This is a genomic window from Arthrobacter sp. Leaf69 (assembly GCF_001422645.1).
Taxonomy (GTDB): Bacteria; Actinomycetota; Actinomycetes; order Actinomycetales; family Micrococcaceae; genus Arthrobacter.
In genome coordinates, this window is the sequence record NZ_LMLR01000001.1 from 626,211 (window position 1) to 741,553 (window position 115,343).

At 67.7% G+C, this 115,343-nt stretch carries 88 protein-coding genes and 2 tRNA genes (1 of these 90 only partly in view); 63 read left to right on the forward strand and 27 right to left on the reverse strand.

Features of this window, described 5'->3' with window-relative positions; all coding sequences use genetic code 11:
* Positions 1-20: 20 nt before the first annotated feature.
* Positions 21-1,382, reverse strand: a complete 1,362-nt coding sequence (locus tag ASE96_RS02945) for a glutamyl-tRNA reductase (RefSeq protein WP_056425690.1) — start codon at positions 1,380-1,382, stop codon at positions 21-23.
* A gap of 180 nt (positions 1,383-1,562) precedes the next feature.
* On the opposite strand from ASE96_RS02945, the gene hemE reads away from it, so the two are divergent.
* The 10 genes from hemE to hemL all read left to right on the forward strand — a co-directional run bounded on the left by hemE (position 1,563) and on the right by hemL (position 12,625).
* Complete coding sequence (gene hemE / locus ASE96_RS02950) at positions 1,563-2,660, forward strand: uroporphyrinogen decarboxylase (RefSeq protein ID WP_056426624.1); 1,098 nt, start codon at positions 1,563-1,565, stop codon at positions 2,658-2,660.
* Between the two features lie 4 nt (positions 2,661-2,664).
* Positions 2,665-4,152 (forward strand): protoporphyrinogen oxidase, encoded by a 1,488-nt coding sequence (gene hemG, locus ASE96_RS02955; protein WP_056425692.1) that lies wholly within the window; start codon positions 2,665-2,667, stop codon positions 4,150-4,152.
* 107 nt (positions 4,153-4,259) lie between these two features.
* Positions 4,260-5,018, forward strand: coding sequence for a hypothetical protein (locus tag ASE96_RS19050; protein WP_156367477.1), 759 nt, complete (start codon positions 4,260-4,262; stop codon positions 5,016-5,018).
* 153 nt (positions 5,019-5,171) lie between these two features.
* Positions 5,172-5,885, forward strand: coding sequence for a hydrogen peroxide-dependent heme synthase (gene hemQ / locus ASE96_RS02965; RefSeq protein ID WP_056425698.1), 714 nt, complete (start codon positions 5,172-5,174; stop codon positions 5,883-5,885).
* Complete coding sequence (locus tag ASE96_RS02970; RefSeq protein WP_056425701.1) at positions 5,882-7,165, forward strand: ferrochelatase; 1,284 nt, start codon at positions 5,882-5,884, stop codon at positions 7,163-7,165. The genes hemQ and ASE96_RS02970 overlap by 4 nt, the downstream gene beginning before the upstream one ends.
* Positions 7,162-8,160, forward strand: a complete 999-nt coding sequence (gene hemC / locus ASE96_RS02975; RefSeq protein WP_056425703.1) for a hydroxymethylbilane synthase — start codon at positions 7,162-7,164, stop codon at positions 8,158-8,160. Before ASE96_RS02970 ends, hemC begins: the two co-directional genes overlap by 4 nt.
* Positions 8,161-8,180: 20 nt before the next feature.
* Positions 8,181-9,152 (forward strand): uroporphyrinogen-III synthase, encoded by a 972-nt coding sequence (locus ASE96_RS02980; protein ID WP_082492537.1) that lies wholly within the window; start codon positions 8,181-8,183, stop codon positions 9,150-9,152.
* Positions 9,149-10,129 (forward strand): porphobilinogen synthase, encoded by a 981-nt coding sequence (gene hemB, locus ASE96_RS02985; RefSeq protein WP_056425706.1) that lies wholly within the window; start codon positions 9,149-9,151, stop codon positions 10,127-10,129. Before ASE96_RS02980 ends, hemB begins: the two co-directional genes overlap by 4 nt.
* Positions 10,129-11,244 carry an LLM class flavin-dependent oxidoreductase gene (locus ASE96_RS02990; protein ID WP_056425709.1) on the forward strand — a complete coding sequence of 372 codons (1,116 nt, stop codon included), beginning with the start codon at positions 10,129-10,131 and terminating at the stop codon, positions 11,242-11,244. Before hemB ends, ASE96_RS02990 begins: the two co-directional genes overlap by 1 nt.
* A 49-nt stretch (positions 11,245-11,293) precedes the next feature.
* The gene (gene hemL, locus ASE96_RS02995) at positions 11,294-12,625 is read left to right on the forward strand and encodes a glutamate-1-semialdehyde 2,1-aminomutase (RefSeq protein WP_056425712.1); all 1,332 of its coding nucleotides are present in this window, start codon (positions 11,294-11,296) and stop codon (positions 12,623-12,625) included.
* 107 nt (positions 12,626-12,732) lie between these two features.
* On the opposite strand, the gene ASE96_RS03000 is transcribed toward hemL, so the two are convergent.
* The 4 genes from ASE96_RS03000 to ASE96_RS03015 form a co-directional block, all read right to left on the reverse strand.
* Positions 12,733-13,575: a MetQ/NlpA family ABC transporter substrate-binding protein gene (locus ASE96_RS03000; RefSeq protein WP_056425715.1), complete on the reverse strand. Its 843-nt coding sequence runs from the start codon at positions 13,573-13,575 to the stop codon at positions 12,733-12,735.
* Positions 13,576-13,739: 164 nt separating this feature from the next.
* Positions 13,740-14,411 carry a methionine ABC transporter permease gene (locus ASE96_RS03005; protein WP_056425718.1) on the reverse strand — a complete coding sequence of 224 codons (672 nt, stop codon included), beginning with the start codon at positions 14,409-14,411 and terminating at the stop codon, positions 13,740-13,742.
* Positions 14,408-15,484: a methionine ABC transporter ATP-binding protein gene (locus tag ASE96_RS03010; protein WP_056425721.1), complete on the reverse strand. Its 1,077-nt coding sequence runs from the start codon at positions 15,482-15,484 to the stop codon at positions 14,408-14,410. The genes ASE96_RS03005 and ASE96_RS03010 overlap by 4 nt, the downstream gene beginning before the upstream one ends.
* A 270-nt stretch (positions 15,485-15,754) precedes the next feature.
* The gene (locus ASE96_RS03015; RefSeq protein ID WP_056425725.1) at positions 15,755-16,465 is read right to left on the reverse strand and encodes a 3'-5' exonuclease; all 711 of its coding nucleotides are present in this window, start codon (positions 16,463-16,465) and stop codon (positions 15,755-15,757) included.
* A gap of 128 nt (positions 16,466-16,593) precedes the next feature.
* Between ASE96_RS03015 and ASE96_RS03020 the strand changes: the two genes are divergently transcribed.
* The 3 genes from ASE96_RS03020 to ASE96_RS03030 all read left to right on the forward strand — a co-directional run bounded on the left by ASE96_RS03020 (position 16,594) and on the right by ASE96_RS03030 (position 24,070).
* Complete coding sequence (locus ASE96_RS03020; RefSeq protein WP_056425729.1) at positions 16,594-17,010, forward strand: MGMT family protein; 417 nt, start codon at positions 16,594-16,596, stop codon at positions 17,008-17,010.
* A 173-nt stretch (positions 17,011-17,183) separates the two neighbouring features.
* Positions 17,184-20,555 carry an ATP-dependent helicase gene (locus tag ASE96_RS03025; protein WP_056426629.1) on the forward strand — a complete coding sequence of 1,124 codons (3,372 nt, stop codon included), beginning with the start codon at positions 17,184-17,186 and terminating at the stop codon, positions 20,553-20,555.
* Complete coding sequence (locus tag ASE96_RS03030) at positions 20,552-24,070, forward strand: ATP-dependent helicase (RefSeq protein WP_056425732.1); 3,519 nt, start codon at positions 20,552-20,554, stop codon at positions 24,068-24,070. Before ASE96_RS03025 ends, ASE96_RS03030 begins: the two co-directional genes overlap by 4 nt.
* On the opposite strand, the gene ASE96_RS03035 is transcribed toward ASE96_RS03030, so the two are convergent.
* Positions 24,067-25,527, reverse strand: a complete 1,461-nt coding sequence (locus tag ASE96_RS03035; RefSeq protein WP_056425734.1) for a macrolide 2'-phosphotransferase — start codon at positions 25,525-25,527, stop codon at positions 24,067-24,069. The two genes, ASE96_RS03030 and ASE96_RS03035, sit on opposite strands and share 4 nt — an antisense overlap.
* A gap of 190 nt (positions 25,528-25,717) precedes the next feature.
* Between ASE96_RS03035 and nudC the strand changes: the two genes are divergently transcribed.
* The 3 genes from nudC (at position 25,718) to ASE96_RS03050 (ending at position 29,718) form a co-directional block, all read left to right on the forward strand.
* Entirely contained in the window at positions 25,718-26,785 is a 1,068-nt protein-coding gene (gene nudC, locus ASE96_RS03040; RefSeq protein ID WP_056425737.1) for an NAD(+) diphosphatase, read from the forward strand.
* 150 nt (positions 26,786-26,935) lie between these two features.
* The gene (locus ASE96_RS03045) at positions 26,936-29,077 is read left to right on the forward strand and encodes an ATP-dependent DNA helicase UvrD2 (protein WP_326951830.1); all 2,142 of its coding nucleotides are present in this window, start codon (positions 26,936-26,938) and stop codon (positions 29,075-29,077) included.
* Positions 29,077-29,718, forward strand: coding sequence for a M48 metallopeptidase family protein (locus ASE96_RS03050; RefSeq protein ID WP_056425740.1), 642 nt, complete (start codon positions 29,077-29,079; stop codon positions 29,716-29,718). Before ASE96_RS03045 ends, ASE96_RS03050 begins: the two co-directional genes overlap by 1 nt.
* Positions 29,719-29,749: 31 nt before the next feature.
* Here the strand turns inward: ASE96_RS03050 and ASE96_RS03055 are convergent, their stop codons facing one another.
* Complete coding sequence (locus tag ASE96_RS03055; protein WP_056425742.1) at positions 29,750-31,249, reverse strand: zinc-dependent metalloprotease; 1,500 nt, start codon at positions 31,247-31,249, stop codon at positions 29,750-29,752.
* A 236-nt stretch (positions 31,250-31,485) separates the two neighbouring features.
* Between ASE96_RS03055 and ASE96_RS03060 the strand changes: the two genes are divergently transcribed.
* The 4 genes from ASE96_RS03060 (at position 31,486) to ASE96_RS03075 (ending at position 36,288) form a co-directional block, all read left to right on the forward strand.
* Positions 31,486-32,634, forward strand: a complete 1,149-nt coding sequence (locus tag ASE96_RS03060) for a YlbL family protein (protein ID WP_056425745.1) — start codon at positions 31,486-31,488, stop codon at positions 32,632-32,634.
* Positions 32,635-32,805: 171 nt separating this feature from the next.
* The gene (locus ASE96_RS03065; protein WP_200912972.1) at positions 32,806-35,808 is read left to right on the forward strand and encodes a UPF0182 family membrane protein; all 3,003 of its coding nucleotides are present in this window, start codon (positions 32,806-32,808) and stop codon (positions 35,806-35,808) included.
* A gap of 199 nt (positions 35,809-36,007) precedes the next feature.
* Positions 36,008-36,081 (forward strand) — tRNA-Met (locus tag ASE96_RS03070).
* Between the two features lie 133 nt (positions 36,082-36,214).
* A tRNA-Met gene (locus ASE96_RS03075) sits at positions 36,215-36,288 on the forward strand.
* 124 nt (positions 36,289-36,412) lie between these two features.
* On the opposite strand, the gene ASE96_RS03080 is transcribed toward ASE96_RS03075, so the two are convergent.
* The 3 genes from ASE96_RS03080 to ASE96_RS03090 form a co-directional block, all read right to left on the reverse strand.
* A complete protein-coding gene (locus tag ASE96_RS03080; RefSeq protein ID WP_056425749.1) occupies positions 36,413-37,852 on the reverse strand; it encodes a cryptochrome/photolyase family protein in 1,440 nt (479 codons plus the stop codon).
* A gap of 124 nt (positions 37,853-37,976) precedes the next feature.
* The gene (locus ASE96_RS03085) at positions 37,977-38,762 is read right to left on the reverse strand and encodes a PspA/IM30 family protein (RefSeq protein WP_056425754.1); all 786 of its coding nucleotides are present in this window, start codon (positions 38,760-38,762) and stop codon (positions 37,977-37,979) included.
* 141 nt (positions 38,763-38,903) lie between these two features.
* On the reverse strand, positions 38,904-40,934 hold the full coding sequence (locus ASE96_RS03090; RefSeq protein ID WP_200912973.1) for a TPM domain-containing protein: 2,031 nt from the start codon (positions 40,932-40,934) through the stop codon (positions 38,904-38,906).
* A 308-nt stretch (positions 40,935-41,242) separates the two neighbouring features.
* On the opposite strand from ASE96_RS03090, the gene ASE96_RS03095 reads away from it, so the two are divergent.
* The 5 genes from ASE96_RS03095 (at position 41,243) to ASE96_RS03115 (ending at position 46,434) form a co-directional block, all read left to right on the forward strand.
* Positions 41,243-42,949: a S1C family serine protease gene (locus ASE96_RS03095; protein WP_056425760.1), complete on the forward strand. Its 1,707-nt coding sequence runs from the start codon at positions 41,243-41,245 to the stop codon at positions 42,947-42,949.
* 334 nt (positions 42,950-43,283) lie between these two features.
* Positions 43,284-44,084, forward strand: coding sequence for an electron transfer flavoprotein subunit beta/FixA family protein (locus tag ASE96_RS03100; protein ID WP_056425763.1), 801 nt, complete (start codon positions 43,284-43,286; stop codon positions 44,082-44,084).
* Positions 44,085-44,098: 14 nt separating this feature from the next.
* Positions 44,099-45,052, forward strand: a complete 954-nt coding sequence (locus tag ASE96_RS03105; RefSeq protein WP_056425766.1) for an electron transfer flavoprotein subunit alpha/FixB family protein — start codon at positions 44,099-44,101, stop codon at positions 45,050-45,052.
* 4 nt (positions 45,053-45,056) lie between these two features.
* Positions 45,057-45,836: a PIG-L deacetylase family protein gene (locus ASE96_RS03110; protein ID WP_056425769.1), complete on the forward strand. Its 780-nt coding sequence runs from the start codon at positions 45,057-45,059 to the stop codon at positions 45,834-45,836.
* Between the two features lie 73 nt (positions 45,837-45,909).
* Positions 45,910-46,434 (forward strand): gluconokinase, encoded by a 525-nt coding sequence (locus tag ASE96_RS03115; RefSeq protein ID WP_056425772.1) that lies wholly within the window; start codon positions 45,910-45,912, stop codon positions 46,432-46,434.
* 89 nt (positions 46,435-46,523) lie between these two features.
* Here ASE96_RS03115 and ASE96_RS03120 read toward each other — a convergent pair whose 3' ends face one another.
* The 4 genes from ASE96_RS03120 to ASE96_RS03135 all read right to left on the reverse strand — a co-directional run bounded on the left by ASE96_RS03120 (position 46,524) and on the right by ASE96_RS03135 (position 49,712).
* Complete coding sequence (locus ASE96_RS03120; protein WP_056426637.1) at positions 46,524-47,405, reverse strand: anti-sigma factor; 882 nt, start codon at positions 47,403-47,405, stop codon at positions 46,524-46,526.
* Between the two features lie 10 nt (positions 47,406-47,415).
* Positions 47,416-48,021: an ECF RNA polymerase sigma factor SigK gene (sigK, locus tag ASE96_RS03125; protein WP_056425775.1), complete on the reverse strand. Its 606-nt coding sequence runs from the start codon at positions 48,019-48,021 to the stop codon at positions 47,416-47,418.
* Between the two features lie 230 nt (positions 48,022-48,251).
* Positions 48,252-48,719: a tRNA (cytidine(34)-2'-O)-methyltransferase gene (locus ASE96_RS03130; RefSeq protein WP_056425780.1), complete on the reverse strand. Its 468-nt coding sequence runs from the start codon at positions 48,717-48,719 to the stop codon at positions 48,252-48,254.
* Positions 48,720-48,740: 21 nt separating this feature from the next.
* Positions 48,741-49,712 carry a J domain-containing protein gene (locus tag ASE96_RS03135; protein WP_056425784.1) on the reverse strand — a complete coding sequence of 324 codons (972 nt, stop codon included), beginning with the start codon at positions 49,710-49,712 and terminating at the stop codon, positions 48,741-48,743.
* Between the two features lie 125 nt (positions 49,713-49,837).
* Here ASE96_RS03135 and ASE96_RS03140 point away from each other — a divergent pair, with 125 nt between their 5' ends.
* Together ASE96_RS03140 and ASE96_RS03145 are read left to right on the forward strand one after the other, a co-directional pair.
* Positions 49,838-50,740 carry a diacylglycerol/lipid kinase family protein gene (locus ASE96_RS03140; protein WP_056425787.1) on the forward strand — a complete coding sequence of 301 codons (903 nt, stop codon included), beginning with the start codon at positions 49,838-49,840 and terminating at the stop codon, positions 50,738-50,740.
* Positions 50,741-50,875: 135 nt separating this feature from the next.
* A complete protein-coding gene (locus ASE96_RS03145; protein ID WP_235500087.1) occupies positions 50,876-51,586 on the forward strand; it encodes a hypothetical protein in 711 nt (236 codons plus the stop codon).
* A gap of 59 nt (positions 51,587-51,645) precedes the next feature.
* On the opposite strand, the gene ASE96_RS03150 is transcribed toward ASE96_RS03145, so the two are convergent.
* Complete coding sequence (locus tag ASE96_RS03150; protein WP_056425790.1) at positions 51,646-52,071, reverse strand: hypothetical protein; 426 nt, start codon at positions 52,069-52,071, stop codon at positions 51,646-51,648.
* An 89-nt stretch (positions 52,072-52,160) separates the two neighbouring features.
* On the opposite strand from ASE96_RS03150, the gene ASE96_RS03155 reads away from it, so the two are divergent.
* A complete protein-coding gene (locus ASE96_RS03155; RefSeq protein ID WP_056425792.1) occupies positions 52,161-52,895 on the forward strand; it encodes an ArsR family transcriptional regulator in 735 nt (244 codons plus the stop codon).
* Here ASE96_RS03155 and ASE96_RS03160 read toward each other — a convergent pair.
* A complete protein-coding gene (locus ASE96_RS03160; RefSeq protein ID WP_056425795.1) occupies positions 52,892-53,818 on the reverse strand; it encodes a DMT family transporter in 927 nt (308 codons plus the stop codon). The genes ASE96_RS03155 and ASE96_RS03160 overlap by 4 nt on opposite strands.
* Before the next feature lie 50 nt (positions 53,819-53,868).
* On the opposite strand from ASE96_RS03160, the gene ASE96_RS03165 reads away from it, so the two are divergent.
* Positions 53,869-55,098 (forward strand): cysteine desulfurase family protein, encoded by a 1,230-nt coding sequence (locus ASE96_RS03165; RefSeq protein WP_056425798.1) that lies wholly within the window; start codon positions 53,869-53,871, stop codon positions 55,096-55,098.
* Here ASE96_RS03165 and ASE96_RS03170 read toward each other — a convergent pair.
* Positions 55,095-56,342, reverse strand: a complete 1,248-nt coding sequence (locus ASE96_RS03170) for an NAD(P)/FAD-dependent oxidoreductase (protein ID WP_056425803.1) — start codon at positions 56,340-56,342, stop codon at positions 55,095-55,097. The genes ASE96_RS03165 and ASE96_RS03170 overlap by 4 nt on opposite strands.
* A gap of 225 nt (positions 56,343-56,567) precedes the next feature.
* Between ASE96_RS03170 and mnmA the strand changes: the two genes are divergently transcribed.
* The 7 genes from mnmA (at position 56,568) to ASE96_RS03205 (ending at position 65,287) form a co-directional block, all read left to right on the forward strand.
* Complete coding sequence (gene mnmA / locus ASE96_RS03175) at positions 56,568-57,680, forward strand: tRNA 2-thiouridine(34) synthase MnmA (RefSeq protein ID WP_082492541.1); 1,113 nt, start codon at positions 56,568-56,570, stop codon at positions 57,678-57,680.
* Between the two features lie 346 nt (positions 57,681-58,026).
* Positions 58,027-59,661 carry an ABC transporter substrate-binding protein gene (locus tag ASE96_RS03180; RefSeq protein ID WP_056425811.1) on the forward strand — a complete coding sequence of 545 codons (1,635 nt, stop codon included), beginning with the start codon at positions 58,027-58,029 and terminating at the stop codon, positions 59,659-59,661.
* Between the two features lie 128 nt (positions 59,662-59,789).
* Complete coding sequence (locus tag ASE96_RS03185; protein WP_056425814.1) at positions 59,790-60,881, forward strand: ABC transporter permease; 1,092 nt, start codon at positions 59,790-59,792, stop codon at positions 60,879-60,881.
* Position 60,882: 1 nt separating this feature from the next.
* Positions 60,883-61,908 (forward strand): ABC transporter permease, encoded by a 1,026-nt coding sequence (locus tag ASE96_RS03190; protein ID WP_056425816.1) that lies wholly within the window; start codon positions 60,883-60,885, stop codon positions 61,906-61,908.
* A complete protein-coding gene (locus ASE96_RS03195; protein ID WP_056425819.1) occupies positions 61,905-63,608 on the forward strand; it encodes an ABC transporter ATP-binding protein in 1,704 nt (567 codons plus the stop codon). The genes ASE96_RS03190 and ASE96_RS03195 overlap by 4 nt, the downstream gene beginning before the upstream one ends.
* A 165-nt stretch (positions 63,609-63,773) precedes the next feature.
* Positions 63,774-64,241 carry a chorismate mutase gene (locus ASE96_RS03200; RefSeq protein ID WP_056425822.1) on the forward strand — a complete coding sequence of 156 codons (468 nt, stop codon included), beginning with the start codon at positions 63,774-63,776 and terminating at the stop codon, positions 64,239-64,241.
* A gap of 2 nt (positions 64,242-64,243) precedes the next feature.
* On the forward strand, positions 64,244-65,287 hold the full coding sequence (locus ASE96_RS03205) for a hypothetical protein (RefSeq protein ID WP_056425825.1): 1,044 nt from the start codon (positions 64,244-64,246) through the stop codon (positions 65,285-65,287).
* 18 nt (positions 65,288-65,305) lie between these two features.
* On the opposite strand, the gene ASE96_RS03210 is transcribed toward ASE96_RS03205, so the two are convergent.
* Positions 65,306-66,019 carry a DUF4166 domain-containing protein gene (locus ASE96_RS03210; protein WP_056425828.1) on the reverse strand — a complete coding sequence of 238 codons (714 nt, stop codon included), beginning with the start codon at positions 66,017-66,019 and terminating at the stop codon, positions 65,306-65,308.
* Between the two features lie 173 nt (positions 66,020-66,192).
* On the opposite strand from ASE96_RS03210, the gene mtrA reads away from it, so the two are divergent.
* From mtrA to secA, 7 genes are all read left to right on the forward strand, one after another.
* Positions 66,193-66,867: an MtrAB system response regulator MtrA gene (gene mtrA / locus ASE96_RS03215; RefSeq protein WP_056425831.1), complete on the forward strand. Its 675-nt coding sequence runs from the start codon at positions 66,193-66,195 to the stop codon at positions 66,865-66,867.
* A 364-nt stretch (positions 66,868-67,231) separates the two neighbouring features.
* Positions 67,232-69,019: an MtrAB system histidine kinase MtrB gene (mtrB, locus tag ASE96_RS03220; protein ID WP_235500117.1), complete on the forward strand. Its 1,788-nt coding sequence runs from the start codon at positions 67,232-67,234 to the stop codon at positions 69,017-69,019.
* Positions 69,016-70,737: an LpqB family beta-propeller domain-containing protein gene (locus tag ASE96_RS03225; RefSeq protein ID WP_056425834.1), complete on the forward strand. Its 1,722-nt coding sequence runs from the start codon at positions 69,016-69,018 to the stop codon at positions 70,735-70,737. The genes mtrB and ASE96_RS03225 overlap by 4 nt, the downstream gene beginning before the upstream one ends.
* Before the next feature lie 147 nt (positions 70,738-70,884).
* The gene (locus ASE96_RS19690) at positions 70,885-72,018 is read left to right on the forward strand and encodes a ComF family protein (protein ID WP_268753735.1); all 1,134 of its coding nucleotides are present in this window, start codon (positions 70,885-70,887) and stop codon (positions 72,016-72,018) included.
* 143 nt (positions 72,019-72,161) lie between these two features.
* Positions 72,162-72,887: a ribosome hibernation-promoting factor, HPF/YfiA family gene (hpf, locus tag ASE96_RS03235; protein ID WP_056426644.1), complete on the forward strand. Its 726-nt coding sequence runs from the start codon at positions 72,162-72,164 to the stop codon at positions 72,885-72,887.
* Between the two features lie 32 nt (positions 72,888-72,919).
* Positions 72,920-74,188: a winged helix-turn-helix domain-containing protein gene (locus tag ASE96_RS03240; RefSeq protein WP_056425838.1), complete on the forward strand. Its 1,269-nt coding sequence runs from the start codon at positions 72,920-72,922 to the stop codon at positions 74,186-74,188.
* A gap of 70 nt (positions 74,189-74,258) precedes the next feature.
* Positions 74,259-76,997: a preprotein translocase subunit SecA gene (secA, locus tag ASE96_RS03245; RefSeq protein ID WP_056425842.1), complete on the forward strand. Its 2,739-nt coding sequence runs from the start codon at positions 74,259-74,261 to the stop codon at positions 76,995-76,997.
* A 174-nt stretch (positions 76,998-77,171) separates the two neighbouring features.
* Here the strand turns inward: secA and ASE96_RS03250 are convergent, their stop codons facing one another.
* Both ASE96_RS03250 and ASE96_RS03255 read right to left on the reverse strand, forming a co-directional pair.
* The gene (locus tag ASE96_RS03250) at positions 77,172-77,663 is read right to left on the reverse strand and encodes an Rv3235 family protein (RefSeq protein WP_056425845.1); all 492 of its coding nucleotides are present in this window, start codon (positions 77,661-77,663) and stop codon (positions 77,172-77,174) included.
* A gap of 73 nt (positions 77,664-77,736) precedes the next feature.
* Positions 77,737-78,531 (reverse strand): LysM peptidoglycan-binding domain-containing protein, encoded by a 795-nt coding sequence (locus ASE96_RS03255; protein WP_082492543.1) that lies wholly within the window; start codon positions 78,529-78,531, stop codon positions 77,737-77,739.
* Positions 78,532-78,689: 158 nt separating this feature from the next.
* On the opposite strand from ASE96_RS03255, the gene ASE96_RS03260 reads away from it, so the two are divergent.
* The gene (locus tag ASE96_RS03260; RefSeq protein WP_056425850.1) at positions 78,690-79,277 is read left to right on the forward strand and encodes a hypothetical protein; all 588 of its coding nucleotides are present in this window, start codon (positions 78,690-78,692) and stop codon (positions 79,275-79,277) included.
* A 43-nt stretch (positions 79,278-79,320) separates the two neighbouring features.
* Here the strand turns inward: ASE96_RS03260 and ASE96_RS03265 are convergent, their stop codons facing one another.
* Positions 79,321-79,536, reverse strand: a complete 216-nt coding sequence (locus ASE96_RS03265; RefSeq protein WP_056425852.1) for a helix-turn-helix domain-containing protein — start codon at positions 79,534-79,536, stop codon at positions 79,321-79,323.
* 148 nt (positions 79,537-79,684) lie between these two features.
* Here ASE96_RS03265 and ASE96_RS03270 point away from each other — a divergent pair, with 148 nt between their 5' ends.
* Genes ASE96_RS03270 through ASE96_RS03285 form a run of 4 tightly spaced genes read left to right on the forward strand, consistent with a single transcriptional unit; the run spans position 79,685 to position 88,061 of the window.
* A complete protein-coding gene (locus tag ASE96_RS03270; protein ID WP_056425854.1) occupies positions 79,685-80,329 on the forward strand; it encodes a hypothetical protein in 645 nt (214 codons plus the stop codon).
* Positions 80,326-81,636, forward strand: a complete 1,311-nt coding sequence (locus ASE96_RS03275; RefSeq protein ID WP_056425857.1) for an AAA family ATPase — start codon at positions 80,326-80,328, stop codon at positions 81,634-81,636. Before ASE96_RS03270 ends, ASE96_RS03275 begins: the two co-directional genes overlap by 4 nt.
* Positions 81,637-81,695: 59 nt before the next feature.
* Positions 81,696-86,561, forward strand: a complete 4,866-nt coding sequence (locus tag ASE96_RS03280) for an NAD-glutamate dehydrogenase (RefSeq protein ID WP_056425860.1) — start codon at positions 81,696-81,698, stop codon at positions 86,559-86,561.
* Positions 86,562-86,591: 30 nt separating this feature from the next.
* Positions 86,592-88,061 (forward strand): sensor histidine kinase, encoded by a 1,470-nt coding sequence (locus tag ASE96_RS03285; RefSeq protein ID WP_056425862.1) that lies wholly within the window; start codon positions 86,592-86,594, stop codon positions 88,059-88,061.
* A 118-nt stretch (positions 88,062-88,179) separates the two neighbouring features.
* Here the strand turns inward: ASE96_RS03285 and ASE96_RS03290 are convergent, their stop codons facing one another.
* Entirely contained in the window at positions 88,180-88,428 is a 249-nt protein-coding gene (locus tag ASE96_RS03290; RefSeq protein WP_003804966.1) for a WhiB family transcriptional regulator, read from the reverse strand.
* A gap of 241 nt (positions 88,429-88,669) precedes the next feature.
* Here ASE96_RS03290 and ASE96_RS03295 point away from each other — a divergent pair, with 241 nt between their 5' ends.
* On the forward strand, positions 88,670-89,122 hold the full coding sequence (locus ASE96_RS03295; protein WP_235500088.1) for a hypothetical protein: 453 nt from the start codon (positions 88,670-88,672) through the stop codon (positions 89,120-89,122).
* Positions 89,123-89,139: 17 nt separating this feature from the next.
* Here the strand turns inward: ASE96_RS03295 and ASE96_RS03300 are convergent, their stop codons facing one another.
* The gene (locus tag ASE96_RS03300; RefSeq protein ID WP_056425864.1) at positions 89,140-93,081 is read right to left on the reverse strand and encodes an FtsK/SpoIIIE domain-containing protein; all 3,942 of its coding nucleotides are present in this window, start codon (positions 93,079-93,081) and stop codon (positions 89,140-89,142) included.
* Between the two features lie 244 nt (positions 93,082-93,325).
* Here ASE96_RS03300 and glf point away from each other — a divergent pair, with 244 nt between their 5' ends.
* From glf to ASE96_RS03355, 11 genes are all read left to right on the forward strand, one after another.
* Positions 93,326-94,513 (forward strand): UDP-galactopyranose mutase, encoded by a 1,188-nt coding sequence (gene glf / locus ASE96_RS03305; RefSeq protein ID WP_056425866.1) that lies wholly within the window; start codon positions 93,326-93,328, stop codon positions 94,511-94,513.
* Positions 94,510-96,531, forward strand: a complete 2,022-nt coding sequence (locus tag ASE96_RS03310; protein ID WP_442853876.1) for a glycosyltransferase — start codon at positions 94,510-94,512, stop codon at positions 96,529-96,531. Before glf ends, ASE96_RS03310 begins: the two co-directional genes overlap by 4 nt.
* Positions 96,528-97,406 (forward strand): ABC transporter permease, encoded by an 879-nt coding sequence (locus tag ASE96_RS03315; RefSeq protein WP_056425869.1) that lies wholly within the window; start codon positions 96,528-96,530, stop codon positions 97,404-97,406. The genes ASE96_RS03310 and ASE96_RS03315 overlap by 4 nt, the downstream gene beginning before the upstream one ends.
* Positions 97,407-98,132 carry an ABC transporter ATP-binding protein gene (locus ASE96_RS03320; protein ID WP_056425872.1) on the forward strand — a complete coding sequence of 242 codons (726 nt, stop codon included), beginning with the start codon at positions 97,407-97,409 and terminating at the stop codon, positions 98,130-98,132.
* Positions 98,133-98,234: 102 nt separating this feature from the next.
* Positions 98,235-99,524: a nucleotide sugar dehydrogenase gene (locus tag ASE96_RS03325; RefSeq protein ID WP_056425875.1), complete on the forward strand. Its 1,290-nt coding sequence runs from the start codon at positions 98,235-98,237 to the stop codon at positions 99,522-99,524.
* 47 nt (positions 99,525-99,571) lie between these two features.
* Positions 99,572-100,168 carry an acyltransferase gene (locus ASE96_RS03330; RefSeq protein WP_056425878.1) on the forward strand — a complete coding sequence of 199 codons (597 nt, stop codon included), beginning with the start codon at positions 99,572-99,574 and terminating at the stop codon, positions 100,166-100,168.
* Entirely contained in the window at positions 100,165-101,256 is a 1,092-nt protein-coding gene (locus ASE96_RS03335) for a DegT/DnrJ/EryC1/StrS family aminotransferase (RefSeq protein ID WP_056425881.1), read from the forward strand. Before ASE96_RS03330 ends, ASE96_RS03335 begins: the two co-directional genes overlap by 4 nt.
* Before the next feature lies 1 nt (position 101,257).
* Positions 101,258-102,253 (forward strand): Gfo/Idh/MocA family protein, encoded by a 996-nt coding sequence (locus ASE96_RS03340; RefSeq protein WP_056425884.1) that lies wholly within the window; start codon positions 101,258-101,260, stop codon positions 102,251-102,253.
* Entirely contained in the window at positions 102,250-103,413 is a 1,164-nt protein-coding gene (locus ASE96_RS03345; protein WP_056425885.1) for a glycosyltransferase family 4 protein, read from the forward strand. Before ASE96_RS03340 ends, ASE96_RS03345 begins: the two co-directional genes overlap by 4 nt.
* Positions 103,410-104,528 carry a glycosyltransferase family 4 protein gene (locus ASE96_RS03350; protein ID WP_056425888.1) on the forward strand — a complete coding sequence of 373 codons (1,119 nt, stop codon included), beginning with the start codon at positions 103,410-103,412 and terminating at the stop codon, positions 104,526-104,528. Before ASE96_RS03345 ends, ASE96_RS03350 begins: the two co-directional genes overlap by 4 nt.
* On the forward strand, positions 104,521-105,624 hold the full coding sequence (locus tag ASE96_RS03355; RefSeq protein ID WP_156367478.1) for a glycosyltransferase: 1,104 nt from the start codon (positions 104,521-104,523) through the stop codon (positions 105,622-105,624). The genes ASE96_RS03350 and ASE96_RS03355 overlap by 8 nt, the downstream gene beginning before the upstream one ends.
* Positions 105,625-105,730: 106 nt before the next feature.
* Here ASE96_RS03355 and wecB read toward each other — a convergent pair whose 3' ends face one another.
* The 3 genes from wecB to ASE96_RS03370 form a co-directional block, all read right to left on the reverse strand.
* Positions 105,731-106,804 (reverse strand): non-hydrolyzing UDP-N-acetylglucosamine 2-epimerase, encoded by a 1,074-nt coding sequence (gene wecB, locus ASE96_RS03360; RefSeq protein WP_056425894.1) that lies wholly within the window; start codon positions 106,802-106,804, stop codon positions 105,731-105,733.
* 78 nt (positions 106,805-106,882) lie between these two features.
* Positions 106,883-108,889, reverse strand: a complete 2,007-nt coding sequence (locus tag ASE96_RS03365; protein ID WP_056425897.1) for a DUF6541 family protein — start codon at positions 108,887-108,889, stop codon at positions 106,883-106,885.
* 109 nt (positions 108,890-108,998) lie between these two features.
* Positions 108,999-110,144: a glycosyltransferase family A protein gene (locus tag ASE96_RS03370; protein ID WP_056425899.1), complete on the reverse strand. Its 1,146-nt coding sequence runs from the start codon at positions 110,142-110,144 to the stop codon at positions 108,999-109,001.
* A 55-nt stretch (positions 110,145-110,199) separates the two neighbouring features.
* Here ASE96_RS03370 and ASE96_RS03375 point away from each other — a divergent pair, with 55 nt between their 5' ends.
* Entirely contained in the window at positions 110,200-111,273 is a 1,074-nt protein-coding gene (locus ASE96_RS03375; RefSeq protein WP_200912974.1) for a hypothetical protein, read from the forward strand.
* Positions 111,274-111,316: 43 nt separating this feature from the next.
* Here the strand turns inward: ASE96_RS03375 and ASE96_RS03380 are convergent, their stop codons facing one another.
* Positions 111,317-113,194 (reverse strand): ABC transporter ATP-binding protein, encoded by a 1,878-nt coding sequence (locus tag ASE96_RS03380; RefSeq protein ID WP_235500089.1) that lies wholly within the window; start codon positions 113,192-113,194, stop codon positions 111,317-111,319.
* Between the two features lie 124 nt (positions 113,195-113,318).
* Between ASE96_RS03380 and ASE96_RS03385 the strand changes: the two genes are divergently transcribed.
* Positions 113,319-114,287: a hypothetical protein gene (locus ASE96_RS03385; RefSeq protein WP_156367479.1), complete on the forward strand. Its 969-nt coding sequence runs from the start codon at positions 113,319-113,321 to the stop codon at positions 114,285-114,287.
* Positions 114,284-115,343, forward strand: partial view of a glycosyltransferase gene (locus tag ASE96_RS03390; RefSeq protein ID WP_056425905.1) — the 5' portion only. The gene runs 278 nt beyond the window's last position; only the first 1,060 of its 1,338 coding nucleotides appear in the window; it begins with the start codon at positions 114,284-114,286; its stop codon lies beyond the right edge, outside the window. The genes ASE96_RS03385 and ASE96_RS03390 overlap by 4 nt, the downstream gene beginning before the upstream one ends.

Sequence of the window (115,343 nt, forward strand, 5' to 3'; positions counted from 1 at the left end):
GCGGGGGAGCGGCGAGCAGCTCAGGCAGAGTGCCGGCGGGTGTCATGCCCGGCATCGGGAACACCGGCACCTTGGACACCAGCATCGTGGACTACGGGGCACTCTGCGCCGGTGGCACGCTCCGCAGCCGGTTCGACCGTAATGCCGTACAGCGCTTCCAGGGCGGCGACGTAGTCTTCCTGCTGGCCGTTGGCGGCGAGCTCACGGGCCCGGACCGTGGGGACGTGCAGGAGCTGCTTGACCATCCGGCGGAGCGCGAACTCAACTTCCTCGGCCGCGGCGGTGCAGCCGTGGCGGGCCCGGACCTTTTCCATTTCCGTGTCCAGCACGTTCATGGTGTGCCGGCGGAGGGCGACGATGGCCGAGTCCACCGAGCGGGCCTCGCGGTCCTGCTCGAAGGCGCTGGCCGCACCGGCCACGATGCTGTTGGCCTGGGCCAGCGATTCGGCCTGTTCCTGCGGGGCGGCCAGGCGGACGGATTCCAGCGTGAGCAGTTCGACGCCGTCGAGTCCGCCGACGGCAGGATCAAAGTCGTGGGTGAGGGCGAGGTCGATGGCGATCAGGGGCTGGGGCGAGCCCGCCCGGACCTTGGCCAGTTCCGCGGCCTCGACGCGGGTGTCCGCACCGCTGCAGCCGATCATGACATCGGCGGCGGCGACCGCGGCCGGGAGCGTTTCGCCGTCCAGCGCGGTCCCGCCGCGGGTGGCGACGAAGCCGGCGGCGCGGCCGGAGGAGGAGTAGACCGAGACGTCCGTGCAGCCGCGTTCGCGCAGCAGCGACATGGTGGCGCCCGCGTAGGCTCCGGTGCCGAAGACCACGACTTTCTTGGCGGACCAGTCGGGGTCCTCGGAGAGCTCGGTGGCGAGGTCCAGGGCCACAGACACGACGGACAGGCCGCGCGCGCCCAAAGCGGTCTGGGCGCCGACGTCCTTGGCAGTCTTGGACGCCGCCTGGAACAGCCGGACGAGGCCGGAACTGGCCGTGCCCTCGTGCTGGGCCGTAATAAGGGCCCGGCGCACCTGGCCGGCGATCTCGCGTTCTCCGACGACGGCGGAGTCAAGCCCCGAGCTGACCGAGAACAGGTGCCGGGTGACGTCCGCACCCGTGCGCGTATTGAAGGACCGCGCGACGACTTGTTCGTTGAGTCCGGTGGAACCGCTCAGCTGGGCGATGAGGGCCGCCCGGGCGTTGTCTACATCTTCGGTGCGGTGTGCTTCGCCGTAGATTTCGAAGCGGTTGCACGTGGCAAGGACAATGGCACCCGCCACGGCCGGCGATCCGGCGAGGGCGGATGTAGCGAGCTCTGAAGCGCCGGTGCTCAGTTGAGCAACGGTCTCGAGGTCGATGTCGGCGTGGGTCGCCACCAATGAAAAAAGAACCACAGCAGGACAATCATAGCTTTTTCGTACCCGCGTAGAACAACTGCCCGGCGTGTAACCGCACACGCCGGGGTGTGATTCCCGCCACCGCCCCGGCGTCGCCCCGCCGCGGCCGGGCCGGTGCCCGGGCCGGTGACAGGCTGTCGTTATCTTTTGGGGCTGATTTTCGGCACAATCGAAGGCATGACTCCTAGCACTGCGGCAACCCCCGAAATCTCCGGCCTTGACGCCGGGCACCCGCTGATGGACGGCCGCACCGCGGATTCCCCGCTGATCACCGCCTACCGCGGCGGCAAGCCGTCCCGCCGTCCCGTATGGTTCATGCGCCAGGCCGGGCGTTCGTTGCCCGAATACCTCAAGGTGCGCGAGGGGGTCGCGATGCTGGATTCCTGCCTGCGTCCCGAGCTTGCCTCCGAGATCACCCTGCAGCCGGTGCGCCGACACGACGTCGACGCCGCCATCTTCTTTTCCGACATCGTCATCCCGCTCAAGCTGGCCGGAGTCGGCGTGGACATCGTCCCCGGCGTCGGCCCCGTGCTGGAGAAGCCGGTCCGCACCGCGGCTGATGTCGCCGCCCTGCCCCAGCTGACCTGGGAAGCCCTCGAGCCCATCCGCGAAGCCGTCCGGCGCACTGTGGCCCAGCTCGGCAACACTCCGCTGATCGGCTTCGCCGGCGCGCCGTTCACACTCGCGGCGTACATGGTGGAAGGGAAGCCGTCCCGCGACCACCTCGGCCCGCGCACCATGATGCACGCCGACCCCGAGACCTGGACGGCGCTGGCAAACTGGGCCGCCGACGCCTCCGGCATGTTCCTCCGCGCCCAGCTGGAAGCCGGCGCCTCCGCCGGCCAGCTCTTCGACTCCTGGGCGGGCTCCCTCGGCCTCGCCGACTACCAGCGTTTCGTCGCTCCGGCCTCAACCCGCGCCCTGGACCACGTCCGGGACCTCGGCGCCCCGCTGATCCACTTCGGCACCGGCACCTCGGAATTGCTCGTCGCAATGCGCGACGTCGGCGTCGACGTCGTCGGGGTGGACTACCGGCTGCCGCTGGACGAAGCCAACCGCCGGCTGGGCGGCACGGTCCCGCTGCAGGGCAACATCGACCCGGCCCTGCTGTCCGCGCCGTGGGAGGTCCTCGAAGCGCACGTCCGGGACGTGATTGCCGCCGGCGCCGCGGCTCCGGGACACGTGCTGAACCTCGGCCACGGGGTCCCGCCGGACACCGACCCCGACGTGCTGACACGCGTTGTGGAGCTTATCCACTCGATCTCCCCGGAGTAGGGGCATGGAGGCAGCCGGGAGCGCCGCAGCCGGGACGCCGGTCGAAACAGTGCAGACCGCCGTGGTGGTGGGCGGCGGTATCTCCGGCCTGCTCGCGGCGCGGACGCTGGCCCGCGCCGGAGTACGGACCACGGTCATGGAGGCCTCCGATGTGTGGGGTGGCTGCGTCGGGAGCCATGTGGTGGCGGGTTTGACCCTGGACAGCGGCGCGGAATCCTTCGCGACCCGGTCCTCCGCCGTGGCGGACCTCGCCGCCGAACTGGGCCTCGCGGAGAGCATCGTCGCGCCGAACCCCGGCGGCGCCTGGGTCCAGTTGCCCGACGGCCCGCGTGAACTGCCCCGCACCGGGGTTCTCGGCATTCCGGCCAATCCCTGGGACCCGGAAGTCCGCCGCTCCCTCGGCCTGGCGGGGTCGCTCCGGGCCTCGTTCGACAAGCTGCTGCCCGCCTCGCTGGGCACCAAAGCGGAGGCCACCAGCGTCTCGGCGCTGGTGCGCGCCCGCATGGGTCGGCGCGTGCTGGAACGGCTCGTGGCACCCGTCGTCGGCGGCGTCCACTCCGCGGACCCGGACGTGCTCGACATCGACATGGTGGCACCGGGCCTCCGCGCCGGGATCAAGGCCCGCGGGTCCCTCGCCGCCGCCGTCGCCGCCCAACGCAACGGCACCCAGCGCAGCGGAGGGGCCATTGCCCCAACGCCGTCCGCCGGACTGCAGAAGGCGGGGTCCGCCGTCGCAGGACTGCGCGGCGGGATGCACACCCTCATCTCCGCGCTGCTCGCCGAGTTGCGCAGCGAAGGCGTGACACTGCTCGGCGGGACGCGGGCAGACGCCGTGATGCGCACCGCGGACGGCTGGCGGATCTCCGCCGGCGGCACGGCCCACGACGCCGGGCTGCTGGTCGTCGCCGTGGAAGGCCCGGCCGCCGTCGAGCTGCTCACGGACGCCCTGCCGGACCTTGCCAGCCGGCGTCCCGAGCCAGGGCCCGATGTCAGCCTGGTCACCCTGGTGGTGGACCTGCCTCAGCTCGACGCCAGACCGCGGGGCACCGGGGTCCTGGTGGCGCCGCAGAGCCCGGGAATCCAGGCCAAGGCCCTCACGCACGCCACCGCCAAATGGGGCTGGCTCGCCGATCAGGCCGGCCCCGGCACCCACGTTGTCCGGCTGTCCTACGGGCGCGGAGACGCCCGGCATGGCGTCCAGGCACACCCGGAGCCGCGCACCGACGCGGGGCTGTTCGAAGCTGCCCTGAAGGACGCTTCCACCCTGCTGTCCGTTCCGGTCACGGCCGGCGACATCGTGGACTGGGACGTCGTACGCTGGGGCGGGGCCCTGCCCTTCGCCTCCCTCGGCCACAGGGGCCGTGTCGCGGAGGTCCGGAGCATCTGCGCGGCGGACGGCACCCTGGCCCTGGTGGGCGGCTGGCTGTCCGGCAACGGCCTCGCGGCGATCGTCGCCGACACCCCGAAACAGGTCCGGCAGCTGCTGTCCTGACGGGCGCGGGGAGCCCGGACCGGGCGCCAATCAGGGCTCTGGATACCCGGAAAGCGGGGGAACAGCAAATTTTTCCCCGCGTCTTCCGGCGGCTAGGCTCGATGACCATGGTTACGCACAGGTCCCACGTCTCCCACGTCCAAAAATCGCCGGCCGATCGTCCTGCAGGACTCCGCCGCGGGACGGCAGCTGCAGCCCTGGGAGTGGTACTGACCCTGTCCGCGGGCGCGCCCGCCGCACAGGCCGCCACGGGCGTCTCTGCCTCGGTTACGGCCGGTTCGGACCTGCTGTCCATCGACCTCGACGGTGTCTTGGATGGCCTGCTCGACCACTCAGAGGACCCCACGCCCTCGCCGTCCTCCCCGCAGCCCTCGCCCTCGGAGGACCCTGACGAGCCGGAGCCGAGCCGCCCGCCGAGGCAATCTCCTGCTCCCACTCCGACTCTCACTCCGCAGCCCAGCACGCCTGCGGCACCCCAGCCCACCACTCCCGCGGCACCCCAGCCAGCGGTGCCCGCCCCCGGCCAGCCGCCAGCGCAGTCCGCTCCGGCGGACCCCGTCGCTGAAGTGCCCGTCAACGAAGCGCCGGCCGCAGAAGTCCCGGCCGCCGAAGTCCCGGCCGGATCCCCGGCCGGGTCGGCGCCGTCGAACACAGCCCCCGCAACGCCGTCTACCGCTGCCGCGTCGCCGACGGCCACGGGTGGCTCCGCCACGGCGTCGGCTGACCCGCGCTCCGGCAGCACGTCGATGGAGGCCACCTCAACGCGTCAGTCCGGCGGACCGTCCCCCTTGCTGGGCCTGGGTATCGGACTCGTGGCACTGTCCGTCGTCGCCGGTGCCGTGGTCCTGCGGATGCGCCGCGTCTGAGCGCCGGAAAAGTCCCTGCCTGACGGGCTGGATCCTGAGCCCAACATCACATGAACGTGAATTGATGCGAACCAATGTGAAATGAAGCACTTCTACACGCTGTAGAAGTGCTTTATTTCGACTTAGCCAAGGCGAAGGGGCAGACTGGTAACCATGAGCCACACTTCTGCCGAAACTGTCACTAAAACTGAATCAGCAAGCGAAGAATCAGCCGAGCAGTTCTTCACGCTCTGGACCGTTTTCAAGCGCTCCGCCGACGTCCTTCGCAGCGGCGATGCCGCCGAAGAGTTCGACGCTCTTATTGCGCGGCTGGCCGAGGCTGGCGTGGTCCACCGCGGCAGCTACGACGTATCGGCGATGCGCGCAGATGCGGACATCATGATCTGGCTGCACGGCCCGCAGCCCGAGGCCCTTCAGCGGGCCGTCCGGGACATCCGCCGCAGCAAGCTGTTCACCGGCACAGAGCTCGCCTGGTCCGCCATGGGCGTGCACCGGGAGGCCGAGTTCGCCAAGAACCACACCCCCGCTTTCTCCCGAGGCGTCGAACCGGCAGAGTGGCTCTGCGTGTACCCCTTCGTGCGCTCCTACGAGTGGTACTTGCTGCCCGACGCCGAGCGCGGGGCGATGCTCCGCGACCACGGACTCCTGGGCCGGGATTTCCCCCAGGTCATCTCCAACACGGTGTCCTCGTTCGCCCTCGGCGACTGGGAATGGATCCTCGGCCTGGAGGCCCCCGACCTTGTGGACCTCGTGGACCTGATGCGCCACCTGCGCGCCACCGAAGCCCGCCACCACGTCCGCGAGGAAATCCCCTTCTACACCGGCCGCCGGGTGAGCGCCGCCGAGATTGCCGAGGTCCTGTCATGAGCCCGCTCGATCCCCAGGGAAGTGCCACAGCCGTCACGGCTGTCAACGAGGTGACCGAAGCCGGCCGGATGGCCGCCAAGGACTATGACGCCGTGCTCCTCGCCTCCTTCGGCGGGCCCGAAGGCCAGGACGACGTCATTCCGTTCCTGCGCAACGTCACCCGGGGCCGCGGCATCCCGGATGAGCGGCTCGAAGAGGTTTCGCACCACTACCGCGCCAACGGCGGCATCAGCCCGATCAACCAGCAGAACCGGGAGCTGAAGGCCGGCATCGAGGCAGAGCTGGCCGCCCGCGGGATCGCGCTGCCGGTGTTCTGGGGAAACCGCAACTGGGCCCCGTACATCCCGCAGACCCTTCAGGACATCTACGACGCCGGGCACCGCAAGGTCCTGATGATCACTACCAGCGCCTACTCCTGCTACTCCAGCTGCCGCCAGTACCGCGAGGACATCGGCATCGCGCTGACCGAGACCGGCCTGGACGGAAAACTCGAGGTCGACAAGGTCCGCCAGTACTTCGACCACCCCGGCTTCGTGGAGCCGTTCATCGAAGGCACCGCCGCCGGCCTCGCCGACGTCCGCGCCAAGCTGGCCGCGGACGGCACCCCGAAGGCGCCGGTGCACATCCTGTTCGCGACGCACTCCATCCCGACCCGCGACGCCGAAGCCGCCGGCCGCTCCGAGGGCGAGCCCCGCCAGTTCGCGGAAGACTCCGCCTACGTCGCCCAGCACCTCGCCACCGGCACCGAGGTCATCCGGCGGGTGGAGGCCGAGACCGGCGACACCGCCCCCTGGTCCCTCGTGTACCAGTCCCGCTCCGGCGCCCCGCACGTGCCGTGGCTGGAACCGGACATCAACGACGCCATCGAGGAACTCGCGGGCCAGGGCGTCAAGGGCATCGTGATCGTGCCGCTCGGTTTCGTCAGCGACCACATGGAAGTTGTCTGGGACCTCGACACCGAGGCCCTGGAAACCTGCGCCAACCTGGGCCTTGCCGCGAGCCGGGTCCCCACCCCCGGGACGCACCGGAAGTTCGTCGGCGGCATCGTGGACCTGATCTGCGAGCGGACCGCCGCCAACAACATCGCTGACCGTCCGCACCTGACCGGACTCGGTCCTTGGTACGACGTCTGCCGCCCGGGATGTTGCGCCAACTTCCGCGGCGAAAAGCCCACCATCGCCGGAGCCGACACCACCGTCGGGACGGGCCACGATCCCTACCCGGCGGCCGCCACCGCTGCCGGCACGTCCGCTCCGGCGGCAGGTCAGGACGCACTGTGACCGTCCGGATCGGAACCCGCGCCAGCAAACTGGCACTGACCCAGACCCAGCAGACCGCTGACCAGCTGGCCGCCGTCGGCGGCTTCCCGGTCGAGCTGGTCCACATCCGCACCGACGGCGACGTCCTCACCGGTTCGCTGTCCCAGATGGGCGGCACCGGCGTTTTTGTCGCTGCCTTGCGCGATGCCCTGCTGCAGGACGCGTGCGACGTGGCCGTCCACTCGCTCAAGGACCTGCCCACCGGTCCGGCGCTTGGACTGACGCTGGCAGCGACGCCCAAGCGCGTTGACGTGCGGGACGTGCTCTGCGCCCGCGACGGACTCAAGCTTGCCGACCTGCCCGACGGCGCCACGGTGGGCACGGGTTCCCCGCGGCGCGCAGCCCAGCTGCGGGCCGCCCGCCCGGACCTGGACATCCGTGACATCCGCGGCAACGTGGACACCCGGCTCGGCCGCGTCCCCGGGCTGCCGGGCAACACCACCGACGCCGTGGTGCAGGGCAAGAGCTGCGATCTCGACGCCGTGGTGCTCGCCGCTGCCGGACTGCACCGGATCGGCCGGCTCGACGCGGTCAGCGAGTACCTGGAAACCGACGTTATGCTCCCCGCCGCCGGGCAGGGTTCGCTCGCGATCGAGTGCCGTTCCGCCGATGCGCCCCGCAAGGCGGGATCCACCGAAGGCTCACAGGGTGTGCTGGCGCAGGCCCTCGCCGCCCTCGACGATCCCGACACCCGGCTCGCCGTCACCGCGGAGCGGGCGCTCCTGGCCCGGCTGGAGGCCGGCTGCGCCGCCCCGGTGGGCGCCTACGCCTACCGCCGCGGCAGCCTGCTGCACCTCGAGGCCGTGGTCTGTGCCGTCGACGGAACAGCCACTGTCCGGGACAAAAAGGCCACGGACGGACTCACCGAAGTGGGGGCAACACTGCTGGGGATAGAGCTCGCCGAAGTCCTGCTGGCCCGGGGCGCCGCCGACATCGCGGACCTGGCCGCTTCCTGAACCGCGGAATACATCAGTTCATGGGACGGCACAGTGCCCGAAACTCCGAGGCCCGAAACTCCGAGGCCCGAGACGACCGTGCCCGGAACGTGACGGCTCCGGCCGGCGCCCGGGTCCTTGTGGCCCGCAGCCCGGACCGTGCGGCGGAGCTGGTCACAGCCCTGCGCGACGTCGGCGCCGAACCCCTGCTGCTGCCGCTCATCGATTTCGAGCTCGCCAGCGACCAGCACTCCCTGGATGTGGCCTTCGACGCCCTCGGCGCCGGTGCCTATACCTGGCTGGTGGTCAGCAGCGTGACCACCGTGCGGGCGCTGGAGGCCAAGGCCGCCGAGCGGGGCACCACCCTCAGCGGCTGGCTTCCCGGCAGCCTCCTCGTCGCCACGATCGGACCCGCGACCCGCCGTTTCCTGGAATCCCGCGGAGTCGCCGTCGACCTCGCCCCGACCGGGCAGCAGTCCGGCGCGGGGCTCATCGACATCTGGCCCGAGCACCAGGGCAGCGTGCTGCTGCCCCAGGCGGACATCGCCGACCCCCGGCTCCGCCGCGGGCTGGAGGCCCGGGGTGCCTTCGTCCAGGCCGTGACTGCGTACCGCACTGTGGATTATCCGGCCGACCCGGGCCGCAGCCTGGCCGCGTGCCACCCGGCAGCGCCGCAGGAGTCCCCAGCGCAAGGGGACAACACGGCCGCCGTTCTCACGCCGGGACAGGCCAAAGCCGAAATCGGCGCCGGCCGGCTGGACGCCGTCGTCGCCGCTTCCCCGAGTGCAGCCCGGCGCATCCACGAGGACCTCGCCCCGCTGGGCGGCTGCCGCTTCGTCGCAATCGGACGTTCCACCGCCGCCGAGGCGCAGTCACTCGGCCTCAGCGTCGCCTCCACGGCCGAAGAACCTACCGCCTCCGGCCTGGTGGCCGCCGTCATCCGGGCGCTGGCCAGCCAGCCGTCCCCACCCCGTCAGCCAGTCGCCGAGCCCCCAGCAAAGGACACCATATGAGCTTCCCGACCCACCGCCCCCGCCGGCTCCGCACCACCCCCGCCATGCGGCGGCTGACGGCCGAACACCGCCTGTCGGCCTCGGAACTCATCCTGCCCGCGTTCATCCGCGAAGGCCTGACCGAGCCGCATCCCATCGCCTCGATGCCCGGCGTGCAGCAGCACACCACGGACACGCTGAAGCGCGCCGCGGCCGACGCCGTGCAGCTCGGCGTCGGCGGCATCATGCTCTTTGGAATCCCCGCCGTCCGGGATGCGCGCGGCACCGCCTCCCTGGACCCTGACGGTGTGCTGAACAAAGCCATCCGGGACGTCCGCGCCGAAGTTGGCGACGAGCTCGTGATCATGAGCGATGTGTGCCTCGACGAATTCACCGACCACGGCCACTGCGGCGTCCTCGACGCCAACGGCTACGTGGACAACGACGCTACGCTGGAGATCTACGGCCAGATGGCCGTCGCGCAGGCCGACGCCGGCGCCCACGTCCTGGGCCCGTCCGGCATGATGGACGGCCAGGTTGCCGTCATCCGGCAGGCCCTCGAGGAAGCCGGGCACGCCACCACCGCCGTGGTCGCCTACGCCGCGAAGTATGCCTCGGCGTTCTACGGCCCGTTCCGCGAGGCCGTCGACTCGCAGCTGACCGGCGACCGCCGCACTTACCAGATGGACGCCGCCAACCGCCGGGAAGCCATCCTCGAGGTGGACCTGGACCTGGCCGAAGGCGCCGACATGGTCATGGTGAAACCCGCCATGAGCTACCTCGATATCCTGGCCGACGTCGCCGCCATGAGCCCCGTCCCGGTCGCCGCGTATCAGATCTCCGGTGAGTACTCGATGATCGAGGCCGCCGCCGCCAACGGCTGGATCGACCGGCGGGCCGCAATCACCGAATCCGTGCTGGGCATCAAACGGGCCGGGGCCAACATGGTCCTGACCTACTGGGCCAGCGAACTCGCCGGCTGGCTGAAGGAGTCCTGATGAGCGCTGCAACAGCCCCTGACCCGGCATCCGGCGCGAACCCCACAGCCCCCGTGGGCCCGGGACGCATCCTCCTGGGACTGAACACCTTCGGTGACGTCGGCGTCTTCCCAGACGGGCACCCCGTCCCGCACGCCCAGGTCCTGCGGCAGCTCCTGGAACAGGCCGAGCTCGCGGACGAGGTCGGCCTGCACGCCTTCGCCGTGGGGGAGCACCACCGCCGTGACTTCGCCGTCTCGGCCCCGGAAGTCTTCCTCGCCGCGGCGGCTGCCCGCACCAAACACATCCGGCTCGGCTCGGCCGTCACGGTCCTGAGCTCTGATGACCCCATCCGGGTTTTCCAGCGGTTCTCCACCGTCGATGCCATCTCCAACGGCCGCGCCGAGGTCATGCTGGGCCGCGGTTCCTTCATCGAGTCCTTCCCGCTGTTCGGCCTCGACCTGGCGGACTACGAGGTCCTGTTCGAGGAGAAACTGGAACTCTTTGACAAGGCCCGCGCCCAGCAGCCCATCCACTGGGAAGGGCGCACCCGCCCGGCCATCAACGGCCTCAGCGTCTATCCGCCTCTGGAACACCACCTGCTGCCCACCTGGATCGGCGTCGGCGGCACCCCCGAATCCGTGCTGCGCTGCGCAGAATACGGCTATCCGATCATCTTCGCCATCATTGGCGGCCAGCCGCGGTCGTTCGCGCCGCTGGCGAACCTCTACCGCGAGGCCATGGCCAAATACGGGCAACCGATGCAGCAGATGGCCACGCATTCGCCCGGCCACATCGCCGCTACCGACGAGGAAGCACGGGAGGAGTTCTTCCCGCACTGGATCGCGATGCGTAACCGAATTGGCGCGGAGCGGGGCTGGGGCCCAGGCAACCGGGCCGAGTTTGATGCCATGTGCACCCCCGAAGGAGCCCTCTATGTCGGATCGCCGGAGACCGTGGCCGCAAAAATTGCACTGCTGAAGAAGAACCTGGGCGTGGATCGCTTTGACCTCAAATACAGCAACGGCACCCTGCCGCACCCGGCCATGATGCGCTCGATCGAACTGTTTGGCACCGAAGTGGCGCCCCGCGTGGCCAGCCTGCTGGCCGCGGCGCCCACCACCGAACTGAACTGAACCGGCCTCGACTGAACTGGCCTGAACTGAACCTGAAAGAATAGGAACCATGACTTCCAGCCATCCTCGCAACGAGGAACTCTTCGACCGCGCCCGCCAGCTGATGCCGGGCGGCGTCAACTCCCCGGTCCGCGCGTTCGGCTCCGTCGGCGGGACACCGCGTTTTATGGTCTCCGCCAAGGGTCCGTACCTGACCGACGCCGACGGCGCCGAGTACGTCGACCTGGTCTGCTCCTGGGGCCCGGCGCTGCTGGGACATGCCCACCCCGCGGTCCTCGCCGCCGTCCATGCCGCCGTCGACCGCGGACTGTCCTTCGGGGCATCCACCCCGGATGAGGCCAACCTCGCGGCAATCGTCCAGGAGCGCGTCCCCGCAGCCGAACGCGTCCGGATGGTCTCCACCGGCACCGAGGCCACCATGACCGCCGTCCGGCTGGCCCGCGGCTTCACCGGCCGGAACCTCATCATCAAGTTTGCAGGCTGCTACCACGGCCACCTGGACGGGCTCCTCGCCGCAGCGGGATCCGGATTGGCCACCCTGGCGCTGCCGGGCTCGGCCGGCGTCACGGCCGCCACCGCCGCCGAAACCCTCGTTCTGCCCTACAACGACCTCGCCGCCGTCGAGGCCGCCTTCGCCAAGCACGGCGACAACATCGCCGCCGTCATCACCGAGGCGGCCCCGGCCAACATGGGTGTCGTCACCCCGGGCGAGGGCTTCAACGCGGGCCTGTCCCGCATTACCCGGGAGCACGGTGCCCTGCTGATCCTTGACGAGGTCCTCACGGGTTTCCGGACGGGCTATTCCGGCTACTGGGGCCTCACCGGCGGGGCGGCCGGCGCGGCCGACCCGTGGGCGCCGGACCTGCTGACCTTCGGCAAGGTAATTGGCGGCGGCATGCCGACGGCGGCCCTCGCCGGCCGCGCGGAGGTCATGGACTACCTCGCTCCGCTGGGCCCGGTGTACCAGGCCGGCACGCTGTCCGGCAACCCGGTGGCGATGGCCGCCGGCGTCGCGACCCTGACCCACGCCACCCCCGAGGTGTATTCGTTCGTGGATGCCCGCTCGCTGGAGCTCTCCGCGGCCCTGTCTACGGCACTGGAGGCGGCCGGGGTGGACCACTCCATCCAGCGGGCGGGGAACCTGTTCTCCGTGGCGTTCGGCACCTCGGCCCGCGGCGTGCACAACTACGACGACGCCCAGGGCCAGGAAGTCTTCCGCTACGCGCCGTTCTTCCACTCCATGCTGGACTCCGGGGTGTACCTGCCACCGTCGGTCTTCGAAGCCTGGTTCCTGTCCGCCGCCCACGACGACTCGGCGATGAACCGGATCTTCGACGCGTTGCCCGCCGCCGCCAGGGCCGCGGCCTCCGCGACGGCCTAGCTGCCGAGGCGGCAGAAGCTACGCGCCCGTTCCGGCGTCGTCGTTAACTACTCAGGGCACCCGCCGCGGCGGGTGCCCTGAGTAGTTAAGCGGTCAATCCACCGGGGCTAGAAAGCCACGGTCACATCACCGTTGGGCCATTCCTTCTCGATGAAGGCCTTGACCTCGGGGGAGTGCAGGAGCTCGTCCAGCTTCTTGATGCGCACATCGTCCTTGGAGTCCTCGCGCCAGGCCAGGAAGTTCGCGTAGGGGTTGTTCTCCACGGACTCCACCGCGAGGGCGTCCTTGGTGCTCAGGCCGGCCTTGAGGATGAAGTTGCCGTTGATCAGGGCGAGGTCAACGGACGGGTCCTTGAGGTCGTTGATCAGCAGTTCCGGCTGGTTCTCCGAGAACTTGAGCTTCTTCGGGTTCTGCTCGTCGCTCAGCGTGATCACGGAGGTGTCATCCTTGATGTCCTTGACCAAACCGGCGACCTGGAGGACCTTGAGGGCGCGGACCTGGTTGGACGGGTCATTCGTGATGGCCACCTTGGCGCCGTCCTGGATGTCCTGGATGTCCTTGACCTTCTCGGAGAACGCGGCGTAGGGCTCGATGTGAACGCCTTCGCCGTGCCCGAACTTGTAGCCCTTGGTCTTGACCTGATCTTCGTACCAGGGAAGGTGCTGGTAGTAGTTGGCGTCCAGGGAGCCGTCGCTCAGTGCGGTGTTGGGCGTCTGGTAATCCTCGATTTCCTTGATGTCCAGCTTCAGGCCGGCCTTGGGGGCAAGGTCCTGGTTGATGAACTCGAGGATCTTCGCCTGCGGCACGGGGCTGGCGCCGACCGAGAGCGTGGAAGGCTTGGCCGGATCCAGGGCAGTGACCTGGGCGCTGGGGGTGGACGAACCACCGCAAGCCGTCAGCGCCAGGGCAGTGACAATGCCGGTGGCCAGGAGGGTGAGTGACTTACGCATTGGATGCGTTCCTTTCGAAATAGCTGGATTCACGACGTCGGCGCCGTGGTCCGCGCAGATGCAGAGGGCGGCTACCCGCTGCAGGAGTGGTGGTGCTGGGAGCGGCAGGCCGGTTGGGGTAGGGCCGGGCTGCCGGTGTCAGTGGCCGCTGGAACCAGGAGGCGTCAGCGGTGGTCGAGGCGGCGGGAGATCCGCTCGCCCACCAGCTGGATGACCTGGACCAGGACGATGATCAGCACGATGGTGACGAGCATGACCGTGACGTCGAAGCGCTGGAAGCCGTAGTTGTAGGCGAGCTTGCCGAGGCCGCCGCCGCCGACCAGACCTGCCATCGCGGAGAACCCCACGAGGGTGACCACCGTGGTGGTGGCCGCCGCGACGAGGGCGGGAAGTGATTCGCGCAGCATCACCTTGTTGATGACCTGCATCTTCGTGGACCCCATCACCTGGGCGGCGTCGATCTTGCCGTGGTGCACATCGCGCAGGCAGTTTTCCACCAGCCGGGCGAAGAACGGGATGGTGCCGATCGAGAGGGACACGGAGGCGGCGACCGGGCCGAGGCTGGTGCCGGTCAAGGCGCGGGCCAACGGAATGAGCGCCACCATCAGGATGGCGAAGGGGATGGAACGGGTGATGTTGACGATCACATCGCTGAGGATCCGGTTGGTGACCGGCATCGGGCGCAGCCCGCCCGGGGCGGAGACGTGCAGGAACACGCCCAGCGGCAGGCCGATCAGCACGGTGAAGAAAGACGAAATCCCCACCATCTGAAGTGTTTCGATGATGGCTTCGGGCAGGGCTTTGGCCAGCACGGGATTACTGAAGATGTCGTTCATGAGATACCTCCCTGGTCCCCGGTGGCGAGGACAGAAGCCGGAAGGGCGGAGCCGGCGTTGTCGGGGTCCTGGGCTGCGGCGGAGGCCGCACGCTTTGCGCCGATGCCACGCTCGTGCAGGTAGGCCAGCACGGCGTCCGCGTCCGCGGTTTCCGCCAGCTGAACACGCAGGTGGCCGAACTGCTGGCCGCCGAGGGTCTCGACGCTGCCGGCCAGGACGTTGATGTCAATGTCGAAATGCCGGGCGACCCCGGTGAGGACGGGTTCCTTGGCGCTGTCGCCGGAGAAGAGAATCTCCAGCACCGGCCCGCGCTGCAGGGCACCCGGCAGGGACTCGGACGGCGGCAGCGGCAGCAGCGCCTTGGCCAGCTTGCTGTCCAGATCGGCCGCGACGTCCCGCAGGGCGCCGTGTTCGATGATGCGGCCGCCGGAGAGCAATGACACGGATTCGCAGACCCGCTTCACGACGTTCATCTCGTGCGTGATGATCAGCACGGTGAGTTGCAGGCGCTTGGTGAGGTCCTGGATCAGGTCCAGGATTTCGTCCGTGGTGGCCGGGTCCAGGGCAGAGGTGGGCTCGTCACACAGGAGCACGTCCGGATCCGAGGCCAGGGCCCGGGCGATGCCGACACGCTGGCGCTGGCCGCCGGAAAGCTGCGACGGGTAGGCGTTCTCAAACCCTTCGAGTCCCACGAGCTTCAGGAGCTCCGCGACCCGGGTCCGGATTTGGTCCTTCGGTGTTTTCACAAGTTCCAGCGGATGCGCGACGTTGCCGGCCGCGGTCCGGGAGTCCATCAGGTTCGCGTGCTGGAAGACCATGCCGATACGCCGCCGCGCCGCACGGATCTCCGAGTCCTTGACGGAGCTGAGCTCGGTTCCGTCAATGCTGACGGAACCGGAGGTGGGACGGTCCAGCAGGGTCAGGCAGCGCACAAGGGTCGACTTACCGGCACCCGAATGGCCGATGATGCCGTGAATGGACCCTTTTGGTACCGAAAGAGTGACGCCGTCGAGGGCCACCACTTCTTTCTTGCCCTGCTGGTAGACCTTGCGAAGGTCGGTAACTGTGATCATCTATCCCTTGGCGGTTGGGGTTGGGCGCGGCATAACACACGCCAGGTTCTGAACTAAATTATGTCAGGGGTGCCATTTGGCATCCACCTGCGCATTTAGTTCGTCACAAAGGGACGGTCGATGCTGAAAATTCGAGATATCCTCCGGCCGCCCGGGCGGCGCGGCCATGGTTCTCCGGTCCGCGGAATCCCCGCCGGGAGTTTCAGGTCAGGGCGGTGCCGGGGCGGACTGTGATCTCCATCCCAACCCCTTGTGCGGCGGCAGTCCCCGTTAGAAGTCTCCGCGGCTCGCGTCCTCGGGCGGCAGCACGGGCCAGTCGCCTTCAATGACGGCGGCGGGTTTGGTCTTGCGCAGGTAGCTCTGGAAATCGGAGGCCTGGGCGGAGGCCCATTCGATCTGGAGCTGGTGCAGATGGCTGGCCGGCATCCGCAGCTTGGGGAACTTCCCGGCCATGGCGTCCAGCATACGCAGGGTGGCCAGGGCGTCGGCGGCCGAGGTGTGGGCATTGTCCAGGTCCACCCCGTATTCCTCGCACAGTGCCGTGAGAGTGCGCTTGCCCTTGCGGTAGCGGTCCACCTGCTTGTTCATGATGTACGGATCCAGCACGGGGAAGCGGGTCAGCTGCGGCACGCCGTAGCGGGCCGATTCGGCGGCGAGCACGGTGAAGTCGTAGCTGGCATTGAAGGCGATGACCGGCACACCGGTGTCGAAAAGCTCCTGGAGAACCGCGGCGACCTCCCTGGTCACGTCCGCGGCGGGGCGGCCTTCGCTGCGGGCCCGCTCGGTGGTGACGCCATGGATGTCACTGGCCTCCGTCGGGATTTCGACCCCCGGATCGGCGAGCCATTCGTGCTCCTTGACGATCCCGCCGTCGGAGTCCACGACGGTGATGGACGCGGTGACGATCCGGGCGGCGCGGGAGTTCCGGCCGGTGGTTTCAAGGTCGAAGGCTGCGCGGGGGAGGGTGTTCCAGGTGCTCATGCTTCAACGCTACCTGCTGCCACCGACGCTAATGCGCCGCCACCCCGCCCGCATCCGCAGCGGCCGAACCGGGCGGCGGCGGGGCCGCAGCCGGCCGCCCAGCGTCCTCCGGACGCTAGGCTTGTGTCATGCGGATGGAGTATGTGGAGGCGGTCCTGGACGTGGTGGCCCTGATCCCCGCAGGCTCGGCGGTGGCGTACGGAGACGTCGCCGAACTCCTCGGCTCCGGCGGTCCCCGGCAGGTCGGTTCCGTCATGAGCCACCACGGCAGCTCCGTGCCCTGGTGGCGGGTCCTGAAGGCCAGCGGAGACGCGCCCCCGGGACACGAGCGCGAGGCCCTTGCCCAGTACCTTGTGGAAGAAACTCCGCTGCTGGGGAGCTACACCGAATACCTCCGCACGGGCGAGGGGCGCTGGCGGGTGGACCTGATGGCCGCCCGCTGGGCACCGAGCGACGGTGAGTTCGACCGGATCGACGCGGTTGCCGAGCGGCTGGAGCGCTCCTTACATAAACTGTCGGCCCCCGATGATGAAATGACTGTGTGAGCATCCCCAGCCAGAACCCTGACTCCGTCCCGGCCGTACCAGAAAAGCCCGCACCAGCTCAGCCCGCACCAGCTCAGCCCACACCAGCTCAGCCCGCACCGTCTCAGTCCACGCCCAGCTCGCCTGCACAGGGCGGACCGCGGGCTGCCCGTCCTGGCACCTCCGGTTCCGCGCTGCGGCTGCTGCCGCCCCGGAAGCTGCACAGCGCCGTTCCCGCACTGTCGGCGGACCAGCTCGCCGCCGTCGACGTCCCGCACGGCTCCGGTCCCGTCCTCATCCCTGGAGCGCCGGGGACCGGGAAATCGACAGTGCTCGTGGAAGCCGCCGTCCGCCGCGCGCAGCGCGACGGACTCGATCCGGAGCGGATGCTCATCCTCGCCCCCGGACGACTCGCCGCCGACTCGCTCCGGGACCGCTTCACCGCGCGGTTGGACCGCAGCCTGAGCACGACGCCGGCCCGCACCTGGGCGTCGTACGCCTTCGACCTGATCCGGCGCGCCAAAGCCGAAGGCATCCTGCCGCTGCCGCGCCCGCCCAAACTCCTGTCCGGCCCCGAGCAGGACCTGATCATCAAGGAACTGCTCGAAGGGCACACACAGCCCGGACTTGAACTGCCGTGGCCGGAGGACCTCGGCGCGGCCCTGCAGACCCGCGGCTTCCGGCAGGAAGTCCGCCAGCTCTTTGACCGGATCATCGAATCCGGGCGGACCGCCGGGGACCTCGTGGTCCTCGCCCGCCGCTGCAACCGGCCGGACTGGGTCGCCGCCGCGGCACTCTATGCCGAGTACCGCGACGTGCTGGACCTGCGCATGCCCGAATCCTTTGACCCGGCCGGCATCATCACCGCTGCCCGGCAGATCTTCCAGGACGAACCGGACTTCCTGGCCGCCGAACGCGACAGGCTCCAACTGGTCCTGGTGGACGACATGCAGGAAGCCAACCCCGCCGTGTTCGAGCTGCTCGCGGATATCGCCGCGGGCAAGGATGTCCTCATCACCTCATCGCCGGACACCGTGGTCCAGGGCTTCCGCGGCGCCCGCCCGGACCTCGTCGCCGAACTTCCCCGGCTGCTCGCCCCCGCCGGCGGCGGCGTCCTCGAACGGCCGCTCTGGACCGCGCACCGCCACACCCCGGCAGTCGCGGACGCCTGGCTCTCCGTGGCCGGACGGATCTCCCGCCGCGCAGGCGGGCAGTCGGCGCGGCGGCTCGAACAGCCGGCTGCACCGCAGCATGCGCAACTGCCTGAAGCGCAACCTGCACCGCAGCATGCGCAACTGCCTGAAGCGCAACCTGAACCGCAGCCTGCGCAGCCTGGTGTCGCGGGCCGTGCCAACAGCACCGCCAACGGCGCAGCGGGCGGCACGGTGGAGGCGCACCTGCTGCCGTCTCCCGTGCACGAACTGCGCTATGTGGCACAGCGGATCCTGGAGGCCCAGCTCAACGACGGCCGCGATCTCGGGGACATCGCCGTGATCGTGCGCAACGGCAGCCAGCTCAGCCAGCTGCAGCGTTACCTCGCCGGCCAGGGCATCCCCGTCCGGATCCCCGTGGCTGAATCCGCCGTCCGGGACGAGGTCGCCGTCCGTCCCCTGCTGGATGCCTATGCCGTGGCCCTGGACCCTGACGTGTTGAGTCCCGAGGCCGCCGTGACGCTGCTGACCTCGCGGATCGGCGGAGCCACCGCGATCGAGCTGCGGCGCCTGCGCCAGTCCCTGCGCCGCGAGGAGCTTTTGGGCGGCGGAGGCCGGACCAGCGACGTACTCCTCGTCGAGGCGCTGCTGGAACCGGGCGCGCTGGCAAGCCTGGGCATCGAGGGGCACTCCGCGCGCCGGATTGCCCGGATGATCCACGCCGGCCGGGACGCGGCCCAGGCTCCCGGCGGCAACGCCGAAACGGTACTGTGGGCGCTTTGGAACTCCACCGGCCTCGCCGCACGCTGGACCGAGGCCGCGCTCGCCGGGGGAGCGGCCGGGGCCCGGGCGGACCGGGACCTCGATGCCATGATGGCGCTCTTCCACACCGCCGAGCGCTTCGTGGACCAGCTGCCCGGTTCCGGGCCGGAACAGTTCCTCGAGTACCTGCTCAGCCAGGAACTCCCGATGGACACCCTCGCTGCACGCGCCCAGCTGGAGGACGCCGTGGAGCTCATGACACCGGCCAGCGCCGCCGGCCGGGAGTGGCCCGTGGTCATCGTCCCGGGCCTGCAGGAAGGCGTGTGGCCCAACACCAGGCTCCGCGGCGAACTGCTCGGCAGCACGCTGTACGCCGACGCCGTCGAGCACGGCGTGGACTACGCCCTGCAGCTGGATCCCCTCAGCCGGCTGCGCGAAATCCGCTATGACGAACTGCGCAGCTTCTCCACCGCCGTATCACGGGCACAGCAGGTGCTGATCTGCACCGCCGTGTCCTCGGAGGACGAACAGCCCTCCTCATTCCTGGACTACGTGTCGCCGCTGGGCCCTGGCCGGGACCGGCGCGGGTTCACGCCGGTGGAGCGTCCGCTCACCCTGCGCGCACTTGTCGCCGAGCTCCGCCAGTACGCCCAGCTCGACGCCGGAACCCCCGAGGCCGTGGAAGCCAGCACCGTGCTCGGAGCCTTGGCCGCCGCCGAACCGCCCGTGCCCGGCGCGCACCCCGCGAGTTGGTGGGGCCTTGCGCCGCTGTCCACCGAGGATCCCGTCGTCCCTCCGGGCGGCACCGTCTACGTCTCGCCGTCGAAAGTGGAAACCGTGCAGAAATCGCCGCTGGACTGGTTTGTCCAGGCTGCCGGCGGAGAGGCAGCCACCGACTTCGCCCGCAGCCTGGGCACCCTGGTCCACGCCATCGCGCAGGACCTGCCGGATGCCTCCGGATCCGAATACGTGGCCGAGCTGGTCCGCCGCTGGCCCGCGCTCGGGATGAAGGACAACTGGGAAGGCAAGCTGGACTTCCAGCGCGCCGAAACCATGGTCCGGAAGCTCGCCCAGTACGTGCTGGTGATGCGCGGCGAGGGCCGGTCCCTGGTGGGCGTCGAACAGGACTTCGAAGTGAAACTTCCCGACGTGGTCCCGGCCGGAAACAGCGGCGCTGACACCGGACCTGACTCCGACAACGGGTCCTGGCCGCCCCGTCCGGCGGTGCTGCGGGGCCAGGTCGACCGGCTGGAGATCGACGCCGAGGGCCGGCTGGTGGTCGTGGACCTCAAGACCGGTAAGCGGCAGCCGGGTAAAGCCGATCTCGACCGGCACCCGCAGCTGGGCGCCTACCAGGCGGCCGTGCTGGCCGGCGGCTTTGCCGGGCCCGACGACGGACCGCCACCGCTGCCCGGCGGTGCTGTCCTGGCCCAGCTCGGCACCACCACCAAGAGCCCGGGCATCCAGGCCCAGCCGCCGCTGGACCCGGCGGAGAACTGGGCCCTGGACATGGTCGGCGACGCCGCCCGGGTCATGTCCGGGAACACGTTCGAGGCCCGCCACGATCCGTCCAAGGGCGGCCACGGGGGCCACGGCTGCCGCCTTCCCGAAGTCTGTCCGCTGTGCGTGCGGGGAAAGCAGGTCACCGAATGAGCGCCGAACCGACTCTTCCCGGCGGTGTGTCCGCCGCTGTGCCCGCAGCCCTTCCGGCTGCGCGGTTCACCCCCGAGGAGCTCTCCGCCATGCTGGGGGAGAAGAACAGCCCCACAGCCGAACAATCGCACATTATTTCCTCGCCCCTGTCGCCCCGGCTGGTCATTGCCGGCGCCGGCTCAGGCAAGACGGCCACCATGGCTGACCGCGTGGTGTGGCTCGTCGCCAACGGCTGGGTCCGGCCGGAGGAAGTGCTTGGCGTGACCTTCACCCGGAAAGCCGCCGGGGAACTGGCCACCCGTATCCGCGCCAAGCTGGCCGCGCTGCAGCGCATTGCCGCGGCCGACACCCAGAACCAGGTGTTCCCCGCCGGGCTGCTCAGCACCGACGCGCTCGAACCCAAGGTCTCCACGTACCACTCCTACGCCAGCGGGATCGTGTCCGACTATGGCCTCCGGCTCGGCGTGGAACGGGACGTCGTGCTGCTCGGCGGCGCGCAGTCCTTCCAGCTCGCGAGCGAGGTTGTGGAAGCGTTCGACGGCGAATACGAACACTTCCGCTCCGCCAAGTCCACCCTGGTCAAGGCCGTCATCCAGCTCGCCGGCGAGTGCGCTGAACATCTCCAGGACCCGTCCGGGGTCCGCGGCTGGCTGCTGGACCGGGTGGCCGAGTTCGAGTCGCTGCCCTACGTCGCCACGGCCAAGAAGAACCCCAGCCAGGCCGCGGCCGAGCTCAGCGGAATGTTGCGCACCCGGGCCAGCGTCGCGGACATGGTGGGGCGCTACACGGACGCCAAACGCGCCCGCGGCGCCCTGGACTTCGGCGACCTCGTGGCCCTCGCCGCCCGCGTCGCCAACGAGATCCCGGTGGCCGCGGAAACCGAACGCCAGAAGTACAAGGTGGTGCTGCTGGACGAGTTCCAGGACACCTCGCACGCCCAGCTGGTCCTCTTCTCCCGGCTGTTCGGCGACGGTCACGCCGTCACAGCCGTCGGGGATCCGAACCAGTCCATCTACGGGTTCCGCGGCGCCTCCGCCGGCCAGCTCTTCCATTTCGTCCGCGAGTTCCCGGTCCGGCTGCCCGATCTGGGCACCGCCGGAGACGGCGATGCCGACGCCGGCAACACTGCCCGCTTCGCCGTGGCGCCGACGTCGTACCTCACCACGGCGTGGCGCAACGGCCGGAACATCCTTGCCGCCGCCAACGCCATCTCCGCACCCCTCAGCCAGGCCGCAGCCCAAACGGGACCGGCCGGCGAGCGGGACACGGCCGGGAGCGTCGAGGTTCCGCCGCTGCAACCCAGCCCGGCCGCGGTCCAGGGCCGTGTGGTGATGGGGCGCTTTGGCACCGACGAGGACGAAGCCGCTGCGATAGCGGGCGACGTGTTGAAGTTCCGGGTGACTGACTTTCACGGGTCGGCGGCGGAGCCTGAGCCTCCCGCCATGGCGGTGCTGTGCCGCCGGCGCGCCCAGATGGAATGCATCCGGCGGGAATTCGAGGTGCGCGGGATTCCGTATGAGATCGTCGGCCTCGGCGGGCTCCTGGACACCCCGGAGATAGTCGACCTCGTCGCGACCCTCCGGGTGCTGGCCGATCCGGGCCGCTCGGATTCGCTGATGCGCCTGCTCGCCGGGGCGCGCTGGCGGCTTGGCGCCGCGGACCTGATGGCCCTGCGGGACTGGTCCAGCTTCCTCGCCCGGCGCCGCGGCCGGCCGGGAACCATGGATGACGATGCCGACGACGGCGGGGCCGAGGCTCCCGTGATCGAGGGCGACCTCACGGACGCCGCCAGCCTCGTCGAGGCCCTCGACTGGCTCCCGCGCGAGGGCTGGACGTCCGCGCACGGCCGCCAGCTCAGCCCCGAGGGGCTGGAACGGCTCCACCGGCTCTCGGCGGAGCTCCGGCAGCTGCGCGGCTACATGGGAGACGACCTTACAACGCTCCTGGGCGAGGTGGAGCGGGCCATGCTCCTTGACATCGAAGTGGCCGCACGGCCCGGGATCAGCATCCACCAGGCCCGCCGCAACCTGGACGCCTTCCAGGACGCCGCCGCCGGGTTCCTGTACACGTCCCAGCGCGTCGATGTGCTCGCCTTCCTGGCCTGGCTGGAGGCCGCGGCCGCCGAAGAGAACGGCCTCGACGCCGCCGCGCCGGAAGTCAACCACGAAGCGGTGCAGCTGCTGACCGTCCACGCCTCCAAGGGCCTGGAATGGGATGTTGTTTTTGTGCCCGGGCTCAACGCCGGGGCCTTCCCCAGCAGCCGGGATTCGCGCTGGAGCAGCGGCAGCGCCGCGTTGCCCTGGCCGCTGCGCGGGGACCGCGCGGACCTGCCGCAGTGGGACGTTGAACACCCGGACCAGAAAGGCTGGCTTGACGCCGAGAAGGAATTCAAGTCCGCCGTGCAGGTCCACGGCGAGGCCGAGGAACGGCGGCTGGCGTACGTGGCCTACACCCGGGCCAAACACGTGCTCTGGGTTTCCAGCGCCGCCTGGGTGGGTTCCCGGGCCGGAATGGCGGGCATGTCGCCTTTCCTGGCCGAACTCGAAGTGCTCGCCGCCGACGCCACCGCTTCGATCCACCCGCTGTCCGTCAGCGAGGAATCGCTGCCGGCGGAGAGCCCGCTGACATCGGAACTGGAGGTTGCGGGGTGGCCGTATGACCCGCTCGAAGGGCCCACCGATCCGCGCACGGGCGCGCGGATGCGGCTGGTTCCGGGCCGGCGGGCAGCGATGCAGTCCGCGGCGGACCGGGTGCTGGACTCCTTGGACTCCGGGGTGCTGCTGGACGCCGTTGCCAGTGCGGGCGGCACGGAGCCTGGACGGCGCCACCCGCTGCGCGGGCCGGCCGGCGGCTGGGCGCTCGAAGCCGCGACCCTTCTGGAACGCCGCTCGCGCCGGACCCTGGTACAGGATGTGCACCTGCCGGGCCACATTTCCGCGTCCACCCTGGTGGACCTCGAGGACGACGCCGGCTCCGTTGTTGCCCGGCTGCGGCGTCCGGTGCCGCGGGAACCGGGGATGTCCGCCCGGAAAGGGACGGCCTTCCACGCCTGGGTGGAAGAGTACTTCGGCGCCGCCGGCATGCTGGACCTCGGCGACGCGGCGGGCTCCGACGACTACATTGACGAAGCCTACGGCCTGGACACCATGGTGGAGACCTTCCGGCAGTCCGAGTGGGCCAACCGTGCGCCGGCCCACGTCGAGGTGCCGGTGGAGACCCGGATCGGTGACGTGGTGGTCCGCGGCCGGATCGACGCCGTCTTCCGCGATGCCGACGGCGGCTGGGACCTGGTGGACTGGAAGACCGGCCGCCGTCCGTCGGCGGCCCAGCTGAAGACCAAGGCGGTCCAGCTGGCCGTCTACCGGCTGGCCTGGGCCCGGTTGAAGGACGTCCCCATCGATCAGGTCCGGGCGGCGTTCTACTACGTGGCTGACAACCAGGTGGTCCGGCCGCACGACTTGGGCTCAGCGGAGCGGCTCGAGCAGATCGTGGCCGCGGCCCTGGGAAAGGGCTAGCGGGACTTCGCCTCGACCACCGTGAGAGCGGTGGTCGACGTGTCCTCAGCGTCCGTCGGGGCCGTGCCGTCCGCCGAGGACGCTGCCTCGGCATGGACTGCGCCGTCTGCTTGGAGTGCGCTGTCTGCTTGGACTGGGCCGTCTGCTGGGGCAGGGCTGTCTTCCTGAACTGCACTGTTTTCCGGAACAGCGCTGCTCGCCTGGACTGCACTGTTTTCCTGGACAACGGCGATGGATTGGGTCGAGGTGTCCTCGGCACTGTCCCTGGAAACGCCGTCGTTGGAGGCGCCGTCGGCGGCTGCCGGTTCGATGACGGGGATCGGCGTCACCTGCACGGCAGGCATCGCGCTGCTGGTGGGAACTGCGGCAAGTCCGGAGACCGCATCCGGGGCCAGCAGAGTGACCTTGCTGACGGCCGGGACCGGCGTGCTGTCCGGTGCCTTATCCGGCGCACTGTGTGGATCGTTGTCCCGGGACGGGGTCCCGCCAAGATCCGGGGCAGGTGCAGGCTGGGGGAGAGGTTCTACGCTGATTGGCTGCCCGCCGTGTTCCGCGACGTCCTCGGCGAGCACGGTGAGCATGGATTCGGCTTCGTCGATCATCTCCTGGTTCCCGGCGGCGAGGCCCTTGACGAGGTACTGCGCCAGGGCGAATTCGGCCGAGAGCGCCGCACGCCGCAGCAGGTGGGCGTCGGGCACGTCGCGCCGGGAGGAGGTGTAGTGCCCCAGCACGGCATCCACAAAGTCCTGGTCGTTGGACGCAACGAGCCAGGCCATGTCGTCGGCAGGGTCGCCGATACGCAGATCGGTCCAGCCGGTCACGGCCGTGACACGCTCGCCTTCGACCAGCAGGTTGTCCTCGTGGAGATCCCCGTGGACCACACAGGGGTTGAAACGCCACAGGGAGACGTCCTCAAGCGCGTGTTCCCAGCGGCGGAGCAGCAACGGCGGAATCTTGCCGGTGGTCGCGGCCTGATCCAGTTCGTTGAGGCGGCGCTGGCGGAACTCGTTGGGCGTGTAGCTGGGCAGATCGGCGTTGCTCACCAGCGAGTGGGGCAAGTCGTGGATGGCGGCGAGGGCCGCGCCGATCTCGCGGGCAACGGCGGGGGATGCGGCGCCGAGGTCCTCGACGGACCGGGTGGAGCCGGCCAGGTGGGAGTACACAAACGTGCTCAGCGGTCCCTGCCGTACGGTGCCTGCAACGGTGGGCATGAGGAACGGGAGCTCGGCCCGGATACCGGGGACGAACGCCCGCAGCACCAGGAATTCCGTTTCCAGCCGGGCGCTGGCCTCGGCGTGGCGCGGCGAGCGGACTCGCCAGCGCTTGCCCTCGGAGTCCAGGAGGAGGGCCGAGTCGAAGTCTGCCGGATCGTCGGGCGCAGAGCTAACGGCGGTCGGGGTCAGTCCGGGGACTGCCGCGGTTGCCACAGCTGCCAGTTCGATTGGTTTTCTTCTCACTCTTCCACGGTAGATTGAGCGGCGCCCAAGACTGCGATGCACCACGGCGAGTCTGAAAGATCGGGAATAAATTGCGCCCCGGGCGGTGCCCGCCGCAGGGGCCCGGGACGAGGGTGCCCGCGCGCGTGCGGATGCCCACATACGCCGGGGAAAAATGTCATTTGTCAGCGCGAGTCAGTACGGTGGGTACATGAGTCTTGCGGAGTCACCGGCACCCAACAGTCAGGCCCCGTCGGGCACGTCAGTCTCCCCGGCCGCAGGCCCGGCCGCCAACCATCTCCTGGACACGGTCCTTCCGGTGCGCCCGGCGCTGATTGACCGCGGCTCCTCCGCCCGTCTCAGGCCCGGGATGCTCGAGGAGCTCCTGCACTCGGGCGCCGCGCGGGCCATGGTGCTGTCCGGCCGCCAGGCCCTGATCAACGGCAGCAGCCTGGTCCTGCTGGACGCCGCCGAACTGGCCCGGCACCTGCAGGACACTCCCTATGCACCGGAACAGCTGATCTACCTGGGCTCAGCCATGCCCGGCTCGGACCTGGCGGCGGGCACCGAACTGGTCCTGTTCCTTCTGCCGCAGCAGTTCGAGGTCCAAGCCGAGGAATTCGAAGCCCACATCGCCGGCATCCCCGATGGCGCGCAGTGGGCGGGCTTCCGTGATGTCGCTGCCACGCTGAACCCCACGGATACCGCCATCTTTGTTGAAGCCAGCGCCATCGCCAACTGGCACGCCACCCACACCCACTGTCCGCGCTGCGGGACAGCCACCGTGCCGGAGGCCGGAGGATGGGTCCGCCGCTGCCCCTCGGACGGCTCCGAGCATTACCCCCGCACCGATCCCGCCATCATTGTCACGGTCGTCGGTGCCGACGGCCGGCTGTTGCTCGGCGGCGGCGGCCCGCTCGACGCCCGGAATTATTCCACCCTCGCCGGCTTCGTCGAACCGGGGGAGTCGCTGGAACAAGCCGTGGTCCGGGAAATCGGCGAGGAAGTCGGCGTGCGCGTCACCGCCTGCCAGTACCTCGGTTCCCAGTCGTGGCCCTTTCCGGCCTCCCTGATGCTCGGCTTCACGGCCACCACCGCGGACACCGATGCCACGCCCGACGGCGTCGAAGTCACCCGGGCACGCTGGTTCAGCCGGAGCGAACTGCAGGAGGCGGTGCTCAGCGGCGAAATCGTCATCTCCAGCAGACTGTCTATTGCGCGGTCCCTGATTGAGCACTGGTACGGCGGCGTCATCCACGACCGCCCGGACAACCCGTGAAGCGATCGTGACACCAGACAACGGCACCTCCGGCCCCCGGGTCCACCACCGCGGCGCCTCCACCGGAAACCCTCGAACGGCTGAGCAGCAACAGTGAACACAGATATCTTCCAGTCCAGCGATTTCCCGCCCGGCACCTCCGGCGGGGGTGTGCCGGACACGGAGCCCTTGGCTCCGGACAACCGCTCCCTCGAAGAGCGCATCCTCGGCGGCCTCGACGCCGAACAGCGCGAAGTTGCCAGCACCCTGCAGGGACCCATGTGCGTCCTTGCCGGCGCCGGCACTGGCAAGACACGGGCCATCACGCACCGGATCGCCTACGGGGTGCACTCCGGTGTCTACAGCCCGCAACGGCTCCTGGCCGTCACGTTCACCGCACGGGCCGCGGCCGAAATGCGCAGCCGGCTCCGCGACCTCGGCGTCGGCAATGTCCAGGCGCGCACGTTCCACGCCGCCGCACTGCGTCAGCTCCAGTTCTTCTGGCCCCAGGCCGTCGGGGGAGTCCTGCCCAACCTCCTGGACCACAAGGCACAGATGATCGCCGAAGCTGCCCGGCGCCTGCGCCTGAGCACGGACCGCGCCTCGATCCGGGATCTGGCGTCCGAAATCGAATGGGCCAAGGTTTCCATGCTGACGCCCGCCAACTACCTGGAAAAGGCCCAGGGCCGCGGCACCCCGGGCGGCTTCGACCTGACCGCCGTCGCCCGGGTGTTCCAGTCCTACGAGGACGTCAAGACCGACCGGAACGTCATCGACTTCGAGGACGTGCTGCTGATCACCGTGGGTATCCTGCAGGAGGACCCGAAGGTCGCCGCCACCGTCCGCGAGCAGTACCGCCACTTCGTCGTCGATGAGTACCAGGACGTTTCGCCGCTCCAGCAGCGGCTGCTGGAACTGTGGCTCGGCGGCCGCGACGAGCTCTGCGTCGTCGGCGACGCCAGCCAGACCATTTACTCCTTCACCGGTGCCTCGCCGAAGCACCTGCTCGGCTTCAAAGCCCAGTACCCCGAAGCCACCGTGGTGAAGCTGATCCGCGACTACCGCTCCACGCCGCAGGTGGTGAGGCTGGCCAACGAGCTGCTGGCCGGCCGGCGCAGCGGGGGCCCGGTCGCCGACGCCGCCTGGGCCACACCCCTGCAGCTCGTGGCGCAGCGCCCGACCGGCCCGGTGCCGCAGTTCACCGAATGCTCCGACGACGAGGCCGAAGCCGCCACCGTGGCGGTCAAGGTGCGTGAGCTCCTCGACGCCGGCACCCCGGCCAGCCAGATCGCCGTGCTGTTCCGCACCAACGGCCAGTCCGAAGCCTACGAACAAGCGCTGGCCTCTGCGGGGATCGGGTACCAGCTGCGCGGCGGGGAACGGTTCTTTGCCCGAAAGGAAGTCCGCGACGCCATCCTGCAACTGCGGGCCGCCACCCGGGCCGTCGCCGAAACCTCCAGCCCCGAGCCGCTGGGCCAGCTGGTCCGCGACATCGTCGCCTCGCTCGGCTACACGGACGCCGCCCCGCACAGCGGCGGAGCCCTCCGGGAACGCTGGGAATCCCTCGCGGCCCTCGTCGCGCTGGCCGACGAACTCGTGATTAGCCGCGGCGGGCAGTTCAGCCTCTCGGACTTCGTCAACGAACTCCAGGAACGCTCCCTCGCGCAGCACGCCCCGACCGTCCAGGGCGTCACCCTCGCATCGCTGCACGCCGCCAAGGGCCTCGAATGGGATGCCGTGTTCCTCGTGGGGCTCAGCGAGGGCCTCATGCCGATCTCCTTTGCAGACAGCCCGGAGTCAGTCGATGAGGAACGCCGCCTGTTGTACGTCGGGATTACCCGGGCCAGGGAGCACCTTTTCCTGTCCTGGTCCACCGCGCGCACCCCGGGCGGGCGCGCCAACAGGAAGCCCTCGCGTTTCCTGGACGGGCTGCGCCCAGATTCGGTGGCCAGCTCCTCGGCCCGCGGCAAGGGACCGGCGCCTCGCCGCAAGGCCGCGGTACCGGCAACCTGCCGGGTCTGCGGCACCATGCTCTCCTCCGGCGCCGAACGCAAGGTGGGCCGCTGCAACCAGTGCCCGCCCAGCTACGAGGAGCAGACCTTCGACGCGCTCCGGCAATGGCGCAAGGACGCAGCGCTCGACGCCGACGTCCCCGCCTTTGTGGTCTTCACCGACGCCACGCTGACCGCCATTGCCGAAGCCCGGCCCGACTCCCTCGAACAACTCGCCAAACTGCCGGGTGTGGGACCGTCCAAGCTGGAGAAATACGGCGAAGCAGTCCTGGCAGTCCTGGCCGAAAGCACCACGCTCTGATGGCCGGCGGCAGCACCACCCGTTCCGCCACCCCCGCGGCCACGCCGCTGACCACCGCCGACGGCGCCCCCGTGGAAGTCCGCCGCTCCGCCCGCCGCCGGCGGACGGTGGCTGCGTTCTGGGAGAACGGCACGGCTGTGGTCGCCATTCCGGCGTCCTTCAGCCGCGCCCAGGAACGGGAATGGGTGCACCGGATGCTTGAGAAGCTTCGGCTCCAGGGGGAGCGGGGGACCCGCGGCGCGGGACGGCGCCGGCCGCGCAACGACGCCGACCTGGCGGCACACGCCGCCGAGCTCTCCGCCAAGTACTTCGGCGGCCGCGCCGTGCCGTCCTCGGTCCGCTGGGTGGGCAACCAGAACTCGCGCTGGGGGTCCGCGACGCCGTCGGACGGCACCATCAGGCTGTCCGACAAGCTTCAGCCCATGCCGCAATGGGTCATCGACTATGTGCTCCTCCACGAGCTGGCACACCTGCTGGTGGCCGGGCACAACGCCGCGTTCTGGCGGCTGCTCGAGGCCTACCCGGACACGGCCCGGGCCAAGGCCTTCCTCGAAGGGGTTTCCTTCGCCACGTCCCGCGGCCTCACGCCGGCGGGCGACGACGACGTCGACGTGGACAGCGAAAGCCCCGGCTGGAACTGACGTTCCGGCCGGGGCTTTTCCTGCTCAACAGCTAGGCTTTCGGGCCCTCGCCTTCGCCCTCGCCCTCGCCGGAAGCGTCATCCGTTCCCGGTTCACCGTCTTGTTCGTCGTGTTCCGCTTGTTCAGCCTGGTGTGTTTCGCCAGGCTCCGCGGTGTCGTCCCCGGCAGTCTCCGCATCCTCCGGCACGTCGAATCCGCCACTCAGCAGCTTCTGCAGCGCATCGTCAACTTCGGAGTCGCTGGCCTCGGCCAGTTTCCGGCGTTCGCTGAACCCCTTCGGGTCCTCCAGATCTTCGGCGGTCGGCAGCAGATCAGGGTGCTGCCAGATAGCGTCGCGGCCATCAACACCGCGTTCGACCTTGAGTGAGGCCCACAGGGCGGCGGCCTCCCGCAGCCGCCGCGGCCGCAGCTCCAGTCCCACAAGGGAGGAGAAAGCGTGTTCGGCCGGTCCGCCGGTGGCGCGGCGGCGGCGCACCGTCTCGCGCAGGGCCGCAGCCGAGGGCAGCATCTTTTCGGTGGCGGCCCAGCTCAGTTCATCGACCCAGCCCTCCACAAGTGCCAGAGCGGTTTCAAGCTTCTCAAGCGCCTGATCCTGGGCGGGCGTGCGCTGCGGCATGAAGACACCCTGCGACAAGGCCTCCTGGATGCCCTCAGGGTTGCTCGGATCCAGTTCGCGGGCGAGCTCCTCGATCTTCGACGTGTCGATATGGATGCCGCGGGCATACGCTTCGATCGCGCCGAGGAGGTGCCCCCGCAGCCAGGGAACCTGGACGAACAGCCGGGCGTGCGCTGCTTCCCGGACGGCCAGGAACAGCCGGATGTCGTTCTCCGGCAGGCTGAGGCCTTCGCCGAACTTGGCCACGTTGGAGGGCAGCAGCGCCATTTCGAGGTCGGCGAGCGGGACGCCGATATCGGTGGAACTGACCACCTCTGCCGACAACGCGCCGATGGCCTGGCCCAGCTGCATGCCGAAGATCGCGCCTCCCATGTTCTGCAGCATCGACGAGGCTCCGCCCATCATGGACTTCATCTCTTCGGGCATCTGCTCGGTCATGGCGGCGGACAGCGCATTGGCGATGCTGTTGGCCACGGGCTCGGTCAGGCGCTTCCAGGTGCCGAGCGTTTCTTCAACCCACTCGGCCCGGGACCAGGCCCGGCCGATCAGACCGGTGGCCGGCAGGCCAGTGACCTGGTCAAGCCACAGTTCGGCGAGCCTGAGGGCCTCATCCACTTCGCGGGACTGCTGCGCCGTGACGGACGGGTCCGAGCCGCTCGCGGCCACGCGCCGGGCGTTCTCGTGCGCCAGTTGCCAGTTGACGGGACCCTCTGAAGGGGCGCTCATCATAGCCTGCACCTGGGAGAACATCTGGGCGAGGAGGTTCGGGTCATCCGGAAGCCCCGCGGCCTTCGCCAGTTCCGCAGGGTCAATGTTTCCCATACCCTGGCCGCCCATCAGGTTCTTCAACATTTCCGCCAGCGGATCCTTGGGTTCCTCGTCGCCATTGGACGGATTAAGTGGGTTGGAGGTCATGATCCCGCCGATCGTCGGTGTGGCTACTTCTCACGTTCACGGTACCCCGCTGCCAGCGGGCTGTCTGCTGAAACCCGGCCACGTTCGCTGTCGGCAAAGAGCCCGGCGGGGAGGGGAGCGCGTAGTGTTAGAGACTGGAATATTTGCAGGCGGCAGCCGCGGCGAAAGCGGCGGAGGCGGTGCGCTGACCAGTGGGTCCGCAGGGTCCCCGGGCGCCGGCACGGAGAGGTCCTTCATTGACGATTACGCAGGGCGAACAGCCCGCCAGCGACCCCGCAGCCGGCCGGTCGCCGGGCCGACGGGCCCGCCTCGCCGGACCACGTTCCGGGGGGAAGCGGGACAAGCGCTCATCCGCCATGTTTGTGTCGGGGCTGCTCGCACTGGTGCTTGGTGTCACCGCGTTGACCCTGCCTGTCCCGTACGTCGTGGAATCACCCGGCCCCACCTTTAATACCCTGGGCACGGATAACGGCAAGCCGGTCATCAGTGTCACCGGCCATGAGTCGTTTCCGGCGGAGGGCAACCTGGACCTCACCACCGTCTACGTCGACGGCGGCCCCAACGGTCCGGTGACGGTCTTTGAGGCGTTCACGGCCTGGCTTAACGGCGCCAAGGCCGTCTATCCGGAGGAACTCGTTTTCCCCACGGGTGTGACGAAGGAACAGTCCCAGCAGGAAAGCGCCGTCGCGATGACCACCTCGCAGGAGAACGCCGTGGCGTCTGCCCTCAAGGAACTGGGCATCGCGTTTGAGCAGAAAATGCAGGTCGCGGGTATCCCGGAGGGTTCCGCGTCTGCCGGGAAACTTCAGGAAGACGACGTGTTGGTGTCCGTCAACGGCAAGCCGGCGTCAGCGCTGAGCGTCGTCCAAGCTGAACTGGCGGCCGGAAACGGCGCCCCGGTGGATGTCGTCGTCGAGCGTGCCGGCAAAAATGTGACGGCCAGCATCACGCCGTCGAAGAATCCGGCCGGACGGTTCATCCTCGGAGTCCTCCTGCAGTACAAGTTCAAGTTCCCCTTCGACGTCAAGATCTCCCTCGAAAAAGTCGGCGGTCCCAGCGCGGGAATGATGTTCGCCCTGGGCATCGTGGACACCGTGACACCCGGCGATCTGACCGGCGGCGAGCATATCGCGGGAACCGGAACCATCACCCCCGACGGCGCCGTGGGCCCGATCGGCGGCATCAGCCAGAAGATGCACGGCGCGCGGTCCGGCGGAGCCACCCTGTTCCTTGCCCCGGCCGCAAACTGCGACGAAGTGGTCGGGAATATCCCGGACGGACTGCAGGTGGTTCGGGTCGAGAACCTTGCCGAAGCTCGAAAAGCAGTAGAACTGGCCGCGTCAGGGGCCGACACATCGGGACTTCCGGTTTGCTCCAGCAACTAGACTGGCCGCGGAACTAAGATCCGCTGCCATACGTGGCACATATGACGGCTTCGCCGCCCTGGCGGCAGGTGCCGGCGGCTGCTTCGATGCGGGGTCCTTGGGCTACGGCATCGAAGCACCGCATATACAACTAAAAACCAGTAACTGACGACCAGCTATGAGGTACCGAGTTTGTCCCGTCCCGCCAGCACTGTCCCGCCCGGAAGACCCCCGCAACGACGAAGCGCACTGACGCCGACGTTGATTGTCGTGGCCTTGATTGTGGTCGGCTTCATCTTCTTCGCCAATGTCTGGACGGACGTCCTCTGGTACCAGCAGCTGGGCTTCTTCGAAGTCTTCCTGACCGAGAACCTGGCACGGATCGTCATTTTCCTGGCCGGGTTCGCCCTGATGTTCGCGGCGGTCTTCTTCGCCATCCGGATCGCTTACCACGCACGCCCTGTGTACGCGCCGGACTCGGACATCCGCGACAACCTGAACCGCTACCAGGTCCAGCTTGAACCGGTCCGCCGCGTCGTCATGATCGGCCTGCCCATCCTCTTCGGCCTGTTCGCCGGAAGCGCCGCGGCCAGCCAATGGCAGAAGGTGCTCCTGTTCTTCAACCAGGAACCCTTCGGCCAGAACGATCCGCTGTTCGGGCTCGACATCAGCTTCTACCTGATGACCCTGCCGTTCCTGGGCTTCGTCACCGGCTTCCTGATCAGCGTCACGATCATCGCCGGCATCGCGGGCATCCTGACGCACTACCTTTACGGCAGTATCAGGATCATGGAACGCGGCATCTTCACCAGCCGTGCGGCGCAGATCCATCTTGCCGTGTGCGGTGCGGCTTTCCTGCTCCTGCTGGGCGCCAACTTCTGGCTGGACCGCTACGCCTCGGTGCAGAACAGCGGCGGCCGCTGGGCCGGGGCCCTGTACACGGACGTCAACGCGGTCATCCCCACCAAATCCATCCTGGCCGTCGCCGCAGTCCTCGTCGCCGTGCTGTTCATCGTCGCTGCCGTGATCGGCAAGTGGCGGCTGCCCGTCATCGGCACCGCCATGCTCGTTATCACCTCGATCCTGGCCGGCGGCGTTTACCCCTGGGTGATCCAGCAGTTCCAGGTCCGGCCCTCGGAGCAGACGCTCGAGAAGCAGTTCATCGAGCGCAATATCAACATGACCCGGTCGGCCTACGGCCTGGATAAGATCCAGGAGACGGTGTACAACGCCACCACCAACGCCACCACGGGCGCCCTGGCCCCCGACGCGCAGACCACGGCCAACATCCGGCTGCTGGACCCCAACCTGATCTCGGACGCGTTCTCCCAGCTGGAGCAGTACCGCCCCTACTACCAGTTCCCCAGCGCCCTGAACGTGGACCGCTACGAGATTGACGGGAAGATCCAGGACACCGTCATTGCGGTGCGCGAGCTCAACCCGGACGGGCTCAGCGCCAACCAGCAGTCCTGGCTGAACCGCCACGTTGTCTACACCCACGGTTATGGCGTCGTCGCGGCCAAGGGCAACAAGTTCACCGTCGACGGCAAGCCCGAGTTCCTGCAGGCCGGAATCCCGTCCACCGGTGTGCTGGGTGATGACTCGAGCTACCAGCCCCGGGTCTACTTCGGTGAAAACTCGCCGGACTACTCGATTGTCGGCGCCCCCGACGGCGCCCCGAACCGCGAGCAGGACCGGCCGGCTGCCAAGGAAGGCGGCGGCGAAACGCAGTACACCTTCACCGGCGACGGCGGCCCGAACGTCGGCAACTTCTTCAACAAGGTCCTTTACGCCATCAAGTTCCAGTCCTCGGACATGCTGCTCTCTGACGGCGTGAACGCCGAATCCCAGATCCTCTACGACCGCAATCCCCGCGAACGCGTCGAAAAGGTCGCCCCCTACCTGACCGTGGACGGCAACGCCTACCCGGCCGTCGTTGACGGCCGCGTGAAGTGGATCGTGGACGGCTACACCACCAGCTCGTACTACCCGTACTCCCAGCAGGAGCAGCTTTCCGAAGCCACCGCTGACTCGCAGACAACCGCGGGCCGCACGGCTTCGTTGCCGAACACCTCCGTCAACTACATCCGCAACTCGGTCAAAGCCACTGTGGACGCCTACGACGGAAAAGTGACACTCTATGCTTGGGACGACCAGGACCCGGTGCTGAAGGCGTGGCAGAACATCTTCCCGTCCTCGCTGAAGCCGTTCTCGGAAATGTCCGGAGCGCTGATGAGCCACGTCCGCTACCCGGAGGACCTGTTCAAGGTCCAGCGGGAACTCCTGGGCCGCTACCACGTCACCCAGCCGGACAACTTCTACACCAACAATGATGCCTGGAGCGTCCCGAACGATCCGACCGTCCAGGGCGACGTCAAGCAGCCCCCGTACTACATGTCCCTGAAGATGCCTGACCAGGACAAGCCGGCTTTCCAGCTGACATCGTCCTTCATTCCGCAGGTGGTCAACGGCAACGCCCGCAACGTGCTCTACGGCTTCCTGGCCGCGGACTCCGATGCAGGCAAAGAGAAGGGCGTCAAGGCGGAGAGCTACGGGCAGCTTAGGCTCCTGCAGATCCCGCCGGAAACCAACGTCCCCGGCCCCGGCCAGGCGCAGAACAAATTCAACTCCGACCCCACCGTTTCCCAGGCGCTGAACCTGCTGCGCCAGGGTGCATCGGCGGTGCTCAACGGCAACCTGCTGACCCTGCCGGTCGGTGGCGGCATGGCGTACGTCCAGCCTGTCTACCTGCGCTCAACAGGCGAAACGTCCTACCCGACGCTGCAGCGAGTCTTGGTGGCGTTTGGTGACAAGATCGGGTTCGCCCCGACCCTGGATGAGGCCCTGAACCAGCTGTTCGGCGGTGAGTCGGGGGCCAGTGCCGGCGACTCGGCCAACAACGGCAAGACGCCCGCTTCGCCCACGACGCCGGGCGGTACCCCGTCCGCTCCAGGCAGCACCGACGCCAAGGCGGAGCTGAAAGCGGCCCTGGCGGACGCCAACGCCGCCATCCGGGCCGGCCAGGAGGCCCTCGCGAAGGGCGACTTCGCCGCCTACGGTGAGGAGCAGAAGAAGCTCTCCGCGGCACTGCAACGGGCCATTGACGCCGAAGCCAAGATCGCGGCGACGCCGGGTCCGGCAGGCACTCCGGCGGCCACTCCGGCGCCCACCCCGTCGCCGACGCCGAGCAGCTGATGCACGGCTTAGGCTGCACGGCTAGCTGAGTCACGGTCGAAGGCCGGGTTCCCGCTCCAGTGGAGCGGGAACCCGGCCTTCACCTTTGCCATCCCACTTTCCCATCCGCGGAGGACCAGCCACCCCGGCGCCGGGAGACGCACATCACGCCACCTCGATTTGGCCCTAAGTTCACCGGCAGGTAGAGTTGATCTTGCGACGCGGGGTGGAGCAGTTCGGTAGCTCGCTGGGCTCATAACCCAGAGGTCACAGGTTCAAATCCTGTCCCCGCAACTGAAGAGAAGGTCCGGAATGCTGGAGACAGCATTGCGGACCTTCTGCTTTAAGTCCGCGACGGGTACCCCGGTGCCGTCCGCAGGACGGTGGTTCGGGCGGCACGAAAAGTAGGGTAGTGTTGATCAAGCGACGCGGGGTGGAGCAGTTCGGTAGCTCGCTGGGCTCATAACCCAGAGGTCACAGGTTCAAATCCTGTCCCCGCAACTGAAGAAGAAAAAGAAAGGCCCGGATCTGTTGATCCGGGCCTTTCTTGCTGCCACCGGCGGACGCCGTCCCCTAACTCGGGGTTCGGTGCCTCGCCCGGCCATTGTCCGGCGGGCGCAGCCCGCTAGCCGTCTTTGAGCCGCTGGTAGGTCTCCAGCGCCCGGGCCCGTGACTCGGGCAGCCCGACCACCGGGTCCGGATAGCCGGACGCCCGGCCGTCCGCCTTCCACGGTTCGTGGATCGCCTTGTCGTCCAGGCCGGACAGCTCCGGGAGGTATGCGCGCAGGTAGCGGGCCGCGGCGTCGAACTTCTTGCTCTGGGTGACCGGGTTGAAGATCCGGAAGTACGGCGAGGCGTCGGCGCCGGATCCGGCCACCCACTGCCAGTTCGCCGGGTTGCTCGCGGAGTCGGCGTCCACCAGCGTGTCCCAGAACCAGGCCTCGCCCAGCCTCCAGTCGGCCAGCAGGTTCTTGACCAGGAAGCTCGCGGCGGCCATGCGGACCCTGTTGTGCATCCAACCGGTCTGCCAGAGCTGGCGCCTACCTGCGTCCACGAGGGGATATCCGGTCCGGCCCTGCTGCCAGGCTGTCAGTTCGGCCTCGGAAGGCGTCTGCCAGGCGAAGCGGTCAAACTCGGGACGGTAGTTGCGGGTGGCCAGTTCCGGATTCTCGTAGAGCAGCTGCCAGCAGAACTCCCGCCAGCCGAGTTCGGAGCGGAAGATCCCGACGTCGGCCGGTGCCGCGTGCCCGTAGCGTTCGCGCAGCGCATGCCAGATCCGGAAGGGGCTGATCTCGCCGAACCGCAGATGCGCGGAGAGCCGGCTGGTGCCCTCGACGCCCGGGGTGTCCCGGCCGGTGCCGTATTTTTCTGCCGGGCCGTCGAGGAAGTCCTCCAACCGCTCCCGGGCGCCGGCTTCCCCGGGCTGCCAGGTTTCGGCAAGGCCGGCGCTCCAGTCCGGCCGGCGGGGGAGCAGGCCCCAGCCCTCAAGGGCATCGCCGGCCGGGAGCCCGCCATCCGCGCCCACAGCCGGGGCCGGGAGGCCGTCCGGGGCGTCCAAGGGGACCCGGGGCTCCGGAGCATCCATGCAGGCCCGCCAGAAGGGCGTGAAGACCTTGTAGGGCCCGCCTGCGCCGGTGCGCACGGTCCACGGCTCAAACATCAGGTTCGCCTGGAAGCTGGCAGCCGTGAGGCCCTCTTCCGCGGCCCAGGACTTGATGCCGGCGTCCACCTCGCGTTCCGGACCTCCGTAGCGGCGGTTCCAGAGCAGCGTTGAGGCTCCCGTTTCCCGGGCAAGGTCCCGGATAATGCCCGCAGCCGGTCCACGGCGCAGGAGCAGGCGTGAGCCCGCCGCCTCCAGCCCGGCGGCGAGGTCCGTCAGCGAATGGTGCAGCCACCATTTTGTGGCGCCGCCAAGTGGCCGCACGCCGGGGGAGGACTCGTCGAGGACATAAACCACGGTCAGCGGCCGTCCCAGCGAGGCCGCTTCGCTCAGGGCCGGGTTGTCATCCAGCCGAAGATCGTCGCGAAGCCAGACAAGGGTCGAAGATTGGGTTCCCGAAGACATGGATCCACGGTACACGTGGCAGGCACGGCAGAGGCCGGGCCCCGTCACCGCCTGTCGACGGTTCCGGGCCCGGCCTCTTCAGATCCGGCACCTCACGTCCGGCGGAAACGCGCCGGGGGATGGCCTAAAGCTTGTCGAAGTCGGCTTCGTCGACGGTTGATCCGGCTGGCCGGCCCTCGCCGGCGCCAATGGCCGCGGGGGAGCCGCCGGACTTCAGCGCGGCGAGCCGTGCCTCGATCTCGGTCTGTTCGCCGAGGTCCTCCAGCGAGTTGAACTGTGCGTCCAGGCTGGACGCGGCAAGTTCCTGCTGGCCGCGGACCTTCGCTTCTTCGCGGCGGATCTTCTCTTCGAAGCGGCCCACCTCGGACGTGGGATCCATGAAGTCGATGCTCTTGAGGGCATCGTGGACCTGGGACTGGGCCGCGGCGGTCTTGGACCGTGCCACCAGCTCGTTGCGCTTGCTGGTGAGCTCGTTGAGCTTGCCCTTCATCTGGTCCAGGCCGTGCTTGAGCTTGTCGACCACCTCGGTTTGCGAGGCGATGCTCGGCTCGGCGGCCTTGGCCTCGTTCTCCGCGGACATCTGGCGCTGCAGGGCCACTTTGGCAAGGTTGTCGAACTTCTCCGCGTCGGTAACGTCACCCTTGGACCGGTACTCGTCGGCCTTGCGGGACGCGGCGAGGGCTTTGCGGCCCCAATCCTGGGCGTTCTTGACGTCTTCGTTGTAGTCGTCCTGAAGCATGCGCAGGTTGCCGATGGTCTGCGCCACTGCGGACTCGGCCTCGGCGATGTTGTTGGTGTAGTCCCGGACCATCTGGTCCAGCATCTTCTGCGGGTCCTCCGCCTGGTCCAGCAGCGAGTTGATGTTGGCCTTCGCCAGCTGCGCCATGCGGCCGAAAATGGACTGCTTCATGGTGATACCTTTCGTCCTGCTCAGTGGTTCCCACTGAATTCGGTGAACAGTGAAAATGTACTTCTTCCATCCGCCCGCGGGAGCGTCCCCGCCGGCGCCTAGTCTGAATGGGCTTGGCCCGCGTGCCAGGCAGGGGCTTTGCTAGAAGTCGCCGCCGCCGCCGAAGTCCCCGCCCCAGCCGCCGCCGGAATCTCCGCCGCCGCCCCAGCCGCCGCCGGAATCCCCGCCGCCGCCCCAGCCGCCGCCGCCCCCGCCGCCGTGCAGGATGGAGTTGATGAGGATGCCGCCAAGGATGGCACCGCCCAGGCCGCCGCCTCCGCCGCCGCCGAACATCCCGCCGCGCCCGTAGCCCTGGTTGGCATATCCGCCGAAGTGGTCTACGTCAGACTGGGCCAGCTGCGCGGCCTGCGCCGCCAGCGCGTGGGCCTGCTGGGCGTACTGCAGGGCGGTGACCGGATCGGTGCGGGAGATGGACAGCGCGTAGTCCAGGTTCCGCTGGGCTTCAGCCAGCCGGGTCCGGGCCTCGGTGCCCACGCCGCCGCGGCGGGCCGTGATGTAGTCCGAAGTGGCGCTGATCTGCGCCTGTGCGGACATGATGCTCTGCTGCAGCGAAGCCTGCGCACGCCGGGCCTGATCCTGCTGGTCCCGGATGCCGGAGAGGGCCGCATCCAGCGACTGGTGCGCCGTCTCGACGCGCTCCAAGGTGGCGATCGGATCGATCTTCCCGCCCTGGATTTCGGCTTTGACCCGCGCCAGTGAGGCTTCCACGGCGGCCACCGGTCCGGTCAGCTCAGGGTGCGCCCCGGACTGGACCAGTGCCTTGGCCTGGGCCAGGTCCTGGGCGGTGTCGACGACGGCGGACTCAAGGCTGCTGCGAGCCTCGTCAAGGGTTCCGGCGACCTTCGCGATGGCGCCGATCAGCACGTTGGTCTGGTGCAGGCTCTCTTCCGCAGCCCGGACAGCGACGGCGGCGAGGCTGCCTTCGCCGGCGCTGAGCTTCTCCTGGGCCGTGACGGAGGCGTTCTGCACGAAGGCGAGCCGTTCCTTGGCCTGGTTGATGTTGTCGCCCACCTGCACCAGCGCACTTTCCGCGTACTTGGCCCGCAAGTCGTCGAGCGACTGCTCGGCGCTGGCGATTTTGGCTTCCGCTTCGCTCGCGCCGGCACTGACCGCGGCAAGCGCCTTCGGAGCATTCTTCTCAAGCTCGCGGAGCGAATCGAAGTCGGCCTTCTGCTCCTGAAGGGAGGCGAGCGCGGCCTCGGAACGGCGGATGATCTCGCCGAGCCAGGTCCGCTGCTGCTCTTCGGTGTCAGGTATGTGGTCATCGAGCTGCTGCTGCAGCTTGAAGGACTCGGACATGTGGCCCTTGGCGTCCTCCAAGGCCTTCGTGAAGTTCCCGACGGCGGCGTCGCCGTACTGCGCCTGCGCGAAGCCCAGCTCCTGCTCGCTGGACTTGATGGCGTCGTCGGCCTCGATCAGCAGGGAGCCGCTCTTGCGGCGCAACTCCTCGACCGTGAGCCCTGCGAGCGGATCCAGCTCGGCGCCCTGCGGGCCGTGGCCAGCGCCCGCGGCGGCCTTCTTCCGGCGGTTGCGGAGGTAGAGGTAAGCTCCCGCGCCGCCGGCGGCGACCACTCCGACTCCGACGAGCACGGCGTTGCCAGCGCCACCTTCAGACGGGACAGTGCCCTTGCCGCCCCCGGCGGCGTCACCGATCGCTGCGGCGCTATCGATGGCGGCCCCGGCGTAGTCCCCGTCGCGCAGGTTCGGGTCGACCGCGCTTTTCACGATGGTGTCGCGCTGGGCGTCCGTGATTTTGCTGTTGGCGGGCTTGCTCAGCAGGTACTGCCGCGTGTCCGTGGCGACGGTTAGGAGCATGGCGTTGGCACCGAGGCTTGCCTTGTCCGCCACTTCAGCAGCCCAGGCATAACGGTCGGTGGGGTTTTCGAATTTCTTCACGTAGACCACGTGGTAGGTCATCGCGTGGTCGGCGCCGAGTTGCTTGATGGCCTGCTCGACCTCGCCCGTCCGGTCGCCGAGGACGCCGGCGGAGTCAACAATCTTGGTGACGGGGTCAAGAGTCACCGGATCCTCGGCGAGGGCCGGAGCGGCGGGAAGCGCCAGCAGTCCGACGACGCCGAGGACGGCGAGGAGACGTTTATAGGTAGACCGCATGTGCAACCCTTCAGCACTTCTGCGACCGGTTCGGGCCGAACCGGTCGTCACAGAATGCAGCAGCGCCCCCACGCAGATGTAAAGCCGCAGGTCGCTGTGGCAATTCCATTTGATTCTATGGTGCACCCAATTGACCGTCCACCAACGGGAATATGCCACCAGCGAAAAGCGCTCAACCAGTGACAGTACGGTCGGGACAGGCCGGAACTTCGCTGTGTCCTAACGTTCAGCAACCTCTCAGCAAACGTGCGCTCTAGTATCAGTGAGATCGTCCATAGTTAATGAAGACACGGATGAAAGGAAGTCTTATGACTGAGAACCCAGCGCAGGGCGCGTCACCAGAGAACCGGGAGCCGGCCACGCCGAACGAGGGCGCATCCGGACGCCCGCAGGCTGCCCCCGCGCCGGACTCACCCCAGGACAACTCGTTCCAGGACAATCCTTCCCAGGACAGCCTCCCGGAAAATCCGACCCTCCGGCTGGACCGGGCCGCGGGCAACCCGCCCCAGCCGGTCTACCCGCAGCACCAGCCGTCGTACGGCCGCCCCTCGACGCCGGAGACGCAGCAGTTCGGTGCCCCGCCGCAGGAGTACGCCCACCAGGGCAGCACGCCGGGCCAGCCGCACCCGCAGCACACCCCGGGATACGGCCAGGCAACAAACAACTCCGCTTTTGGACAGCCCCACCCGGGCAGCACCCAGCAGGGGACCTTCCAGCACGGCCAGCCCCCTTTCAACCAGGTACAGCACGGCAGTTTTGGCGGTCCGTCCGGTTCCCCGTACGCCTCCGACCCGGCCCACGCCCCGAAGCGCAAGGCCGCCTTCGGTGTCCCGACGCTCGTGGCCAGCATTCTTGCCGCTGGCCTCGTCGGCGGCGGCGTGGTCGCAGGAACCACGCAGCTGATGGGCGACCGGCCCTTCACGTCCACCGGATCCAGCAACAGCAGCCACGCCGGACCCGTCATCGTGAACAACCAGGAGGAAGTAAACGCCATCACCGCGGCGGCGGTGAAGGCGACACCCAGCGTCGTGACCATCAAGGCCTCAAACGGCAGCGAGGGCGGCACGGGCTCCGGCATCATTCTCGACGGTGAAGGCCATGTCCTCACCAACACCCACGTCGTCACACTGGACGGCACGGCCGCGAACGCCACCATCGAAGTTCGCATGAGTGATGGCAAGGTCTACAGCGCCACGATTGTGGGCACTGATCCGCTCTCCGACCTCGCGGTAGTGAAAATCAAGGACGGCTCCGGACTGGTGCCGGCGGTCCTGGGAGATTCCGGCAAGCTGAACGTCGGCGATACCGCCGTCGCGATCGGCTCGCCCCTCGGCCTCACGGGGACCGTCACCGACGGCATCGTGTCCACCCTGAACCGCACCATCAGCGTTGCCTCCTCGGCCGCGCCCAAGGAAGGGGCGGACAACTCACAGGGCGATGACCAAGGCTTCCAGTTCGCACCGCCGGACGGCGGGCAGGGCCAAACCACCGCTGACCAGGGAAGCATCTCGATCAACGTGATCCAGACGGATGCCGCGATCAACCCCGGCAACTCCGGCGGTGCCCTGGTCAACACCAAGGGTGAGATCATCGGCGTGAATGTCGCCATCGCCTCGGCCGGCGGCGAAACGTCGAGCAGCGGCAACATCGGTGTCGGTTTCAGCATCCCGATCAACCACGCCAAGCGGGTCGCCCAGGAGATCATCACCACCGGCAAGGCCACGCACGGCCAGTTCGGCGTGAGTGTGAAGCAGAAGACCGCCAGCACTTCGGCGTCCGGCTTCAGCGTCGGGGCCGAGGTCGCCACCGTTGAGCCCGGCTCCGCCGCGGACAAGGCCGGCGTCAAGGTCGGCGACGTCGTGACGAAGTTCCAGGACCTCACCATCAGCGATCCGAACCAGCTGACGGCCGCCGTGCGCGAGCAGCCTGCCGGAGCCTCCGTCAAGGTCACCGTCATCCGCGGCGGCGAGGAGAAGCAGCTCGACGTGACCCTTGGCACGGCCGCCGAGCAGTAAAGCAAAACTGGCAGTAAAACAGGACCGGCAGTAAAGCAGGACTGGCAGTAACAGCAGAGCTGGCGGCAGCAACACACAGCGATCCCGCCCGGGGCCGGGCAGCACCATCAGGTGTTGCCCGGCCTTCGCCGTGCTGGCGGGCCTTTGCTGTGCCGTACAGCGCCATGCCGTGCACTGCCCGGCGGTGACACAGGCCTTAACCCAAGCCGCGCCGGGGACCGCCGATATGGTTAGCTAAGAGCACCCCGGCACGCCGGGCGTTCCGTGGCCACGACCCCACCCGGCTGGCTGTCCACCCGCATGGAAGGCTGCTGCAAACACAGTGGAAGAGACATTGAAGATCATCGTGCTGGTCAAGCACGTCCCTGACGCTCAGTTCGACCGACACCTCACGGGCGAGGGCAACACGACGGACCGTTCCGAGAGCATCCTGTCCGAACTGGACGAGTACGCCCTGGAGGCCGCACTCCAGCTGATTGAGGCCCGCGGCGGAGAGGCTGCCGGCAACAAGGTCATCGCCCTGAGCATGGGTCCCGCCGGTGCTGTCAACGCGGTGAAGAAGTCCCTCCAGATCGGCGCCAGCGAAGGCGTCCACCTCAGCGACGACGCACTGGCCGGATCCGATGCTGCCGCCACCTCGCTGGCCCTGGCCGCGGCCATCCGCCACCTTGGTGCGGACATCCCCGCCGACCTCATCCTCACCGGCATGGCCTCCACCGACGGCGAGACCTCCCTGGTCCCCGCCCAGCTTGCTGAGCGCCTGGACCTGCCCCAGGTCACCTTCGCGGCCTCCCTGGAGCTCGACGGCGCCAAACTCACCGCCCGCCGCGACGGCGACCTCCACGCCGACACCATCGAGGCGACGCTGCCGGCCCTCGTCTCGGTCACGGACCAGATCAATGACCCCCGGTACCCGAACTTCAAGGGCATCATGGCGGCCAAGAAGAAGACCATCACCACGCTGACCCTTGCCGACATCGGCGTCGACCCCGCGCACGTGGGACGCTCCGGTTCCTGGACCGCCGTCGATTCCGCCGAGGCACGCCCGGCGCGCACCGCCGGCACCATCATCACCGACGAGGGCGACGCCGGCATCAAGCTGGTTGACTTCCTGGCCGCCCAGAAGCTGCTCTAAGGGGATCCGCAGACATGGCAAAAGTACTGGTATTCATTGACAACCCGGGCCAGGCGCTGAAAAAGGCCAGCCTGGAGCTGCTCACCATTGCCCGGTCCCTGGGCGAGCCTGCGGTCGCGTTCAACGGCGAACTGCACGACGACGTCGCGGCCACCCTGGCGGCCTACGGCGTTCAAACGCTGTACCGGCCCTCCGCGGCGGACCTCGACGATTACCTCGTGGGCCCCAAAGCGTCCTATCTTGCCGCCGCGGTGCAGACCGCGGAGGCCACGGTGGTCCTGACCGAGAACTCGACGGAGGCCAAGGAAACCGCGGCGAGACTGGGCATCAAGCTCGGTGCCGGCGTCATCACCGACGTCGTTGCCGTGGATCCGGACGGCACCGCGCACAAGTCCGTGCTGGCCGGTTCCTACCTCACCACGGCGAGGGCCACCACTCCCGTCGCGGTCCTGACCGTCAAGTCCAACAGCGTCACTCCGGAACCGGCCGTCACCGGCACGGCGCCGGCGACGGTCACGGTGGCAGTGCCGGAGACCGCCACCGCGGCGTCGGCACGGATCACCGCCCGCAGCGACAAGGCCGCCAGCGGCCGCCCGGACCTCGCCGAGGCGCGGATCGTTGTGGCAGGCGGGCGAGGAGTCGACGGCAACTTCGGCCCGGTGGAAGACCTTGCCGATGCCCTCGGAGCAGCCATCGGCGCTTCCCGCGCCGCGACGGACGCCGGCTGGATCGGGCATGACGCCCAGATCGGCCAGACCGGCAAGACCGTTTCGCCCCAGCTGTACATCTCGGCGGGCATCTCGGGGGCCATCCAGCAGAAGTCCGGCATGCAGACCGCCAAGGTGATCGTGGCCGTGAACAAGGATGCCGAGTCTCCCGTTTTCGAAATCGCCGACTTCGGTATCGTGGGGGATCTTTTCCAGGTCCTGCCGCAGGCCACCGAGGAAATCAAGAAGCGCCGGGGCTGAGTCCTTGAACACCTTCGCCACGCAGGCGCAAAGCCCGTTCGATCCGGAACACCACCGGGTCGAGCGGGTGCTTTGTTTCACTGCCCACCCGGACGACGTCGACTTCGGTGCCGCCGGCACGATCGCCGCCTGGACCGCCGCCGGCGTTCACGTCAGCTACTGCATCATGACGGACGGAGACGCCGGCGGCTTCGACCCCGCGCAACGGGATGAGATGGTCCGGCTGCGGAACGAGGAACAGCGCCGTGCGGCCGCCCTCGTCGGGGTCACCGACATCCACTACCTGCATGAACGCGACGGCTACCTCGAACCCTCGCACGGGGTGATCCGCGAAGTCGTGCGGCTGATCCGGCAACTCCGGCCCGACGTCGTGCTCTCCATGCACCCCGAACGGAACTGGAACCGGATCCAGAAGAGCCACCCCGACCATCTGGCGGTGGGGGAGGCCGTGACCCGGGCGGTGTATCCGGCGCTGGAGAACCCGTTCGCGTACCCGGAGCTGGCCGAGGCAGGGCTGGAGGCCTACAAGCTGCCCTGGCTGTGGCTCTTCGCCGGGCCGGAGGAACGCGAGAACCACTTCGTCGACGTCACGGACCACGTCGAGGGCAAACTCGCTGCCATCCATATCCATGTCAGCCAACACCCCGACATCGAGGCCATGGACCGTACGGTCCGCGGACTGATGGTCCGGACCGCGGAGCGCGGCGGGCTGCCGGCGGGCCGCAGTGCCGAGGCCTTCCACGTCGTGGAAGTCAACGGCGCGGGGACCATCGCCGGCTTTTAGTGTTGCCCCTGCCGGTCCTCTCCCATAAGCTGGACTCTGTTTAAATCATATTTAATTGAGGAAGGCGGCTTCAGTGACGAAGACTGCACAGCGCCCCGTGCTCGTGATCATGGGAGTCTCGGGATCCGGGAAGTCAACCGTGGCGGGCCTGCTGGCCGGCCGGCTGGGCTGGGATTTCGCGGAGGGCGATGATTTGCACCCGGCATCCAACGTGGCGAAGATGCAGGCCGGCCGGCCCCTGACCGACGAGGACCGCTGGCCCTGGCTGGAAAGCATCGCCGGATGGATCCGCCAGCACACCGAAGCCGGCACGCCCGGCGTCGTCACCTGCTCCGCGCTGAAGAAGCGCTACCGGGATGTCCTGCGCGGCGAGGGGGTGGTGTTCGTCTTCCTCGACGGCAGCAGGGACCGGATCTCGGACCGGCTGGCATCCCGTCACGGGCACTTCATGCCCCCGGCCCTGCTCGAATCCCAGTTTGAGGCGCTCGAGGCCCCCACTCCTGAGGAGAACGCCATCACCCTGAGCGTCAGTTCCGCGCCGGCGGACGAAGCGCAGGAGATCATTGACCGGCTCCACCTCGACGCCGTCCGGCACTAACCGCGGGGACCCTGGCCGCAGCGGGACAAAAAACCGCGGGCGCCGCACCTTCAGAAGGTGCTGCGCCCGCGGTTTTGCCGGTTCCGGTTTTAGGCGCCCAAGGGGGCGGCAGCCACGGTGGGCATGGTCGGCGACGTCGAGCCACCGGTCGGTTCCACCGTAATGCCGAGCGCTGCTGCGGTGCTGATGCCCTTGACAACAGCCGGCTTGGACAGCGCTTCCGCGTCCATCAGGCCCTGGGAGACCGGTGCCGAGCCGTCCTTCGGAATAAGCCACATCTGGTACACCTTGCCGGGCGGAGGCGCCGGGACGTCGTTCATCTTGACGACGATTGCGTCCTTCGAAGGCGAGACGGACACGGTGGCCGTGCCGCCGCCGGTGACATCGACTGTCGCCTGGCGCACATCGCCGGCCTGCAGCACCTGGTTCAGTGGATCGTTCTGGTTGGCCACGTAGGCGCCGACGCCGACTCCGCCCACGGCGATGAGGGCGGCGGCAGCGACGCCGACGAGCCAGTTGCGCATGCCCTGCGGCCGGCGCCGTTCCTCCCGGCGCTTGCGGGCGGCGCCGAGTTCGTCGGTGACGGAGAGCTCTGGTGCTTCCCGGACGGGCCGGGCCACGACTGGAGGTACCGCCGTCGGGTTCTGTTCCGGGAGCGTGCCGGCCACAGCGGCCGGGGCCTGGGCGGGAAGGGATGCCATGATCCGGTCCAGTAGTCCGACCGGGGGTTCCTCCTCGGCGGTGAAGCTCGTGGCCAGCGTCTCCCGGGCCTGCCGGACGCGCTCGTCAAAGGCGGCGCGCTCGGTCTGCGGAGCCGAGGCGAGGTATCCCTCGATGGCGGCACGCTCGGCGTCGTCCACGGCGTTCAGGGCGTACAGCTCGGCAAGGTCGGCCGCGCGGCCGGCGGCAAGGTCGGTGGCGATATCGGCGGCAAAGCCGGAGGGGACACGGCCGTTGTTATGTGCGTTCATGTCGGTCATCTCAACTCACCCCCAGGCAGGTCTTCAGCCGGATTAGTCCGTCGCGGATGCGGGACTTGATGGTGGGCACCGCAGCATTGAGTTTCTCTGCGACTTCCCGATAGGTGAGGCCGCCGTAGTAGGCGAGCCGCACGGACTCCTGTTGTGTATCGGTCAGCGTCTCCAGACAGCGGACCACAGCCTCGGCTTCTAGTCGGCTGCCGACCTCGTCGGAGACTGAATCATGGTCTATGTCCTGGCTGCTGGCGCCGTACTTCGCTTCCCGGTCGGTGGACGACTGGGAGGAGCGGACCTTGTCCACGGCCCTGCGGTGGGAGATGGTCATCAGCCACGCGAGCGGGCTCCCGGCCTCGGGATTGAACTTGGCGGCGTTCTGCCAGACCTGGAGGAAGACCTCCTGGGTGGTGTCCTCGCTGAGTTCGACGTCGATCAGCACCCGCCGCGCCATGCCGAAGACACGCCGGGACGTGAGTTCGTAGAACTCTGCGAAGGCTGCCTGGTCGCCGCGGGCAATCTGTTCCAGCAATCCGCCGAGCCTGCGGTTCACATCGACTGACGTGCCCGGGGGAGCGGCGGCCTCGGGGTTCGGGGCGTTGGGAGTGTCCATCACCTTCAAGCATAAGGTGCCCGCCGCCGATCGCGGGTCATGAAGGGCGTCACCCGCGGTGTGGCCGCCCGCAACCCGCCGGACGGGGCGCCTGTACGCCTGCAATGCTGTCACCTGCCGCTCCTCGCTCCCTTCCCCGCTCCCGGGGCCCATCAGTGTGATTGGGCTTCACAAGTGATTCGGAACAGCGGTGGAACCGGATGGGCGGGGCCCGGGAAAAGTTGCGGCAGCTACAGCTTGGCGCCGGTGAATCCGTTCTGGCGCCAGGCCTCGTAGACCGCGATCGAGGCTGCGTTCGCAAGATTCAGCGACCGCAGGGAAGGCAGCATCGGCAGCCGGACGCGGGAGGTGACATGGGGGTCATGCTTGAGTTCCTCGGACAGGCCCACGGATTCCCGGCCGAACATCAGAACGTCGCCGGGCCGGTAGCTGATGTCCGTGTAGGAAGCCTCGCCGTCGGAGGTGAAGGCGAAGACACGATCCGGGGCGAGGGCAGCCCAGGCGGCGTCGATGTCCTGATGGACGGTCACGACGGCGAGGTCGTGGTAGTCGAGGCCGGCCCGGCGCAGCTTCGCGTCGGAGAAATCGAAGCCCAAAGGCTCGACCAGATGCAGCTCCGCGCCCGTGATGGCGGCCAGCCGTATCGCGTTGCCCGTATTGCCGGGGATTTCTGGGGAGTGGAAGAGGATGCGGAACACCGTCCCATCCTAGCGAGCCTGTTAGTGCATCCCGCGCAGCAGCCGGGCGAGCACGGGGACGATGACAGTGTTGGGGGCCGGGCCGGAACTCAGGAACTGCTTGAGTCCGCGGGCCAGCCCGGCGGCGTTGACCACCTGGACGGTTTCGTGGCCGTCGTCCCGGCCCGGGGGGCGGCGGTGCCGGTCGATCACCGGTTCGTGCAGGTTGCCATCGGTGCTGTGGACCACGGTCCAGCCGGTGACGTTGAGCTCCGGAAAGATGTCCTGCATCCGGCGCACCACGTGGGCGAGCTGGGGAGGGGCGATGGACCGTCCGCCGTGGGTCAGGGCACTGCCGTTCCAGGCGTAGGCGCCGGGCGGCAGCAGCATGGAGCCGATGACCGCCATGCGGTAGCCGGAGAGCACCACGTGGTCGATGTGGCTGTTGTCCGCCGGGGACTGCAGCCCGTTGATGAGCCGGGCGGCCGGGATGGCGGGGAGCACCTGGCGGCTGATGAGCTGCACGGTGCGCATTTCCCGCTGGATCCTTGCCTCCGCGCCGAAGATGCCCCGCTTGCGGGGCAGCCCGTGGACCTGCAGGCCCGCCAGGTCCCGTGGGATCAGCGGCACTCCGCCGCCGGCAGCCACCTCCTCGAAGGACGGGACGTAGACCGGGGCGTCCGCGGCGGTGTTGCGCGGTGTGTTGGGCCGGCGGACATGCGCGGAGGCCCGGCTGCCAGCGGCCGGTGCGTCGAAGTGGGCACCTTCCTCGGCCGGGGCGGTGCGGCTGGAAAAGTCAGTGCCGCTGCCGTAGGAACGGTCGTAGTCGGCCCGGCTCTTGGCGTCGATCAGCGTCTCGTAGGCGAGGGTGACGCGCCGGAAAGCGGCCGGGTCCCCGCCGTGGTCAGGGTGCGCGGTGCGGGCGGCCTTGCGGTAGGCCACTTTGATTTCCTTGTCCGTCGCCGTCACGGGGATCCGAAGGACCTGGTAATGCGAGCTGTTGCCCTGCGTCAAGCAAGAATCCTTTGCGTCGATGGTGCCAGCCCATCCTGGACGTCCGGCCTGGCCAGTTTAACCGGCTAGGGGGAGAACGAGCGTACCGGCACGGAAGGTTCCCGACGGCTGGCATAATTCAGCGCATGAACATCGCCGTTGCCGTCAACCCGCGGGCATCCTTTGGCCGCGGGTTGCATGCCGGCAACGAAGTAGCCGCGTACTTCCGGGCCGCCGGGGCCGACGTCCTGCTCCTGTGTGAGGACAGCTACGATGCGCTGGCGGCGTCCGTGGAAAAGGCGCTGGCCTCCGGCGTGGATGCCCTCGTGATGGTGGGCGGTGACGGCATGGTCCACCTCGGCGTCAATGCGCTGGCCGGATCGGGCATGCCCTTCGGTGCGGTCCCGCTGGGGATCGTCCCCACAGGCACCGGAAACGACATGGCGCGCGCACTGGAGGTGCCGGCCCACGACATCCCCGGCGCCTGTGCGGCCGTGCTCGCCGCCCTGGCCACCGGCGGGCGAATGATCGACGCGGGACGGGCGTCCTCCGACCGGACGTCCCGCTGGTTCGCCGGTGTGGTGTCCGCCGGGTTCGACGCGGCCGTCAATGAACGGGCCAACGCCTGGCGGTGGCCCCGCGGCAAAGCGCGCTACCACCTGGCAATGCTCCGCGAACTCGCCTCGTTCCGGGCCATCAACTACACCGTCACGGCCGACGGCGGGACCTGGCGGCAGGGCGCCATGCTGATCTCCGTCGCCAACGGGCAATCGATTGGCGGCGGAATGAAGGTCACGCCCGACGCGGTGCTCGACGACGGCTACCTGGACCTATTCATCGTCGGCCCGCTCTCCCGGACGGGCCTGCTGAAGGTCTTTCCGAGGGTCTTTTCCGGCGGCCACCTCGGGCATCCGGCCGTGCACATCCGGCGGGTCCGCAAAGTGGAGCTGTCCGCCGACAACGTGGTGGCCTACGCCGACGGGGAGCGGATCGGCCCGCTGCCCCTCACCATCGAAGTGGTTCCCGGGGCGATCCGCGTTCTGGCGTAGCCGCGGGCGGGACTCCGGACGGGCCGTCCGCGGCGCGGATCCGGGGGAGTCTAGAATCGTGCGGAGGCTCGGGCGGGAAAACGAACCGGCGTAGCGGAATCGGGGCAAGGCATGGGAAGCAGGCGGGAAGCAGAGATGACGGCGACGGCGGCCGCAGGGGCCGGTTCGCACCGCGCGCGGTCTGTGCGCCGGGGGAGCCGCGCATTCCTGGCGCTCGCAGTGGCGACGGCGCTGGCCGGCTGCAGCGTCGGCATTCCGGACCCCGCAGCGCCCAAGGCGGTACCAGCGACTCCGACCCTCGCCACCCCCACCGTCACACCCGGATATGACGCCGCTGCCGTCGCCGCGAAGGACATGCCCTTCACTGCCGGAGAAACGCTGGCGGCCGGCGTGCCCATCCAGCTGTCCGACGGGTTGCGGGAGGTGCGGGGATGGAAGCCCGGCGGGGAGAACGTGGCCGGCGCGAACCGGTACGTCAAAGAGGACGGCTGTGTGGCATCGGCAAAGGTACGGACGAACCAGTCAGCCCTCGCCGTCACCGGGAACGACAGGGCGTCCACCGAGGCGCTCTTCCAGTACCTGGATGCCAGCATCCTTCCCGGGTATCTAAAGCCGGCGACACTGCGCTGGGGTGGCGAGCCCGGCGAGCCCGCTCCGCGCGTCGAGGTGCTGGTGATAACGGGCGGGGAGCGGGCCGGCGCCAGGGCCACCGCTATCTACGCCCGGTTGTTCAGCAAAGCGGGCTCCTCTGTGTACCTGTCCGTTTCGTGCCCCGACGCCCGGACGCTGGCTGCGGCACGGGCCGACGCCGAAGCGCGGATCGCCGTCGTTCCGCCGTCGGCCTGAGTCCTCCGTCGGGAAGTGCTGCCGGTTGCGACCCGGCCCGGGGTCGGGGGCGGAACCCGTCAGTCCCGACGCGTGGTCGAGAGCTTTGGCGAAAGCCGGTTCAGCGCCAGCGCCCCGACTAGCAGTCCGAAGTCCCGCAGGGCGACGTCGTAGAAGTCGCCCAGGACGATCAGGTTGACGATGATTCCGAGGAGCCACACCGCCACGAGCAGCGAGCCGAAGCGCGGTTTCAGCGCAACCGCCAGGCCGGCGGCGATCTCCACGACGCCAACGATGTACATGATGGTCTGGGCAGGCACCGGCACAACATCGGTGACCACGGGAGCCAGGTACATGGTCCAGTCGGTGAGCAGGTTCGTGAACTTGTCGAGGCCGAAGACTATCGGCGCAACGGTGAACACCGTCCGGAGCAGCAGGAAGGCCTGCCGCTCGGGAGCCGCGGCCAGTGGGCGGGCGGGCGCGGCGATGGATGCAGAGGATTTCATCACGACTCCTTCTAAAAGTGGATGACTTGATTTTAGAATGGAACCAGCGATTAAGCAATGAATCTTGTTTTTAGAGCTAGGCTGATTTCATGATCCGATCCCCTTGGAACCGCAGGATTGCGGCCGTCGCGTCCCTGCGGGACGAAAGCCGCCGGAAGCTGTTCGATTTCGTCGCCTCGGCCGGGCGTGCTGTCAGTCGCGACGACGCCGCCGGAGCCCTCGGCCTGCCCCGGAGCACGGCGTCCTTCCAGCTGGACCGGCTGGTGCAGGACGGGCTCCTGGCCGTGGAATTCAGGAAGCTTGGGGGCAGGGGCGGGCCCGGGTCGGGCCGGCCGGCAAAGCTGTATCTGGCCGCCGTCAGGGAAGTTGCTGCGTCGGTGCCGGACCGTAACTACGACCTGGCCGCCGAACTGATGGTCGCGGCCATCGAGGAGTCGGCGGCCGACGGCGGTTCCGCCCGCGAAGCGCTGGTGCGGACCGCCTACGCCAGGGGGGTGGCGGCAGCCCATGCCAGGGCCGACTTGACGGAACAGGACGATGCCCGGGCGGCAGCGGCGGGCACCGACTTTGCCGGGTTCCTCGCGGCGGAGGGCTACCGTCCGGAGGACGACGGCGAGGGCGGCCTGGTGCTGCTCAACTGTCCTTTCCACCGGATCGCCGAGGGCCACACCGATGTGGTCTGTGCCATGAACGGTGCGTTTCTGGGAGGGGCCGCGGCGGGGTGCGGAGTCGATCCGGACCGGGTGCAGGCTCTCGCCATCGACGAGCTTCGCGCCCTGGGCGCCGCGCAGCCGGCGCAGTGCTGCGCCCGGATCCGGCCTTAGGGTGTGTGGCGGCCCGTCGGGGCGGGGTCGGAGGCCGGCGTCGGGACGGCGGGCGCCGGGGACTTTGACCGCCCCTTCGTCCCGGTCAGCAGCACCCCTGCGATTACCAACAGGCCGCCCATGATCTGAACGATGGTGAGCGGCGTCCCCAGCACCACGGTGATCACCGCCGTGAAGACCACAATCAGGTTGAGGTAGTTCCCGGCGGTACCCGGCGCTGTGGTCTTCAGGGCAAGATTCCACAGGAGGTAGGCGCCCAGGGACGGGAAGACCACGATGTAGGCCAGAGACCACGCCTCGGCCGGCGTCTCGGGAAGCCGCACGTTCGCGGCGACGGCCAAGGGCGCCAGCGTCACGCCGGCGATCACCACCTGCGTCGCGGTGGCCGTTATGGCCGGCACGTCCAGCCTGCGGGCGATGATCGTGTAGCAGCCCCAGACGAAGATCGCCCCGATCATCATGACTTCACCGATATTCAGGGACAGGCTGACTACCCGCTGCAGCTCGCCCCGGGTCAACACCAGCAGGACGCCAAGAAGGCCGAGGGTGATGCCGAACCAGCCGCGCCGCGTGGTCTTCTCGCCGGTCAGGACCATCGCCAGCACAACGATCAGGGCCGGGTTGGCCGCAGTGATCAGCGACGCGTTCATTGCCGAGGTGTGGCCGAGGGCGCCGTACAGCAAAAGCGTGTAGCCGCTCATGCCCAGCACGCTGAGAAGGAGGAGCACCGGCCAGCGGCGCAGCACCGCGCGCCAGTCCGGCTTCTCCACGAAGTGGGCCAGCAGCACCAGCGGTACGGCGGCCAGCGTCCAGCGCCAGAACGTCAGGTCCAGGGGCGTCATCGAGGCGACGGCGGCCTGGGCGACAATGAAATTCCCGGACCAGAAGAGTGTGGCCAGGACCAGGTACACGGACGCTTTCACCGCTCGAATGTACACCAGGGCCGTGCCGGGACCGCGGGTAGAATTGGCCTGTGCCCGTATACCTTGACCATGCCGCCACCACCACCCTGGCCCCGGAGGCCCTGGCGGCGCTGACCCGTGAGCTGGCCCGCACCGGCAACCCGTCGTCACTCCACGGATCGGGCCGCCGCGCCCGCCGCGCCGTCGAGGATGCCCGCGAGGTGCTGGCTGCCGCGGCCGGGGCGCACCCCTCCGAAGTCATCTTTACCTCGGGCGGAACCGAAGCCGACAACCTGGCCGTGAAAGGCCTGTACTGGGCCCGGCACGCCGGGAACCCGCAGCGCACGCGGATCCTGTGCTCCGCCGTCGAGCACCACGCCGTGCTGGACACCGTCGAATGGCTCGAGCGGCACGAGGGCGCCGAGGTGACTTGGCTGCCGGTGGATGCGGACGGCGTCGTGGACCTGGCCGTGCTGGCGGCCGAGCTGTCCCGGGACCCCGCCTCGATCGCCCTGGTCACGGTGATGTGGGCCAACAACGAAATCGGCAGCATCCAGCCCGTGGCGGAGATCGTCGAGCTGGCGCACCGGGCCGGCGTTCCGGTCCACTCGGACGCCGTCCAGGCCTTCGGCTCCGTGCCTGTGGATTTCCGCGTCTCCGGGCTGGACGCCATGTCCATCTCGGGGCACAAGATCGGCGGCCCGGTCGGCGTCGGGGCGCTGATGTTGGGCCGGGCCGTGAAGCTGACCCCGGTGCAGCACGGCGGGGGACAGGAACGGGACGTCCGCTCCGGGACCCTGGACACCGCCTCCATTGCAGCCTTTGCCGCGGCGGCCGAAGCCGTGGCCGCCAACCTTCCGAAGGAAGCGGCACGCATTGCGGTCCTCCGGGACCGGCTGATCGACGGCGTCCTGGCAGCGGTGCCCGACGCTGTGCTGCGCGGGACCCCGGGCCACGGGCGGCTGCCGGGCAACGCCCACTTTACCTTCCCCGGATGCGAAGGCGACTCACTGTTGTTCCTGCTCGATCTGGCCGGGATCGAATCCTCCACCGGGTCGGCCTGCACGGCCGGGGTCCCCCGGCCGTCCCACGTGCTGCTGGCCATGGGACTGGATGAGGACACGGCCCGCGGCGCCCAGCGGTTCAGCCTGGGTCATTCCTCCACCGAGGCCGACGTCGACGCGCTGCTGGCGGCACTGCCCGGGGCCTACGCCCGCGCGCGGCAGGCCGGCATGGCCGGCCACGAGTCCAGCATCCAGACCGCGGGCACCGTCGCCCGACAGGCCGCCGCCACGGACTAGGCGTGCGGCAGGAGCCCGTCGAGCGGGATGTCCGGATCGGCCAGGGCGGCAGGGCTCACGGCGGTTTTCGCCGAGATGAGCTGCTTGATCAGCTTTTGCGGCTTGCCGGAGCGAGGCCAGTTCACGCTCATGCCAGCCACCACCCGGCCATCGCGCTGCCAGAAGGCGAGGAACTCCTTGCCCTCGAGCGAACCCCGGATGGTGGGCGGCCCCGAGACGAGTGCCGGGAAGCCGGAGTACTCCATGCTGACGTCGAACTGGTCGGTGTAGAAGTAGGGGACCGTGTCCAGGGAGGCGTCCCGCCCGAGCATCGCCCTGGCCGCCACTTTGCCGCCGTTGAGGGCATTGGACCAGTGTTCGCTGCGGTGGTGCTGGCCGGTGAAGGGGTGCAGGGCGTTCGCGACGTCCCCGGCGGCAAAGATTCCGGGCACTGAGGTCCGCAGCGAGGCATCAGCGAGGATGCCGTTCTCCAGCGCGATCCCCGCCGCCTCGGCGAGCGACACCTCGGGAACCACCCCCACGGCAATGATCACCAGGTCCGCGGGCAGGACGTCCCCGGCATCCGTGACCACGCCGGTGACCCGGCCCGACTGGCCGCTGATCCCGGCGGCCGAGGCGGGAAGCCGGAAGCGGACGCCGTTCGCTTCGTGCAGCGAACGGAAGAAGCCGCCCAGTTCCGGCCCGATCGCCGCACTGAGCGGCACCTCCTCCAGCCCCAGCAGCGTGACGGAATTCCCGTAGGCGCTCGCCGCCGCGGCCAACTCCATCCCGATCCAGCCCGAACCGATCATCACGACGTTGAGGCCGCCGTCGGCCAGGGCAGCGCGCAGCCGGCGGCTGTCCTCCACGGTGCGGAACGTGCTGACCCCCTCCAGGTCGCTGCCGGGCAGCGGAATGTGCCGGGGACGTGCCCCGGTGGCCAGCAGCAGCGAGGAGTAGCCCAGCGTCCGGCCGTCCGGAAAAATCACGCAGCGGGCTGCCGGATCAATCCGCGTGACGGCGGCGCCCAGCCGCAGGTCCACCCCGTTCTCCGCGTACCAGTCCGCCGGCACGACGGACAGGGCGTCGTCGTCGACTTTGGCTAGGAGGTAGTCCTTGGACAGCGGCGGTCGCAGGTAAGGGTGGTGCCGCTCCTCCGCCAGCAGGATCACCGGCCCGCCGTGACCTTCCGCGCGGAGGGTCTTGGCCGCGGTGGCGCCGGCGAGGCCGCCGCCCACGATCACGATGTTTTCGGAGGAGGCCACAGTGTGCTCGATTCCTGCGGCCGCCGGCACGCCCGGGGCCGCCTGTCGCGGGAAGGGTATCTAAAACTGTCACTTTTGACTTTAGAATCACGCCGGAGGGCCGTCAAGGCCTTTTGGGTGAGGATTCGGCGTGGCGATAGAATGGGTCGGCCGGCATTGTGCTATTTCTGCGTCCAGCAGCCGCCCGGGCCGGCAACAACCCCCTGAACCCCAGAGAAAGTCAGTATGCGAGTTCTTGCAGCCATGAGTGGCGGCGTCGATTCCGCCGTTGCCGCAGCCCGCGCCGTCGAGGCGGGACACGACGTCGTCGGGGTCCACCTGGCGCTGTCCAGGATGCCCGGAACCCTGCGCACCGGCAGCCGAGGCTGCTGCACCATCGAGGATTCCCGCGACGCCTGGCGGGCCTGCGACGTGCTCGGGATTCCCTACTACGTGTGGGACTTCTCGGAGCGCTTCAAGGAGGACGTGGTCCAGGACTTCATCGATGAATACGCCGCGGGGCGCACGCCGAACCCGTGCATGCGCTGCAACGAACGGATCAAGTTCGCCGCGCTGCTGGAGAAGGCGATCGCCCTGGGGTTCGACGCCGTCTGCACCGGCCACTATGCCAAGGTCATCAACGATGCCGAGGGCAACCCCGAGCTGCACCGCGCCGCGGACTGGGCCAAGGACCAGAGCTATGTCCTGGGTGTCCTCACGCACGAACAGCTCAAGCACTCGATGTTCCCGCTCGCGGATACGCCGTCCAAGGCCGAGGTCCGCGCCGAAGCGGAGCGCCGCGGCCTGTCCGTGGCCAACAAGCCGGACAGCCATGACATCTGCTTCATCCCCGACGGCGACACCGCCGGATGGCTGGCCGAGAAGATCGAGATGACCACCGGCGACATTGTGGACGAGTCCGGTGCCAAGGTGGGCGAGCACCCCGGGGCCAATGCGTTCACGGTCGGCCAGCGCCGCGGTTTGAAGCTCGGCACCCCGGCCGCCGACGGCAAGCCGCGCTTTGTGCTGGAAATCCGCCCCAAGGAAAACAAGGTGGTGGTGGGGCCCGAGGCGCTCCTGGCCATCGACGAGATCCGCGGCATCAAGGTCTCCTGGGCGGGGCTGCCCATCGCCGAGGTACACAACGGCGAGGAATTCGACTGCTATGCCCAGGTCCGGGCACACGGTGACCCCGTACCCGCCACGGCGCATATGGAGTCCGGCAGCCTTGTCGTCACCCTGACGGAGCCCCTGCGCGGGGTGGCCCCCGGCCAGACCGTGGTGCTGTACCAGGGCAGCCGGGTGCTGGGCCAGGCCACCATCGACGCGGCGCGTTCGCTGCAGCGGGCGGCCCTCTAGGTCACCCGTTATCGGACGACACCGCCGCAGGCCATCCCATGGCCCATCGAAAGAGGCCGCGCACCGTTGGTGCGCGGCCTCTTTTCGTCGGTTCGCAGCGCTTGGGCCGCGCAGTGCCTGAGCTGCGCGGCAGCCCCCGGCACTCTGCCGAAATTCACGCGGGATTCCAGAAGATAATGATGAGTTCCGCCCGTTCGTGTAAATTTTGTGTCTCATCTCACAAGATGTAACGATTCACCTGTTGGTCGTCTGGTTGAATCGAGGGATCAGGACAGCGTGCCGCCCTCCGAGTCGTCTCAAGTACGTCAGGGCGAGCACCAGTACTCATCGAACAGAAAGTTCACAGATGGCAATGAACAAAAAGGCCCTGCAGAGCGCCATCGCGCTCGCCGGGGTATCCGCCTTCGCACTGACCGCCTGCACCGGACCTTCCGGCGGCGGAACGGCGTCCGGCAGCGCGGCCGGCGGAGGCACCATTACGTACGGCACCACCGACAAGGTTGTTACCCTCGACCCGGCCGGCTCGTACGACGCCGGTTCTTTTATGGTGATGAACCAGATCTATCCGTTCCTGCTCAACTCCAAGCCGGGCACTGCTGACTCCACTCCGGACATTGCCGAGTCGGCTTCCTTCACGAGCCCCACCGAATACACCGTCAAGCTCAAGCCCGGCCTCAAGTTCGCCAACGGCCACGCACTGACGTCCTCCGACGTGAAGTTCTCGATCGACCGCGTGGTCAGCATCGCGGATGACAACGGCCCGGCCTCGCTACTGGGCAACCTCGACTCGGTCACCGTCAAGGACGACACCACGGTGGTCTTCAAGCTCAAGGCCGGCAATGACCAGGTCTTCCCGGGCGTCCTCGCAGCCAACGCCGGGCCGATCATCGACGAAGAGGTCTTCCCGGCGGACAAGCTGATGACCGACGACGAAATCGTCAAGGGCAAGCCCTTCGCAGGCCCCTACACGATCGAGAGCTACAAGAAGAACGAGCTCGTCGGCCTCAAAGTCAACCCGGACTACCAGGGCCTGCTGGGCAAGCCGGCCAACGGCGGCGCCACGATCAAGTACTACGCCGATTCGAACAACCTCAAGCTGGACGTCCAGCAGGGCAACATCGACGTCGCGGGCCGCAGCCTGACGGCCACCGACGCCGCGGACCTCGAAAAGGACTCCAAGGTCAAGGTCCACAAGGGTCCGGGCGGCGAGTTGCGCTACATCGTGTTCAACTTCGACACCATGCCGTTCGGCGCCAAGAGCGCCGACGCCGATCCCGCGAAGGCTCTTGCCGTCCGGCAGGCCATGGCACACGTCGTCGACCGCGACGCGATCGCCAGCCAGGTCTACAAGGACACGTACGTGCCGGCCTACTCCGTCGTTCCTGACGGCTTCGTCGGTGCCATCCAGCCGCTCAAGGAAATGTACGGCGACGGAAGCGGCAAGCCCAGCCTCGACAAGGCCAAGCAGGTCTTCGCTGACGCCGGAGTCACCGCGCCGGTCACCATCAAGCTCCAGTACAACCCGGACCACTACGGCAAGTCTTCGGGCGACGAGTACGCCATGGTCAAGGAACAGCTGGAGAAGTCGGGCCTGTTCAAGGTTGAGCTGCAGTCCACCGAGTGGGTCACGTACAACAAGGACCGCACCAAGGACGTCTACCCGGTCTACCAGCTCGGCTGGTTCCCGGATTACTCCGACGCCGACAACTACCTCACGCCGTTCTTCGTCCCCGGCAACTTCCTGAAGAACCACTACGAAAACCCGGCTGTCACGGACCTGATCAACAAGCAGTTGACCACCGTCGACAAGGCCGAGCGTGAAAAGGTCCTGGGCGAGGCCCAGACCGCCGTCGCCAAGGACCTGTCCACGCTGCCGCTGCTGCAGGGCGCCCAGCTGATGGTCGCCGGCAAGGACGTCAAGGGCGTTGACCAGACCCTGGATGCTTCCTTCAAGACCCGCCTTGGTGTTATCTCCAAGTAGGTCAATCCCCATCCGGTTCTGACCAGCCAACGAGGCGGGGCGCCCTCACGGCGTCCCGCCTCTGGTGCTGATACAGGACAACCGATTCCGCGGCCCACAAGGTTCGCGGAACACACATTTAGGTACCAATGACAACACTTATCGAGGCGCCGCCAACCGACGGCGAAGGCCTCCTGCCGATGAAGAAGAAATCGACCGGCGGGGGACTGGGCCGATACATCTTCATCCGGTTCTTCCTGATCTTCCCGACCATCCTCATCCTGGTCACCATGGTGTTCTTCCTGATGCGCACCACCGGCGATCCGATTACCGCCGCCCTGGGCGGCAGGCTCCCGCCAGAACAGCTCGCGGAGAGAATCACCGCGGCCGGCTACGACCGGCCCATCTTCGTGCAGTACTTCGAGTACCTGTCCCAGCTCCTTACGGGCAACTTCGGTACCACCCTTTCTGACAACCGCCCGGTCGCGGAGATGCTCGTCACATATGGCGCAGCCACCCTGGAACTGACCATCAACGCCCTGCTGGTCGCCCTGGTTGTGGGCATCCCGCTGGGACTGATCGCCGCACACCGGCGCGACAAGGGCCCGGACGCCGGCCTGCGCGTCTTCGCGATCCTCTGCTACGCCACGCCGGTCTTCTTCTCGGGCCTGCTGTTCAAGCTGACCTTTTCGGTCTGGCTGGGCTGGCTGCCGGTCGCCGGACGCGCGACGCCCGCCACCGAGCTCGCCCTGACCTCGCTTGAGGCCCCCACGGGTATTTACTGGCTGGACGCCATCCGCAGCGGCAACATGGCAGCCCTGGCCGACGTCATGGCACATGCCGTCCTGCCTGCCCTCGCCCTCGGCCTGCTGACCGCCGGCATCTTCCTGCGCCTGGTCCGGACCAACGTGATCGGCACGCTCGGCAAGGACTACGTCGAGGCCGGCCGCTCCCGCGGTGTCAGCGAATACCGTCTCCTGACCAAGCACGCCTACAAACCGGCCCTCATTCCCATCATCACCGTCATGGGGCTCCAGATCGCCGTGCTGCTGGGCGGCGCGGTGCTGACCGAGACAACGTTCGAATGGAAAGGCCTGGGCTTCCAGCTCGCGACCTACCTGACAGCCCGCGACTTCGTGGCTGTCCAGGGCATCGTGGTCCTCCTTGCCGTGATCGTGGCCGTGACCAACTTCTTCGTGGACATTGTCGCCGCGCTGATCGACCCTCGCGTGAGGTACTGATATGAGCACCACTGCTGTCAATGAACCCGTCAAGGACCCCCGAGGACCTTGGTTCCGGCGCCTGCCGATCATCTCGCAGTTCAACAAGAGCGTCGGACTGCAGCGGGGCATGCTCGTGGGAGGGCTCGTCCTGACCGCGCTCTTCCTGCTGACCGCGATCTTCGCGCCCCTGATCGCGCCCTTCGGCTTCTCCCAGATTTCCGACGCGGAAGGCAACTTCCCGTCGCAGCAGCCACCGGGCGGGAAACATCTCTGGGGCACCACCGTCGGCAGCTATGACGTCTTCTCCCGGGTCGTGTGGGGGGCCCAGACGGCTGTCCTCGTGATTGTTGTGGCCGTGGTCATGTCGATCTTCATCGGTGTGATCCTGGGCCTGGTCAGCGGCTATATCGGCGGCGGGCTGGACCGGACCCTCGTGGTGATTGCGGACGCCATCTACGCCTTCCCGCCCCTGCTCGTGGCCATCGTCATGGCGATTGCCATCAGCGGTGGCCGGTCCAGCCTCTGGGGCGGCATCCTCGCGGCGGCGATTTCCATCACGGTCGTCTTCATCCCGCAGTACTTCCGTGTCATCCGGGCTGAGACCATCCGGCTCAAGGCCGAACCGTTCGTGGAATCGGCGAAGGTTGTGGGCGCCTCCAACATCCGGATCATGCGCCTCCATGTCTTCAAGAACGCCACCCGCACCCTGCCCCTGATCTTCACCCTCAACGCCTCCGAGGCCATCCTCACCCTCGCCGGCCTGGGCTTCCTGGGCTTCGGCATTGAGCCGACGTCGGCCGCGGAGTGGGGCTTCGACCTCAACAAGGCCCTCGCGGACACCACATCCGGTATCTGGTGGACCGGCGTGTACCCCGGCCTTGCCATTGTGCTGACCGTCCTCGGGCTGACCCTGGTCGGCGAGAGCATCAACGACCTCAACGACCCCCGCCTGCGGGGCCGCAAGAAGGCTGTCTCCGGCAAGGGCGGCCCGGATTCCACCACCGGCGCCCAGGCTGCACTCGACGCAGAAGTGAGAAGTTCATGACCATCAACATCGACAAGCCCGGCACAGGCGCCGGCCCGGTCCTCGACATCGACCACCTCAAGGTCACCTTCGCCACCGACGCCGGTGACGTGTACGCCGTCAAGGACGTCAGCCTGCAGGTCAACCCCGGCGAGGTCGTGGCGATCGTGGGCGAATCCGGCTCCGGGAAGACCGTCACCGCCAAGACCATCCTTGGCCTGCTGCCGGAAACCGCCATCAGCTCCGGCGCGGTGCTGATCAACGGCAGCAACGTCATCAGCGTCAGCCCGGCGAAGCTCCGGGAGATCCGGGGCCGGGACGTGGCCATGGTCTTCCAGGAACCGTCCACCGCCCTGAACCCGGTCTTTACGGTCGGCTGGCAGATCGCCGAAGGCATCCGCTCCCATGCCGGCCACGGGGGAGGTGCGCGGGTCAGCGCCAAGGAAGCTAAGACCCGCGCCATCGAAGCGCTCCGCAAGGTGGGCATCCCGGACCCGGAAACCCGGGTCAACTACTATCCGCACCAGTTCTCCGGCGGGCAGAAACAGCGCGTCGTCATCGCCGCGGCACTGGCTCTTAACCCGGGGCTCATCGTGGCCGACGAGCCGACCACTGCCCTGGACGTCACGGTGCAGGCCGAAATCCTCGAACTCCTGCGGGATCTCCGGGACCAGTACGGCACCTCGATCGTGCTCATCACGCACAACATGGGTGTCGTGGCGGACCTCGCCGACCGTGTCGTCGTGATGTACCGGGGCGACGTCGTCGAAGAGGCGTCCTCGCGGGTGCTGTTCGCCGAGCCGAAGCAGGATTACACCAAGAAGCTTTTGGCCGCGGTCCCGCACCTGGGCCGGAACTCCGCCTCGGCCGGCATGACGGAGCGCGCCCACCAGGGCGGCAAGGTGCTGGTCGAGGCCAAGAACCTGACCATCGAATACCCCGGCCGGCTGGGAAGCCCCGCTTTCAAAGCCGTGGACGGGGTCAACTTCACCCTGTCCGAGGGGGAGGTCTTCGGCCTCGTGGGGGAGTCCGGCTCCGGCAAGACGACGATCGGGCGGGCCATCGCCGGACTCAACCGGACCACCGGCGGCAGCCTGAAAGTCCTGGGCTACGAGATGCTCAACCTGAAGGAGCGCACGTTCAAGCCGCTGCGCAAGGAGATCGGGTTCGTGTTCCAGGACCCGGCCGCGTCCTTCAACCCGCAGCTGACCATCGGGGACTGCATTGCCGAACCCCTGATCATCCACACCAACCCGACCCCGGCCCAGGCCCGGCAACGTACCCGGGAACTGCTGGAAGCCGTCCAGCTGCCGGCAGCTTACGCCGACCGGTTCCCGCATGAGCTCTCCGGCGGTCAGCGGCAGCGCGCCTCGCTCGCACGGGCGCTCATCCTGAACCCGAAGCTGCTGATCGCCGACGAGCCGACGTCGGCCCTGGACGTGTCGGTGCAGGCCGTGGTGCTGGAGCTGTTCAGGGACATCCAGGCCGAATTCGGCTTCGCCGCACTGTTCATCAGCCACGACCTCGCTGTCGTGGATATCCTGTCCCACTGGGTCGGGGTGCTCTACAAGGGCAAAATGGTGGAACAGGGCCTCGGTAACCAAGTGATGGGCAACCCGCAGCACGAGTACACGAAGAAGCTCATTGCCTCCCTGCCGGTACCGGATCCGGACGAGCAGGCCCGGCGCCGCGAGGAATTCCGCGCCGTCCTTCACGGCTAGGCCGCTCCGGCAACTGCCTGAAGGGACATGCCCGCCGTTCGCTGCGAACGGTGGGCATGTCCCTTTGTGCAGGTAGGGAAAGGGCACAGGAAGGTTCCCCGGGCAGCCGCCCAGGCGGCGCTTAACAGCAGAAGTGATTAGCGCAGGTGCCCCTAGACTGGGTCAATGACCGAGCAGAACCAGACTCATCCTGAAGCCGATTCCTATGACCCCGAGGCCAGTTCGCTGGCCGGTCAGGTGGACCCCGCGGTGATGGCGGAGCTGTTGTCGATCCGCTCCAGCATCGACAACATCGATGCCACCCTTGTCTACCTGCTGGCCGAGCGCTTCAAGGCGACCCAGAAGGTCGGATTCCTGAAAGCCACCCACAAGCTTCCCGCTGGAGACCCGGGCAGGGAGACGGCGCAGATCGCACGGCTGCGGCGCCTCGCTGCCGAGGCCCACCTGGACCCGGCCTTTGCTGAGAAGTTCCTCAATTTCATCATCGGCGAGGTCATCCGGCACCACGAAGCCATCGCCGAAGGCCACGAGGCGGCACTGGCCGCCGATCACCAGGCCACGCAGTCCTTGCGCCCCCGGCCCGCCGGTGAAGCAACCGGCCCCGCCGGCCCGACCATCTCCGCCACCGCCTAGCCGTGGCCGCACCTCAGACAGCGCAGCCGGAGCAGGTTACCGCCACCGCACTGGGCCCCTGGCCCGGCGAGGACCCGGTTGAGGCCGCGCGCATCATCCGTGGTGAGCTTGGCAGCCCGCACCTGCCCTTCCTTGCGGAACTGCCGGACCGGGGCGTCGGTTCCGATGCGCTGGGCCGGACCGCTTCCCTGCTGGTGGACCTCTCCGTGGACGTGCAGCCCTACGGCTGGCGGATCGTGGACCGGCCCGGCAAGGACTTCAGGCGGGCACGCTCGGCACTGTCCACCGACATCAACATCCTCGCAGACGTGATCGGCGCCGAGGACACCCCGGCGCTGGACATCAAAGTCCAGCTCCGGGGCCCGCTCAGTCTCGCCGCGGGCCTGCATCTGCACAACGGCGAGCGTGCCCTGATCGACCACGGTGCCCGGCGCGACCTCGCGGCCTCCCTGGCGGCGGGTGCCGGCGGCTACCTCAGCCGCGTCGCTGCCGCGGCCCCCGGGGCCCGCATCGTGGTCCAGATCGACGAGCCGGAGATCGCCTCGGTGCTGGCCGGCACCATTCCCACGTCCAGCGGCTACCGGACCCTGCGCTCCGTGCCGGGCAGGGAAGCCACCGATGCGTGGCAGCTGGTCATCGATGCCCTGCGGGCGGCCGGCGCCGTCGAGGTGGTGGTCGCCGTCCCGGAAGTCGAGGCGCCCTTCGACCGGATCCTGGCGGCCGGGGCGGACGGGATCGCCGTGCCCCTGCGCGCGCTGACCTCGCGCCAGTGGGAAACCCTCGCCGGCGCGGTGGAGGCGGGCAAACGGCTGTGGGCCGGTGCTGTCGATGTCTCCGACGTCACTGCTGCGCCGCCCCGCGTCGCCGACGTCGTGGAGACCGTCTGGCGGCCCTGGCGCCAACTGGGCCTGCCGGCCTCGACCCTCAGTGCCCTGCGGGTCACGCCCTCGGGCGGGCTGGCCGGCCATTCGCCGTCGTCCGCGACGGCTGTGCTGACGCGGCTGACCCAGGTCGCCGACGGCCTCAACCAGCTCGCGCTTGGCTAGGGCAGGGGCGGCACCGCCTTAGCTGCGCCCTTCCCAGCGGTCCGGCCTGGCGCGGTCCGGAAGGTACCCCGGGGCCGACAGGCCGCCGGGGTACGGTTCCAGCCGATAGTCGAAGTGCCCGGCATAGACCAGGACCAGCCCCAGCTGCGGCTGGATCACCTTCACCTGGATCCTGTGCTTTCCTGCCGCGCCCTCGTCCGGCGACCACCACTGTTCGGCGTAGGCCTTGGCGTCCAGGGCGGCCGGCAGGGGAATCCGCAGCGGTCCCAGGAAGAGACGCGAGGCCTCTGACACTCCCCGGAGCCTGCCCCCGGCGGTGACGCTGAGGTTGAGGTCCGTGACAAGCCGCCGGTAACGCCCGACGTAGTCCACCAGGCCGTGGCGGGTGCTGGATTCATCGAAGCTGGTGGTGTCGTGGAACAACCGGGTAATGTCCGGGAAAAAGATCTCGCGCCGGGCGGTGAGGCTGGAGCGGCCGAACGGGTCCACGTGGGCGTGGTTCTCGATCCGGAACCGGACGCCCTCGCCGTACTCCGGGAAAAAGGACTCCTCGCCGCTGGCCAGGCGCAGCAGCGGGCGGAGCCACTTCTGCCGGCAGCCAACCACCTCGAACACTCCTTCGCCGACGCCGTAGCGGCCGGAACCCGGAGCCAGCGCGAAGTACTCCTGCAGCTGCGGCTGCAACCGGGCAAAGTCAGCGCCGAGCGCACGCTCGTAGATTGGGGTGCTCACAGAATCCTCCTGGGTTGCTGGCCGGTTGGCGGGCTCCTGCCAGCATGCGGTACTGGCGGCAGTTTGTCACAGCGCCCCCGCGGGCGGCACCGGGAGTGCTCCGGACACGGTCGGCGCCATGCCCGGGCACCGGTGAATACGACAAAGCCATTTCAATAGGGGAATATATACATATGAAGGCACGCATTCTGGTAGTGGACGATGACGAGGCGCTGGCCGAGATGATCGGTATTGTGTTGCGCAATGACGGGTTCGAGCCCGTCTTCTGCGCTGACGGCGCGCAGGCGATGGACGTGTTCCGCTCCGCCAAGCCGGATCTCGTGCTGCTGGATCTGATGCTCCCGGGCATGGACGGCATTGAAGTCTGCCGACAGATCCGTGCCGACTCCGATGTGCCGATCGTGATGCTCACCGCCAAGGCAGACACCTCCGATGTGGTCCGCGGCCTCGAGTCCGGGGCCGATGACTACGTGCCGAAGCCGTTTAAACCGGCCGAGCTCGTCGCCCGGGTCCGGGCCCGGCTCCGGCCCGGCGACCAGAAGGCGCCGGAGACGCTGCGTATCGCCGATGTCACCATCGACGTTGCCGGACACCTCGTCAGCCGGGGCACCGAGCGCATTTCGCTGACACCGCTGGAATTCGACCTGCTGGTGGCTCTGGCCCGTAAACCCTGGCAGGTCTTCACCCGGGAACTCCTCCTGGAGCAGGTCTGGGGCTACCGGCACGCTGCCGACACGCGGCTGGTCAACGTCCACGTCCAGCGGCTGAGGTCGAAGATCGAACGCGACCCGGAAGCCCCCGAAGTTGTATTGACGGTCCGTGGTGTCGGCTATAAAGCAGGGTCCTGAACCGTCGGACGGCCCCCTTGGAAGAGGTCCGGGGCCGGTGAGGGCCCCCGTGGACGGGGCCGCTGCCGAGAACGCCGCCCGCACTTCGGTTGATCTCCGCGAGCCGGGCAAGGCGGCGCCCGCTGCCGTCGAACCCGACGCCGTCGAACCCGACGCCGTCGCGCCCGACGCCGTCGAACCCGGCACGGTCGCGCCCGACGCCGTCGAACCCGGCACGGTCGAACCCGGCACGGTCGCGCCCGACGCCGTGGAACCCGCCGCCGTCGAACCCGGCACGGTCGAACCCGGCACGGCGGCACCCGGCCCCCGCCGGAACGGTCCGGCCGCCCGCTGGCATGCCACCCGCTTCCGCACCCGGCTCTGGGTGAAGCGCGCCCGGATTGTAGGCGTGCGAGTGGCGAGGCTGGTCCGGATCGGAGCCGCCGGCCTGCTCCCGGGCCTGCGCTACCTGCTCCGCTCATTGCACCGCAAATGGCGGCGGTCATTGCAGTTCCGAACGGTGCTGACCACGCTTCTGCTGGCGATCACGTCCTTCGCCGTGGTCGGCGCGTACCTGTCGAACCAGATCGCCCACAACCTCTTCCAGGAACGGCTCGTCCAGGCCGAGTCGGAGACGCGCTACAACGTCAAGCAGGTCCAGGACACCTTTGACGGCGCCCAGGTCACCGATCAGTCCAGCGTCATCACGCTCGTTTACGACACACTGAACGCGGTCGAAGGCCGCGGCTCCGTCATCCAGCGACGCTACGTCTTTGAGGCGATGCCGGAGCAGACCAAACCCCGCAACCGCTGGGTCGAGTCGCGGGCCTCGGACCAGCTCACCATCAGCGTTATCCCGCCGGAACTGCGCAAGTCCGTGCAGGATTCCGGCAAGGAGCAGTTCTGGGCCTCCACGGAGTTCCCCGTGGGCACCGAAGACCGGCCCGGGATAGCCGTTGGCAACAAGGTCACCTTCAACGGCACGGTCTATGAGCTGTACTTAATTTACGACCTGAATACGGCACAAAAGACGCTCGACGAGATCCAGAACGTGCTGCTGGCCGGCGGCGCCGTACTGGCGCTGCTGATTGGTGCCGTGGCCTGGTATGTGACCCGGAACGTCGTCAGCCCGGTCAGCCATGCGGCAGTTGTGTCCGAGAAACTCGCGGCGGGGCAACTGCAGGAACGCATGGTGGTCAAGGGCGAGGACGAGGTGGCCCGGCTCGGGGCCTCCTTCAATCACATGGCCGCCAGCCTGCAGGAACAGATCACCCAGCTGGCCACCCTGTCCCAAATGCAGCAGCGGTTCGTCTCGGACGTCTCCCATGAGCTGCGGACCCCGCTCACCACCGTGCGGATGGCTGCAGAAGTGCTCTACGACGCACGCGAGGATTTCGATCCCATCAACAAGCGTTCCGCGGAACTGCTCTACAACCAGGTGGAGCGTTTCCAGTCCCTCCTGGCCGATCTGCTGGAGATCTCCCGCTTCGACGCCGGCGTGGCAACGCTCGACGCCGAACCGGGCGATATCGGGCAGCTCGTGTCGCATGTGATGGAGGGCGTTGCCCCGGTGGCTGCCGAGTACGGTTCAGTGGTGAGCCTCAACGCGCCGCCGGACAGCATCATCGTGGACATGGATGACCGCCGGATCGACCGGATCCTGCGCAACCTCATCCTGAACGCCCTGGAGCACGGTGAAGGCCGCCCGGTGAACATCTCCGTGGCCGCCAATGACAACGCCGTTGCGGTGGCCGTCCGGGACCATGGCATCGGCATGACCCCCGCGGAAGCGGCACGGGTATTCGACCGGTTCTGGCGCGCCGATCCGGCGCGTGCGCGCACCACCGGAGGCAGCGGCCTCGGACTGTCCATCGCCGCCGAGGACACAAAACTCCATAATGGCTGGCTCCAGGCGTGGGGCAGCAAGGGCAGCGGTGCCAACTTCCGCCTCACCCTCCCGTTGCGCCAGGGTGAGTCCATCACGAAATCCCCCCTCCAGCTGGAGCCGGTCGACGTCGGACTTCACAGCGGGGGGAGCGCGCGGACCATGCTGCTGCTGGACCACTCGCCGGCCCCCCGCGCCGACAGCGCGTTCCAGGGCCCCGGCGACGGGTCCGGCCCCGGCGCGACGGACCCCGGCACGGCGGGAACCGGAACGAAGGAGGGCTCATGAGCGGTCCCACAGGGAAGGCCAGGCGCGCCGCGGCAGCGCTGCTGGCGGTGCTGCTGTTCCTGCTGACCTCGTGCGCGCAGATCCCGCGTTCGGGCCCGGTGGGGAAAAGCACGGACGAGAGCGCGGGGAACCCCAAAAACGCTCCTGTGTTCTTTCCGACCGCGCCGCGTGCGGGGGCCAGCCCGGAAGCGGTAATCGAGGACTTCTATCTCGCCGGCAGCGGCTACGAGGACGACTACGCGGTGGCACGCCAGTACCTGACGCAGGCGTCGTCGGTCACCTGGAAACCGGACCAGCGGGTGCTCGTCTTCCGCTCCGCGCGCGTGGTGCCGACCGGCGTCGAAAACGTCTTCAACTACGAACTGGACGTGTCCTACTCCGTCGACGCGGATGGGGTTGCCACCCAGCTGCCGGAAGGAACCAAGGAGAACATTCCCGCGACGCTGACCCAAGTGGACGGGGAGTGGCGGATTGCGGAGCTCCCGGACGGAACGGCGATCCCGGAAGAAACCTTCAAGGTCATCTACGGCGCGTACCCGATCTATTTTTACGACCCCACCTTCACCTACGCGGTGCCCGATGTCCGGTGGTTCATCAAGAAGAAAACTGTCAAGGCCATGACCAGCGCGCTGCTCGGCGGTCCGGCCCCTTATCTCAAGGGCGCCGTCGTGAGCGCCTTCCCCTCCGGCATCAAGCTGGCCCGCGAGTCGGTCCCTGTGGTTTCCGGGGCCGCCCAGGTTGACCTCACGGCCAAGGACCTCGTGGAGGCCTCCAACGAGGACAGGCTGCGGATGCAGACCCAGCTTGCCCTCACCTTCCGCAGCCAGCCCGATGTCATCAACGTCGAGCTCCGGGCCAACCAGGACCTCGTGCGCGTGGAGGACAACGGTTCGGTGCTCCCGCCGGTCCGGGACAAGAACGTGCCGGACCGCCAGATCGCGGTGAACAACAACGGCCTTGTCCGGTATGAGAACAACAGGATCTCGCCGCTTCCGGACATCCGGTCCGTCGTGGCACTGGCGCCCCGGTCACCGGCGGAGTCCCCGGTCTCACAATCAGCGGCCTTCCTCAACGCCGGCGGCGGCACGCTGTACTCCATCGTGCCCGGCCAGCCCGCCAGGGCGCTGACCAGCCGCGCCACCCTCACGCGGCCCTCCTTCGACCGGTACGACTGGGTCTGGACAGCCGGGCCGGGAGCCAAGGGCGAGACGGAGCTGATCGCCTTCCGGCCCGTCGGCGTGGCCATAGGAGCGGGCGTGCCCAACGTGACCGTGTCGCCGGCGTGGCTTGCCGGGCGGTCAGTCAAGGAGTTCAAAGTCTCACGCGAGGGCACCCGCGCCCTCATCATCACGGAACAGGGCGGCAAGAGCCGGGTCCAGGTTGCGGGCATTGTCCGGGCTGCAGACGGCACGCCCAAAGACCTGACCGAGCCGATGACACTTCTGGCGACGAGCAACCCGGATCAGGGCGTGTGGGTGGACGACACCACAGTGGCCGTGATGAAGGGCTCCTCCAACGCAACAGTGACTCCCGAGCTGCTGTTCCTCACCTCGTCCCAGCCCCAGCAGCTGGCACCCTGGCCCGGCCTGACAGCCCTCAGCGCGGGCAACGGCGCGGACGAAATCTACGCCCAGTCAACGGAAGGCATCTTCCAGCGGCTCGGCAACGGCTGGTCCCCGCAAATCAAGGGACCGATCGATCCGTCCTATCCGGGATAGCGGAATGTCGAGGCCCGGTCGGGACTGACGGGTTGCGGTGTCCGGGCGGAGCCTGTCCGGGCGTGGCCTGTCCGGACGGGGCCTGCGGTTCTCCACATGGCGTTCCCGGGCTTCCCGCCGCGGGCCGCGCCGGGAGAACCTTGTCATGTGGTGATTTCCAGACAACTGCGCGACGTTGTGCACGGCGGGACCGATGCCGGTCCTGGTCCTGGTTCCGGTCCGGCCCAGGCGGATTCAACGGCCGGGCGGGACACCGGACGGCCCCTGCCACGGCGGGCTGCGGACCCTGATCTGACTCCGGCGGCCACGGCTGCAGCAAGACACCGTGGTGCCTACCGGCAGCCGCTGGCACGCGTGGCCGACCTGGCCGCCGCAGCCGCGGCCGAAGTTTTGGCGCTCGCCGCGCCGGTGGACTGCGTGTGCTGCGGGGCTGAGGACCTCGCGCTCTGCGGCGGGTGCGAACGGCAGCTCCGGCTGCTGATGCGCACACCGTTCCGGGCAGAAGCGCAGGCCCCCGCCCTGGTGGCCGTGGACGGCTCGGTACTCCTGCCGGTCGTGGCTGCCGGCGCCTACCGCGCGGAGCTGGCGCAGGCGTTGCTCTCCTTCAAAAAACACGGCCAGAGGCAGCTCGCCGGAGTGTTGTCGAAGGGCCTGGCGGAGGCCATCCGGGCCGCCGCGGGGGAGTCTCCGGGACTGCTGATCGTTCCGGTTCCAACCAGCGGCAGCGCCTACCGGAGGAGGGGGTTCAGTCCAGTCCATGTGCTGCTCGGCAGGGCCGGGCTGCACCGGGTGCCGGGAGCGGGCCGGCCATCAGGTCTGTCCACTGCCCACGCTCTCCGGACGACCCGCCTGGGGTCCGCCTCCGCACGGGCCGGGCAGGCGGCTGTACCGGTGACTGCAGTGCCGCAGCTGACGGTGCCCGTGCTTACAGCCGGTGCCCGCTGCCGTCTGCCCGGACCGCTCGGAGGTGCCGGGGGACAGAAGGCACTGGGCCGCGGGGAGCGTGCGCAGCGGGTGCGAGGATCCATGCGGGTCCGCCGCGGAGTCCTGGCGCCAGTGGTGCACGGACAGCCCTGCATCATCGTTGACGATGTCCTCACCACCGGCGCCACGCTGGCCGAGGCGGCCCGGGCGCTGCGTGCGGCCGGGGCGCTGGTGAGGGGCGCCGTCGTCCTTGCTGCGACACGCCCGCCGGTCGCGCTGGACTTCGGCCCGGCTGACCCCGAGATGGCAGGGAACGGGCCCGTCAAGGAAAAAAATAAACCAAAAAAGGATGAATAAGAGGTGTCTATGAACTAACGTCGAAGATGGGTACCAAGAACAGATGTACCTGTCGATAGCGGCTCGGAAAGGGGCTCGACTGTCAGTCAGACCAGCCCCAGGAAGTGCCGCCGTCGTGTCACCGAAGTCATTTGGAGGGCACCATGGAGTTCATGATCAGCGGACGCAATTTGACGGTCTCAGACCGGTTCCGCGAGTACGCCGACGAGAAGGTCTCGAAGATCGCGTCGCTGGGGGACAAAGTCCAGAGGGTGGACGCGAAGGTTTCCAAGGAGACCAAGGCCCGGCAGACCGACGAGATGCTCACGGTTGAGCTGACTGTCCTGGGCCGTGGCCCCGTGATTCGTGCCGAAGCCAGCGCCGCAGACAAATTCGCCGCGTTCGATCTTGCTTACAACAAGCTTCTTGAGCGCCTGCGCCGGGCGAAGGACCGCAAGAAGGTCCACCACGGCAGGCACACCCCCAAGTCCGTCACCGAGGCGACGGCAACACTTGAGCCCGCGAGCACCAGCGAGCCCATATACGAAGAGGCGAACCACTGGCTGGAGCCCAAAGAGGCTCCCGCCGAAAAATCGCCCTACGAGGTCGAGAACGATATCCCGGCCGGAGACTCACCCGTGCTCATCCGCCGGAAGGTCTTCCCCGCGTCGTCCCTCACGCTCGACGACGCCGTCGACAACATGGAACTCGTGGGCCACGACTTCTACCTCTTCGTAGACAAGGAGACCAAGGCGCCGTCTGTCGTGTACCGCCGCGACGGGTGGACCTATGGAGTGATCTCCCTGGACCAGACCTGTGAGCCCGGGGAGTCTGCCCTGGAAGAGAAGATCCTCGCCTACCGCTCCGAGGATGTGCCGGCCACCGCCTAAGCTGGTGCTGACCATTCAACGAAAGGACTGACGTGCAGGAAGTGCTGAGCCTCCCGCAGGCCCGGCGGATCGCACTGGCAGCCCAGGGACTAGACAAAGTACGGCCCGCCGGACCCGTCACCGCACGGGCGGTGGGCCGTACCTTTGCCCGCCTGCAGCTGGTGCAGATCGACTCCGTCAATGTGTTGTCACGGAGCCACTACCTGCCGTTCTTTTCCCGCCTCGGGAACTACGACCGCTCCATCCTCCAGCGAATGGCCGGCACCCACCCGCGCCGCATGATGGAGTACTGGGCCCACGAGGCCAGTTTCATCCGCCCGGACCACTTCCAGGACCTGGTCCTGTGGCAGAGCCGGAAATGGGTGGGGGCACACGCCATGGACCCCGAGCTGCGCAGCGGTGTCGCCGCCAGGGTGCTCGAGGCGCTTGCCGCCGGCCGCCCGATGACCGCCGCCGAACTCACCGTCCGCCTGGGCCATGTGGAGGACATGCAGCAGGACAACTGGGGGTGGAACTGGAACGTCGTCAAGCGGGTCCTGGAACACCTCTTCGAGGCGGGCCTCATCTCGGCCTCGTCCCGCACGGAATCCTTCGAACGGCGCTACACCCTCACCGCAAGGGTCCTGCCCGAACGGCCGGACGATGATTCCGGCGCTGCAGCCAATGCGGACACCGGGCAGGACCAGGCGGCCGCACTGGTTCGCCTCATTGATGCCGCTGCCCGCGCCCACGGAATCGGTACGCTGCGGTGCTTTGCGGACTACTTCCGGACGCCCATGCGCGCGTCGGCCGTTGCCGTGGAACACCTCGTCAACGCCGGCCGGCTGCGACCCGTCACCGTTCGGGGCTGGAACAAACCCGTCTACCGGCACGCTGAGGCCAAACTCCCGCGCGCGGCCACGGGCCGGGCACTGCTGAGCCCTTTCGACTCGCTGGTCTTCGAGCGGCGGCGTCTTGAGGACTTGTTCGGCTTCCACTACCGCATAGAGATCTACACCCCGGAGCCGAAGCGCCGTTTCGGCTACTACGTGCTGCCGTTCCTGCTGCGCGACGGGATTGTGGCCCGCGTCGACCTCAAGGCCGACCGGGCCAACGGCCTCCTGCTGGCCAGGGCAGCCCACGCGGAGCCCGGCGCTCCGGACGACACCGCCGTCGAACTCGCCGCGGAACTGCAGCTCATGGCAGAGTGGCTGCAACTGGACGGGGTTATTGTGTCCCCGAAAGGGGACCTGGCGCCGGCGCTCGCGGACGCTGTGTCCAAGGCAGGAGGCGGTGTATCCGCTCTGAGGGAACAGGCGTAACCGGCCCTGCGTCTCTCCCGTAGACTAAACACGCCAGAATTCGGCAGCTTGAGACTGGGAGCAACTTCACGTGGCATCACTTATCGAAAAACTTCTCCGCACGGGTGACAAAAAAACCCTGAGGCAACTGCGGAACTATGCCGATTCCATCAATGCCCTTGAAAGCTCCTTCCAGACCTTCACCGACGCTGAACTGCGCGAGGAGACCGACCGTCTCCGCGCACGCCACGTTGACGGCGAGACGCTGGACGACCTCCTGCCCGAGGCGTTCGCCGCCGTCCGCGAAGCCTCCTCCCGCACCCTGGGCATGCGCCACTTCGACGTCCAGCTGATGGGCGGGGCCGCCCTGCACCTGGGCAACATCGCCGAAATGAAGACCGGTGAAGGTAAAACGCTCGTAGCCACCGCCCCGGCCTACCTCAACGCCCTCGCCGGCAACGGTGTGCATGTCATCACCGTCAACGACTACCTGGCGGAATACCAGTCGGACCTCATGGGCCGCGTGTACCGGTTCCTGGGACTGACCAGCGGCTGCATCCTCTCCAACCAGGACCCCGCCCTGCGCCGCGAGCAGTACGCCGCCGACATCACCTACGGCACCAACAACGAATTCGGCTTCGATTACCTGCGCGACAACATGGCATGGGACAAGTCGGAACTCGTCCAGCGCGGCCACAACTTCGCCATCGTCGATGAAGTCGACTCCATCCTCATCGACGAGGCGCGAACCCCGCTCATCATCTCCGGCCCCGCCCAGGGCGACACCAACCGCTGGTACAGCGAATTCGCCAAGGTGGTCACCCGGCTCAAGCCCGAGGAAGACTACGAAGTCGACGAAAAGAAACGCACCGTCGGCGTGCTCGAGGCAGGCATTGAAAAGGTTGAGGACTACCTGGGGATCCACAATCTCTACGAGTCCGCCAACACCCCGTTGATCGGGTTCCTTAACAACGCCATCAAGGCCAAGGAACTCTTCAAGCGGGACAAGGACTACGTCATCCTCGACGGCGAGGTGCTCATCGTCGACGAGCACACCGGCCGCATCCTTGCCGGCCGGCGCTACAACGAGGGCATGCACCAGGCGATCGAGGCCAAGGAAGGCGTTGAGATCAAGGCCGAGAACCAGACGCTGGCCACGGTCACGCTGCAGAACTACTTCCGCATGTACGACAAGCTGGCCGGCATGACGGGTACCGCCGAGACCGAAGCCGCCGAGTTCATGAGCACCTACAAGCTCGGCGTCGTAGCCATCCCCACCAACCGCGACATGCAGCGGATCGACCAGCCGGACCTGGTGTACAAGAACGAGGCCGTCAAGTTCGACGCGGTGGTCAAGGATATTGCCGAGCGGCACGCGGAGGGCCAGCCGATTCTGGTGGGCACCACCAGCGTCGAGAAGAGCGAATACCTCTCCCGGCTGCTCGCCAAGGAGGGCGTCCGGCACGAGGTCCTCAACGCGAAGAACCACGCCCGTGAAGCCGCCATCGTGGCGCAGGCCGGGCGCAAGGGCGCCGTGACCGTGGCGACCAACATGGCCGGCCGCGGTACCGACATCATGCTCGGCGGCAACGCCGAGTTCACCGCCGTCGCGGAACTGGCCAAGCGCGGACTGGACCCGGAAGAGAACTCCGAAGAATACGAGGCCGCGTGGCCCGAGGCCTTCGAAGCCGCGAAGCAGTCCGTCAAGGACGAGCATGAGGAAGTCCTGGGCCTCGGCGGCCTGTACGTGCTGGGCACCGAACGGCACGAATCACGCCGGATCGACAACCAGCTTCGCGGCCGTTCCGGCCGCCAGGGCGACCCCGGCGAGTCCCGGTTCTACCTGTCCCTGACCGACGACCTGATGCGCCTGTTCAACTCCGGCGCGGCAGAACGGCTGATGAACAGCTCCGTGCCGGACGATGTGGCGCTTGAATCCAAGCTCGTCTCGCGCGCCATCGCCTCGGCCCAGGGCCAGGTGGAGGGCCGCAACGCCGAACAGCGCAAGAACGTCCTCAAGTACGACGACGTCCTGAACCGCCAGCGCGAAGCCATCTACGGCGACCGCCGCCGCATCCTCGAAGGCGACGACCTCCACGAGAAGGTCCAGTACTTCCTGGAAGACACGATCACTGCGTTTATCGACGAGGCCACGGCCGAGGGCACCGGAGACGACTGGGACTTCAACCTGCTCTGGTCCAACCTCAAGACCCTCTACCCCGTGAGCGTCACGCCGCGGGACCTCATCGACGAGGCCGGTGGAAAGTCGCGGATCACCGTGGACTTCCTCAAGGAAGAGATCCTCTCCGATGCGCGCCTGGTCTACAAGGAGCGCGAAGATGCCATTGGGCAGGAGAGCATGCGCGAGCTCGAGCGGCGCGTGGTCCTTTCGGTCATTGGCCGCAAGTGGCAGGAACACCTCTATGAGATGGACTACCTGAAGGAAGGTATCGGCCTGCGCGCGATGGCGCAGCGCGATCCGCTGGTGGAGTACCAGCGCGAGGGCTTCATCATGTTCCAGGCCATGATGGAGGCAATCCGGGAGGAAAGCGTCGGCTTCCTGTTCAACCTTGAGGTTGAAGTGACCCCCGCCGAGGACGTTGTGGTGGCAGACGAATCGGGCCAGCACACCGAACATCACGAACCGCAGATCCGGGCGGCGGGACTGGAAGCACCCGAAAAGCCGGCCCAGCTGCAGTACACGGCCCCCGGCGAGGACGGTTCCGCCCAGACCCGTGTCGAGGCGAAGGCCTCCGGACGCTCCGGCAACCCCGCCAAGGCCGCGGCGCAGGACGCCCCCCGCCGCGCGAACAAGAAGAAGCGGCGCTAGACGGTCGCCTGCGGGCTGTTTCGCTGACGCGAGGCCAGACAGGCACCGCGGTGAGAGTCACCATGAAAGAGGACCGGAACATGTTCCGGTCCTCTTTCATTGCTGCTGTCTCCTCCTTCCGTCAGTTCGGTCAGTCAGCCCCCAGCGTGCTTCCGGTGACGCGTGCGTTTGCGGTCACCCGATTTCCAGCACAGTGACCCGCCAGGCAAGCCTGCTGCGCTCCAGCCTCAAAGCGACCGCCCGGACCCGCAAGTCCTCAGCCACGACGGCGCTGGCTTCATAGACATCCGCGGATACCTGGCAGGCCCGGACCGAGCGGACGGAAGGATTGCGGTGCAGCCGTCCTGCGGTGGGCGACGCCCCGCACGGGACCCTGCGGGTCAGTGCTGCCCGGTGCTGCAGGGCCGCGAGACAGCGCTCGTCAAGCCTGCGGGCAAGCTGCTGCGCCGGCCGGGTGCCCGCCAGCACCTCGATGGCGGCCTGAACCGTGCTGCGAGAAATGGCACAGATCTCCCGTTCTTCGACGGCCGCGTGCAGAAGTGGCGGCGCAACGGGCCGAGTGTCCGGGCGGTCCGCCGGAGCTTCGCTGCCAGGGACCAGGCGCACGGGGGATGACGCGGAGGGTAGGGGTTCCGCGGCGGCGCGGGGGCGGGGCATGGCGCTCATGGGGCTTCCTTTGCTGTTGTGGGTGGCTGGTGCGGATCACGGTGGTTCATGGTGGCGCTGGCAGCTATCGGGTTTAGGGCGCCGGCGGAACCCGGAGTACCTGGCCGGGCCGCAGGAGATGGGGGTTGTCGCCGATGACGTCCCTGTTGGCCCGGTAGATCCGGGGCCAGTCCAAGGCGATGTCGACGTCGGAGGCGTAGGGTCCCAGCCGGGCCGCGGACAGGCCCCACAGCGAATCCCCTGAGCGTACTGTCACCTCAACCCCCCGGCCGGCGGGCTGCTGGAGGCGCCGCGGCCCGCCCGCCAACGGGCCGGGTTCAATGACCGGGGGGAGCGGGCGCCACTGCGGATGGGCAACGGCGGGCGCGCCGGGCGGAGCGCCAGTCGCGGCCGGGTCCGGCGTCCGGGTCCACGCGGCAGACGCCGAGGGGGCGGGGGAGGCTGCAACAGGGAGCGACGACGCTGTCGACATGGACGGCGCGGGTGATGCCGTGGCCAGCGGTGCGGTGAGCAGCTGGAGTCCGACGGCGGCCAAGGCGAGGCGGCGCATGAATCCGGGGGCGAACTTCCCGGTAGCCGAGGCGGCACGTACCTTCCCGGACCGTTCCAGGAGCGCCGCGGTAACAGCAATGACCAGGGACATGGCCCACCAGACCGTCACGATCAGGCCGGCCGTGTTCGCCACGAGGCCCAGCTGGTCTTCGAACCCGAGGGACTCGTGGCGTGCCGAGGAGATCCGCCAGCGTTGCACCATGCTGCTGCCCGTACCGGCGAGGAACAATCCCAGCAACAACACGACGATGGCCATGGCCAAGTCTGCTCGAAGCACCTGCCGGGGCGTGGATCCCGGGGTTACCGCTGCTCTCATGTTGTGCCTGCCTCACATCGACGTGACTGCAATTGGTTAGTGTTTGGTGCAGTTTGATGCTGTTGTAAGTAGTTTGATCCCCTTTGGCTTGTTTTGTCTACAGTTGATCCGAGCGGATGCGGTTGACCCGCTAAGACCGGCTCGCCTACGCTGACGCCATGCGCTGGGATGCCCTCTTTGACGATCTGGAGACTCAACTGGCCGCCGGAGAGCGGCTGGATCTCGACGCGGAAATCACGGAGCGCACCCGGACGGAGGAGGCGGCGGTGGAGCTCGCGGACAGGCTTCGCGGCTCGCTCGGTCTGCCTATTACGGTCCGGCTGGCGTCCGGGTCGACGTTCGAGGGGACCCTGAGTCACGCGGGGAGCCAGGCACTGGTGCTGGATGAACCGCGGCATCAGGTGCTGGTTCCGTACGCGTCGGCAGTCCGTTACCTCGGACTTTCCCGGCTGGCCGTTCCCGAGCCGTCCAGAGTCCGGCAACGGCTCGGCCTGGCCAGCGCCCTGCGCGGCCTGGCCCGGGACCGCGCGGCCCTGGCGGTGCTGATTTCGGGCGGCCCGGCAGGGGAGACGACGCTCCACGGCGTGATTGACCGGGTCGGGCGCGACTACCTCGATTTGGCGGTCACCGGGGATGGCGAGGAGCGAAGGGCGGCCAACGTCCGGCAGCTGGCGACCATTCCCCTAGCCGCGCTGGCGGGAATCAGGTCGGCCCGGACTCCGGGCTCCTTGGCAGCCGGCTGTTAGGCAGCCGGGCAATGGCGGGACCGCCGCCTGCGGCGCGTCCGGCTCAGCGGGTCTTGGACTTGGCCTCTTCGATCATCCGGCTTGCTTCCGCATACCGCTCCTCAATGTACTGCTCGAGCATCTTCTCCTCGACACGCCACTGGCCCCGTCCGCCCACCTGGATGGCCTTCAGCTCGCCGCTGCGTACCAGTGCGTAAGCTGCCGGGGCATTGATCTGGAGCTGCTCTGCGACGTCGGCAAGGGTCAGGAATCGGGGCATGACACCATTTTGCCACCGATGGCTCCATCTGAGGCCTTTATCCACAGTTTGCACTTCTTTGTTCCCGAGGCTTCCCGTCAGGGCACGAAGGCGTAACAATGATCATGCCCGGCCAGTGTCGGGCGGCGACTACGGGGGGAGCGGGCGCATGAGTGCGAGCACGGTGGCTGGCGGGGCGCGGCTGAAGAAACCATCGTGGAAAGATCCCAAGCTCCTTGTTGGCGTTTTGCTCGTCCTCGCCTCCGTTGTGGGGGTCATTTCCCTGGTCGGAGCCGCGGACCAGACCGCCGAGGCGTACACCGCACGGGAAGCGATCGCAGTGGGGGAAACGTTGACCGTGGACAAACTGAACCGCGTCCGGGTCCGCCTGGGCGACGTCGAACAGCACTATCTGACGCCGGCGACCGGTGTGGCTGAAGGACTCGTTGCCGCCCAGAGAATCGGCAAGGACCAGCTGGTGCCCCGCGAGAGCTTCGGGCAGCCGGACGGCCTGGACCGGAAGCCGGTCGCGGTCACCATCGATGAGGCACTGCCGGCCCAGGCGGTGGCGGGCTCCCGCGTGGACGTCTGGGTGGCACTGCCCGACACCCGGAACGGGTTCAGCCAGCCCACCCTGCTGTTGCCCAGCGCAGAAATTGCCCAGATTACGCCGGGCAGCAGCGCCCTGGGGTCCGCCCGGTCCACCGTCGTCATGGTGCTGGTTGCGGACGAGCAGATGCCGAAGCTGCTGGGAGCGCAGGCCAACAAGGCAAAGATCTCCGTGGTCTGGAACCCGGGAGGGGCGGGCCGGTGAGCATCCCGGTCGTCACCGTCGGAGACTCGCGCGAAGACCTCGTCGGCCGGCTCGAGCGGCTCCACGGGCCGGTATCCGTGGTGCGGCGGTGCAGCGAACTGGCGGAACTCTTGGCGGCCTGCCAAGGCGGGCTGGCCCGTGCCGCCGTTGTGGCTGAGGGCAGCGAGGAACTGACGGCGTCGCTGGTCGACCGGCTGTCCGCCGTCGGCGTCGTCGTCGTTGCGTTGACCGACAGACCGGAGGAAACGGCCCGGCTCCGGGGCATCGGTGTGGCCGCCGAACTGACCGGAGTGGACGCCGCGGCGCTGGCCAACCGGATCGAAGCGGCTGTCGCATTGCTGGCGGCAGACCCGCGGCTCCGCCAGGGGGACAACGCCGTACAGGCCGTCGGCAGCACTGCCGCCGGAAGGTCAGGCGGGACAGCAGGGGAAGCGGCGGAGCGGTCCGCCGAGGGGCGGATCATTGCCGTGTGGGGCCCTGCCGGTTCGCCCGGCCGGACCATGCTCGCGGCCAACATGGCGGCAGAACTGGCAGCCGAGGGAAAATCGGTGCTGTTGGTGGATGCCGACAGCTACGGTGCCAGCATTGCTGCCATGCTTGGTCTGCTGGATGAGGCGGCCGGGCTCGCGCAGGCCTGCCGCCTGGCGGACCAGGGTCTTCTCGACGGGGAGGCCCTGCTCAGGGTGGCGGTGCCGGTGGTCACCAAAACAGGAATTTTCCACGTGCTGACCGGAATCACTCGTGCGGACCGCTGGACTGAGCTCCGCGCCGCGGCGCTTTCGCTTGTGCTGGCCAGGGCCCGGCAGGTAGCTGAGGTTATTGTCATCGATACGGGCTTCTGCCTTGAATCCGACGAAGAGCTGAGCTTCGACACCATGGCGCCGCGCCGGAACGCCGCGACGCTGAGGAGTCTTGAGCTGGCGGACACGGTGTTCGCCGTCGGGGCGGCGGACTCGATTGGCGTTCCGAGGCTGGTCCGTGGCCTCGCCGAGCTGGAAGCGGCCGTTCCGCACGTGTGTCCGCAGGTGGTGCTGAACAAGGTCCGCCAGTCCGCGGTAGGTCGCTCCCCGGAGCGGCGACTCCGCGATGCGTGGGAGAGGTACGGCCCTGCCGTCCCGGTTTCGGGGTTCCTCCCGGCGGATCCGGTCTCGACCGATGCGGCACTGCTGTCAGGGTCCCTCTTACTGGAGACTGCGCCGGATTCGCCCCTCCGACGGGGTATCGCCGCCTTGGTTTGTGCACCCGCCCAGCGAAACCGCGGATCCTCTGTATTTTCTTCCACATCGAAGCGCCGCCCAAAGGACTAGGCTCGCCATGAGGGCCGCAACGAAGCGGCCGTGAATTTTCTTTATGGAGGCGTTTGTCGATGTCGTCTGGGTCCAGCGTGGAGGATCAACCCGTTTCGATCGGTGCCGGAGCAGGCTACCTGAAGGACTACTACGAGCACCTTGCTGAAGAGGATGCCCGCGCCTACCCGGCGGAGCTGCTCGCCGCACGGGCGCAGACGCACCGCGACACGGCGGCGCAGCGGTTCCCGGGTATCGCCAACATCACCATCGCCGACGAGGCAGACCGCAGTGTCGTCTATATCGTCACCGACGATACGCCCTTCCTCGTGGACTCGGTCAACGCCGAACTGGTCCGGCAGAAGTCCCCCATCCACCTCGTGATGCACCCGCTGTTCGTCGTGACCCGCAACCGCGAGAGCGGGGAACTCGTCAAGGTCGCACGGGTTCCCTCACATCTGGGCATCTCCAGTGGCGACACGGCGGCCATGCCGAATCTCTCGCACCTGATCGCCCAGGGCGACAACGCCTCGCACATGGAATCCTGGATCGCTGTCGAAATCGACCGCGTCGACGACGCGAAGCGCGCGGCGCTGGTGGAGGGCATCGGCCGGGTGCTCGACGGAGTGCGGGCCGCCGTCGAAGACTGGCCGAAAATGCGGCACAAGGCACTCCAGATCGCGGAGGACCTCGACAAGCTGGCCAACCCTGCGCAGATCGCCGAACTCCGCCAGGCCCAGGAGCTGCTCCGCTGGCTGGATGACGGGAACTTCACGTTCCTCGGCTACCGCGAGTATGACCTCAAGAACGAATCCGGCGAGGACGTCCTGGAACCCCGGGAAGAGAGCGGCCTCGGCCTGCTGCGCGGCGGAGCCGACACCCCGCACCAGATCCAGCACCTCACCGAGGCCGGACGGAGGAAGGCCCGCGAAAAGCGCGCCCTCGTCATCACCAAGGCCAACTCCCGCTCCACCGTTCACCGCTCCGCGTACCTGGACTACATCGGCGTCAAAAGCTTCGACGCCGCCGGCAACGTCAACGGCGAACGCCGCTTCATCGGGCTCTTCGCCACCACCGCGTACGCCGGATCCGTCCGCGACATTCCGGTGGTCCGCGAAAAGGTCGCCGCCGTCCTGAGTGACGCGGGCTTCCCGCCGGACTCGCACTCCGGCAAGGATCTGCTGGGCATCCTCGAAACCTACCCGCGTGACGAGCTGTTCCAGATCGAAATCCCTGATCTGGCCGCGATCGCGACGGGTATCCAGCGGCTGCAGGAACGGCGCCGGACCCGGCTGTTCCTCCGCCCGGACATCTATGGACGTTTTATGTCAGCCCTCGTCTATCTTCCGCGTGACCGGTACACCACGAATGTGCGCCTGCGCATCGAGGAAGAGCTGCGCGAGACCTTCGACGCCGTGTCCATCGACTACGAGGCGCGGATGACGGAGTCCGCCCTGGCCCGGCTCTTCTTCCGGATCCGGCTTCCCAAGAATGCCGATGTCAGCAACGTCAACAGCGACGACCTTGAAAAGCGCCTGGTCCGGGCGGCCCGCTCGTGGAGCGAGGGCATCGCCGAGGTCCTGCATGCCCGTGCCGAGGGCGTTCAGGACGACGGCGCCCAGGAGCTTGCCGCCGTGTGGGCCGAGGCCTTCCCCGCGACCTACCGGGTGGACTATGAGGTGGAGGATGCCCTGGAGGACATCGCCCGCTTCGAGAAGTACGGAGCCGCCGCAGAGCGGGCCGGGGAGACTGTTGAGGAACAGCCCGGCGTCCACGTCTATCTGCCCCAGGGCGCCGGTGCGACGCTCGAAGAGGACGCGCGGGTCAAGCTCTACATGCTGGACCCCAAGAGTCTGAGCCAGATCCTGCCTTTCTTCCACAACCTGGGCCTGGAGGTCCTGGACGAGCGCCCGTTCGAGATCGAGACGTCGGACCACCGCGACTTCTTCCTCTACGACCTGGGCCTGAAGTACCCGGCAGGGGTGGACCCGATCAAAACGGGGCAGCTGCTGGCGGATTCCTTTGGTGCCGCGGTGTCCGGCGCCGTGGAATCGGACAGCTTCGACCGGCTGGTTCTGCGCGAGGGGATGCACTGGCGCCAGGTGGTTGTGTTGCGCGCCTACGCCAAGTACATGCGGCAGATGGGCAACACCAACTCCTACGGGTTCCTGGCTGACACGCTGCTGGCCAACCCTGATGTCAACCGCGGGCTCAGCGCCCTGTTCGAGGCCCGCTTCGATCCTTCGCTGGGCGAGGACGAGCGCCGGCTCCGGCAGAAGGAGGTCCTCGCCGGACTGGACGCGGCGATCGAACAGGTCGCAACCCTCGACGCCGACCGTGTGCTGCGCACCTTCAAGAACCTGATCCTGGCGACGCTGCGGACCAACTACTACCAGAACAAGCCGCACCTCAGTTTCAAGCTGGACCCGGCCGCCATCGATGGCCTCCCGTTCCCCACTCCGATGTTCGAGATCTGGGTCTACTCGCCCCGCGTCGAGGGTGTGCACCTGCGATTCGGCAAGGTGGCCCGCGGCGGCCTGCGCTGGTCTGACCGCCGCGAGGATTTCCGCACGGAAATCCTTGGCCTGGTCAAGGCCCAGACGGTCAAAAACGCCGTGATCGTGCCCACCGGGGCCAAGGGCGGGTTCTACGCCAAGCAGCTACCGGATCCCGCCGCGGACCGCAGCGCCTGGATGGCCGAGGGCGTCGAAAGCTACAAAACTTTCATCCGCGGCCTCCTGGATGTCACCGACAACCTCGTCACGTCGCCGGAAGGCGAGCGGCTGGTGCCGCCCGCCGACGTCGTACGGCATGACGACGACGATTCCTACCTCGTGGTCGCGGCCGACAAGGGGACGGCGTCATTCTCGGACATCGCCAACGGCCTGGCCGCGGAGTACGGTTTCTGGCTGGGAGACGCCTTCGCCTCCGGCGGCTCGGTCGGCTACGACCACAAGGCCATGGGCATCACCGCCCGCGGTGCCTGGGAGTCGGTCAAGCGCCACTTCAGCGAGCTGGACCTGGACACGCAGTCCGAGCCCTTCACGGTGGTCGGCGTCGGCGACATGTCAGGCGACGTGTTCGGCAACGGCATGCTGCTCTCGAAGCACATCCGCCTGCTCGCGGCCTTCGACCACCGGCACATCTTCCTGGACCCCACCCCGGACGAGGCCGTCTCCTTCGCCGAGCGCCAACGCCTTTTCGAGCTGCCCCGTTCCTCCTGGGACGACTACAACAAGGAACTGATCAGCGAAGGCGGGGGTGTGTTTGCCCGCCAGGCGAAGTCCATCCCGGTTTCGGCCCAGGTCCGGTCCGCGCTCGGGCTGCCCGACGGAACCACCCGGCTCAGCCCGCCCGAACTGTTGCGCGCGATCCTGCTTGCCCCCGCCGACCTGCTGTACAACGGCGGCATTGGCACGTACGTCAAGGCCAGCACGGAAACGAATGCCGTGGTCGGCGACAAGGCCAATGACTCCATCCGCGTCGACGGGCGGGAACTGCGTGTGAAGGTGGTCGGTGAAGGCGGCAACCTGGGCATGACGCAGCGGGGCCGCATTGAGGCCGCCCTCCAGGGCGTCATCCTGAACACCGACGCGATCGACAACTCCGCCGGCGTTGACTGCTCCGACCATGAGGTCAACATCAAGATCTTCGTGGACCGGATGGTCGCCGCAGGCAAGCTGGATCCTGCGGAGCGCTCGGAGTTCCTGGCCTCGATGACCGACGAAGTCGGCCGCCTGGTGCTCGAGGACAACATTGACCAGAACATCCTGCTGCTCAACGACCGGATGCGGGTTTCCGAATGGAGCCCCAGCTACGAACGGTTGATGGACTGGCTGGAGACCCACGCCGGGCTGAAGCGGGACCTTGAAGCCCTGCCGACCACGGACACGCTGCGGGAGCGGCTTGAACAGGGCCAGGGCCTGACCTCGCCCGAATTGTCCGTGCTGGCCGCCTACGCCAAGATCGAACTCGCCTCGGCGCTGCGGGACAGCGACCTGGCCGAAGATCCGTGGTTCCGGGATACCCTGCGGGCCTACTTCCCGCAGCAGCTGCGGGACAGGTTCGACGCCGAACTCGACACCCACCCGCTGCGGCGCGAGATCATCGCGACCGTCGTGGCGAACGACATGATCAACATGGGCGGGATCACCTTTGCGTTCCGCGCCATGGAGGAGACCTCGGCCACCGAGGCCGCCGTCGCCAAGGCGTTCGTGGCGCTCCGTGAAGTCTACGAACTGGACATCATGGTCGGGGAACTCAACGAGCTGCCCGCGTCCTTCCCGACGGAACACTGGAGCACCGTCCACCTGGACATCCGCCGGCTCCTGGACCGGGCCGTGCGCTGGGTCCTGAGCCAGGGCAACGCGGCCCGGCCCATTGCCGAGATCGTGGGCGAGTTCAAGCCGCTGATGGATCCGATGCGGGCGCGCCTGCTGGATTACCTGCGCGGCGACGACCGTGCCCGGGTGACCGAATGGCTCGAAAAGGCGCGCGGCTGGGAACTCCCCGAGGACCTGGCCCACCGCTGGGCGGAACTGTTCGAGAGCTTCGTGCTGCTGGACATCGCCAAGATTGTGCACGTCAGCCCGGAACCCGTCGAGAACATCGCACACGTCTACTACACGGTGTTCAACCGGTTCCATGCCGACTCCCTGCTTGAGCGCATCACAAAGCTGCCCAGGGAGGACCGCTGGCAGGCCCTGGCCCGCGCCGCCCTCCGTGACGATCTCTACTCAACCGTCTCGGATATGACGACGGCGGTGCTGGAGGCGACCACTCCGGGAATGCCCGCGGAGGAACGGCTCGCGGCCTGGGAGAGCCAGAATGTTGAGCAGCTGGGCAGGGCGAAGAGCATGTTTGACGAAGTGAACGCCCTCGAGGCCGATGACATGGCCTCGCTGTCGGTAGCATTGAGGCTCTTGAGGTCAATCGTCCGACGCTAGCCAACTGCCGGCGTCGCAACTGGAGGTGTAGTGGCAATCTTTACGGACCCCATCAGGGAGCACGCTGATTTCGGGCCGGGGGATGCCGAGTGGCTGCACCTCCTCGTCGGCGACTGGCAGATGGTCGCGGACCTGGCGTTCGCGGACCTGGCGCTGTGGTTTCCGCACCCGGAGTTCGGCTACGTGGCGCTGGCCCACGTCCGCCCCTCCACCACGCACACGGTGTTTCATGCCGACTTCGTGGGGGAGGGGATCCGGTCGGACCTGAAGCCCCTGGTCGACAAGGCATGGGAGAGCCGCACGATCGAGCGCTCCAACGAGACCAACTGGAGCAGCGACATGGCCCTCCGGGTCGAGGCTGTGCCGATGGTCCGCAACGGCCGGACGCTGGCGATCGTGACGACCCACATGGACCTTTCCAGCTCCCGGATGCCGTCACGGCTTGAGCTGACCTACCGGCAGTGCGCCTACGATCTGCTGCGGATGGGGACGCTCGGGCTGTGGCCGGACTTCGCCTCGCCCACGGGTTCCCGGCGCGGCGCGCCCCGCGTCGGTGACGGTCTCATCAGGCTCGACGCCGAGGGCATCGTCCAATACGCCAGCCCCAACGGAGTCTCAGCGTTCCGCCGGCTGGGCGACGGCGAGTCGCTTGAGGGCAGGAGCCTGGCCGAAGTGACCGCAGGACTGCTCAAGGACCGCCGCATGGTGGATGAGACCCTGCCGCTCGTTGTTACGGGGCGCATGCCGTGGCGCAGCGAAATCGAGTCCCGCGGCGTCAGCCTGTCGCTGCGGGCGATTCCCCTGCGTGACGAACAGCAGCGCTTCGGTGCCCTGGTGCTGTGCCGTGATGTCTCCGAGCTGCGGCGGCGGGAGATGGAACTCGTCACCAAGGACGCCACGATCCGCGAGATCCACCACCGGGTGAAGAACAATCTGCAGACCGTGGCTGCGCTGCTGCGGATGCAGTCACGGCGCATGGTCAGCGATGAGGCCAAGCAGGGACTTGAGCAGGCGATGCGACGGGTGGCCACCATTGCCCTTGTGCACGAGACGCTGTCGCAGGGCCTCACCCAGAGCGTCGACTTCGATGAGCTCATTGGCCGCCAGTTCCGGCTCTCGGCCGAGGTCGCCTCCCCGTCGCAGCAGGTGAAGACGGCGCGTTCGGGACTCTTCGGCGAGCTGCCCAGCGATTTTGCCACCCCGCTGGCACTGGTGATCAACGAGCTGGTGACGAACGCCGTCGAGCACGGTCTCGAGGGCCGGACCGGAACTGTCTGGCTGATCGCGGACCGCTCCGAAAGCGAGGACAGCGAAGAGCTGCTCACCGTGACCGTCGCGGATGACGGCGTTGGCATCCCGGCCACACCGTATGTGGAGGGCCTCGGCCTGCAGATCGTGCGCACCCTCGTGATGAGCGAACTGGGCGGGACTATTCAGTGGAAGGCCAGGGAAGGCGGCGGCACGGCCGTCCAGATTGTCCTGAGCCTGGCCAAACGGTAGCCGGCCGCAGGGTTTAGCGGCGGTTAAACCGCGAATGGCCGCAGACTGAGGTCTGCGGCCATTGCTGTCCTGTCGCTGCCAGCGAACCGCCGGGTGCGCCGGCGTCAGGAACCCGGTCCTAGGAGGCGCGGCGGGCCCGGGCCGCGCGGCGCTTCAGGGCGCGGCGTTCGTCTTCGCTCATGCCGCCCCAGACGCCGGCGTCCTGGCCGGACTCCAGCGCCCACTGCAGGCAGGTGTCGACAACAGGGCAACGCCGGCACACACTTTTGGCTTCCTCGATCTGCAGGAGGGCGGGGCCGGTGTTTCCTACGGGGAAGAAAAGTTCCGGGTCCTTGTCAAGGCACGCTGCGCGGTTACGCCAATCCATGCTTATCAGTCACTCCATTTCCTGGGCACTCGTTAAATGCCTTTGTGAAACTATTCACTAGAGGCTTCATAAGAAAGGGGCCCTCTGGGGCCCCCTCGGTCATCTGGTTTAAAGCGTGTCATGTTAACGCTGCGTAAACAAGGGATAACCCGCTTCAATATGCCTCGGGATCGTGAGCGATGCATCACATCAGCTGGCGGCGCCCTCACATTTAGACGACTATGTCCGGTACTGTGCCAGTGTGTCAAGAGCCTCTGAAAACCCCTCCGAGCCTGTTCCTGCAGGCCCCGGCATTCCCGCCCGGCCCGCCGGCATCCTGGTGATTGCGATCGTCGTGGCGCTGGAGGCGGCGGCGCTGCTGGTTGCGGCCATCTGGTACGGAAGCCAGCTGCTGACCGGCGCCCCGGTGCTCTCCTTCTGGGGTGCGGTGTTCACCCTGGTGCTCCTGGTGGCCTTCTCCGCCTGGCTCTTTGCGGTGGCCACCTTCCTGTTCCGCGGATACCGGTGGCCGCGGGCAGGTGCGCTGGTGGCGCAGCTCTTCACCCTTACCATCGGCTTTCCCACTATGTCGGGCGGATACCCCCTGGCGGGCCTGGCCATGCTGGTGCCGGCGGCCCTCGCCATCGTGCTGCTGTTTGACAAACGCGTCATCGCGTTCGCATCACGCCCCGGTGGAGCTCCTCCCGCCCTGTAACCCGCGCCTCACGGTCCTCACCCGCTGAGGTCTGCCGCAGGATCGAACGCCAGCTGGACCACCCGGGAGCGCCCATCCGCAATCACGACCGCGCGCCCCGGCGGAGGACTCGGCTCGGGTTCGTACCGGACTCCAAACAGTTCTCCGTCCATTAGTCCCCGCGGTGCGATCAACACGCCCCGCCCCTGGGCGGCCGCGTTCTGAACCAGTGGAACACGTTGCCGGATGCCCGGGTTGTAGCCGGCCGTGAGGACCACCCGCCATCCGAGGCTGTTCAACAGGAGCAGCCGGCTGTTGGTTTCGGACGACTGCAGATCGAGGTCGTCCGCCAAGAGAACCGCTGCCGGATCCAGTGTGCCGGCGAGCGCGGCGTCGTGGGTCCTGGACCAGTGCCGCTCCGGATCCGTGACGGGCGGAGCGTGAACCCAGCTGACTTCAGGGTTGAGGCCGGGTAGGGCGCGAAGCAGCGAGCTCTTTCCGGAGGCGTGACCGCCGAGGACGGCGAGGACAGCGCCCCGAGGCAGGTGAATGCCTGCCGGGAGGAGCTCGTCGCCTCCGACTCCAAGCCACAGGGGGCCGGGCGGGGGAGGACGGCCTGGTGCCCGGGATCGGACGTCAGCGACCGAAACCAGCCCGGGGAGAGGCTCGACCCGGAAGGGCCGGGTCCCCGGTGTCACAGCCCCGTCCCGGAGGGCAGGGGGCAGGGTCCCGAAGAGCTGTCCCACGTGACCCTCAGTAGAGGCAGCAGGCGACACGGGCCCAAGAACCACCACGCGGCCCGCGGCGGCGTCGATGTCGGGCAGCCGCGGCCAGGCGAGCAGGGCCTCGTCCGTCGATCCGGCAGGCAGGAAGATCCGGTTGGGGATCGCGGCGAAGAACCGTGCGGTCACCAGCTCGCGTTCACCTGCCACAAGCACCGTGATCGCGGCCCTGGCGCCGTCGCGCATCAGGTCCTGGACGATGTCCTCGGCCCAGGCCAAGGGGCTGGCCCGAATCGACGATACCCACGTTCCCCAGCCGCACAGTGCGAGGACGAGCGCGGGTGCGTGGGTCGTGTCCGCGGCGCTAAGGCGCCGGGTCATTTCTTCCGAGATCCGCTCCAGGACGCGCACGGCCCGGCGGAGTTCGTGCACGCCCACAACGGCCCCCACCCTGGGCGAGGTGACCGCAGCGCTGAACGCACCGGCAGCGTCCAGCAGATACAGGTGGGATTCGTCCCCGCAGCTCAGGAGCTGATCCACGATGAGCCGCAGCGCGGCGTCGCTACCGCCGGTGCTGCCCGAGATCAGTCCCAGATGGCCGTGTGTGCCCGGAACCCACCCGAACTCAGTGACCCGTTGCTCTTCGGGGATGTCCAACAGCCCGAGCCTGATCCGGTCGAGGCGACCATCCACGGGAAAGGCCGGCTGCGTGGGGAGGGGCGCTGCTACCGGCCGTCGCAGGGGGCCGCCGCCTGACGACGCCCAGAGGGCGCGTACTTCGTCGGTCAGCCGGGCCGCCGCTGACGCGAATGGTGCAGCGGGGTCTTCCGCCGGGAGGGTGGACCGGTCCGCTGTCCGGCGGTTGAGGAATTCCATCACCTCCATCACATGCGGGCCGAGGGCTGTCCCTTGCCCGGGTGGGGTGACGGTGGCCGTCTGAAACTCCTCCGGCTCCCCGTTTCCGCGGACCAGGTAGGCGCGCCCGGGGCGGGTGATCGGGATGCCTGCCGCCACCCGGGAATTGATGACGTCGAGGGACTCCATGTCCGATTGGACCCTCAAAGCGATGCAGCTGGTCACGTTCGCACGGATATCGGCAGACACGGCGCCTTGGGGACGCTGGGTTGCCATCACGAGGTGCACGCCGAGGGAGCGGCCGATGGCGGCAATCCGCATAAGCTCGGCCAGGGCAGCAGGGGCCTCGTCCACGAGCATCCTGAATTCGTCGATGATGAGGACCAGGCGGGGCAGCGGCGGCCCGGATGGATCAAGCAACTCGTAGGCCGTGAGGTCGGCGGCCCGGAACGCGGCCAGGAGTTCCTCCCGGCGGCGCACTTCGGCCGCCAGGGAGACCAGGGTGCGCGCCACCTCAGACGTATCGAGGTCCGTGAGGAGCCCAACGCAGTGGGCGAGACCGGCCAGCGGCCGCAGGCCGGAGCCGCCCTTGAAATCAATGAACAGCAGATTGACCCGCCCGGGGGAATGGGCGGCCGCCAGCGCAGCCGCCAGGGTCCGGAGGAACTCTGATTTGCCTGAACCGGTGGTGCCCGCCACGAGGACGTGGGGACCGTCCGCCTGCAGATCCAGCTGCAGAGGACCGGAACGTCCGACGCCGACCACCACCCGAAGCCCCGGCGTGCCTGCCGAGCCGCTCCAGCGCCGGGAAATGTCCCGCGCTGAAAACGGGAGAAGCCCGCTGAGTGAGCAAGCGCCCGGGATTCCCGTCCGGGGAGCCGACAAGGGTGCCCTGGCCCCAAGGCGGCGGCAGTTGCGGTCGAAGACGCCGGCCGGAACAAGATCGGGAGTGAACTCCAGCGAGGAGCGGGCGGTTGAAAGCCGTCCGGTGCGCTCAGTAAGGGTGATTGCCGCGCCGGCGTCCGGTTCGCCGGTGCAGTCGACCACCTGCCAGCCGCGGCCGGCCGCCACCGCGCGCAGTGTTCGGGAGGCGGTAGCGTCAGCAATGATCAGCACCCCGCGCTCAAAGTCCCCGTCCGGGCAGTCCGCGAGAATTTCCAAGGTAGTGGCCTCATGCGCCGAGAGAGTTGCCGTGGCCAGGAAGCGTGCCGGCAGGAGCCAAGGGGTAGGCCCATGAATGAGGATCCTGGTCCGCAGTGCCGCGGGGTAGGAGGCAAGCTGCAGCACGAAAGATCTGAGCAGCCCGGCGACAGCAGGTTCCGGGCCGCGGAGGCTCGTCACCGCCGTCGCCGGGTCCAGAGTTACGGGGACCATACCCAGCGATGGTGGCCGGAAACCCGGGTCCGGCGGTTCCAGCCGGATGTTCGCGGCGCTCTGTGCCTGTCCGAGCCGCAACCAGACAGGGCCCGGCGTCGTGGAAACCTCGCCGGGGCCGGGTGCCGCGGACAAACCCCGCAGGGACAATTCGCCCGCGGACGGTGCGGCCCGCCGCCGTCGATCCGTGTCCGCGAGGACGGCCGCCGCGACGGCCGCCCTGAGTTCGCGGCGTTGCCGTCTGCCGGACACGACCGGCACCAGGACCGACACCGCGGAGACGGCGGTGAAGGCCAGGAAGATCCACATTCCGGTCACAGCGGCCAGGCCGGTCCCGATGGCCAGGGGCAGTCCGGCCGCCAGGAAGAGCGCCGCCCTGTTGCTGTTCGCCGCAGGGTTGCTGACCACGAGAGGCGCCGAAACGTCGGAACCGGCGGAGCGCAGGGCGCCGGAGTCCAGCGGCGCACCGAAAACCAGCGACATCGACGAACCCCCGCACCCGATCAGGGCGTCGGTAGATATGGTGGCCGCCTGCACCTTCCGGCCGTCGACGGTGATCCCGTTGGCGCTGCCGAGGTCGAGGAGGGTGACGGCGGAGTCGGAGACGTCCAGTTGCGCATGTTCGTGGGATAACTCGGGGTCCGGAATGTCGATCTCCGTGCCGCCGCGTCCGATCCGGAACCGGCCTCGCCGCAGGGGAACGATCAGGCCGGCGCCCGGCCCGCTGTGCACGGCGAGCACGAGCGGCACCGCGCCGCCCGTCAGTACTGCGCCGCCCGTCAGTACTGCGCCCCCCGTCGGCAGTGCCCCGTCCACCAAGACCGCGCCGTGGACGAGGGGGCGCTCGCCGACGGTGCATGCAGCGACCGGAACGCGGTCCACGGTCAGCTCCCCGGTCCGGTAGCGCCGGGAGATGGCCGACTGCAGCTCCGCCCCGGGGCACGTGGGCGGCACCTCGATGGCTAATTCCAGAACGCCGGAACGGAGGGAAGATCCCGGCGCCGGAACGAGGGAGCAGTGCAGCATCATCGGCTGAGGGTCCTTTCCCGCGGCGCCGCTTGGATCCAACGCTAGGGCTTGGCTGCGGTGGCTGGCGACAGGGAAATGCTGCTATGTGGAAAGCGGTGCTGACCTCGGAGAACAATCAAATTGCGGGGCCTGCGGCGTGCCCGGCCGGGGACCCCGATTCGCGGGTTCGGGCCTTGTCTCGGGTAGGCTGGACCAGCAGACAATGCACGACGTTGGGCTGCCCACATTCGAACCAGGAGATTTTGTGACCGCTGACCTTGTCATCGTAGGCTCAGGCTTTTTCGGCCTGACAATCGCAGAACAGGCCGCCACGGAGCTGGGCTTGAAGGTCGTTGTCATCGACCGCCGCCACCACATCGGCGGCAATGCTTACAGCGAGAAGGACGAACAGACCGGCATCGAAGTGCACCGTTACGGCGCGCACCTCTTCCACACGTCGAACGAGCGTGTCTGGGAGTACGTCAACCGTTTCACGACATTCACCAACTACGTGCACAAGGTGTACGGCGTCCACAAGGGCGAGGTTTACTCCCTGCCCATCAACCTGGCAACGATCAACCAGTTCTTCCGCGCCAACCTGACTCCCGGCCAGGCGCAGGAACTGATCAAGGAACAGGCCGGCGAACTCGCCGGTACCGACCCGCAGAACCTGAACGACAAGGGCATCCAGCTCATCGGACGTCCGCTGTACGAGGCGTTTATCAAGCACTACACCGGCAAGCAGTGGCAGACGGATCCCAAGGACCTGCCCGCAGGCATCATCTCGCGCCTCCCGGTGCGCTACAACTACGACAACCGCTACTTCAACGACAAGTACGAGGGCCTGCCGACCAACGGTTACACCGCGTGGATCGAGAAGATGGCGGAACACCCGAACATCGAGGTCCGGCTGAACACCGACTTCTTTGACGAGTCGCACGAGTACAGCAAGAACAAGGTCGTCGGAAACATCCCCGTCGTCTACACCGGCCCCGTGGACCGCTACTTTGATTTCGCCGAGGGCGATCTTTCCTGGCGCACCATCGACTTCGAGGAAGAAGTGCTCGACGTCGGCGATTTCCAGGGAACGTCCGTGGTGAACTACAACGACGCCGATGTGGCCTACACCCGCATCATCGAGCCGCGCCACTTCCACCCGGAGCGGGACTACCAAACGGAACAGACCGTCATCATGCGCGAGTTCTCCCGCGCCGCGGAGAAGGGCGACGAGCCCTACTACCCCATCAACACGGCTGCGGACCGCGAACGCCTGCTCAAATACCGCGACCTCGCGGCCGCCGAGAAGGACGTCCTGTTCGGCGGACGCCTCGGCACGTACAAGTACCTGGACATGCATATGGCCATCGGGTCCGCCCTGACCATGTTCGACAACACGATCCGCCCCCACTTCGAGGCCGGCGCCCAAATTGAAAGCGGAGGAGTGGACGCGTGAGCGGAGACCAGCAAGTTAAGGAGACCGTCCCGGCCGCAGCAGGGAACGACGCCGGCTGGCAGACCGTCCAGCGCGTCATACTCCCGGGGGAGCGCGGGCTTGAGACGCTTCCGCTCTACATGGACTCCGGAGTGGTCAGCAGCAGCTCCGATGTCTCCTCGGAATTGTCCGGGCTTGGCCGGACGAAAACTCCGATCAAGGTCCTGAACGCACCGCGGGCTGCCCACCCCGACGACGTGACGTCCCGGACCAGCGCCTCAGTGCGCGCGGGCGAACGCATCTCCTTCGGCACCTACTTCAACGCCTTCGCCGCAAGCTACTGGCGTCGCTGGACGACGGTGGAAGAGATCCGCCTCAACGTGCGGACCTCCGGACGCGGCACTGTCAGCGTCTACCGCTCCAACGCCCGCGGTTCGCTGCAGCATGTGGAGACCAAAAGGGTCGTCGGCGACGCCCAGACGGAGTTCAACCTGTCTCTGGCCCCCTTCGGCGACGGCGGCTGGTACTGGTTCGACGTGACCGCCGGAACTGACGCGATGCAGTTTGTCGGAGCGGAATGGCAGGCCAACGCGCAGCGACGGCTGACCGGCTCGATTACCCTCGAAATCACTACCCTGAACAAGACGGCCTACTGCATCAACAACCTCCGCATCCTGGGACAGCATCCCGAGGCGCTGGAGCAGGTCAAAGAGGTCATCGTCGTCGACCAAGGCACCGAAAAAGTGGCGGAAGCCGACGGTTTCGCCGAGGTCGAGAGTGCGCTCGGCGGCAAGCTCCGCATCATCGACCAGAACAACCTCGGCGGATCGGGCGGCTTCGCCCGCGGCATGTACGAGGCCGTGGAAAACAACAGCGACTACGTCCTGCTGCTGGACGACGACGTCGTTATCGAACCTGAAAGCATCACCCGGCTGGGCATCTTTGCGGATTACTGCAAGAAGCCCACCCTGGTGGGAGGCCACATGTTCGACCTCCACGACCGGAACGTCCTCCACACCCTCGGCGAGGTGGTCAACCCGTACATCATCGGCCCCGCCGAACCGAACTCCGACCAGGAAATGCGCCACAACTTCGCGCAGCGGAACCTGCGGGACACTCCGTGGATGCACCGGCGCGTGGACGTGGATTACAACGGCTGGTGGATGTGCATGATCCCTACCGAAGTCATCCGCGAGATCGGTCTGTCCCTGCCCGTGTTCATCAAATGGGATGACACCGAATACGGCGTCCGCGCGAAGGCCGCCGGCTTCAACACAGTCTCCCTGCCCGGTTCGGCCGTCTGGCACGTTTCCTGGATCGACAAGGACGACCTCGTGGGGTGGCAGTCGTACTTCCACACCCGGAACCGCTTCATTTACGCGCTGCTGCACAGCCCGTACGAGTTCGGCGGCGGCCTCGTGGAAAACTCGATCAAGCTGGACCTCAAGCACAACATTTCAATGCAGTACTACACCGTCCAGGGCCGGATCGAGGCCATGAAGGACCTGCTTCGGGGACCGGCCGGCCTGCATGACATGCTGCCCACCAAGCTGCCGGAGATCCGGGCCATGGCGCAGCAGTTTTCCGAGGCGCAGTTCAAGCCGAGCGTTGACGATTTCCCGTCTGTGAGGTCGACGAAGGTTCCCCGCCGCGGTAAAGGTGTCTCGGTGCCGTCCTATCTGCAGCTTCTGCCGTGGGTGGCGAAGACAGTGGTCCGGCAAGTAGGTTTCCCGGTCTCGGAGTCCAGCAAATCTCATCCCGAGACCCTCGTGGCGCATCAGGACAACAAGTGGTGGCGGGTGTCGCAGTTCGACAGCGCCCTGGTATCCAATGCCGAGGGGACCGCTGCGTCCTGGTACAAGCGGGATCCCAGCCGGGTCCGCAAACTCATGGCCGAAGGGCTGAAGGTTTACGGCGAGGTGCTGCGCAGGTGGCCCGCCCTGAAGCAGGAGTATCGCGGCGCCCTCGCCGAGATCACCTCCATGGATGCGTGGAAGAAGACGTTCGACGCCAACAGCGGGGACAGGGACGGTAGATGAGTTCCACCACCCAGGAACTGGTACAACCGGGGCTTGGCAGAGGTCTTGCCGACGTGGCCCGCTCGAGATTTCTGCTGAAACTGCTGGTCCGCAAGGAACTCAAGGTCCGCTACAGGGGTTCTGTTTTGGGACTCCTGTGGTCCTACGTCAAGCCCGGCGTCCAGTTCATCGTCTTCTACATCGCCTTGGGCGTGTTCCTGGGACTCGAGAAGAGCCCCCGGAATCCGGACGGTCTGAACAATTACGCGGTGTACCTGTTCTCCGGCATCATCCTGATCAACTTCTTCACCGAGGCGCTGGGAAATGCTGCGCGGTCGATCGTGCACAACGGGAACCTGATCAAGAAGATCTATCTCCCTCGGGAGCTCTTCCCGATCGCGTCCGTGTGGGTCTCGGCGGTGCACTTCTTCCCGCAGATCGTGGTTCTGGTGATCGCCTGCATCTTTACCGGCTGGCACCCCGGATTGTTCGAGTTGCTTGCGGCGATTGCAGGGTTCACCATCGTGGCGCTGCTGGCCGCCGGACTGGGGCTGCTCTTCGGTGCCGCAAACGTGTACTACCGCGACTCGGAGAACATCGTGGACATGCTCCTGATGATCGCCACGTGGGCCTCACCCGTGCTGTATGCGTGGACCATGGTGCAGCGACAGCTGGGGGACGTCGCGTTTGCGGTCTATCAAGCCAACCCGATCACGGTCGGTGTCGAGCTCTTCCACTATGCGTTCTGGTTCCCGACGACGAACGGTTCCTCACCCATGCCGCCCGACCTTTTCAGCCTGTGGCTTCCGGTGGGCCTGGTCATCTCGTTCCTTGTCCTGGTCCTGGGGCAAATCACTTTCCGGCGGCTCGAGGGCCGCTTCGCACAGGAGCTCTGAGTGGCCAACGCAATCGAAGTTTCCGGCATCAGCAAGCAGTTTGTCCTCCGTCATACCCGTTCCATCAAAGAAACCGTTGTGTGGCTGGCCAAGGGCAGGAGGGGCGATCTTTCCAAGAAATTCCATGCCCTTAAAGACGTGTCACTGGACGTCGAGGCGGGGGAGACCGTGGCACTGCTTGGCCTCAACGGGTCGGGTAAATCCACGCTTCTGAAGCACATCTCGGGTGTGATGCTCCCCGATTCCGGCACCGTACGGACCCGGGGACGGGTCGCCGGGCTCATCGAAGTCGGCGCAGGCTTCCACCACGACCTTTCCGGCCGTGACAACGTCTACCTGAACGGTGCCATCCTGGGGATGACTGAACAGGAGGTCAATGACCGTTTCGACGCGATCGTCGAGTTCGCGGAGATCGGCGAGTTCATTGACACCGAAGTCAGGTTCTACTCTTCGGGAATGTACCTGCGGCTGGCATTCTCCGTGGCCGTCCACACGGATCCCGAGGTCTTCCTGATCGATGAAATCCTCGCCGTGGGCGACGAACCGTTCCAGCGCAAGTGCATCGGCAAGATCCAGGAGCTGGCAGAACGGGGCAAGACGCTCGTCGTCGTCAGCCACGACCTGGACCTGGTCTCCCGGATCTGCGCCCGCGGTGTCCTGCTGGAGCAGGGAAATGTTTTGTTTGACGGGCCGATCAGCGAGGCCGTTAGCAGGCTCCGCAGCTAGTCGGCAGACCCTGCTGCTGCGCCGTCGCGGCGAAGCAGCAGCTAGTGTGGAGACAGGTCCCCTGGCCCCGCCATCAGGTATGAGAGAAAAGGCACGAGTATCGTGAAGATTGCTGTAATTGCGTTGGGAAAGATCGGCCTGCCCCTGGCCGTCCAGTTTGCCTCCAAGGGCCATGAGGTCGTCGGCGTGGACGTTAACCGGCAGGTCGTGGACCTCATCAACGCCGGTACGGAGCCGTTTCCCGGCGAAGCCCACCTGCAGGAAAAACTCTCCGAACTGGTGCCGGCAGGGAAGCTCAGGGCCACCACCGACTACGCGGACGCGGTCCCCGAAGCCGACGTCGTTGTCCTCGTCGTGCCGCTGTTCGTCGATGCCGAAGCGAACCCCGACTTCGGCTGGATGGACGCGGCCACCGCGGAACTGGCAAAGCACCTGACGCCCGGGACCCTGGTTTCCTACGAAACCACCCTGCCCGTCGGAACCACCCGGAGCCGCTGGAAGCCCGCCCTGGAATCCGCCTCCGGCCTGGTCGAAGGACGGGACTTCCACTTGGTGTTCTCTCCCGAACGTGTCCTCACCGGCCGGGTCTTCGAAGACCTGCGCAAGTACCCCAAGCTCGTGGGCGGACTGTCCGACGCCGGGGCAGCGAAAGCCGTCGAGTTTTATCAGGCCGTGCTGGACTTCGACGAGCGGACGGATCTGGCACGCCCGAACGGCGTGTGGGACCTGGGCTCCGCCGAGGCGTCCGAGATGGCGAAACTGGCCGAAACCACCTACCGCGATGTGAACATCGGACTCGCCAACCAGTTCGCCCGGTATGCCGCCACTGCGGGCATCGACATCTACCAGGTCATCGAGGCCGCCAACTCCCAGCCGTACAGCCACATCCACACCCCGGGCATCGCCGTCGGCGGCCACTGCATCCCCGTCTACCCGAGGCTGTATCTCTGGAACGATCCGGCGGCCACGGTAGTGCGCGCGGCCCGGGAAGCAAATGCCGACATGCCTGCCTACACCATCGGACTGCTCGAGGGGGCCTACGGCGACCTCGCCGGCGCCCGCGTGGTGGTGCTTGGCGCTGCCTACCGCGGCGGCGTCAAGGAAACCGCGTTTTCCGGCGTCTTCGACGCCGTCAGGGCACTCGAGCAGCGTGGTGCCGCCGCGCTGGTCCATGACCCGCTGTACACCGACGAGGAACTCCAGAAGCTGGGCTTCCAGCCGTACCATCTGGGTGAGCCGGTCGACGCGGCCGTGGTCCAGGCGGACCACGCCGAGTACCGCACGCTGGGCCCGCAGGACCTGCCGGGTGTCCGGGTCTTCATCGACGGCCGCCGGGTGAGCAGCCCGGAGGCATGGGTCGGCGTCGAGTACCGTGTCATCGGCAAGGCCTGACCTGAGTCCGCGCGCCGAACACTTTTCCCTTTGACAGGAGATCCACGATGAATAACATTGCCCCGAGCGCTGATGTTTCGGACCGCGCCGTGCTGGGCGCCGGCACCAAGATCTGGCATCTGGCCCAGGTGCGCGAGGACGCCACCCTGGGAGAAAACTGCATCGTCGGCCGCGGTGCCTACGTCGGCACCGGTGTCCAGATTGGCGATAACACCAAGATCCAGAACTACGCGCTGGTCTACGAACCCGCCAGGCTGGGAAACGGCGTCTTCATCGGACCCGCAGTGGTCCTGACGAACGACACCTACCCCCGGTCCATCAGCCCCGACGGATCCCTGAAGAGCGCCCACGACTGGACTCCGGTGGGCGTCACCATCGAGGATGGGGCGTCCATTGGGGCGCGGGCCGTCTGTGTGGCCCCCGTGACGATCGGACGCTGGGCGACCATCGCCGCAGGCGCCGTGGTCACGAAGGATGTACCGGCCTTCGCCCTGATGGCGGGAGTGCCGGCCAAGCGGCTCGGGTGGGTCGGCAAGGCCGGCTTCCCGCTGCGCGAGGAGGACGGGTTCTGGGTCTGCCCCGAGACAGGGGCCAAATATGTTGAGCAAGAAGACTTCCTGAAAGAGGCAGAGGACAACGCATGAGCCTGGACTTTATCCCCGCAGCCAAGCCGATCATCGGCGATGAAGAGCGGGCGGCCGTCGACGCCGTACTGGCATCCGGAATGCTGGCCCAAGGCAAGCAGGTGGCGGACTTCGAAACGGAGTTCTCCTCGGTGCTGGTCGATGGCCGCGCCGCCGTTGCCGTGAACTCCGGCACCTCCGGACTGCACCTCGGCCTCCTGGCCGCCGGCGTCGGCCCCGGCGACGAGGTGATCGTGCCGTCGTTCACGTTCGCCGCCACCGGCAACTCCGTCGCGCTGACCGGAGCCACTCCCGTCTTCGCCGACATCGAGCTGGACCACTACACCCTGGACACGGACCACGTCGCGTCGCTCATCACCGAGAAGACCAAGGGCATCATGCCGGTGCACCTTTACGGGCACCCGTTCGACGTCGAAGGCCTCGGCAGGCTTGCCGCGGAGCGCGGCATCGACCTCTACGAGGACGCAGCCCAGGCCCACGGAGCCAGCTTCAACGGCCAGAAGGTCGGCAGTTTCGGCACCTTCGCCATGTTCAGCCTGTACCCGACGAAGAACATGACCTCCGGCGAGGGCGGCATGGTCACGACGTCGGACGCCGCCGTCGAGCACCGGCTGCGGCTGCTGCGCAACCAGGGCATGGAGAAGCAGTACCAGAACGAAATCGTCGGATTCAACGCCCGCATGACCGACCTGCACGCCGCCATTGGCCGCGTCCAGCTCACCAAGGTGCTGGGCTGGACCGCGCAGCGCCAGCAGAACGCTGCGTTCCTGGACGCTAACCTGGAGAACGTGGGAACGCCGCTGGTCAAGGCCGGGGCAGGCCACGTCTACCACCAGTACACGATCCGTGTGCCCGAGGACCGCGACGGACTGGCCAAGGCACTGCGGGACGAATACAACATCGGAACCGGTGTGTACTACCCGGTCCCGAACCATCGCCTTCCGTCCTTCAACCGGACCGAAGACCTGCCCAATACCGAAACGGCGGCCAAAGAAGTGCTCTCCCTGCCGGTCCACCCGTCCCTGAGCCAGGACGACCTCGAGCGCATCGTCGCTGCAGTCAACGCCGTCTCCAAGGCCGGTGCCTGACATGGCGAACCTGCGCGTAGGCCTGATCGGGCTGGGGATGATGGGGCGGCACCACGCCCGCGTCCTCCGCGAGCTGCCCGGTGTCGACCTGGTGGCCGTAGCGGACGCGTACGGCGATCCGCACGGAGTAGCCGGCGGACTGACCGTGCTGTCCTCGGTGGAAGAGCTTATTGCCGAGGGCCTGGACATGGCGGTCGCCGCCGTCCCCACGGGCATGCATGAGGAGGTAGGACTGGCCTTGGCCGACGCCGGCGTCCACACCCTCGTGGAGAAGCCGATTGCCGCAAGCACGGAGGCCGGCCAGCGCCTCGTGGATGCGTTCGAGGCCAAAAACCTCGTGGGGGCCGTGGGCCACATCGAGCGTTTCAATCCCGCGCTGCAGTCCCTGCGGAAGCGGATCGAAGCCGGCGAACTCGGCGACGTTTACCAGATCGCCACCCGGCGCCAAGGCCCGTTCCCGTCGCGCATCGCCGACGTCGGTGTGGTCAAGGACCTGGGGACGCACGATATCGACCTGACCGCCTGGCTCGCCCAGAGCCGTTTCGATTCGATCTTCGCCCAGGTCACCACGCGCAGCGGCCGCCCGCACGAGGATATGGTTGCAGCGACCGGGCAGCTGGAAAGTGGCGTCATCACGAACCACCTGGTGAACTGGCTTTCCCCCATGAAAGAGCGCCTGACCATCGTCACCGGCGAAAAGGGTGCTTTTGTGGCCGATACGGTCACCGCGGACCTGACGTTCTTCGAGAACGGCACCGTGGCCACCGAGTGGGAGTCCATGGCGGCATTCCGTGGTGTCTCGGAGGGCAACATGACCCGTCTTGCCATCGCCAAACCGGAACCGCTGCGCACGGAACACGAAGCGTTCCGCGACGCGGTCCTGGGGCTGCGCACCGACGTCGTGACCATGCGCGAGGGCCTGGACACGCTGCGCGTTGCCGAAGCCGTGCTGGAGTCCGCGCGCAGCGGGCGGATGGTCAAAGTCGCCGCCTCGTGACGGCGCATCCCCGTTTGAGGGTTGTGGTGGCCACCCGGCTCTTTACGCCGGAAGTGGGTGCCGCGGCCTTTCGTCTCCAGGCACTGGTGGACGGGCTGGTGGCAGCGGGGGCGGACGTGTCGGTGGTAACCACCCGCGCCCCTGGCGGCGCCACGGCCGGCAACGTTCCCTTCAGGATCAGTCGCTGGCCCGTGCTGCGCGACGGCGGCGGCAACGTCCGCGGCTACGTCCAGTACCTGAGTTTCGACGTGCCGGCCTTCTTCCGCTTGCTGCTGCAGCGGGCCGATGTGGTCGTGTCGGAGCCACCGCCCACCACCGGGCTGATGGTGGCCCTGAGCTCCTGGCTGCGCCGCCGGCCCTTCGTCTACTACGCGGCAGACGTCTGGAGTGAGGCGCTGTCCGCAACGGACGTGCCGGGCTTCGTCATCAGCCTGATGCGCCGTGTCGAGGGATTCGTCCTGCGGCGCGCCGCCCGCGTCATCGCCATTTCCGACGCGGTTGCCGAGCAGGTGGCAAGGTTCGACGTGCCGGCGGAGCGGGTGCAGGTCGTGGCCAACGGGGTGGACACCTCAGTCTTCAATCCCCAGGGCGATGCCGCAGACAGCGACCGGCCCTACTTCGCCTACACCGGAACGATTTCGGAATGGCAGGGAGCCGACGTCTTCATCCGGGCGTTGCCGCTGGTGCAGCGGAAATATCCGACGGCGGAGATCCGCTTCTTCGGGCAGGGCACCGACGAACCGGCACTCCGGGCGCTGGCGGACGAGGTCGCTCCCGGCAGCGTGGTCTTCGGCGGCGTCGTGCCGCCCCGGGAGGCTGCAGCCTGGCTCCGCGGGGCCGTGGCAGCACTGGTCAGCATCAAACCCGGTCAGGGCTACGACTTCGCCAAGCCGACCAAAATCTACGCGGCAGCAGGTTGCGGCGCCCGGGTCATCTTCGCCGGTCCCGGCGAGGGAGCCGCGGTGGTGGCCAACAACGGCCTTGGCGACGCTGTTGACCATGACCCGGATGCCGTGGCGGCTGCGATGATCGCCGCGCTCGAAGAGGAAGACACCGGCCGGGGACACCGCTCGCAGTGGGTGGGGGAGAACGCCTCACTGGCCGCCGCCGGCCAGGCCGCGGCCGCGATCGTCGCGTCGGTGGGGAGGACCCAACCATGAGAATCCTTGTGGTCACCACCTGGTTCCCCAGCCACGATTCGCCGGCGCAGGCCCCGTTCAATCTGGAACACGCGAAAGCAATCCAGCTCCGGCATGATGTCAGCGTCGTGCATGTGCGGCTGGGCAGCAGGCTGCCCGCAGCCGCAGAAACCTATGCCGGCCTCCCCGTGCAGCGAGTCTCCCTCAACCCCCGCAGGCCGTGGACGGCCGTCTCCGTGCTTCGCACACTGATGAGGGAAAGCTCGACGTCGGACGTGCTGCACACGATGGCCTTTTCCTCGGCACTCGTGGCGGCCCTGCCGGCAGTCCTGACACGGAAGCCGTGGGTTCACTCCGAGCACTGGAGCGGTGTCACGAACCCGCGGAATGTCGCCGGGATGTGGCCACGTTTCGCCTGGCTGCGCTGGGTGCTGCGTCTTCCGCACGCCGTGACAGGAGTGACGGCGGAACTGGTCGAGAAGCTGCAGGCGTTCGCGCGGCCCGACGCGGCGGTGCTGGTTCCGTGCGTTGTTGCCAACGAGCGGCCGTTGAAGCCGCTGCCCCGCGGCGACCGGCTGCGCCTGGTCGCTGTCGGCGGGCTTGTTCCGGGGAAGAGGCCCCTGCTGGCCATCAGGACCATAGCAGCGCTCAGGGACGCGGGCCACGATGTGCACCTCAATTGGGTGGGGGACGGACCCCTCCGTGGGGAAGCCGAAGACCTGATATCCGGGTTGCAGCTCGGGGAGAACGTCACGCTGGTCGGCATGGTCCCGCCGGCCGAGGTGTTCGGGTTTTTCGAGCAGGCCCATCTGTTCTTCCTTCCGACGGCCCATGAAAACTTCTTCACGTCCGCGGCGGAGGCACTTTCCGCCGGACGGCCCGTCGTCGTCCCCCGCGTCGGCGGCTTCACCGACTACGTGACGCAGGCGAACGGCGTCCTGGTGGACGACGCGTCCCCGGAGTCCCTGGCCGCCGCGATCCAGGCGGCCCGGCTGACCTTCGCCGGTGGCGACCCGTCGGCTATTGCCGCGCCCATCCGGGCCAGGTTCAGCCGGAGCACGGTTGGCATGCTGTTCGAGGACGTCTACGGCCGCGTGCTTGCCGGCACCGGAGCCACCGGGAGCAGGCATGGATAAGGATGCAACCGGTGCAGCAGTCCCGGCGGTGGACGTCGTCATCGCTGTGCACAGCAGCACGCGGCCTGTGGCGAGGGCACTCTCGTCGGTGGCCGCTGCCGGCCTTGAACTGAACGGTCCCGATGGAGTCCGGGCCACTGTCGTGTGCCACAACATCTCCCCGCACGAGATTTCGGGGAACGTCCCGCCCGAACTGGCCTCAGCCACCAGGTTCCTGGAACTCCGCGACGGGATACCCAGCCCGGCCGGGCCGTTCAACTATGGGCTTGCGCGGGCGACGGCTGAATTTGTCTGCATTCTTGGCAGCGACGATTCCCTGGAGCCCGGCGCCCTGCGCCAATGGCTGGAGCTGGCCCGCACCCATTCGTCCGCGATGGTCATCGCGCCCCAGCGCCATGCCGGCGGTGCACCGGTGCGGACCCCGCCGGTCCGGGTCCGCAGGCGGTTCAAACTGGACCCGGTCAAGGACCGCCTGAGCTACCGCACAGCCCCGCTCGGCCTCCTGAGGCGCAGCGAGATCCAGCGCTTGGGCCTGGAATTCAGCGCGGACCTGCGCACGGGGGAGGACCAGATATTCTCTGCCAAACTCTGGTTCGGTGGCGGCCGGATCGACTATGCCCGCGGGACAGGCAAGTACGTCGTGGGCGACGACGCGCGGGACCGGGTCACCGGACAGCGGCGGGACATCGGCGAGTTGTTTGCCTTTGCCCTGGAGCTCGTCGCCGACCCGTGGTTCGTCGCTCTTCCCTTAGCCCATCGTCGGGCGCTGGTCACCAAACTGCTCCGGGTCCACGTCTTCGGCGTGGTTCTCCCGCGTGGGGAACAAGGCGGCTGGACGGACGCTGATCGCGCAGAATTCGCACAGGTGACCCGAACGCTCCTGGCCGCCGCGCCGGGGGCAGATCGGCCCCTGTCCCTGGCGGATGCCCGGCTGCTCCGGAGCATCCTTACCCCGGGACCCCTGGCCGAGATGCTGGCGGCAGCCGCGGGGCGCCGCAGGTTCGGACGGCCGCAGACCATGATTGCATCCAGCCCAACAGCGCAGCTCGACCCCGAGGCGCCGGTGCGGTTCATGGCAGCGTCCGCGCTGCTTTAGCCGTACTCCGTGCCCTACGGTGCCCCTCCAGGCACCGAAAAACAACAGGGGCGGGCGCTGACGTCCTGCCGTCAGCGCCCGCCCTCACCGGCAGTACCGGGTCCTGCTACCTGCCCGACTGCGTGTTGAACTCCAGCAGCGCGTCCACGATCTTCTCTGCGGCGTGGCCGTCGCCGTAGGGGGCGGCGTCCGTGGGCTCAGGGGCGGGCCGCTTCACGGTATCGGCCAGGATGGACAGGTCATCGCTGACCAGGACATTCCAGCGTGATTCGAGGGTCTCCACCCACTCCGTTTCGGGACGGATGGTGGTGCATGGCACCCGCAACAGGAATGCTTCCTTCTGCAGCCCGCCGGAGTCAGTGACGACGCCTTCACTGTTCCGCACGGCGTTGACCAGCTGCGGATAGGCCAGCGGCGGGCAGGCCCGGATGCTTCCCTGCTCGAGTGTCAGTCCGTGACGTTCGGCCAGGCTGACCAGGCGCGGGTGGGCCAGCAGAAGCACCGGACGGTCCAGGGACGCCAAAGAGTCAAGGATGGCCTTGAGACGGGCCGGCGAGTCCGTGTTGTCGGGACGGTGAATGGTGCTGACGTAGTAACCGCCCGGCTCCATATCAAGGGGCAGGGGCTCGTTGCGGCGCTCCAGCAGCGACCGGACCTGGTACAGGACATCGGTCATGACGTCGCCGACGAGGACCGTCTTGCCGGCCAGGCCCTCATTGGCCAGGTGGTCCACGGCAACCTGGGTGGGCGCCAAAAGCAGGTCCGCCGCGTGGTCCGTCAGGACACGGTTGTGTTCTTCCGGCATGCGCCGGTTGAAGGAACGCAGCCCCGCTTCGAGGTGGGCCAGCGGAATGTGCATCTTGACCGCGGCGATGGCCGCGGCCAGTGTGGAGTTGGTGTCGCCGTAGACCAGGACACAGTCCGGCTTGGCCTCTTCCAGGATTTCCTCAAGGCCTCCGAGCATCGCGCCCGTCTGTGCCCCGTGCTTGCCGGATCCCACCCCGAGGTTGAAGTCGGGGGCGGGGATACCCAGGTCCCGGAAGAAGACATCACTCATGAGCTCGTCATAGTGCTGGCCTGTGTGGGCGATGAGGTGTTCTGCCCGGCCGGAAATGGCTGATGCGATCGGTGCGAGCTTTACGAACTGTGGTCTTGCGCCGACGACGCTGAGAATACGCATGGTCCTAGCTTAGGCGAAAGCCGCGCCCGGCCTTGGCAGCTGTGATCCGGCCCACCGGACCTAGCAGGCCGTGCCCGGTCAGCACGCGGTGACCCTGTAGAGTTTGGCCGCGCCCTGCTTGTCCACAAGTTCCACCTTGGCTCCCGCGGCAGTGGCGACGTCGACGAACGCGGGGTAGGACCTGGCCTCCGGGAAGTTGAGCATGTAGAAGTGGCCGAAGTCGAGGATGTACCGGACGTGCTCTTTCCCTGCGAGCTGGCAGGTTTCAGATCCGGTCTGCGCCGTTGTGATATCCTTCGCGATCTTGCGCAGTTCGGCATCGGGTCCCGGCGCAAGATGGTACTGCGTAACGTGGCGGCCGGAGACGGCGTAGGCCAGCGCCCCGCCATTGAACGGATTGACGCCGATGACGGCGTCTTCCGGGACAGTCGTGCCAAGCCGGGACATCAGGGCGAATTCATCATTGGAAACCGCCCAGCCCGGGACGAATGAATAGGTGTCGCGGATTTTGGTGGACACGGCGGTCAGCCCGGGATCATGGACGCGTCCCACCAGGGTGGAAAAGGCAAGGGCAAGAATGGCCGCCGCCGCGACGGCGTACAGGCTTCCGGATCCCCGGAACTGCGGCAGGCCAAGACGCCGGCCGGGAGATCGCCGCTCGGCCATGCGCCCAAGCCATCCCCTGACGGCGGACACCAGGCCGTCAGCGCCGACGCTGGCGAGCACAATCATAAACAGGGGCACCAAAGCCGCGAGCCGGTAGGGGTCCTGGTACCAGCTGCCGATGGTGAAGTGCCGGAAGCGGCCCTGATACATGAAGACCGCGACGATGTAGAGGGCGGCGGCGATCAGGGCACAGGCGATCATCCAACCACCACGCCGCCGCACGATGATGGTGACGATTCCCAAGAGGGCCGCTACGGAGGCGACCATTGTCGCGCTGCCGCCAAGGAGCGTGCCCGTCGCCACGTCTTCCACCGCCTGGGCCAGCGTCCGGCTGGGTTTCCAGTTGTCAAAGCTGAGGAGCAAAGCCTGCCAGACGACGAGGAAGGCTGCAGCCGCGGCGAACCCCCAGAGGACCACGAGTCCGATTGCCCGGGCGCCCGCTTTGGCGCGGATGCGGGCGCGGAGCTGGGCGAACCACGCGGCGGCAATGAGCGGGACGGAGAATGCCAGGAGCGCCGTGACACCGTTGGGCTGCGACAAGAACAACGCCGCAACCGAAATGAGCAGGAAGGACCACAGGCTGACGTTGTCCATGAATCGTTCGCGCCCGGCATTGAACAGCCCCACGAGGACCAGCAGCGCCAACGGCAGCAGGCTGTAGGCCAGCGTGTTGGGATACAGCGGGCCCCACTGGAGCAATTGCAGCGGGAACATCCAGAAACCGCCGCTCAGGGCACCCGCAAAAACAAGCGGCAGAACGCGGGGGCCAATGATGCCCCGGACCAGCATGATGCAGGCGAAGGGCCACAAGATCACGCTGACCGCCACGATCACGGCGTTCTGGCTGACGAAAACGTCGTTGTTGGTCAGTTGGGAAACGAGGGCAGCCAGGGAATGCCACACGGAGGGGTAGATGGCGATCCCGGCATCCGGGTTGAGCATCCGGCCCAACGTCAGCGACGACGCGCTCCCGGTTTCGAGGATGTACCGGATCGCGTTGAGGTGAAAAATGTTGTCGTACACCTGGGCGAAGTTTCCCGGCTTGCCGACGGCCGGCCACAAGCGGCTGACGATGAGGGCGGAGCCCGCAGCCATGCCACCCAGGATTGCCGCCCATTGGACGACGGGCGCCGCCGAGGCCGGCGCGACTGCGGCAACCCGGCCAGTGAAGAACCGCCGAAGCAGGAATGCCAGGCCGGTGCACACGGCTGTCACCAGCAGGTAGCTGAGAATCCCCCAGTCCAGCCGGAGCAGACCTCCGACAACGCCGGCAAGCCCGATGAGCCCGCAGGACGCCAGGGGTGCCATCGCCGCGGACGCGAAGCCCTTGGTGCCGAGTGCCCGCGCAAGAATTAGCCCGGGAAAGAAGAGCAGGAGTGCGGCCACGGCGATAGCGGGAAACGCCTGCCACCAGTTCATTAATGCTCCTGCCCGTCCGAATTACCGACTTGAGTCTAGCAAGCCGGGCCGGTGCCCTTGCGCCCGGGCGACTCCGGCAGCGGGCGGCACGGCGGCGGGGGTGCCGTCATTAAGGCGCGGCGGGCGGTGCCCGGAAAACGCCGGTCGCGGCCCGCAGTCGCTCGCTGACGTAGTGGCGAATGATCGAATCGCCGGACAGCGAGTCCAGCATCCGTGGGGTGAGCAGCTCCCCGCTCCGGCCGGAAGCCCGGTATTCCGCCGCCAGGACCCGCAGCTGCCGAAGGTCGCCGGCCGAGCCGGCCGCCTGGATAAGGGTGGCGTCACGCCGGCTGATGCTGGGAATGGAACCGCCGGCCAAAGACAGGACCCTTGCGGCCAGTCCGCGCCAGTACAGGCTTTCCCCGAGATCCCACAACGGGGCGCGGCCGGGGGAGTCGGGCGCATCCGCGCGCCGGAGCAAGGCCCCGATGCCGTGCACCCTCAGGATCTTGTGGGCGATGGCGCGCCGTTCCGCCGTCGACCCCTGCTGCAGCCAGTCCGCGGCAAGCAGGTGTTCCAGCCACGCGAACTCCTGCTGTAGCGGCCGGATGGAACTCGTCACGCGGGCCGGCCCGGAGTCATCGGTCTGCCGGTATGCCGGTGCGCCGTACGGGTAGCAGATGGCTCCGGAGCGGAACCACAGCCTCAAGGTAGGTTCAATGTCTTCGCCGGTCGGGACGCCTTCGGTGTAGCCGAACCCAAGGGCGAGCAGGCTCTCGCGGCGCAACAGGCCGTAGGGGACACTGCGGTACGCCAGCCCGTCGCGGAGGGGGTGGAGTACCAGGGGCTTCGACGGCCTAATTCGCGGCGACGGGAGAATGTTGCCTGCAGGTGTCCGCAGCGGTGCGATCACGGCCGCGGCAGTATGAGCCTCGGCCACCTCCCACCAGGCCAGCAGCGAACCGGGTTCCAGGTAGTCATCCGAGTCAAGGAAGCTAAGGTAGGCCGCGCCGCTGCGGCCCAGGGCGTAGTTGCGGGGGCCGGCCGGTGACGCCACGCCGTCGGAATGGCTGAGATAGGTGACGCCGTCGACGCCGGTTTGAAACCCGGGGCCGGACAGGCTGTCCGCGGCAAGGTTGTGCAGCACCACCGTCACGTGCACATCGACACCGCGGGCGGCCAGCGCAGCGCGCTGGTCAAGGACGGACGCTATTCCGCGCGCTACCGGCCGCGCCGGGTCATGGACCGGGATGACGACTTCGATGCTTTGGGTCATGGACTACAAACTCCTGAGCGAGGGTATTTGGGGAGTCCCGCGATAACCTTACTGGGTGCAAAACGAAACTCGGGATTCCGTCCACGCCGCCCGGGGAACGTCCCCCGCTGTCCGAAGCGCGGAGGCTGGGAAGACACCCGATCCCCGGGTACTGCAATTCAACGATTGCGCTTTTGTGGCCCGGAACATGGTCCGGGCGGCCGCCCGGGCCGGCAAGAAATGGGACTACTTGCCGCCGGAGCAGGTGCGCCCCATGACGGCCGCGCCCGCCAACCCGGTCCTGGCCCGGGCACGCTTTGTTCCGTACGTTGCCCGGCGGGCGGCAAAGCTGTGGACGGCGGATGTTGTCCACGTCCACTACGCCACCAGCGCGCGGTTGCTCCGCGAACGGGGGATGCCGAAGCGCCCCTACGCCCTCACGCTGCACGGTACCGACATCCGCAAACAGTGGGCCGACCCCCACTTCCACGATGAGATCCAGCGCGCCATCGACGGCGCCGCATACGTTTTCTATGCGAACAATGACACCGCCGAAAACGCGGTGGCCGCACGGCCGGATGCCGAGTTCCTGCCTGCGCTGGTCGATGCGGCCAGCCTCCCCGCCTGGCAGCCGGACGCACGCCCGAACATCCTGTTCGTCTCGCGCTGGGACGAGGACAAAGGGATGGAGCGGCAGCTGAGCCTCGCCCGCCAGCTCCGCCGGGCCGCCGGTCCGGACGTGAGAATCCTTGGACTGAACTGGGGACCGGGTGCCGGGCGCGCGGCCGAGGCAGGCGTGACGCTGCTGGACCGTATGTCGCAGGAGGAATACCACCGTGTGATGTCCGGTGCGCATGTCGCCGTCGGCCAGGCCACCAACAACTTCGCCACCAGCGAGTTCGAGGCCCTTTGTATGGGGCTGCCGCTCGCCGCAGTGGGGACACGCCTTTCCCGGCCGGACGACGGCTCCACGCCCCCGGTCCTGGAGGGAACAGAGGACGACGTCGTGGCGCAGGTCCTCGAAGCGCTCAAGGACCCCCGGGGGTGTGCGAGCACGCTCGGCGGGTCAGCGTGGGCGCTGCCCCGCTACGACGCGGCAGCCTACGTGGACCGCCTGGAGAATCTCTACCGGGGGATCGCGGGCCGCTGAGGAATCCTCGCAGCGGATGGAGCGGCGCTAACGCCACGGACGCTTACAGCGCGCGTGCCTCCGGGCGTGCCGATTCCCCCGCCGCGGGGGAGCCCGCCGCCGGGTCGTGGAGACCCGCGAGGGCGGCCTGCTGGGCGAAGTCGGGATTGGCGCGGATGACTTCCTCGAACGTTCCCTGGGTAATGACGCTGCCGTCCTTCATAAAACAGATCCGGTCGTTGTTCCGGACGGTGGAAAGGCGGTGTGCCACCGAAATGACCGTGATCTCACCGTGCAGTTCGCTGATCGCGTTCGCAACCGCGGCTTCCGTGGACGTGTCCAGTGCACTGGTGGCCTCGTCGAGCACCAGCACCAGGGGGTCCATATACAGTGCACGGGCGATGCCCAGGCGCTGACGCTGACCGCCTGACAATGCCAGGCCCCGCTCGCCCACCCGGCCATGGACTCCGCCGGCGCGGGCATCGATAGTCTCGAGGAGCTGGGCGCGTTCCAAGGCTGTCCGGACGCGCTCTTCGTCGATGTCGCCGCCCCAGCTCAGGGCCACATTCTGGGCAACGGAGCCGTCGAAAATCGCCACGTCCTGGGGTACATAGCCCACCCGTTTGCGCCAGTCAGCCAGCACTTCCTCGAGCGGCACGCCGTCGAGCGTCATGCTGCCCTTCGACGGGGTCAACAAACCGAGGAAGATGTCGATCAGGGTCGATTTGCCGGCTCCGGACTGCCCCACGATTCCCACGGACGAGCCGATGGGCAGACTGAGATTGATCTTGGTGACGGCCGGGGTTTCGGCACCCGGGTAGGTGAACTCAACATCCTTCAGCTCAAGCAGCTTCGGTTCGTTGGTGATCGGAGTCTTACCGAGTTTCTCGGCGTTCTCCCGCAGTACCGCAGCGTCTTTGATGTCGCGCATCACAGTCTCGGTATAGGGGAGGGTCGACTGGACCAGGGTCAGCTGTCCCTGGACCGTGGTCAGGGCGGGCACCAGTTTGAAGCCCGCGAGGCCGAAGATAGCCACGGACGACATCGCGGCTTCCATGCCGCCGATCATGAAGCCGACCGCGCCGATCAGCAAAAAGCCGCCAATCAGGGCCATATCGATGACGAACTTGGGGACCGCGCTCATGAACCGGATATTCGACCGCGACCGGGCGGCCCGTTCACGGCTGTGCAGGACGATGTTGCCGACTTCCTGGGCCTTGTCGCGGAGAGTAATCTCCTTGAGGGCAGCGAGCATTTCGGCCACGAGGGTGGACATGCGCATCGCAGCATCACGGTTCACCCGTCCGGCCTCATACGACTTCTTGGAGAGCCACAAGTACAGGAACGCGGCGATGATGCCGAGGTAGATGACCGTCACCAGAGCGGTCTGCCACGACGCGACGACCAGGACGATCAGGACTGATACGAAGGTCAGGGCCTGTGCCGGAAGCGTCACCGCAGGGAAGAGGACGCCCGAGACGGTGTTCGCGATTCCGACGTCGATCATCCGGACGAGTTCCGTGGTGGAGCGCTTCATCCGTTCCGTCCAGGGGGCGCGGATGTAGCTCTGGAAGAGAATGGAGCCAATCTCCAGCTCATAGTCGGCGAACTTGCGGGTGGACACCCACTGGAGCCAGATATTCAGCACGGATTTCAGGATCATCACCAGTGCGGATCCGACCAGGATCAGCAGGCTGAACTCCTGGGTGACGTCACCGAAGACCGGCAGGGTCATCGTTCCGCCCTTGAGGATCTGATTCAGGACAAGCGCAAAAACGCCCAATGCTGCCGCGTCGAGGAGCGAAAGAACCGCCGAGAGCACACCAAAGAGCAGTAGGAACCGCCTGGCGTTGGCGGGCAAGAGAGGCAGCAGCTCGCGCATCGTGCGGCGCAGGTGTTTCAAGGAGTACTCCAAGACGGCGGTGGGAAGAATCCATCCCATACTACGCGGCGTGCTGCCGCGGCCCCCGTTCCCGTCAGGGACGGGTGCCGCTGTGAAACAGTGGCGGATCCGCTGCAGGAGGGGCCTGACGGGCCACCCGCGGCCAAATGAGATGATGGACATCATGAGTCAGAAGATCCGAGTCACCCAACTGTTCGACTGCGCCGACGTCGCGAAAACGCTCGTGGCCGAAGGCCGCAGGCAGGGCCAGCCGTGGAGGCTCATCCAGGGACCATGGACGCGCGGCGGGGGCAAGGCCGCCTACTACCGGTTCCGGGCCGAACAGCTTCTGGCGTACCCGGGAACCAGCATGTGGCACGTGAATATGGGCGGGCGTGCGGTCTGGGCGCGGGGCGCCCTGTCCCGGCCCTATGCGTTGACCCTGCATGGCACCGATATCAGGGAAAACTACTGGCAGGACCAGCACCACCAGGCGATGAAAGCCGATATCGACGGCGCGGGCCACGTCTGGTACGCCACCCCGGACCTGCGCGAGAAGGCCGAACGTGCCCGGCCGGACGCGGAGTACCTGCCGATCCCCGTCAACATGGCGGAGCTGCCGGCGTGGGTTCCGGCGCCCCGGCCGCGGGTCATTTTCCCGTCCCGCTGGGACGCCTCCAAGGGAGGGGACACGCTGCTGCAGGTCGCGGCCGACGTCGTCGCCGCCGTCGGGGGCCCCAACGGGGCGGACATCGTCGGCCTGGATTGGGGCGACCGGGCGGCCGAGGCCGCGGAACTGGGAGTCAGACTCATTCCCAAGATGCCCAAGCAGCAGTTCTTGCAGGAAATCGCGCAGGCCCATGTGGCGGTGGGGCAGGTGGCCGGCATCCTGGCCACGAGTGAGCTAGAGGCCATGGGGATCGGCGTTCCGACGATTTTCGCAGACCAAGTGGACGGCTACAGCGCGGATCTGGCCACGATCAGTGTCAGCCGTTCCGACGTCGGCCAGGCGGCGCGCGAGGCCTTGGCCGATCCCGTGACGACGTCGCAGAAGCTGCAGGGTCCGGAATATATCCGGGTCCACCACGGAGCCGCGGGCATGATCCCGACGCTCGAGGCGGGCTATGCCAAGGTTCTGGGCAGGTCCGCATGAGCAAGCCGCACCTGCTGTACATCGCATTCGCGTTTCCGCCGAGCACCGCCTCGTCCGTCTACCGCTGCACGGCGGTGGCCAATGCCTTCGCCGAGGATGGCTGGGACGTCACGGTGCTGACCCTGGACAGCAACATCTGGTCCGAAATTTCCGGAGTTGACCAGAAACTGGCCGACTCGGTGGATCCCCGGATCCGCATTGTCCAGGTGGACGACGGCGGATCGGAGGAGCCTGCCCGCGGCGACCTTCGCCGGTTCTCCCGGCTGCGGATTGAAGCGCCCTACGTCTGGAAGGAAGTCATGCGGCGCCGCGGGCGGAGGGACTTCCCGGAAGACTTCCATGGCGCGTGGTTGGCCCCCGCCAGCAAGGCCGCGCGGGAAGTCCACGCCGACAAACCGGTCGATCTCGTGATGGCGTCGGCGAGCCCTTACGTGGCGTTCGGGGTCGCGCGTTGCCTGGAGGGGGTCCCCTACATCATGGATTACCGCGATGCCTGGGCCTTCAACACCATCACGGGGGCGGAAGACTTCGACACAGGGAGCGAGCGCGGAAAACTGGAAGCGCAGTTCCTGGCCGAGGCCGCCGGTTCGTGGTTCGTCAACGACCAGATCAGGGATGAATACGCCTCCAGGTACCCCGAATCCGCAGCGACAATGCTGGTGGTGCCCAACGGCTTCGACCCACAGCCGGGACACGCCGCGCCCGGAATCCGGCGGACCCAACACCCGCGCTTCGGGTATTTGGGAACCCTGCAGTACGTCAACATGCCGATGGCCGAGTTCCTGCAGGGGTGGGGCATAGCATTTCCTGGTCCCGATTCCAAGGCCGAGGCGGTGTTCCGTGGCAAGCTCAGTGCCTCGGGAGCGGCTGGCGCCGAGGTCCTTGAGACCTTCGGGTCCGCGTCGCGGAACGGCTTGACGTACGAGGGGCCGATTTCGAAGCGCGACGTAGCCCGCTTCTACGGCTCGGTAGACGCGCTCCTGTTGTTGCTGTCCACCGGAAAGTTTGTGACCGGAGGCAAGACCGCCGAGTACCTGGCGACCGGGCTGCCGATCG

Coding starts and splice junctions, on each gene's coding strand:
- hemE (WP_056426624.1), top strand. CDS start 1,563: ATGACTCCTAGCACTGCGGCAACCCCCGAAATCTCCGGCCTTGACGCC.
- hemG (WP_056425692.1), top strand. CDS start 2,665: ATGGAGGCAGCCGGGAGCGCCGCAGCCGGGACGCCGGTCGAAACAGTG.
- ASE96_RS19050 (WP_156367477.1), top strand. CDS start 4,260: ATGGTTACGCACAGGTCCCACGTCTCCCACGTCCAAAAATCGCCGGCC.
- hemQ (WP_056425698.1), top strand. CDS start 5,172: ATGAGCCACACTTCTGCCGAAACTGTCACTAAAACTGAATCAGCAAGC.
- ASE96_RS02970 (WP_056425701.1), top strand. CDS start 5,882: ATGAGCCCGCTCGATCCCCAGGGAAGTGCCACAGCCGTCACGGCTGTC.
- ASE96_RS02980 (WP_082492537.1), top strand. CDS start 8,181: ATGGGACGGCACAGTGCCCGAAACTCCGAGGCCCGAAACTCCGAGGCC.
- hemB (WP_056425706.1), top strand. CDS start 9,149: ATGAGCTTCCCGACCCACCGCCCCCGCCGGCTCCGCACCACCCCCGCC.
- ASE96_RS02990 (WP_056425709.1), top strand. CDS start 10,129: ATGAGCGCTGCAACAGCCCCTGACCCGGCATCCGGCGCGAACCCCACA.
- hemL (WP_056425712.1), top strand. CDS start 11,294: ATGACTTCCAGCCATCCTCGCAACGAGGAACTCTTCGACCGCGCCCGC.
- ASE96_RS03000 (WP_056425715.1), bottom strand. CDS start 13,575: ATGCGTAAGTCACTCACCCTCCTGGCCACCGGCATTGTCACTGCCCTG.
- ASE96_RS03005 (WP_056425718.1), bottom strand. CDS start 14,411: ATGAACGACATCTTCAGTAATCCCGTGCTGGCCAAAGCCCTGCCCGAA.
- ASE96_RS03010 (WP_056425721.1), bottom strand. CDS start 15,484: ATGATCACAGTTACCGACCTTCGCAAGGTCTACCAGCAGGGCAAGAAA.
- ASE96_RS03015 (WP_056425725.1), bottom strand. CDS start 16,465: ATGAGCACCTGGAACACCCTCCCCCGCGCAGCCTTCGACCTTGAAACC.
- ASE96_RS03020 (WP_056425729.1), top strand. CDS start 16,594: ATGCGGATGGAGTATGTGGAGGCGGTCCTGGACGTGGTGGCCCTGATC.
- ASE96_RS03030 (WP_056425732.1), top strand. CDS start 20,552: ATGAGCGCCGAACCGACTCTTCCCGGCGGTGTGTCCGCCGCTGTGCCC.
- nudC (WP_056425737.1), top strand. CDS start 25,718: ATGAGTCTTGCGGAGTCACCGGCACCCAACAGTCAGGCCCCGTCGGGC.
- ASE96_RS03050 (WP_056425740.1), top strand. CDS start 29,077: ATGGCCGGCGGCAGCACCACCCGTTCCGCCACCCCCGCGGCCACGCCG.
- ASE96_RS03055 (WP_056425742.1), bottom strand. CDS start 31,249: ATGACCTCCAACCCACTTAATCCGTCCAATGGCGACGAGGAACCCAAG.
- ASE96_RS03080 (WP_056425749.1), bottom strand. CDS start 37,852: ATGTCTTCGGGAACCCAATCTTCGACCCTTGTCTGGCTTCGCGACGAT.
- ASE96_RS03085 (WP_056425754.1), bottom strand. CDS start 38,762: ATGAAGCAGTCCATTTTCGGCCGCATGGCGCAGCTGGCGAAGGCCAAC.
- ASE96_RS03090 (WP_200912973.1), bottom strand. CDS start 40,934: ATGCGGTCTACCTATAAACGTCTCCTCGCCGTCCTCGGCGTCGTCGGA.
- ASE96_RS03095 (WP_056425760.1), top strand. CDS start 41,243: ATGACTGAGAACCCAGCGCAGGGCGCGTCACCAGAGAACCGGGAGCCG.
- ASE96_RS03105 (WP_056425766.1), top strand. CDS start 44,099: ATGGCAAAAGTACTGGTATTCATTGACAACCCGGGCCAGGCGCTGAAA.
- ASE96_RS03120 (WP_056426637.1), bottom strand. CDS start 47,405: ATGAACGCACATAACAACGGCCGTGTCCCCTCCGGCTTTGCCGCCGAT.
- sigK (WP_056425775.1), bottom strand. CDS start 48,021: ATGGACACTCCCAACGCCCCGAACCCCGAGGCCGCCGCTCCCCCGGGC.
- ASE96_RS03140 (WP_056425787.1), top strand. CDS start 49,838: ATGAACATCGCCGTTGCCGTCAACCCGCGGGCATCCTTTGGCCGCGGG.
- ASE96_RS03145 (WP_235500087.1), top strand. CDS start 50,876: ATGACGGCGACGGCGGCCGCAGGGGCCGGTTCGCACCGCGCGCGGTCT.
- ASE96_RS03150 (WP_056425790.1), bottom strand. CDS start 52,071: ATGAAATCCTCTGCATCCATCGCCGCGCCCGCCCGCCCACTGGCCGCG.
- ASE96_RS03155 (WP_056425792.1), top strand. CDS start 52,161: ATGATCCGATCCCCTTGGAACCGCAGGATTGCGGCCGTCGCGTCCCTG.
- mnmA (WP_082492541.1), top strand. CDS start 56,568: ATGCGAGTTCTTGCAGCCATGAGTGGCGGCGTCGATTCCGCCGTTGCC.
- ASE96_RS03180 (WP_056425811.1), top strand. CDS start 58,027: ATGGCAATGAACAAAAAGGCCCTGCAGAGCGCCATCGCGCTCGCCGGG.
- ASE96_RS03185 (WP_056425814.1), top strand. CDS start 59,790: ATGACAACACTTATCGAGGCGCCGCCAACCGACGGCGAAGGCCTCCTG.
- ASE96_RS03190 (WP_056425816.1), top strand. CDS start 60,883: ATGAGCACCACTGCTGTCAATGAACCCGTCAAGGACCCCCGAGGACCT.
- ASE96_RS03195 (WP_056425819.1), top strand. CDS start 61,905: ATGACCATCAACATCGACAAGCCCGGCACAGGCGCCGGCCCGGTCCTC.
- ASE96_RS03200 (WP_056425822.1), top strand. CDS start 63,774: ATGACCGAGCAGAACCAGACTCATCCTGAAGCCGATTCCTATGACCCC.
- mtrA (WP_056425831.1), top strand. CDS start 66,193: ATGAAGGCACGCATTCTGGTAGTGGACGATGACGAGGCGCTGGCCGAG.
- ASE96_RS03225 (WP_056425834.1), top strand. CDS start 69,016: ATGAGCGGTCCCACAGGGAAGGCCAGGCGCGCCGCGGCAGCGCTGCTG.
- hpf (WP_056426644.1), top strand. CDS start 72,162: ATGGAGTTCATGATCAGCGGACGCAATTTGACGGTCTCAGACCGGTTC.
- ASE96_RS03250 (WP_056425845.1), bottom strand. CDS start 77,663: ATGAGCGCCATGCCCCGCCCCCGCGCCGCCGCGGAACCCCTACCCTCC.
- ASE96_RS03255 (WP_082492543.1), bottom strand. CDS start 78,531: ATGAGAGCAGCGGTAACCCCGGGATCCACGCCCCGGCAGGTGCTTCGA.
- ASE96_RS03260 (WP_056425850.1), top strand. CDS start 78,690: ATGCGCTGGGATGCCCTCTTTGACGATCTGGAGACTCAACTGGCCGCC.
- ASE96_RS03265 (WP_056425852.1), bottom strand. CDS start 79,536: ATGCCCCGATTCCTGACCCTTGCCGACGTCGCAGAGCAGCTCCAGATC.
- ASE96_RS03270 (WP_056425854.1), top strand. CDS start 79,685: ATGAGTGCGAGCACGGTGGCTGGCGGGGCGCGGCTGAAGAAACCATCG.
- ASE96_RS03280 (WP_056425860.1), top strand. CDS start 81,696: ATGTCGTCTGGGTCCAGCGTGGAGGATCAACCCGTTTCGATCGGTGCC.
- ASE96_RS03290 (WP_003804966.1), bottom strand. CDS start 88,428: ATGGATTGGCGTAACCGCGCAGCGTGCCTTGACAAGGACCCGGAACTT.
- ASE96_RS03300 (WP_056425864.1), bottom strand. CDS start 93,081: ATGATGCTGCACTGCTCCCTCGTTCCGGCGCCGGGATCTTCCCTCCGT.
- ASE96_RS03315 (WP_056425869.1), top strand. CDS start 96,528: ATGAGTTCCACCACCCAGGAACTGGTACAACCGGGGCTTGGCAGAGGT.
- ASE96_RS03330 (WP_056425878.1), top strand. CDS start 99,572: ATGAATAACATTGCCCCGAGCGCTGATGTTTCGGACCGCGCCGTGCTG.
- ASE96_RS03335 (WP_056425881.1), top strand. CDS start 100,165: ATGAGCCTGGACTTTATCCCCGCAGCCAAGCCGATCATCGGCGATGAA.
- ASE96_RS03340 (WP_056425884.1), top strand. CDS start 101,258: ATGGCGAACCTGCGCGTAGGCCTGATCGGGCTGGGGATGATGGGGCGG.
- ASE96_RS03350 (WP_056425888.1), top strand. CDS start 103,410: ATGAGAATCCTTGTGGTCACCACCTGGTTCCCCAGCCACGATTCGCCG.
- ASE96_RS03355 (WP_156367478.1), top strand. CDS start 104,521: ATGGATAAGGATGCAACCGGTGCAGCAGTCCCGGCGGTGGACGTCGTC.
- wecB (WP_056425894.1), bottom strand. CDS start 106,804: ATGCGTATTCTCAGCGTCGTCGGCGCAAGACCACAGTTCGTAAAGCTC.
- ASE96_RS03365 (WP_056425897.1), bottom strand. CDS start 108,889: ATGAACTGGTGGCAGGCGTTTCCCGCTATCGCCGTGGCCGCACTCCTG.
- ASE96_RS03370 (WP_056425899.1), bottom strand. CDS start 110,144: ATGACCCAAAGCATCGAAGTCGTCATCCCGGTCCATGACCCGGCGCGG.
- ASE96_RS03380 (WP_235500089.1), bottom strand. CDS start 113,194: ATGGGATGGATTCTTCCCACCGCCGTCTTGGAGTACTCCTTGAAACAC.
- ASE96_RS03385 (WP_156367479.1), top strand. CDS start 113,319: ATGAGTCAGAAGATCCGAGTCACCCAACTGTTCGACTGCGCCGACGTC.